Here is a 113,423-nt window from a genome sequence, read left to right as displayed (position 1 = left end):
GCAAACGCTTCCATCCCGTTGCCAGACACCATAGACACCCAGCAGGCGAGATTGAAGCAAGGCCTGAGATTGCGCCTGCGCCAACTCTTCACGCACGATGACATTGACACTGCCGGTTTCATCTTCCAGCGTTACAAATACGGTGCCTTTGGCGGTGCCGGGGCGTTGGCGGGTGGTCACCAGCCCGCAGGCTCGTGCCAGCCGCCTATCCGGGCAAGCTTGGTTGAGTTGTTCTGCGGTGGAGAATCGCAAGGGGGACAACTGTGTGCGTAGCAAGGACAGGGGGTGACGATTCAGGCTCAAGCCCACGGCCTGATAATCACTTAACACTTCCAGTCCCACACTGGCTCGTGGCAAATTCGGGGTGTGCTCCGGCGTTTCAGCATGACTAAGCAATCCTGCCTGACTGGGGCGTCGGGCGTCCCAAACACTGTGGCGGCGTTGGCTATAAGCACTGCGTAAAGCATGGGCCTGGGCCAGCGCTTGCTGATCGTGGGCTGACAGAGCCAGCTCCTGGCGCAAGCAGGCCAGATTCAGCGTACGTTCCGGGTGGCTTTGCCGGTAACTTACGATGGCTTGTGCGCCTTGTTCGCTCAAGCCTTTGACCATGTGCAGGCCCAGACGTACCTGAGGCGGGCCGCCAAGCTCGGAACACACGTGGCTGTCATACAGGCTGTATTGCACATCAACAGGCAAGACCTGAACGCCGTGACGGCGTGCATCCTGGACCAATTGGCTGGGGCCGTAAAAACCCATGGGTTGAGAGTTCAGCAAGGCCGCCAGAAAGTGCTCCGGGTAACGTGCTTTCAGATAGGCGCTGAACCAGGCCAGTTTGGCGAAGCTGGCCGAGTGACTTTCCGGAAAACCGTATTCCCCAAAACCGCTGATCTGATCGAACAGGCGCTTGGCAAATTCTGGAGAATATTTTTTGGCAGCCATACCATCCAGCAACTCCTGTTCAAAAGAGCCCAAACCACCACGACGACGCCAGGCCGCCATGGCCCGCCGCAAGGCGTCCGCTTTGTCAGCCGAGAAACCCGCCGCCTCCATGGCCAGTTCCATGGCCTGCTCCTGAAAAATAGGCACGCCCAGGGTGCGTTCCAGCACATGGCGGATTTCGGGAGCGGGGTAGTCGACTTTGCTGTGGTCGCGACGGCGTTCCAGATAAGGATGCACCATGCCCCCTTGAATGGGGCCGGGGCGCACAATGGCCACTTGCACCACCAAGTCGTAAAAGCATTGGGGACGCAGGCGCGGCAACATGCTCATCTGGGCGCGGGACTCGATCTGGAACACGCCTATGGTGTCAGCGCGCCGTATCATCCGAAAGGTTTTGGCGCTTTGCAAAGGGATGTCCTGCAAGCGGAATGGTTTGCCTTTTTGCTGGCTGATACTGTCCAGGCAGCGACGCAAGGCGCTCAACATACCTAAGGCCAGAATATCGACTTTCAGCAAACCCAGCACATCCAGATCATCCTTGTCCCATTGCACAACGCTGCGCCCTGGCATGGCGGCGTTCTGAATCGGCACCAGCCTGTGCAAGGGTGTTTGTGAAATTACAAAACCGCCAGGGTGCTGGGACAGGTGACGTGGAAAGCCCATCAACTGGCGGGTCAAGGACAACCATTGATGCGCTTGCTCTGGCGGGCATTCGGGAAAGCGTGCCAGGACTTCATCCTGAATGTGGCTGTCTTTAAGCCAGGCACGGTCGCATTGAATCAAGGCCTCGATCAAGGCGGAAGGAATGCTTAGCGCCTTGCCGGTGTCCCGCAAGGCGCTGCGGCGTCTATAGGTGGTGATCACCGCTGTTAAGGCCGCTCGTTGCCGGCCATATTTGCGGTAAATGTATTGAATAACCTCTTCGCGACGCTGGTGCTCGAAGTCCACATCAATATCGGGCGGTTCAGCCCGTGCGCGGCTGATGAAGCGCGCAAACAAGGTATGGCTGCTGGCAGGATCAACTTCAGTAATGCCCAGGCAGTAGCACACGGCCGAGTTGGCGGCAGAGCCTCGGCCCTGGCACAAAATCCCCTGACTGCGCGCGTAACTGACGATGTCATGCAAAGTCAGAAAGTAGGACTCGTATTGAAGGTCTGCAATCAGGCTGAGTTCCTCTTCCAGGCGCGTGCGCAAGCTGTCGCTAATCCCTTTGGGGTAGCGCTTTTGCGCGCCACGCTCGGTTTCCTGTCGCAGATACTCAATGCCACTGAGACCGGGCGGGACAATCTCGACCGGGTACTCGTACTTGATTTCACTTAAACAAAACTGGCATAGCTCCTGGATGTGATCGGTGGTCTCACGCAGTTCGGCCGGGTAAAGATTGGCCAGTTGGAAACGACTGCGTAAGTGATGTTCTGCATTGCTGGCCAGGGACCAGCCGCATTCTTGCACAGGTGTTTTCAGGCGTATGGCTGCCAAAGTATCGTGCAAAGGCTGGCGAGAGCGCACGTGCATATGGACACCACCCAACGCGGCACAGCGTAATCCACATGCCTGCGCTGCCAGCCTGACGGCGCGCAAATGCTGCATGTCCTGATCGCGCCTATGCAGACTGATGCCTAAAAACAGTCGGCCTGCAAACAGGTCCAGCAAATGCTGTGTTTGAAGACGGATGTGCTCGCTATCCAAGCCATAGGCCGGCTTGTAGATGACAAGACAGTCTGGCAGAACCTGTTGTTGGGAACCTTGGCGGGCTTGTTGCAAAAAAGACCAGTCAATCGAGGCTTCCTGCTTCAAGTCCAGTGATTGGTGCAGGTGCGAGATGAATTGACAGAGATTGCCGTAGCCTTCCTTGTTGCGCGGCAGAATCAGCAGCTCATGGGTCTGAGTGCCGTTGCAGGTTCTTGTCTCAGCCTTGGCGACTTGTGGGCGCTGATTGTCCCAACCCCCCGTAAAGCGGAACCGACTTCCAACCAACAGGCGGATTTCCGGATGCAACTTGGCCTGCGCATAAGCGCGCACCACACCGGCCATGGAGGCGTAATCGCATAAGGCCAGCGCTTTGTAGCCCAATTCGGCAGCGCGGCTGATCAGCTCTTCGGGGTGGGACGCGCCATTCAAGAAGCTGTAATTGGACAGGCAGTCCAGTTCGGAATACAGCAGGTCTATATGGGGTTTCATCCAAAGACTCCGTGCAGATACCAGGCATGCTCCTGGCTCAAGTCCCGATAAACCCAATACAAGCGTCCCTGCGGACACAGGGCAATAAAGTAGTCTCGCTGCTGATGCCCGGTGCCGCTCCACCAGCCTGTCTGTACCCGCTCCGGGCCTTGAACCAGGCGCAAGCGCTGCTGATCCAGAAGCGGGGATTGCTGATCGTGTTGTAAAGGCTGAGCCGGGTCCAGCATCCAGCATGGACGTTGCAAAGCCGGACGGTCCGCATCGGGGGGCTGGCTGCGGGACAAGGGGAGCCATTGATTCGCCTGTTCAGGCAAATAGCTGGCTTGGGCGGCAGGTGTCAAAATCTGTTCAGCCCCCAGCCTGGCCTGCAAGCGCTCCAACAGTTGTTGATCCTGCTCTTGCCAATGACGCGCATCGGGAAACAGGCTGCTGGCATGAGTTTGGCGCGGGTGTAGTTGCTGTGCCTGCAGCACCATGCTCTGTACGGCCGCCTGTAATTGCAGTTGCTGGAACTGTTCTTGCCATACGGGCAAAAAGTCCTGGCTACGCCAGCAGGACCGGGCCATTTGCAACTCCAGGCGGGTGGTCGTGGGGTAGTCCTTGTATCTTTCTGTGCGTAGTACTAGTTCCAGACGTCCACAAGCCAACTGGTACTGATTCAACCAGGCCTCCAGCTTGATCAATAGGCGATTTACGGCCCGCAAGACGGTGGGTTTGTTATTGGATGGTGTATCCATTTCCAGCTTGTCTGTAAATTGCGGGGCGGCATGCACCCATTCCAGCGCCCAGCTTTGTGTGCCGTAGGCTTGGTCCAACTGCAACAGCAGGGCACGCAGCCCGCGCTGGGATAGGCCATCGCGGGGGAGTTGGTGCAACTGGCCCAGGGTATGGCAGCCCAGACTATGCAACCATTGCAGCTGGTCGGCAGGCGGAGCCAATAAGTGGATGGGAAGCGAGTTCAGACAGGCCTGCAAACGTCGTGCACAACGACGCTGCTTGCGTCCGGATAAAGCCAGCAAGCAGGCCGCACGGGCAGTGGGTGCCAGGGCCAGGCAGGGCTCGGGAATAAGGGCTTGCAAGTCAGCCCGGACCTGTTGGTACAGACGGCGCAAACCACCAAACAGCCGGATGCTGGCACTGATATTCAGTACCCATAAATCGGCTTGAACCTGTGCCAGCTGGGGGCTGTAGCGCAGCAGAACGGCTTGAATACCGTTCTGCTGTTTTGGGCTGGCCTCAGGCGTAAGCAGGCTCTGGGGCAGTCGCAGGCACAGGTACATGAGACGGAATGGCCGCTGGCGGCATCAGGGTGTGGTGAGGGGCCAACGCAATGCTGTCCTTGCACGGAGGCCCCCGTCGTTTGCGGATATGAACATCCAGCCAGGGCTGCCCCTGCTGGTCTTGGCGAGTCTGAAGTTCAAGACGCAAAAGGGCGGGGCTGTTGGTCTGACTGTGCGCCGGACGTAAACAAAAAAACAGGCTGTCGCTATGGCTGGCTAATAGCTGTAGTTGACGCAAGGCCGCTAAAGGCACATGGGCAGGCAGCCAGCTCAGCACAGCCGCACAGTGGCCGTGACGCAAGGCCTGGGCACTGGCCCACAAGGTATCGTTCAGGTGCTGGCTGCGTATCCAGAGCATGCGGGCGGGCAAGGCGTTTTCTGATGAGCTGTTTTGCTCGTTCGTAACAGGAGTACCACGCCACAGTTGTTGCATGGGTTGATAGGGCGGGGCGACTAAAACACGCAAGCGCTCTGCCTGCAGCGTATTCAAGGCTGGCAACAACAAGGACAAGGCACTGCTGTCTTGCTGTGCATGCAGTTCGATCAGACTGCCCACAGGCCAGCCGCCTCCTGGCAGTTCGTCATCCAGGGCGGCAAACCCGCTGGGCAGGCAAGTGCCTGCGGCATGCGCATAATGCTTGCCTGTCCAAAGGGAAGGGTGAAGATCTAAAAGGGAACGAAGTGCGCTTGCCATAGGTATGCTCCTGGTTGCTGTATAAATATACAGTAAATCTGTTTGCCAGCAAACCAGGCATCTGTTTCAAAGCAGAACTTTTATATACTGTGGCCTTCTGTTTGGCGCTCTCGCATGAATTCTTCCCCTTCTACCCGACCAGGCCGCTGTGCACAGTGTCAGCGGCCCTTGGCTCGTTGCTTGTGTCCCTTGATCCCTTCGATAGAAGCAGCGTGTCCTGTGCTGATTTTGCAGCACCATTCCGAAGCCCGGCATGCGCTTAATACTGCGCGCTTGGCGTATTTGGGTTTGAAGGGGGCAGAGCTATGGGTGGGAGAGCAGTTTGCTGGGCTGGAGGCCCGGCTGGCACAGGCGCATCGTCCTGTTTTGCTGTTTCCGGGACCAGAAGCCAAGGTGGCGGGCTCAACAGGCCCAGAGGAGAAGCCGGATCTGATCGTGGTGCCAGATGGCACCTGGCGCAAGGCACGCCTGATCTTGCACAGCAATCCGGTTTTGCAAGCCCTGCCGTATTGGGTATTGCCTGAAGGACAGGCGTCGCACTACAGACTGCGTAAAGCGCCCGACCCGCAGGCTGTGTCGACCTTGGAAGCAATTGTCCGGCTGATGCAGATTATGGAGCCGGAGCGGGATTTCAGCCCTTTGCTCCGGCCCTTCGAGCAGTTGATTGAAGAACAAATCCAGGCTATGGGCCTGGATACGTATCAGCGTAACTATCCTACTTCCAGGTGAAGTTCAGTTCGCGGGGCTGGCCTTCAACAATAGTGGCCTGGCGCTCCTGGGTCTGGCCCTGGTAAGTGGCAAATACCTTGTAATTGCCGGGGCCAAGACGGATCAGGCAGTAGGGGCCGTCGATCAGGCTGTTCAGCACGGTTTGGTCGTTGCTGTTACGGATAACCAGCTGCACATCGGAAATATAGCCGACGCGCTCACCCTGGTTGGCTGAAAAGTTCACGGACAAGGGAAAGGTGTTGCGCACCATGCGAAACAGTTGGGCTTCATCACTACCTATGCCGCCGCTGATGTATTCGGTTGAACCGTAATACTGGCTGGGGGGCAGTTCCTGGGCGTGCACGATGGGGCTGCTCAATAAGGCCAGCGACATGGCAATGCCGATCAATGAAAGACGAGGACTCATGAGGTTTCCTTGCTTGAAGTAAGGTGGCTAAGCGGGCCCTCAGGGGCCCTGTTGCTGTTATGAGAGGGGTGGGGCTGGCTGTCAGGATGAAAGCTGGGCCACAACAACGGCCAGTCATGTTGACGGGTCGGTTCTGCCTGCGGATTGAAACTGCGTTCACGCAGCATTCCATGTCCGCGCTGATTAATAGTGATGACGGTGGTGCAGCGGGTGCCGTAATTGGGGCTGACAATAAACGGGCTGCTTAACAAGCGTTCGTGCTCAAGACTTAAGCCGGTTTGGGGCAAGTCGGCATCGGCTGCGACTTCCTGATTGCGTAAACCCTGAAACAAGCCTTCTACCGCTGGTGGCGAGCCATCAAAATGCTGTGCCTGCAGGGTTTCTTTCAGGAACAGGCTTTTGGGCCAAGGTGTATTAAGCCAGGCATTGCTCAGAACATGTACGCCTGGTCCCAGCATGTGCGGGCTGCCACTGGGATGACGGTTGCTGTAATAGCCCATGCGTAAAGGCTGTTGCTTGTCCGGCCATTCCAGCACAAAAAGATTGAAGCCTGCGTAATCGGCTCCTTCCTGGGCGAGTTGTTCCAGATAGTCGGCTGGACTGCGCTCGTCTCTTAGAAACTGGGGGATCAGTTCGCCGCGTGAGCGTTGCTTGCTGTTTTTGTTGCTGGGGGCTTCGCGGTAATTGGTCAGCAAGGCCAGCCGTCCACGGCTTTGTGTCAGGCCCAGCCAGGTGCCCCCGGCTTGCAGGTCCCGACCCGCCAGAATATCGGGCTCGTCCCGCCAAGGTTGAGCCGCTTGGCTGGGGCGAGCATGATATTCGTCGCGATTGGCGGCAATAATCAGCGGCCAATCTGCATTAACTCCGACGGCGATATAAGCGATGCACATGTGCCGATTGTAGGATGGCTATGCAGGCTTTGGTAGCCAAAGTACCGCCAAGTTCCGCTTTTTTTCTCGGTATTGAGAATGCCTCTTTAGGCTTGGCATTCAGGGCTTGAACGTCAGATTTAAGCGATCTATGAAAGGGCGTCGTAGTTTTGTGCCAGACGCACGACGGTGACGCCCGGACGTAGCTGGCGCAGCGAGGGCATGACCAAGGTGCAGTTATCGTAGGGCGTCAGCCAGGCTTGGCCATCAGCTTGTCCGATCGCCGTGCCTGCATCGGCCAAGGTTTCCAGGCCTTGCCAGTTCTGATCGAAACTGACTTGCATGGAAGGGGCGACAATCGCATGGGTGACTTGCAGAACGCGTTGCGTATCGGGAGACGCTCGACGCCAGTCCGAGGGCAAATCCTCTTTTTCCACAATCTCGGAGGCGAGCAGAAAGCGGGCAATCAGGTCCAGTGCGATTGCCGGTGTATCAGGATCGCCATGAAAGCCGCATTCCAATAGTAAGGAGCGCGCTTCATGGGCTTCAGGGTCCGAGAATCGACCGTAATCGCGCATGCGTACGCCGTCTTGATGGCCGCTATCCACAATCACATGCTCGGGAGCGCCCAGAGTACGAGCCAGCTCGATATTGCGTGCCAAGGTGCCAGTCAATAACAAGGGGGCGCTGGGTTCATGCATGGAGTGCAGATCCAGCAACCAGTCGGCTTGTTCCAGCCAAGGCAAAATGGCTCGTGCGCGACGCTGTTCTTGTGTCTGTGTTTGAGCCAGCTTCTGATCGCTCCAGACGCGGTTCATGTCTTCGTCCACGTAGCGGCTGGCATCGTGCTGCTCAGGATCAAAGCGATCAAAGGCGTCCAGATTGCAAAAGGCCAGAATCAGCTTGCCACGACGGGGCTTCAGGCCACTGGCCAACACGGCTTTCAAGGCCCAGGCCCCACAAAGTTCGTTGCCATGAATCAGGGCGCTGATCATTACGGTACGGCCCGCTTCGCCCGAGTCCAGGCACCAGAGTCCAGGGACACCGGTATTGCCCTGACGCTCTTCTTGAATGTCAGGCAAGGAAAGAGAAAATTGCATGGAAAGACTCCAGCGCCCCAGCAGCTAGCCGGGGCGCATGTGTTTTATTCGGCTTGCAGCTTGGCCAGTTCGACCAGACGAGCATATTTGTCGACCTCTTTGGCCTGGAACTCTGCCGCGTTCATGCCGGGTGCGTAAAGCGTGGCTCCATTGGATTGCATTTTCTCTTGCAAGTTAGCCGATTGCAGGCTGCTGTCCAGAGCCTGACGCAAGGTGCTGGTGACGGATTCAGGCAAATCCTTGGGGCCATACAAACCAAACCAGACGTTGATGTCGACCTTTTCAAAGCCGGGTGTATCGGCCAGCGGCGGGATCTCCGGGGCAGCAGGAGAGGCATGGGTTTCGGTAATGCCCAAAGGCACGATGGCGCCTGCGCGAGCTTGCGACAGGCCCGAGGACAGCACAAGGTAAGCCGTATCCAGTTGACCACTCATCAAATCCGAAACCAGGGGTGGGACGCCACGGTAGGGCACGTGCATGGCGGTGGTACCGGTCGAGGCGTTCACCATTTCACCGGCTAGGTGCAAGGTAGTACCTACGCCGGAGGAACCAAAGCTGAAGGCTTCCGGTTTGGCCGCCCGCAGCTTTTGCGCATAGTCTGCCGCGGAGCGAATACCGGACTCTTTGGAGGCTGCCAGCAACAAGGGCTGGGAGGCAATCATGCCAATAGGCGTGAAGTCTTTTTGCCCGTCGTAGCGCACGGCTTTGTTGATCATGCCGGCGATGATCATCTCGTTGGTAGAACCCAGCAGCAGGGTATAGCCGTCGGCGGCTGCACGTTGTACGCGTTGAGCACCAATGGTGCCACCGGCACCGCCTGCGTTTTCCACGACGACGCTTTGGCCCAAACGGCTGCTCAGCTCTTCAGCTAACAGGCGGGCAGTCAGATCCACGCTGCCTCCGGCGGGATAACCCACGACCAGAGTCAGGCTGCGTGAGGGGTAGGTGTCGGCGTGGCTGATTGAGGCTTGCAAGAGGCTACAGGCGCCCAGAATGCCAAGGACCAAGCTGCGCTTGGGAAAAGAAAAAGACATGATGTGCTCCCCGTTCAATAGATAGGTTTCCAAGCAGCGGCCGGTGTGCGCGCTGCGGGCCTGTTTATCCTTAGTTATGAAAGGGTATTGTGTCTGTTGCGGCTACTTGCGATGTGCTGTTGCGGCACATGGACGTGCTTTTTCGGTTGCTTGTGCGTTTATCGCCCCTGCTGGGTGAAGGCCCAGACGGACTCTGCCAGATCCGAGAGCGGGGCTCGGGAGCGATACAGACGAACTTCAAAGGCAATCTCGTCGCCTTTGCCGCCCAATTGCACCAGCGTGCCGCGACGACATTCATTGGCAATCATGGACAGGGGTAACCAGGCTACGCCCATGCCTTTCAATACCGAGCCCATTGCCGTATCCAGAGAATCGCAACGCACCGTGCTGACCAGGGGATAGGGAAAGTGGTGCAGCTTGTCACCCAGAATGCGGGCCATGGCCAAGCCGCCTGAATATGAAATCAAAGGAATGCTGCGTCCGCTATCGGCATTGAGTTCATATAAAGGTGTGCCGTTCTTGCGGCGCTGACAGGTAGGCACCAATTTGTCAGTGGCGATGGTCATATACGTCACTTGCTCGGCCAGCAGTTCAATTGACAAGGCCGGGTGTTCATAACAGCACAGAAAGTCGGTTTTGCCTTGGGCCAGCAGCTTGGCCATATCGGCCATCATGCCGGTGCTGATGTCGATAGGCACATGGGCCGACAAAGGGGCGTGGCTGCCTTTTTGCAGACGGCTGACCCAATCCGTGACCAAGGTGCGTGCCAGGCTACGGCCGGTAGCAATGCGCAAGCTGCCTTGTCCGGCTTGATCCGAGGCCTGCAATTGCCGACGAACGCGGTTCAGTTGTTCCAGCACTTGATTAGCCGTGTTGTAAAACACCTGTCCTTCCGGCGTTAGCGTGATGGGCAGGCTGCTGCGCTCCACCAAGGGTGTTCCCACCCATGCTTCCAAGGCCCGAATGCGACGTCCAAATGCTGGGTGTGTGACGTGGCGTTGCTCTGCTGCCCGAACAAAACTGCCCGCACGAGCCAGGGTTACAAAGTCTTCAAGCAGTTTTAGCTGGGGCACGAAGGGCGTCTTACAGCATGGCCAGGCCGTTGGATTTTTCAACCAGATCGCGAATACGTACGGCGTCACCAATACGCGAGTAACGACCCGAGGAGTTCAGCAGCACAATAGCCACTTCACGATCTTCGATCTTGGTCAGCATTACCAGGCATTCGCCCGCTTCGTTGATGAAGCCGGTTTTGGAGACCTGAATATCCCAATTGGCGTTTTTCACCAAACGATTGGTATTGTTGAACACCAGTTGGCGACCACGTATAGGCTGCACGGAGTATTGATCATTCGTGGTGTATTGCTGGATACGGGCATGCTGGCTGGTGGCCGTCAGCAACTTGACCAGATCACGCGGGCTGGATACGTTGTCGCTGGACAAGCCGGTAGGCTCTACAAAACGCGTATTGCGCATACCCAAGGCACGTGCCTTGTCATTCATGGCGCGCACAAAAGCAGACAAGCCACCAGGATAGCTGCGCCCCAACGCGTGGGCAGCCCGGTTTTCCGACGACATCAGCGCCAGGTGCATCATGTCGGCACGGCTCAGTTTGGAGCCAACGCTAAGACGCGAGCTGGAGTATTTGACGCGGTCCACATCTTCGTCGATGATCTCCAGCATTTCATCCATGGGCAGGCCGGATTCAGCCACGACCAGGGCTGTCATCAGCTTGGAGATGGAGGCAATGGGGCGAACGGCGTCGCTGTTTTTCTGGTACAGCACAGTAGACGATTCCAGATCCTGCACAAAGGCAATTTCTGACCGCAGGGCTGCGTGCTGAATCAGGGCGTCGTGTTTAAGGGCATTAAGCGCGCGGCGGCTATCGTTCTCGCTATAGCTGATAGGCTGCAGGTTTTTCTCGAAAACCAGATGCGGCACGTTGTAGCTGATGGCGGCTGTGGCTTCATCCAGTGTGGATGGCTCGGCCAGCGCCAGTGTCTGCGCAAAGGACGAAATCGAAAAAGGCGCTAAAAATAAAACACATAGCGCACGTCGAATGAATTTATTTGTTCTGGTCTGAGGCATTTTTCAGTTCCCGGTAGGCGAGAAACAGAAGGGCGGAGAGAATTTATGCGCTTATGCTACCAGAAAAAATCCTCTTTATATTAGTATCTTACGGCTCAAAGTTAAAAAAAAATTAAGATGTCTGCGCGGTATCATTAAGAAACTTATTTTTATCTGTATAAAAACACAGCTTATGCTTTTTCTGAAAGTCCGAAATAATAAAAAACCTGTTTTTATAAACAGTTTTTTAAATCGATTCCTGCTTTCTATCGTCCTGGTTTCATTACCGCTGGCCAGTCATGCTGCCTCCTTGGCCTGGGACGGGGAACAGCTTAGCAATGCCATCACCACCAGCTCGCCCAGCACCCAGCAAAGCTTCCTGCCTGCAGAGGCGGTGCGAGCACAGGCTTCAAGCATAGGCAAGGTGGAAGTCAGTTATCACCACAATGGGCGCGCCATTCTGAAAAGCCGTTTGTGCTTGCAAGGCGGCTCCTGTGTGGACATGAATGGTTCGGTATTAAGTACCAGGGCCTTTGCCGGTCAGGATGCGCGTCTTGGCTTTGTGCTGGTGCATGAGGTGTGGAGCTGGGCGGGTAGCACAGAGCCTGTGCGTGTGCAGGCCTCGATACGGGTGAATTACCAGCGCTAGCCTGAAATGAGGCGGTCTCCCAATAAACGATTTAATTACTCTTGTACTTGATCCACCTCAAAGTCCAGGCCTAAAGAAACCTGCCGTACTGCCGATATGTAGTCCTGATGCCCATCGGGCCATAACCAGGACTTGTGCATGAACCCCTCTACTCTGATCGGCATCGTAGCCAGCGTGCTGCTGTTTGCCGTGATCTTGTTTTTTACGGCAGAAAACCCCGCCTTGTTTGTGGACCTGCCCAGTCTGGCCGTGGTGCTGGTAGGTACCTTGGCCGCGACGTTCATCAGTTATCCCTTAAGCGAAGTTGTCCGTATTTTTGGTCTGATCGGCACCGTGCTGCGCAATGAACGCCTGTATACCCAGCAGGATATGGACGAGCTGATCAATATCTCCCGCCTGTGGATGATGGGGGATATTCGCGCGGTGGAAGAGGCGCTGGAAAAAGTGGCCAACCCTTTTCTGAAAACCGGCGTTCAGCTGGTGATTGATCGGGCACCCCAGGAAGATATTGAAGACCTTTTGCAATGGCGTATCAGCCGTTTGCGTGCTCGTGAACATGCAGAAGCGCAATTGTTCCGTTTGATGGCCAGCTTTGCACCGGCCTTCGGTATGGTCGGCACGCTGATTGGCTTGGTCAACCTGATGTTTTTGCTGGGCGATGGTGACATTACGTCTATTGGTCAGCAAATGGCTCTGGCCTTGATGACGACGTTCTACGGCGTGCTGCTGTCCAATCTGGTCTTCAAGCCCGTGGCGGTGAAGCTGGAGCGTCGTACCGAACAGCGTGTGGTTCTGATGAACATGATCATGCAAGGTGTGTCCATGATGAGCCAGCGCCGTGGCCCGGCCTTGATGCGTGAGACGCTGAACTCCTTCATGGCTCAGTATCAGGACGAGATCAATGACCGGGGCGGCCGCGATGATGATGCGGACCCGGCTCCGGAACGGGGCTGATCCCATGGGAAACATGGAGCAGGACCTGACTTTGGGTGAACTTGCTGACCGCCAGAAAGCCTTGCAAAAGGAACTGGAGCAAGCTCGCGGCGCCAAAATCGAACAACAACTGGCCAGCAATCTGGGCAGTCGTCGTCGTAGCCGCCCCTGGAATGATCCAGGGCTGGCGGTGCCCGAGGAAGAAGAAGCCTGGTTGACCACGTATCTGGACATGATGACCTTGTTGCTGGTCTTGATGATTGTGATGCTGTCCTTTGCGGGTAAGCGGGCGCAAACGGCGGCGCAGGGACAAGGGCAGGGAGGGGCTACAGTCGTGGCCCAAGCAGGCAAGGACGGAGCCGGTTTGTTGCCTGCTGGGGCGGGCCTTTTCCCGGACGCTGGTCAGGGTGAGGGACAAGGCAAAGGCAATCACGGTCTGGATCTGGACGGCTTGGGCGACAATATCGATGTGGTCATGAACGACCAATCCGTGAGCTTTCGTATCAATAGCGAAATTCTGTTTAACTCGGGCGGTGCGGATCTGGGGCTGGAAGGTTTGACGGTATTACGCCAACTGGCTGCCGTACTGCAGAAATCCACCCATCCTATTGTGATTGAAGGTCATACGGACTCGGTGCCGATTCGTAGTTATCGCTACCCATCCAACTGGGAACTATCAGGTGCGCGTGCCGGTAGCGTAGTGCGTTATATGGAAGCCAACGGAATTGGCAGCCAGCGACTGAGCGCTGTCGGTTATGCCGATACCCGGCCTTTGGGGGATAACGGCACCTCGCAAGGCCGTGCGACGAATCGACGGGTTGAAATTATTGTGCAGACTCCCCAAGCACAGCCTGAAAGCCCCGTCCCATGAGCCTTTAACACAAAACCCCGGTTTGTATGTTGCAAACCGGGGTTTTTGTTTTGAGCCGAAATTCAACGCGTCTGACTTAGTCCAGTACGCGCGTGGAGGAAGCCAGAGAGCCTAGATCGAACTTGGGCAGGTGACGACGCAAGGGCATGACCAGAACACTGATCACTACCGGCACAATCGCGGCCAGCAGGAAGGACTCCAGCAAGTAATCCATAGGACCATTGGGGCGCGGGAATACGGCCAGACCGGCGACCAGACCACCGATGGTGCTGATGGTGGCCGTAAAGCCATCGTAGCGGCGGCTGTACAGGCCAAAGAAAACCGGGAAGGCCGCTGCCGAGCACAGCAAGTCTGCCAACAGGAACAAGTACAGTACGCTAAAGCCTTGTGAGGAGGCGTAGAGCACAGGGATGGAGCAAATCCAGATCAGGGAACGCGCCAGACTCATCATTTGGGCGGTGTTGCGATGCGGCATGATGCGGCTCAAGTCCACGGCAATCAGGCTGGAGACAGCGCTGATTGCGGTATCGGCACTGCTCATGACCAGGGACAGGCCTAACGGAATCAGCAGCACCAGGAACCAGACAGGTACGTGCGGCAAAATTACATTGAACAGGGCCACGGAGCTGTCACCGGGCGAGCCCAGACCAACAAAGGCCAGGCCAAACAAGCCCATCAGGAAAATGAAGGGCGCTACAAACAAACCACCCAACAAAAAGCCGCGACGCATGGACTTGGTGTCTTTGGCGGCATAGATACGTTGCCAGTTACCTTGGTGAAACAGGCCGGTCAGCAAGATGGCGACAAAGAACGTCAGGCCAGCCTTCACGCCTACGGGATCGCTAAGCTCGATCAGTCGAGGAGCTTCCAGTTTCACGTTGTCAAACAACTGTACCGGGCCGCCCACCGCTTGCCAGCCGAACATCACGATCAGGAACAGCATGGGCAGAATCACAAACATCTGCACCTTGTCGGTGAAGATGGAAGCACGCAAACCGCCGTAAGAGGTGTAGATCAGCGTGGCCAGCAACACAATGCTGGCCGTGACCCATAAAGGAATCGGGGCAATCAGGGTGATCATCTTGGACATGGCGGTGATTTCTGCCGTCATGGAGATGAACATGTAAAACAGCATGATGACCAGGGTCAGCGCATACATGGGGCGACCGTAGCGGGCGATGACAAACTCGCTCAGGCTGTGGCCGCGAGGCAGCAATTCGCGCATGCGCTTACCGAGTGGAATCATGGCCAGACGGGGCGACATGGAGCCAATGGCATAGCCGATGACAGCGCTTAAACCGCCCCAGCTGGCTGCTTGTGCGGGCGAGAACAGAATCCAGGCACCCAATGAAGAAGCCAATAAAGTCAGAATGGTAGCGACCGAGCTTTGGCTGTTGCGAGCCACCACAAAGTCTTCCAGGGAACTGTTGTAGTGGCGGGCGTACAGCACCCCAGCCAAGGCAAAAGCAGCGGAAAAAACGATGAGCCACAGGAGGGTGGCACTTTGGTCCAGCATGAGATCTCCCCAAAAGCCTGATTGAACAGGCACAAACCGGCCAGGCTGGCAGGTTGCCAGAACAGGGCGCAGAAAAATGGAGGGATTGAAATGGGGCGTGTGAGCTTGTGAATGCGCCGCATAGACAAGAGCGGGCAGGCTGCCAGGCCGCGTTTCCTTTCCCTTCGCCGGCATGATCCGGATCAGGTTCTAAGGGTTACCGCTTGAATGCGGAGTCTCAGCCCGTTAAGGACTCCCCCAGGAACAGGCTAGAAGAGTAGGAGAGCTTCTTTCAAATGTCAATAATCCGGTTGAGCTTGATTTATGCTATGGTCTGCCCTGCGGCACGGGGTGTCCTTCTTGGAAAGGGCTGAGATAAAACCCGTCGAACCTGATCCAGCTCATACTGGCGAAGGGATGTCCGAATCCATGGCCCTGCGTCTCAAGCAGGTCGACATCCTCGCCGAATTTTTGCAAGGAATGTCATGTCTGTGGAACACGTCTCGGAACTCTCTCAACAACTTGTCCTGGTCACCGGCGGCGCACGCGGCCTGGGGGCTTGCCTGGTACGCGCCTTTGCAGGCCAGGGCGCAAAAGTTGTGATCAATTACCTGAAAAGTGAGGCAGCCGCTCAGGCGCTGGCGGACGAATTTCCGCAGCAATGTCTGGCCGTGCAGGCGGACGTGACGGATGCGGCTTCGGTACAAGCCTTGTTTGCCAAGGCGCAGGCGCATTTTGGCCAGCCCGTCACCACCGTCGTCAATAACGCCTTGCCCGAGTTTTCCTTCAATGGCGATGCTCGCCCTCACGCCGATACCTTGACGTGGGCTCAGATGAACCAGCAACTGGAAGGCATTGTGGGCGGGGCCTTGAACACCACACAGGCCGCCTTGCCCGGCATGAAACAAGCCGGTTTTGGTCGCATTATCAATATCGGCACGAACCTGTTTCAGAACCCCGTGGTGCCTTACCACGATTACACCGCGGCCAAGGCGGCCTTGTTGTCCATGACACGCACCTTGTCGCACGATCTGGGGCCCGATCAGATTACCGTGAACATGATTTCCGGTGGTTTGCTGCGCACAACCGACGCGTCCGCGGCCACGCCCGAAGCGGTGTTTGACTTGATTGCGGCCAGCACACCCTTGCGCCGCGTGACCACGCCCGAGGAGTTTGCCGATGCGGCCTTGTTCTTCGCCGGTCCGTGGGCGCGTGCCGTAACAGGACAGAATCTGGTTGTTGACGGTGGATTGGTGAAAAACGGATGAGACAGCTGCATTTCAATTTGTTCATTATGGGCTGCGGGCACCACAAAGCAGCCTGGCGCCATCCTGATTCGCAGGTCGAACGTTTGGGCGATGTCCGGTTTTACGAAGAGCTGACCCAAATTGCCGAGCGCGGCAAGCTGGACGCTATTTTCTTTGCCGATGGTCAGTCCAGCGATAACGTGTCCGATGGTCCGCGCTGGTTCCTCGAACCCTTGACCATGATGGCTGCGCTGGCGAGAGCCACCGAACGTATCGGCTTGATCAGTACCGTTTCCAGTACCTTCTACACGCCGTTTGTGGCGGCACGCATGTTGTGCTCTTTGGATCATGTATCCAATGGGCGGATGGGCTGGAACGTGGTGACATCCATGTTTGACTCGGAAGCGCGTAACCACGGCTACGAAGCCATGCCCGATCATGCCTGGCGCTATGCGCGGGCTGAAGAGTTTGTTGATACCGCATTGCAACTGTTCGACTCCTGGAGCGACAGTGCTTTGGTCATGGACAGAAAGGGCGATTACGCCAAAGTGGATCAGGTTCGCCAGATCCTGCATAAGGGCGATCACTTCCTGGTGGATGGCCCCTTGACCTTGCCACGTTCGCCGCAAGGCCAGCCGGTGCTGTTTCAGGCAGGTGCTTCTGAGCAAGGCCGTGATTTGGCCGCGCGCAAAGCGGAGGCTATTTACGCTGTGGCTTATGATTTGCCCTCGGCCCAATCCTATTACCGCGATATCAAACGACGCGTGCGTGAAGCGGGCCGTGGCGTGGATGTGCCCGTGATGCCGGGTTTGGTGACCTATGTGGGCTCCACCATGGAAGAGGCGCGCCGCAAGCAGCAAGAGCTGGACGAATTGCTACCCGCCGAGACATCCTTGCGTCAGCTGGGCATGTTTGTCGGCCAGGACTGCATGAATTGGGAGCTGGATGCGCCAGTGCCACCGCTGCCGCCTTTGGAAAGCTTCAAAGGCCCTAAAGGGCGCTATGCCACCATGCTGCGCATTGTGGAAATGGAAAAACCGACAGTGCGCCAGTTGCTGGGCCGAATCGCTGCTGGCGGCGGTCACTGCACCATGGTCGGTACGCCGGAGTCCATTGCGGATCAGATTGAGCAATGGTGGCGCAACGAAGGCGCGGATGGTTTTAACCTGATGCCGCCTTCCTTGCCCAATGGCATTCGTGACTTTGTTGAGCAGGTGATTCCGGTTCTGCAAAAACGCGGGCTGTTCCGTCAGGAATACGAGCATGCAACCCTGCGCGGCCACCTGGGCCTGGAGCGGCCTGCCGCCTGATGCCAGGGCAAGAAAAAAGCGGGCATTTCCATAGACGGATTTGTCCGCTTTTTCCCTAGGGTGAAGAGGCTACGAAGTTCCTGAAGTTTGCTATCCTTAATGCTTTAATTGTCGCCTGCTTAACGAGCAGCGAGCTGTATAGGGATCGCACTATGAAAACCGCCGTTGTCACCGGGGCCTCCTCAGGGTTTGGGGCTGCGCTTGCCCGTAAATTGGTATCTGAAGGACACACCGTGCTGGGTCTGGCGCGTCGCCAGGACAAGCTCGATGCCCTGGCCGCCGAGCTGGGCGAGCGTTTTGTACCGGTCAGCGTGGATTTGACCGATCGTGCGCGAGCAGAAGCGGTGCTGGCTGATCTGACAGCTCGTTTTCCCAATATTGATGTGCTGATCAATAACGCTGGTCTGGCACTGGGCGTGGACAAGGCGCAAGACGCCAAGATGGATCAGTGGGACACCATGGTGGCCACCAATATCAGCGCGCTGTTGCACATTACGCACGCTTTGCTGCCGGGTATGGTCAAGCGCAATCAAGGCCACATCATTAATCTGGGGTCGACTGCGGGCGAATACGCTTATGCAGGCGGCAATGTGTATGGTGCTACCAAGGCTTTTGTGCATCAACTGGGCCTGAACCTGCGCGCCGACCTGTCGGGTACCGCAGTTCGTGTTTCTACCGTGGCTCCTGGCCTGTGTTCCGGTACGGACTTCTCGACTGTGCGTCTGGGCGATAAAGACAAAGCCGCAGCGTTGTACCAGAACGTGGATGCGCTCACACCTGACGATATCGCCAATACCATTGCCTGGATCATGAACGCGCCTGCCCATATGAACGTCAACTACATCGAGTTGATGCCAGTGGCGCAAAGCTTTGCCGGCTTGAGCGTGCATCGCAAGGCTTAAGCGTGGCGACCGGGCGCGGGTCTGGCTTGATTAGACTTGGGCTCCGGTCTTACACTGCAAACGTCTTCAGGGCGGGGTGAAATTCCCCACCGGCGGTAAGGGAGCTACTCCCCAGCCCGCGAGCGCTTTCCGCCAGGGAAAGGTCAGCAGATCAGGTGAGAAACCTGGGCCGACGGTCAGAGTCCGGATGAAAGAAGATGAAGCATCGCTGCCTTGTGATCAAGGCAGCGGCGTGTTTTATTGCTGCCCGGAGGACGCATTGTTTAATCAAGGATGCGTTCAAATGAAAAATCTGAAAATCTCCCCTGCATTAGCCGTTGGTCTTTTGCATGAATTCTGCGAAGGAGCGTGCTGATGTATACCGGAATTGTTAAAGCAGTTCGTCCTCTTACCGCGGTCAAGGCCGAGCTGGGCCGTACCGAGTTTGAAATTGACTTCACTGACGAGCTGCTGGTGGATCTGCAACTGGGTGCCAGTGTCAGCGTGGAAGGCACATGCCTGAGCGTGACCAGCATTTCTGGCCCTAAAGTCACCTTTGATGCGATTCCCGTCACGCTGGAGCGCACAAATCTGGGCACACTCAAAACGGGTGATCTGGTCAATATCGAACGGTCGGCCAAGCTGAACGAGGAAATTGGCGGCCATGTGATGGCTGGCCATATCGCAACGACGGCTGAAGTGCTGGAACTGAGTATTACCGAGGCCGGTAACCGTCTGCGTTTTCAGATGCCGGAAGATTGGGCGAAATACGTGTTTCCACGTGGTTTTCTGGGCGTGAATGGCTGCAGCTTGACTGTGGCGGATGTGGAAGACGGTGTTGTGACCATCAATCTGATTCCCGAAACCTTGCGCCAGACGACGTTCTCCCGCTACAAGGCGGGCGATAAGCTCAATATCGAAGTGGATCAGCAGACGGTTGTGCTGGTCGATGTGCTGGAGCGTACGGTTGCAGGCACGTTGACACGTGTGATGCCTGGTTTGAAGGGCTGATTGACGCCCAAATGAAGTAAAAAAGAGCTGTCAGTTTTAAGACTGGTGGCTCTTTTTTTATGCGGGGCTTTTACTGTGTCTGTTGCGGTACTGGATGCTTTGGGGCTTGTGGACAAAGTCTGGAGTGAAACACAGCCCGAAAGCGGAGTACAGAGCCGTGTGAACCTGCTCCTTCTAGTGATCGACACTTTGCATAACAAAGCAGTACTCACACTTGAGTTAGCGTCTTCAAGACAAAATCAGCACGCTTTTCTACGCTTGTTTTGGGCAGCAGGCTCACTTGGTATCCCAGTAGGGGATAAACACGCTTCAACCGCTCATACTCACGCAAAGCAGCGTTCATATCGTGACGACGTTCTGGATCAGCCTCGTATATTTCAGGCCAGGGCGGCGTTAAAAATACCTGTGAATGATAAGGGCTGGTCTTGTTGAGTTCATCCAGCAGTGGCGTTCCCTTTAATTCCTGCAAAGCTGCGGCCGCATCAATCAAGCCTCGATCAAAAAACACCCAGCCACCATCTTTCGGAGCGCTGCAATAGTCATCTTGCGCGGTCTTTATCGCTTCATTCAGGAAGGCCTCCATATCCAGCCAGGGAAGGGCAGAGCCACCGCTGGTCAGTTGTTCCTGCACGATACGTCGCCCAGGTTCCTGGATAACCGTATAGCCACGATTCTGCAGCTCGGATAACAGAGTAGATTTGCCGCCACCAGAGCAGCCGGAGATAAGAACAAAAGGGTTCATAAGAGTAGGTCAGTAGAAGATGAAGACTTGTACAGGCGTGTTCACGCCCCGAAACTGAAGCCGGATGTAGGGATGTAGGGATGTAGGGATGTAGGGATGTAGGGATGTAGGGATGTAGGGATGTAGGGATGTAGGGATGTAGGGATGTAGGGTGGGGAAGCCTGGAGCAGATACCCGCGAAGATTGTGCAAGTTTAGCGTATTTCTGCATTTCCATACTCCCACACCCAGCCAGCTAGTGACCAGCCGACTTGAAAATAATAAAATGCAATTAACGGAAAAGAGTTTATCTCATTGAAAAGATGGTCTTCAACAAGAAGAGGGCGAATTTACTTACCATCGGCTCGCTTATTGATGCGACATCAGAGGGAAGTACTGCGATAGGGAGCATTTCTGTTCTCATACTCTTGTACCCACGCATTCACACCAAGGGCTTGCTTCAAAACCAAATCGGAGCTTTGAACAAACAAGCCTCCATACATCCATAAGCAAGCAAAGAAAAACGCCGATCATCCAAAGGACAATCGGCGTTCTTATCTTTCAAAAACCTCTTGAAAGAGGGGGCGCTTTTAAGCCGACAACTTTTCTACCTTGGCTGGCAGGCCTTGGCGCACGGCCGCGCCAGAAACCCAGTCAATCCAGACGTTGTCCTGACCATCGCCACGGGTTGGATCAGCAAAACCCAATTCGTTCAGGTTCACTCCTGCAGCCAGATCGTTCAGGTGAGGCGTAGCCTGACCATCAATCTGGTGCGAACGCGCACCCAGTTCGGTATGCCCAAAACCGTGTTCGATTGCAATGGCTCCGCGCATAATACCGCCACGCACCAAAGCAACACCTTCAACCGCACCACCTGGTGTGCTGACACGAATACGATCGCCATTCCGAATACCCAGGTTCTTCGCATCATCCAGATTCAAGGAAATCGGATTGTGCGGGTGGACCTGGCGCAGGCGGGACATCCCGATGGACATGGAACTCATCAGATTGGATTTGTAGGAGCTCATCAGCAATGGCCATTCCTGCTCAGAGAAATGCTCGCGCATTGGGCTGCCGTCAGCCAAACGAGTGGGGTACCAAGTAGGGCAACCGCTAAGACGTTCACCCGTCATGGTGTGACGCATCTTGGCCAGGTCTTCATTCCAGATCTGCAAAGCATTGCTGTAGCGATTTTTCAGCTGATTTCCTTTCCAGGCGTTTTCGATTCGGTCGAATCGGCCACCGCGTGTCAACAACATCGCTACTTTGCGCTGCTCTTCAGGATGCAAACGCGCTTGAAGATCAGGGAAGAGACGATCCACACCGGTGATGCGCATATCGTCGTCGGATGCGTCGCCAACCGGGCGGCCAGCACCAAAGGCAATATTGGCCATGCCCCGCAGATAGAAGTCCTCGGCGCGCAGCAAGTCGTGGGCATTGCCTGCCTTGTCTTTCAGAACGCCTTTACCAAAACCTGGCAATCCCAAACGCAAAGCTACTGCAAAGAGGAAACTTTCCAGGTTGATAGGTTGACCGTCAGCCGTGCGATCCACTCGTGGCTCGACCACAGGCCAGCGCAGGGTCGAGGACTTTGCGATCACGTCAGCCCAAGGTGCCGAAACACCCCAGCTTTCGTAAGTCACCGTATCTGGCACGATGTAGTCTGCGTAGGCATTGGTTTCGTTGATAAAGGGATTAACCGAAATCGACAAGGGCAGAACCGCAGGGTCTTTCAGTTTGTGCAGCAAGGCATTTTTAAAGCCAGCAATCGCATAGACCGGGTTGCTCATGTGGTTGATCCACACTTTGCTGGTGTATGGATAGCCATTCAGGCCCGATGCAATCATTTCACTGCTCAAGGCACCTACAGCGGGGTACCAAGGAGCAGGAGCGGGGTACAACGCTTCACCATTTGCTTGGCGGCGCTTGAATTCGCTGGATTTTTCGTAAGCGAAGCGATGGCGCGACAAAGACACGCCTTTGGCCGTCACTTTTCCGGGGAATTGAGCAAAGTTGTAGCGTGGGCCGGGGCCAAAAGGACCAAATGGGCCGGCATCCAGCACCAAACCGCCTTTCAGGTTCAGGTTACCCACCAAGGTATTCAACATGGCAATGGCATAAGCCGTGTAGAAACCGGAACCGTTCATGGTGCCGCCGTGTGCGTCAGCCACGGCTTGGCGACCGTAGCTGGTAAATTCACGGGCCAGTTCGATCAGGGTTTCTTCGTCCATGCCGCAGCCTTTGGCGTATTCGGCAATGGATTTTTCCTGACTGCGCTCACGCAGCATGTTCAGCGCAGTACAGACGCGTACATCCTTGCCTTCCAGCTCAACGGTACGGTCGACAAATAGCGTCGCGCGATCCAGATCGGTATGGGCGCGCAGTTCGCCTTGTTCGTCCTGAACAATAAAGGGCGATTCAGTGTCTTCAGCTACTTCCCAACCCAGGTCTGTACCGCGCAAATAGCGGCCAAAACCAGGATGCTCAGGATCCGCAATCAACAAATGGCTGGCGTTCGTCCAGGAAGCGGTATTTTCGTCCTGCTCCGCAGGCGCATGGGGCAGGGACAAGTGTTCTGCATCAAAACGCTCTTGTTCCAGAATCCAGCGCAACATGCCCATGACCAGGGACAAGTCAGTGCCGGGCAGAACAGGTTGCCAGCGGTTGCCACTGCCCGAAGCCAGGCTGGAGGACGTTGGCAAGATCGGGGAAACAACCACGTACTTGAAGGTGTTTTCAGGACGCGAACGGGCTTCTGCCAGCTCACGGCCTTGACGCTGGAAGGGATTACCGGACTGAGCCGGTGCTGCACCAATAAACAGGCCAAAACGGGCGTTTTTCCAGTCAGGTTTGCCATGAGGCATACCTTTGATGTCACCCATGGCAGCCCCTGTACCGACACGGAAGCTTTGACCACAGTAAGAACCGTGGTTGCTGACGTTGATCGTGCCAAAAGCCTGCTCGGCAAAGCGTTTGACCAGTGGCGTACGGCCTTCGTTCGCGGCATCCGTGAACAACAACTGGTTGGCCAATGGACCGAATTCGGGGTTTTGCGGGTCAATCAGGGTTTCGTGATCCCAAATCGCACGCAAACCATCGACATGACCTTCTTTGAACAGATCGCCGCCTTCGCAGACCTCTTCAATCAATTGCTCAAAACTGATGCGCTCCCATTGGCCTGAACCACGAGGGCCGACGCGCTTCAAAGGCGACAGAACACGATAAGGGCTGCTGTGCTGTTCCAGCATGGAAGCGCCGCGGGCACAGGCGCTGGCACGGCCTTCCAAGCCATTCTCACCACCCAGCATGGCGTAAACCTCGCGTACGGGCTGCTCCATGGGAGCAGACTGCGTGGTTGCCAAAGGATGGTAAGGATTACCGGCGATACGCAGAATCTTGTTGTTCTCCGTATCAATACGTACGCGCACACCACACTGCGTCCAGCAGCCCAGGCAACTGGAAGGGCTCACAATCTGACCGGGCTGCGTATCCAGCAGACCCGTGATCGGATCAATACGGAATTCAGCCTGCAAGGAGTTGCCACGGGTTGCGTGTGCGGTGGGTACACCGGCTGTACCTTGGCCCAGACCTTGGACCGCCTTGACTACCGTGTCGCTATAACCAGCCGCAAAGGCAGCCAGACCACCCACAGCAGCACCGCCGCGGGTCAATACCTGTCGACGCGACAGGTTAGGGGTTTCTTTTTTCTTGCTCATGACGATAAGTACCTGAAAGCTAGTGAGTCTGTAGGGCCTAGGCCGTCAAAGACGAACGGCGGGCCGGGAACAGAGAGAGCAGGGTGGTGCTGGCGGCGAGCAAGGCAATACACAAGCCCAGCACACCCAGCATCCCCAGCAGACCATCGCTGCCTAAGGGCATGGTGTAGAGGTACAAACCGGCACCGTATTTAGGCACTCCTTGTACCGCCATGAAAATAATCCAGCGAAACATCCAGGCAGAGCCGAGCATGAAAGCAGCACAGAACAAGCTATAAAGATTGCCTTGCAAGGTATGGACAGGACGGCTGAGCATGTACAGAAGCAGCAGACCGAACGCCGAGGAACCCAGGAAGCCCAAACGCCATACGGGATAGGTCTGAAACAGTTCCCAGGCCGAACCAAAGGAGTGGCTGTAACCCATCAGACCGGAGCCCACCCAGAACAGGGCCACGAGGATCAAGGTCAATACCACGCCCAAAGACCAACGGCGTACGTACTCCAGCGGCAGATTGGCCACGCCGCCAGGCAAGAAGCGAGCAACCAGCAAAATAGCGCCCAGACTGGCCAAAGCAGCTGTCAACGCGAAGTTGATGGGTAAGAACGCGGTATTCCACAAGGGGCGTGAACGCAGCACCATGATTTCAAAACCGCTGTAAACCAGAATCGACAAGGCCGAAACCAGTAAAGCCAGGCTCAACCAGCGCCACAGAGCACGTTTATTCAGCCACCAGGCCAGCACGTTGGCCATGGACAGGCCAACGAACAGGGGCAGCAGCACAGCACCCAGCGACATCCACGACCAGGGAGTGAAGTGGGCATAAAAATGCCAGAAACGGCCAGGTTGGTGCAAGTCAGCCAGCAAGGACACAGGAGCGGCAATGCTGCTGCACAGAAGCACAATCATCAGCGCAGGCTCCAGACGACGCAAAGCGCTGTCGCTGGACCAGGCGCAACGCCACACCCAGACGGTGCTGGTGGCAGCCATACCGACCAGGAAAAAGTATTGAACCGCCCAAGGTAACCAGGCAACTTCGTAGGCGGGGGTCAGAATTTCGATAATAGACATAACGGCCCCTTAGAACTGATTGGTCAGACGCACACTGGCCTGCCCATCCACACCATCAACGAACTCATCGGGCAAACCGATGTAGAACACATGCGGGTTGGTATTCATGCCGGGCTTGAGTACACGGATTTCCTCTTTGTGCTCTTTAAGCAGCTGGGAAATCGTGCTGGTTTCATCGTTCATATCGCCAATGACGCGTGCGCCACCCACGCAGCTTTCCACGCAGGCGGGCAGCAGACCCACTTCCAGGCGGTGCTCGCAGAAGGTGCATTTATCGGCGGTCTGGGTTTCATGGTTAATGAAACGGGCATCGTAAGGACAGGCTTGAACACAGTAGGCACAGCCAACACATCGTTCGTTGTCGACCAGCACCACCCCGTCTTCGCGCTGGAACGTCGCCTGCACAGGACAGACCGGCACACAGGGCGGGTTGTCGCAGTGGTTACAGAGGCGTGGCAGGCTCAGCATGGCCGCCTGCTGCTGTTCATCGAGCACCTCATATTGCAGAACTGTGGTGCGGAACTGCCCGATAGGGGGTGCATTTTCGATAGAACAGCTGACCGTACAGGCCTGGCAACCGATACATTTTCTTAGATCAACCACCATGCCGTAGCGGGCCCCATCTTTCCCACCGCTACGTCGTGGAGGCTGGCTGTTCATGGCAGCATGAACAGGCTGAATAGGAATAATCGTGGCCCCGGCACTAAGGCCCAGCAATTCCTTAAGAAAACGTCGCTTGCCCTTTTTGGGCTCGGCGCTTGGGATCATGTGTTTTCCTTTCCTATGCTTGGGTTGAACCCATTGACATTATTTGTAGTTATAAGCATATGAAGAATACACAGTTCCGGTCTTGATGAAGGTCAAACAGAACATTTAAAGGTTGAAATGTTGACGCTCGGCTGTATTTTTCAGGCACAAAAAAAGCCCCTCCAGGAAAGGGAGGGGCGCTATATACCTGAGTTGTGGATAAAACCGCTTAGAACGTTCCGCTTAAGCCCAGGAAGAAAGTGCGGCCGGGTTGGTTGAATGTGTAGGCCCCAGCACCGTAGATGTAATTGGGGGTACCCAGGTTCACGCCGATGGCATTGCCGCGACGGAACAGACGCTTATCAAAGAGGTTATCAACCCCTGCATTGATGCGGAAGTGCTTGTTGATCTTGTACTGCGTGCTCAGACCAAACAAGGCGTAAGGGGACACCTTGTCGGTTGCAGAACCCGTCAAAGGCTGACCGTAGTAGTCGTACTTCGGTGGCTTTTGCTCGCCGTAAAAGGTTGCCTTGGCGCGCAAGGACCAATCGGCATTTACATCCCAGTCCAGAGTCGTATTGATCGTGTATTTAGGGATAGTGGACAGCGCTTCACCCGTAGTCTTGTTCTTGGACTCGATCATGTAGGTGAAGTTGGTGGACCACAGCCAGTTTTCGGCCAAAGGCAGCGTCAAGTTACCTTCCAAACCCGAAACTACGGCTTTGGGAATGTTTTCCCATTGCAGAATCAATTGTTGATTGTTCAAGGCCGTGAAGCTATCGATTGCAAAACGGCCCGCTTCTACTTTGTTGCGGTAATCATTATGGAAGTAGGTCAGGCTGGCACCCAGGCCGTTGTCACCCACGTACTCGACACCCAATTCTTTATTGATGCTGGTTTCGGCCTTCAAGTCCGAATTACCTTGCAGGAAGCAACCCGTGCTACTGCCCGTGGTATTGCCCCAGCAGCCGTTACCCAGGCTGTACAAGGTATAGCCGTCATTGCTTTGATACAGGTTAGGTGCCTTGTAAGCACGGGCGATACCGGCTTTCAAGAGCCAGTTATCCGTCACGGCATGAGTCAGGTTAAGCGATGGGCTCCAGTTGCTGCCATGCTTGTCGTGATAGTCAAAACGCAAACCTGGGGTAACCGTGGTCTTGTCGGTGGCATAAATATTGTTTTCAGCGAAAACCGAGTAAATATTCGCCCGCGACTTGGGTTTGTATTTGTTGGGGACACCAGGAATACGGGTCGGGTTACGTTGTGCCAAGTCCGAGGACTTGTCGTTCAGCTCCTGCCCAACCCACTCCATACCGATAGTGGCGTATTGCTCGACGCTACCGGTCTTGAATTGATGGCTGGCCTCAGCGTGGGCCGTCATGGTGGTCAGGTCCGCTGTGCCAAAACCTCCATCCTTGACTCGGGATGGATCATTAAAAGCACCCTCAGTCCCTCCGGCCAAGCCTTCCAGCAAACGATAGTTACGCGTCTTTTCGTACTGGAAGTAGGCCAGGGAGTTCGTCTTATCGTTCCAGTCCCCACGATGCGTCAGCGAATAGCTTTGGCGATACATCTTGTTGGTCTCGTCGCCCAGCTGACGTTTCACCTCGTCATTGGTATTCGTGTTCTGGGTATCACCCGTATAAATATTGCCTTGGCGGCTATAGGAGGCCTCCAGATCCACCGTTTGACGGCTATCAGGACGCCAGGACAGCAAACCATTGATGTCCTTGTTACGTACGCCTTCACGTCCAGCAGGCAAGCTGTTCGCATTGGCACCACCACGCTCGGTCTGGTGTCCTTTATTGATCTCCGGATCGTCCGAATCCGTCTTGTTCAGGTTCCCATACAAACGGAAGGACAAAGATTCGCTGATCGGGCCACTCAAGCCAAAGCTCATGCGTCGCGTGGCGCCTTCATCGCTATGTTCGGGCAAGTTGCCATACAAGGAGTAGGTGCCCTGGAATTTGTCTGTTGTGGGTTTGGTGATGATGTTGACCACACCACCCGCAGCCCCGTTGCCGTAACGTGCTGCTGCCGGGCCGCGCAGCACTTCCACGCGTTCGATCTGCTCGGCAGGTACCCAGTTGGTATCCCCACGCGAATCGCGCTCGCCACGCCAGCCGAAACGCACAGCAGAACGCGAACTGACGGGTTTGCCGTCAATCAGAATCATGGTGTTTTCCGGGCCCATGCCGCGAATGTCGATCTGGCGATTATTACCGCGCTGGCCGCTAGCCGAGTTACCTGTCAGGTTCACGCCCGGCATGGTGCGCAGAACTTCGGAGATATCGTTGGCGGGAGGGGACTTCTGGATGTCTTCGGCGGTAATGATGGAAGAGCCCAAGGTCTGCTTGAGCTCCTGCTCGGCCTTGACCACGATGCGGTCCAGCTCCTCGACCTCTTGCGCTTGCGTCTGATAGGGAAAGGCCAACAATAAAGCCACTGCCAGACTGCTTAAAGGCATAAAAGATACGCCGCTAGGCACCTGGCGCTTAGCGGCGAGAGACGAGGACACCGACATAATGAACACCCAGTAATAATGAGATTGATTCTTGATTATAAACAGAATGTTTCATGTTACCGAGCGTGAATCTCGTAAAACCAACACATCCGTCTGGGCAAATTCAGCCAGAACTACGTCCGCCGACGTTAAAGCTGCGGCCTGTCAAGGCTGACAGCTTGCGCTGCAAAGGGGCTGATTGTATTTAGGCGCAAACGCTGCAGCCAGGGCCCATACAGGTATGGATGACAGAATTCCGGGTGCTGGAACGAGTGCCGGGCCCGGTCACATTATTGCCGGCCAAAGCTTGTTGAGGCGTCAGACCGCGCGTGGGGCTGGCTTTGCTGAACAGGCGTCGTGGCGCGCTCAGTTGCAGCAAGAGGCTGCCTTTTTCACAAGCAGGGCAGGTCTGGGGATCGTTGCGGGTGGCAATGCTGCGCAAATGGCTGCTGCGTTGCAGGCAATGATTACAAAGATAGTCGTACAAAGGCATGGCAAATCCGAGTAAAGCAAGCCCTGACTCCAAGACGAAGCCAGGGCCGGAGACCGATCAGGTCAAGTTACAGCGTGTGCCTGGACGGCCAAAACGGGCCGCGTCATTCAAGGCACCTTTAGGCAGGATATCGGTATCAAAAATACCGGTAGGCAAGGCCAGGGAAGCGGAGCTGTTAGGCAGATCCACCACGCCGCCGTAACGGCCCTCAACGGGAGCAGCAGTCAGCAACATATAGGCTTGCGCACGCGACAGGTCTGTCGTGCGGCTGATGTAATCGATCGCAGCCAAACAGGCCTGACGGTATGCAACCGTAGAATCCAGGTAGTAGTTGACGCCTTCTTCCACGCTGATACCGGTGAAGTGCATCCACTGATCGTACTTGGGATCATGACGGCCTGGAACATAGATAGGCGCGGTCAGATTGTATTTGGCCATGCCACCTTTGATCAGATCAAAGCCAAGGTGGGCTGCGCCGTCCATTTCAATGGCACCACAGAAAGAGATTTCGCCATCGCCCTGGGAGAAGTGCAAGTCGCCCATGGACAGGCCAGCACCCTTCACATAGACGGGGAAGTAAATCCGCGAGCCAATGGTCAGGTTCTTGATGTCCAGGTTGCCGCCATGCTCACGTGGAGGCACGGTACGGGCAGCTTCAGCCGCCATGCGGTCAAACTCGGCCCCTTTAACGCCGCGCAATACAGCAGTTTTGGCATCGGGCGGGTTGGCGTGGCCCTTGGGCACCAGCAGGGCTTCACGGCGGTTCCACTCGCGCAGCAGTTCGTGCGAGGGCAGGGTGCCAATCAGCCCGGGGTGCATCATGGCCGCAATGCGTACGCCAGGGATGTGACGCGAGGTGGCGTAAACACCATGCAGGTCCCAGATGGCCTTGTCGGCTTCGGGGAAATGCTCGGCCAAAAAGCCACCGCCATTTTCCTTGGCAAAAATGCCCGAGAAACCGACAGGAGTAATGGCGCGAATATCCAGCAGATCCACCACCAGAATATCGCCTGGCTCAGCGCCCTCTACGTGGATGGGGCCCGTCAATGGGTGGGCGCGGGTCAGGTCAACGTCGCGTACGTCGTTGGCGCTGTCCGTGTTTTTGATCTGGGCGTCCAGAAAGTCCATACATTCCAGAATCATTTCCTCGCCAGGCTTCACGCTGGTCAGGTCTGGAATATCAGGGTGCCATCGGTTGTGCCCGATTTCAGCTTGTTCGGCCAGGGGTGCGCCGGGTTTGATTTTTATATGCTGCATGTGTTCTCCGAATAATGTGTGCGAGGTCAGCACAACGGCGCTTTTAGTGCGCTTGGCGACACAATTAACACGACTGGACTGGCACGGTCAAAATGTGTGGATATGCGGGTTTATATGTTTTTTTATGCCAATAAATAAATTCCTAAGCGAGTCAATGATTTAGGCTTTAAGTGATTAAAGAACAATAGTCCCAGGTTTTTGTCCAGAGGATAAATCCTGATTTTGAGCAAATTTTTTATGTCCCGGAATACCGTAAAAAAACGGGCTGCTCTCTATACGACAAACCTTATAGAAGGCATAAGAGTTCCTGAATGGCCTAGCAGGACTCAAGGCTTGGAGCGAAAAAGAGTACAGCTAAGCCCAGGCTCCAAATAACCCTTATCACAGCAGGTATATAGGTCGGCTAGTCGAACTGACAACAATAAAAAGCAATAAAACGCAGGAGACACAATAATGACTAGCCGTTCCCCGATCCTGTGGATTCGCAATCCACTGGCCTGTTCAGATGCACAAGCTGCCGGTGGCGTACTGGTGCAAGATAGCCGCATTATCGAAAAAGTGGCCGCCGGTCAGCAGCCCAAGCAGGCTTACGACCAAAGCTGGGATGCCTCCCGGCACGTTTTGCTGCCCGGTTTGGTGAATACGCATCATCACTTTTACCAAACCCTGACACGGGCCTATACCCCAGCACTGAACAAACCCTTGTTCCCCTGGCTGACCACCTTGTATGACGTGTGGGCCGGGCTGGACGACGAGCAAATGCAGGTGGCCAGCGAGCTGGCCATGGTGGAACTGTTGCAGTCGGGCTGTACGACGGTGGCCGATCACCACTATGTGTTTTCGGGCGCCTTGCAACATGCCATTGATTGCCAGGCTGAAACCGCTCAACGCCTGGGTGTACGCGCCGCATTGACCCGTGGTTCCATGAGTGTGGGTCGGGATCAGGGAGGCTTGCCCCCGCAAAACGTCGTACAGGACGAGCAAACCATTCTGGACGACAGCCTGCGCCTGATTCGTCAATATCACCAACGCGAGGATGGGGCGATGATCACGCTGGCCCTGGCTCCGTGTTCGCCTTTCTCTGTCAGCCGCGAGTTGATGAGCGAAAGCGCCAAGCTGGCCGAACGCGAGGACGTACGCCTGCATACGCATCTGGCTGAAACAGACGACGAAACTGCCTACTGCGAGCGCCTCTTTGGTATGCGTCCACTGGACTATCTGGATCAGCAGGGCTGGTTAAGCAATCGCACCTGGCTGGCACACGGCATTCACTTCAACGACGAAGAAATCCAGCGTCTGGGCCGGGCAGGCACAGGTATTGCCCATTGTCCCTCGTCCAATATGGTCTTGGGCAGCGGCCTGTGCCGCACCATCGAGCTGGAAGCCGCTGGTGCACCCGTGGGGCTGGCCGTAGATGGCTCGGCCTCCAATGATCACTCCAATCTGGCTCAAGAGATGCGACAGGCACTCTTGCTGGGCCGGCTGCGCTACGAGCCGGGCCAGGTTACCCATCAAGCCGTTATCCGTTGGGCGACTCAAGGCTCGGCCCGTTGTTTGGGTCGCGAGGACATTGGTGGCCTGAACGTCGGGCAGCAGGCCGATCTGGCCTTGTTCACCCTGGATGAATTGCGCTTTTCCGGCGCTGAGAACCCCTTGGCGGCCTTGCTGCTCTGCGGCGCAGACCGGGCCGACCGCGTGATGGTCGCCGGCCAGTGGCGCGTGATTGACGGCCAAGCCTGCGGCATTGATTTGCAAGACCTGATGCAACGCCATCAAGCCGCTGCGCGTCGTTTGCGCGACAAGGTACTGGATACCGTAGCGACAGCTTGAGTTCGGTAGTGACAGGGCCTCTAGAGCCCTGCCTATTTATTTTCGGAGACAAACAATGACAACACCTACAAGGGCGACGGGTGCAGCGACTGCGCAGCGCCCCGAAGACGAGAATCTGGGCCTGGGCGCGAATCTTGCCTACGGTTTTCAACACGTATTGACCATGTATGGCGGCATTATTGCCGTACCCCTGATCATTGGCGAGGCCGCTGGCCTGCCTGCCAATGAAACCGGCTTGCTGATTACCGCCTGCTTGTTCATGGGCGGCCTGGCGACCTTGCTGCAAACGCTGGGCGTGCCGTTTTTCGGCTGCCGTCTGCCGCTGGTTCAAGGGGTATCGTTTTCTGGCGTAGCCACCATGATCGCCATTTTGGGTACGGGCGGCGGTTTGCCAGCCGTATTTGGCGCAGTCATTGTCGCGTCCCTGCTAGGGCTGCTGATTACGCCGGTCTTTTCACGGGTGATCCGGTTCTTCCCGCCTTTAGTCACGGGCTGCGTGATTACGACTATTGGTCTGACCTTGATGCCAGTGGCCGCATTCTGGGCCATGGGCGGTAATCCTTCCGCACCGGATTTTGGTAGCGTAGGTAATATTTCCCTGGCCGCCATGACCTTGCTGATCGTGCTCTTGCTCAGCAAGCTGGGCAGCGCCACGATCTCCCGCCTGTCTATCTTGCTGGCCATTATTATCGGCACCATCATTGCCGTCGCCATGGGCCATGCAGATTTCTCTGCCGTCAGCGAAGGCGAGGTCTTTGCCTTGCCCAGCCTGTTCCACTTTGGCATGCCCACTTTCCAGACTGCCGCGATTATCTCCATGTTCATTGTGATCATCGTGACGCTGGTGGAAACTTCGGCCGACATTCTGGCCGTGGGCGACATTATTGAAACCAAAGTGGATGCTCGTCGTCTGGGTGATGGCCTGCGTGCCGATATGCTCTCCAGCCTGATCGCCCCTGTATTTGGCTCTTTCACACAAAGTGCCTTTGCCCAGAACGTCGGTCTGGTGGCGGTCACCGGCGTGAAAAGCCGTTACGTCGTAGCCTTTGGTGGCCTGATTCTGATCGCACTGGGCTTGCTGCCCATCATGGGCCGTCTGGTTGCCGCTGTCCCACCCGCGGTACTGGGTGGCGCGGGTATGGTCCTGTTTGGCACCGTCGCTGCCAGCGGTATCCGTACGCTGGCCAAGGTGAACTACGAAAACAATATGAACCTGATCATCGTCGCCACCGCTATCGGCGCCGGCATGATTCCTATCGTGGCCCCCAAGTTCTACGAGCACTTCCCAACCTGGTTTGCGACGATTTTCCACTCCGGCATCAGCTCGGCGGCCCTGGTGGCGATTGTGCTGAACCTGTTGTTCAACCACTTCACCTTGGGCAATCCGGATCAGCCCTCTGTGTTTGCTGCGGGTGGAGGCCGCTATCTGCGGGTCTCGGACGTGGCCAATCTGAACGAAGGGGACTATGTTGAAAACGGCAAGGTCATGGACAAGGACGGCAAGGAGATCCCGATTATTGCTGATGAGCACTCCGCACCGGAACAGGCCCCTGTGCTGCACACGAAACCGAGTTTAAGCAGTACCTGAACAAGTAGAAACATTGCTAAAAGAACATAAGATCGTACCTTTGGCCGCCTTGTCTCTTTAGGGAGCAAGGCGGTTTTTTTTAGCTAAGCACTTGAAATATCGGGAACTAGCCTCATCTCTTTTTATGTAGGCGATCGAGCCCACGCCTTCCATTGCAGCAGGGCTCAGCAAAGGAAAAATGGAGATCAAGCATGGCAAATAATTTGACACGTTTTAATCCGTTTGGTGATCTGGCGGGCCTGGACACGTGGCGAGATATTGAAGACATCTTCCGACGCGTTCCTGTTGTCGGCTCCCTGGCCGGAAATACACCGCCCGCCATTCGTCTGGATGTCAGCGAGAGCGAAGAGGCCTATCAAGTCAGCGCGGAAGTGCCAGGTATCAACAAGGAAGACGTGCATGTCAGCGTCGAAGGCAATGTGGTTTCTATCCGCGTGGAAAGCCGTCGGACTCAGGAAGAAAAGGACGGCGATACGGTCTTGCGTAGTGAGCGCTATTACGGGGTGCAGACACGTCGCTTCAGCCTGGCGCAGGATATTGACGAGTCCCGGGCCAGCGCCAAATGCGAAAACGGCGTACTGGAGCTGATTCTGCCCAAGAAAAAGAGTGGAACAGGGGCCAAGAAGCTGGAAATCCGCTAAATAAGCTTGTTAAATTGAAAACCGCGCCATTTACGGCGCGGTTTTTTTGTTCTCCATCTGAAACCATCAAGAGGCTACGGTTTTTTGTGATCCATCATATAAGTCAAAGAGCTGGCCACTAAAGCACGAGTACCGATGCGCAAAGCCTTTTCATCAATCATGAATTCAGGCGAATGGTTAGGTGCTCCCATCTTGTCGGAATATGTCGAGGCATTCAGACGCCAGAAAACCACGGGCACGTTCTTGCCAAAGGCGCCGAAGTCCTCGGAGCCCATACCAGGGGCAACTTCCTTGGCCCCAATCCCGTCCGTTGCCAGCTCCAGAGCAGGAATCACAGTTTGGGTAGCCTTAGGATCGCTGACCAAAACTTCGTAGCCAGTATCGATACGCACAGTGGCCTTCAAATCGTGGTTCGCAGCAATGTTTTGCGCGTAGCGCTGAATCAGCTCATGTGCGGTTGCCTGGTTTTGCTTGGACAGGGAGCGCACCGTACCACTGATATCGGCACTTTCCGGCAGAACATTGGGGCGATTACCGCTTTGCAACGAACCTACCGTCACGACAGTAGTGCCGTCCTGGGGATTGGTACGCTGGGCGATAATGTTGTTCAAGGCCACAACGGTTTCAGCTGCAGCGACAACCGGAGAGGCAGCACTCCAGGGAGAGGAGCCATGGCCACCTTTACCTGCCAAAGAGATGGAGAACACATCGCCACTGGCCATCAAGCTGCCTTGACGGTAGCCAATACTGCCGGCAGGGTAGGAAGGACCAATGTGCTGGCCCATCACTACATCCACTTTAGGTTGATCCAGCACGCCTTCAGCCATCATCGCGTTAGCACCACTTAACGGTTTGCCAGGGCCTTGCTCTTCAGCTGGTTGGAACAGCAACACAATCGTACCAGGCAGTTCGTCGCGCATATCCGAAAAGACCTTGGCCGCACCTAACAACATGGCAACGTGGGTGTCGTGGCCGCAAGCATGCGATACCGACACTTCCTTGCCTTGCCAAGTGCCTTTGGCGACAGACTTGAAGGGCAAATCATTACGTTCCTGCACGGGCAGGGCATCCATATCGGCTCGCAAGGCCACAACTGGCCCAGGCTTGCCACCTTTCAATACTGCCTTGACGCCGGTTTGAGCAATGCCGGTCTGGATCTGATAACCGGGCATGGTTTCCAGAGCGGCTTTGATATACGCCGCCGTATCGTGCTCTTGATAAGACAGCTCAGGATTCTGGTGAATATGACGACGCCACTCAATAACCTGCTGCTCCAAGGCGTCGGCCTTGCTTAATGCAGTATCCATGATGGGATTGCTGGCTTGCGCCAACGCGGTACCGGCCATTAAACATGTCGCTGCCAACAAACTCAGGCGCAATGAATGCTTCATACAGTCTCCTCTCTTTTTAGTAGTAATAGCGACTGATCATAGCACCGGTATATACAGTGAACGGAGTAATTATTGACACTTCTACTAACTAGAACCCCCGGGTGCACTCGCCCATTACTGTCTAATCAAAATAGCGCTTCTGGCGACCATATTGGCCGGGAGTCAGGCCCGTCTGTTCCTTGAAAAAGGCAATAAAAGCGCTGTCGCTGGCAAAGCCCAAGTCTGAAGCTAACCGGGTGACACGGCCCCCGATAGAAAGCTGCTCGATCGCCTTAAGCAAACGCCACTGTTGTCTCCACTGCTGGTAATTCAGACCAGTATCTCGCTTGAAAAGGCGGCTGATGGTTTTTTCACTGGCGCCCAGATAGCTGGCTAATTCATTCAGAGCGGGAGGCAGGCTGTCCAAGGGAATTTGTCTTAAGCGGCTATCAAGCGGCAAGGGCAGAAACAAAGCCTGATCGGGCGCCCGTTGCAGCTCATCAAGCAAGACCAGCATCACATGATGGCCCGGCGGCTGATCCCAGTCCTCGTCCAAATCAGCTTGGGCAATACGGTCCAGGGCGGCAGTCAGCAAATCGTTCGCCGCCAGTAGTTGAACCTGAGAGGGCAAGTCAGGGTAATGAGTCGGGTCCAGATACACCGATCGGTAATCCACCTGCTCGCTCATCTGTGCCTGATGGAGCAGCAAGGGAGGGATCCAGATCAAGCGTCCCGGTGGCAACAAGCACAATTGCTGATCCAGGGTGACAGTAATGCAACCGCTGTGCGTGTACAGGATCTGGCCCCAGGGGTGCTGATGCAGGCCGGAATCATGTTGCGCCAAACGGGCAGCAATACCCAATACATGGTGATCTGTCAGGTCGGGAAAGGGGTCACTAGCATCTAACCAAGGCATGATTGTCCGATTTCATTGGTTTTTTATCAGAATACTTGTAATAGAAAAATCCAGCCAGACTTACGCTGATTCTTTTTTCCCAATTCAGTGTGGTTTGCATGTCTCGTTTTCTATTCTTGATGATCGCCTTGATCATGTTTCCTCAGGTGGTGGAAACCGCCTATAGCCCGGCTTTACCCCTGATCGCCGACAGTTATTTCGTGTCGGCCAGCCGCGCAGGGCAGACCTTATCGGTCTACTTCATTGCCTTTGCTGCAGGCGTGCTGTTCTGGGGCTGGCTATGCGACAAGACCGGGCGTCGGCCCGCTGTTCTGGCCGGTTTGGCGGTTTATGGCCTGGGCTGCCTGCTGGCTGTGTTCAGCCCCAGCTTCGGTGTTTTGCTGGCTGCCCGCATGATCAGTGCATTTGGAGCGGCGGTCGGCTCGATCGGTGTACAAACCATGTTGCGCGATCGCTACCAGGCAGAAGATCTGGCCAGGATCTTTGGCACCATAGGTGCCGCTCTGGCATTAAGCCCCTTGTTAGGTCTGGCAATGGGCGTCGCTCTGACAACAAGCGCAAATCTCATGCCCGTCTTTCTGGGACTGTTCGTGTTGGCCTTGATCTTGTTTGCCGCTTGCCTGTTTCAGCTTCCTGAAACCCGCCCGCTTCAACACAGCCAGGCCAGCATGGTGAATGTGCTGTTCCGCTTGCTGCGTGACCCGGCAATTTGGCAGTCCGCCATGCTGGTGGCTCTGTTCAACGTCACGATTTTTTCCTTTTACCAATGGGCACCTTTCCTGCTGGAAGGCCTGGGCTCCGATAACCGTCCCATGATGGTGGCCGGCCTTTTACTGGCTGCCGGAACCTTTATGGGCGCTTTTCTGAATCGCCGCTGGCTGGCGGCAGGACACCGTGCCCGGCATTTGGTGTGGCGGGGGATTTTGATTTTGGCCGTGGCGGCTACCGGCCTGGAGTTGGCGGGACCACATCTGATTTTCCTGCTGCCGGCCATGTTGCTGGCATTGGCCTACGCCATCGCCATCCCCAATCTTTTGTCGGCTGCCTTGCAGGACTATCGCTCAGTGGCAGGGAAGGCAGGTGCTGTCTTTGGCCTGATGTACAGCCTGTTGCTAGGCATCGGTTTGGCCTTGTCGGCCTGGTGGGGGAGTCTGGCTGACGTGACTGTTGTTTGTGCTGTGCTGGCCGCTATTTGTCTGGCCTTGCCCCTGAAAAAGACTTGAGAAAAACCCTGATACGCCATTCGTAAGCCGCCTCATCATAGGGTATATACCAATACATATGTATTGACATATATCAAGCCAAATCACCATAATCCTTCATGTTTAAAGCAATTGAAGAGTGTGCCTGACAAACACTCAGCTTGAACATTTATCCAAAAGGAGAGGATGACATGGTGGAACAGGGGGTTATGGGCAATCCGCTCGACAAGGTCAAGCCACGCGGCATAGTGGCCTTGCTCATGCTGTTGATGGCCGTGATGGGCGAAATGTGCCTGGCGGCCGACTTTTACGGCTTTGCAGCTGTTATCAAAATTGTCTCGGCAGACCTGTCACTGAGCCCCGCGCAAGCCGGGCTGGTGCAGGGTGCTTTCGGTGTCTCGTTTGCATTGGGCATGTTGTTCTGGGCACCACGTGGTCGCTCCATGAGCTCGGCCCGTTTGTACCTGATTGGCTTGGGTGGCAGCGGCTTGCTGATGCTGCTGCAGACTCAGGCACAGGATTTCACGCAGCTATTTTTACTGCGTCTGGTTGTGGGCTTTTTTGACTCTGCAGTCTGGGTCGGGTCCATGAAAATCGTCATGCAGTGGTTTGCGCCACGCCGCCAGGGTCTGGTGCTGGGCATTATTCTGGCCGCCTATTCGCTGGCCATTACCCTGGACTTTGCCTTGGGTTTGCCTTACGCCATGGCCCATGGCTGGCGTGCTTTCTTCCTGGTCCTGGGCGGGCTGACCTTAAGTGCCTGTTTAATCACGCAGCTGGTGGTACGCGCCGGTCCTTATCAAGATCCACACGACAAGATCAAAACCGATGCCGGTGTGTTGCGCTCCATCGCCGCACGCCCCTGGATCTGGGTAGGCATTCTGGCCATTTTTGGGGCTTTGTTCTCGGTTGCGGCAACCGCGACCTGGCTGATTCCAGCGCTGATTGATGTGCAGAAAATGGCCCCCGAACAGGCTCCCTTGTTCGGCACCATCATGGGCTTGTCCCAAGTCTTCTTCCTGATTCTGGGCGGTTATGTCAGCGATCGCTTCACCCGTGTTGGGGTAATGCGTGTGGGCATGTGGTTGACCATTCTGGCGGCCAGCGCCTGTGTTCTGGTTGCCTGGCAGGCATTGCCCTACAACGGCCTGCTGATCGTGGCCATTCTTTGTGGCGTAGGGGTCTTTCATGGTGGCGCCATTTTCAGCTACGTGGGGGAGCGCTATGGCGTGAACCTGGGCCCTAGCGCTGCTGGCTATGCCGAAATGGGCGGTGTGTTCGCCACCTTTGTCGCGCCGTCCCTGCTGGGCCTCTTGCTGAGCCTGACTGGTTCCTACATCTGGGCCTTTGGCAGCTTCCTGGCGTTGGAAGTGCTGGTTTTCATCGGTTTCCTCCTCTTGAATCGCTTGCCTTCGGCGCAGGCGGAATAAGCAATGAACAAACTTGTTTTCGATCCAGCAGACCTGGAGCAATACCGGCTCCAGGCCTCGGTGGCTGATTTTGACGCTGAGATGGCCGCCTACAAGCAGGCCAGTGAACGGGCCCGTGCAGCTCTGGAAGCCTGTTTCAGCACCCACGCCTATGGCGATGACCCGACAGAAAAACTGGATATCTATGCGGCCAGCCAGGCTGGCGCCCCGGTATACCTGTTCATTCATGGGGGCTACTGGCGCATGTTGTCCAAGGATGACTCGGCCATGATGGCGCAAAGCCTGCATGCCGCCGGTGCCACGGTGATTTGCCTGGACTACGGTTTGGCTCCGGCTTACCGCCTGCCGCAGATCGTGGCGCAATGCGAACGCGCCTTGCAGTGGGTCCACGCGCACGCCACGCAATTTAATGGCGACCCGCAGCGTATTCATATTAGTGGCAGCTCGGCAGGGGGCCATTTAAGCGGCATGTTGCTGGCGGCCGATACCCGACGTGAACAGCGTCTGATCCACAGCGCCAGCATTATCAGCGGCGTCATGGATTTGCATCCCCTCTTGCAGACCGCCGTGAATGACTGGCTGCAGCTTAACGAAGAACAAGCCCAACGCTATAGCCCGGCCTTGCACCCACCAGCAAGGGGAACGCCCGTGCTGGTGGCCTGGGGGGCACTGGAGCCTGCCGTCATGCAAGAACAAAGCCGTCACTACGCCCGGCAATGCGAGCTGGCGGGCTGCCTGGTGCAAAGCATGGCCGTGCCAAACCGTAATCATTTCAACGTCTTGATGGGTCTGGAGCAGAGCGACAGCGCATTGACGCTAGCCGTGTTGCAGACCATGAATCGTCATACCCAGGAGGAGAGACTATGACACAAGCAACTTCCCACTCCATCCAAACCGCGTGCTTTGAGCCCCGCCGTCTGGGCCACGTCAACCTGTGGGTTGACGAACTGCAACGCGGTGAAGATTTTTACAGCCAGGTCTGCGGCCTGAAAGTGGAATTTACCGAACCGGATCTGGTGGCGACTTTTTTAGGCACCGGCCACACCCCCCACGACTTGGGCATGATGGAAACGACCAAAGGCGTGAATCGTTATGGCCGCGATGGTCTGCTGCAACTGCCCGGCACAATCGGCCTGAAACCCGGCCTGAATCACCTGGCCTGGGAGCTGGAAAACGAAGCTGAACTGGTTGCCGGCTGGAAGCGCGCAAAAGAGCAGGGGCGCGATATTGATATGACGGTGGACCATCAGGTGGCTCATAGCGTCTATATGTTTGACCCCGATGGCAACTACAACGAGTTCTACTGCGACACCATTAAAGACTGGCGCAGCGTACTGGGTGGTCCTATGGAATTACTGACCAGCCGCTGGGACCCCGAAGGCCAGGAGCCTTTTACCGAAGGCCGTTACGACTCCGACCCGGTTCTGGAAACAGTGGCCGACGCCCCGGTCCAACCACGCCGCGTCACCCATGCCGTGCTGCGTACCGCTCAGTTGGACGCCATGCGCCGCTTTTACACCGAAGTCGGCGGCCTGGAAGTGGTTTATGAAAATGAGCAGGTTGTCTACTTGCGTGCTGGTCTGGCCAATTATTATTACAGCCTGATCCTGGTACGTGATGAAGAAGCCTCCTTCTCGCATGGCAGTTTCGAGCTGGCCGGCGTCCAGAATCTGGAACAAACACTGGAGCGCCTGAAAGCCCGGAACATCACACCCGTTCACAACGTGAACCTGCCCTGGAAGCGCGCTTTCTTCTTGCGTGACCCGGATGGTCTGCTCAGCGAGTGGTACGTGACTCTGGCTGGCGAACGTGTTCTGGATAGCAATCACTCTTTGCCTTTGTGGGCGCAAGTTTAAGGAAACCAGCATGTCCGATAAAAAACTAAGTGCCTTGATCGCAGGCGGTGGCCTGGGTGGTTTGGCAACCGCTGCCGCTTTGGCTCAACGCGGCTGGGATGTCACTGTGCTGGAGCGCCAGTCTGAATTGCGCGCCAATGGCTCCGGTATTTATATCTGGGAAAATGGCCTGCGCGTTCTGAAAGCCTTGGGAGCGTACGAGCAAGCGATTGAAGGCGCTTTCTACGGTAGCCACTTTGAGCAACGTGATCTGAATAATGAAGTCATTGATTGCGGCCCCACACCGCCCGATCGCCGTCTGATTACCGTGATGCGCTCGCAACTGCTGAAATCCCTGGAGCAAGCGGGCAAGCGCGCCGGCGTGAAGGTACGCACGAATGTGGAAGTCATCGCCGCCAGCGCACGCGGGGAAGTTCAACTGGCCTCGGGCGAGCGTTTACGTGCCGATCTGGTCGTGGGTGCTGATGGCATCTGGTCCCGTATCCGCCAATCTCTCGGTCTGGAACTGGTGCACGAGCAAACCCGCGAAGGGGCCTTGCGTACCATGATCACCCGCAAGCCAGACGACACTCCGGAGCAAGACGCTCAAAAATACATCGAGAACTGGAACGGTCTGCATCGCTTGCTGATTACGCCCGTCAGCGAAACCCAAACCTATCTGGCCTTAACGTGCCCGTACGACGATGTGCGAGCCAGCAATGTCCAGATCGACAAGGAATACTGGTCTGCCTTGTTCCCACACTGGGCACACTTGATTGAACGCGCAGATGGCCCGGTCAGTTGGGGTCGTTACAGTGTGACGCGCTGCAAAACCTGGTCCAGTGGCCGTACCGCGATTTTGGGCGACGCCGCCCACGCTCAACCGCCGAACCTGGGGCAGGGTGGGGGCATGGCCATGCAAAATGGCCTGGCTTTGGCCACGTTCCTGGAAAAGGTGCAGGATGCCCGCGATATCCCCGAAGCCCTGGAAGCCTGGGAAAACAACGAGCGCGAGATTGTAGAGCACTGCCAGAAGTGGTCCTGTCTATATGGTGAGATCAGCGCCTTGCCCGATGCCGTGCGTACTCAGGTCGTGCGTTCTGCCATGGCCAATCCCTGGAGCTACGCGCAGATTTTCCGCGCTGCCAGTCACACGCCTACGGGAACCGTCCAGGCAGAGCTCTGCTAGTATACTGACGGTCCGCTTGTCGCTCCGATTTCATGGAGCGACAAGCGCAGGATTGACTCTCCCAAGGCATTATGAGCAAAACTCCCGTCTCCATCCCTGACAGCAGCGTAGAAACCAATCTGGCCTTCCAGATGGCCAACATTATCTACAAGTTGGACCAAACGCTAAGATCGACCACCCTGCGTGAACACAATATGACCTATGTGCACTTTCGGGTCTTGCAGTACCTGTGGGATAAGGACGGGCGCAGCATCGGGGAAATTGCCAAGGCCATCGTGGTGCATCAGCCGGTCTTGAGCCGGGTGATTGACCAAATGGAAGAACGCGAATTGGTGCAGCGCCGCACGGACGAAAACGACAGCCGCTATATGCGTGTGTATCTGAGCGAAACGGGCCGTGAGCGCTATGCGCAAGTCTGGCCCGCCGCCAAAGAAATGATTGATGATGCTCTGTCAGTGCTCAATCCGAATGAGCGCGAGGATTTGGGCCGTATGCTGCGCAATGTCGCCGCCCATCTGGCGACCTGAGTCACGCTTTAAGTCTTGGCCTGGCCCGGTAAATTGGCCCGAATCAAACGGCCCGCAATGGAGTCTGTATGGGGCAGATCGGGCAGGGCGTCACCCGGGCCAAACCAGCGCGCGTCATTGATTTCGTCAGCTTGAATGCGCAGATCACCCCCGGCGTACTCGGCGGTATAAGCCACCATTAAAGAATGTGGGAAAGGCCAGGACTGACTGCCGAAGTACTGAATATTGTCCACGCGCAGCCCCACTTCCTCCATAACCTCACGGTGAATGGCTTCTTCCAGGTTTTCACCGGCTTCCACAAACCCGGCCAGAGCCGTGTAGCGCGCCGTCGCGTAAGTGGAATGACTGGCCAACAAGATACGGTCCTTGTCGCGGATCAGTACCATCATGGCCGGGGAGATGCGGGGATAGGCCGAGAAACCACAAGAGGTGCAGCGAAAGCACAGTTCATGCTTCACACGCTCCATGGCCGAACCGCACACACCACAGTAACGATGGCTGCGCGCCCATTCCGAGACTTGAAAAGCCCGATTCACCATACTGGCTTGATCTCCCAACTGCGACAGCACGCCGCGCAAGTGACGGAAGGTAAAGCCATCCGGAGCCGGGGCCTCGGCCGCTACGTGGCAGGCAAAATCCTGACAATCGTCACCTGGAAAAAGAGCATGCCATTGCGCTGGCGCTAAATCCAGTGCGGGTTTGGCAGGAATCAAGGCTTGTCCTTCCTGGCTGCTGACCAATATTTCATTTCCACGAAAAATGAAATTCATGTGTTTTCTGTCCTTTAATAAGCCGCCTAAGAGCAGCACAGCGCTGGCTATTGTACGGGAAGGACGGAGGCAGAAAAAAGCGGAGAAAAACCCAAGGGGCCGAGCAGGGCGTTCAGACAGCGGCCAGAAAAATCCGCCGTTTTAAAACCAGAAACACAACTGTCAAAAAGGTGACGTGTTACCTGGCCTTGTCGAGAAAACCCCAGGACAAAACCGGCAAGCCACCTAATTAGCAGACAGATAATTAAGCATGAATTTATTTAAAACCAGTGATTCGTTTTTAAACTTTTAAAACCGGATTAATTATTTATAAAAACCATTTCTTATTTTTGTTTTATTTTTTTTATTTTAAAAATCGCTATTTTATTTTTATATATTAAGGCAGCTTATAAAGCGTCTGTATTTATTCCTGGCTTCACTAGACCACTTTCAGAAAAAATAGCCCTAGGGAGTTTGAGGATGATCAGAAAAGTCCACAAAAAAACCGCCTGGCCTGAGCAAGACGGTTTTCTTGAAAAAACCGCATAAAACCTGAGGTTTCACGCGGTTTAAGCAGACAGCACCTGCTGAAAAAAATACTGGCAGGCAGAAAATAAGGAACTGGCTGGTTTACTCGATGTTTTGGGTCTGTTCGCGCAGTTGCTCAATACATAGCTTCAAGTCGATAGAGGCGCGCGTCATGTCCATGCTGCCTGCCTTGGAACCCAAGGTATTGGCCTCACGGTTCATCTCTTGGAACAGGAAGTCCAAACGCTTGCCAGTGCTGCCTTGGCGCGTGCTTTTCTTGTTGGACGACACGCTGGTATCACCGTTAAGAATCAGTTCCAGCTCGGTCAAATGCGAACGCAAGCGGGCAATTTCCTCGGCCACATCGATACGCAGAGAGAAAACAGCCGCTTCCTGGGCGACGCGGGCAGACAGCTCTTCGCCCGAAATCAGGGCAAAACCGTCCGGGCTGGCTTGCAACAAGGCGTCATGCAAGCGAGTGGCAATCTTGTTCTTCTGCTCCGTCAGAATAGAAGGCAAGTGCTGCTCAACCTCGTCCACAATGGCGCTCATGTCCTGGCGAATATCCAGCATGGCTTGTGCCAGCCGCTGGCCTTCACGCTCTCGGGTCGCCTGAAAATCCTGCAGGGCCGCCTCGAAAGCCTGGCTGATCATGGGCAGCCAGATTTCGGGGTCCATGCCTGAATTATTGCCGCTTTGATTGCTCAGCAAGGTATGCAGCTCGGGCGCAGGCAGATCGGGAATGGCGACGCGTGCCACTTGCAGCATTTGTGCTGTGCGTTCCACCGCCTCCATATCCAGGCTGCGTTGCTGATCCGTGCCGCTACGGGCAAAGTTGACCCGCAATTCCAGCTTGCCACGCTGTACACCCTGGGCGGCCAGCTCGCGCAGCAGATTCTCCGCAAAACGCAGTTCCTCGGGCAAACGCAGATTCAGGTCCAGAAAGCGGTTGTTGACGCTGCGCATCTCGATATTGATGGTGCCTGCTTCGGACTCGGCCTTGGCGCTGCCAAACGCGGTCATGCTACGGATCATGGGTGGGTCACTTTAAGAATGGAATAAAGCCGCCAATTGTACTCTCAGGTCCCGGCTTTGGCCGCGCCTCTTGCCGCGACAAAGCTCTATACTTTAGGCATTCAAGGCCTGTAAGGGCCGATTTTTTTACCAAATCTAAGGGCAGTCATGCTACGAATCCTGCATACAGCCGATTGGCAAATAGGTCGCCAGTATTCGCGTTTCGAGCTGGAGGACGCGGCCGCCCTGGCTGAGGCACGTTTCAAGGCCATTGAGAAGCTGGCAACGCTGGCTACCGAACATCGCGCCGATCTGCTTGTGGTAGCGGGCGATGTCTTTGATTCGCAAACCCTGAGCGATCGCAATCTGCGCCGCAGTTTCATTGCCATGGCGGGTTTCACCGGCCCCTGGCTGCTCCTGCCCGGCAACCATGACGCGGCCTTGAGCGAAAGTGTCTGGACACGCGCGCGCCGCTTGAACTGCATTCCAGATTATGTGCATGTGCTTGATACACCGGAGCTTTTTCTGCTGGACGAGTTCAAGCTTGCGGTCCTGCCAGCGCCGTTGACACAACGCCAGACTTATCAGGACTTGAGCGACTGGTTCGATCAGGCCGAAAGTCCGGCGGGTTACTGGCGTCTGGGCTTGGCGCATGGCAGCGTCAGTGGGGTGCTGGAGCATTTGGACAGCCATAACCTGATCGATCAAAACCGCGTACAACGCGCCAAACTGGACTATCTGGCACTGGGGGACTGGCACGGCACCGTCAAAATTAACGAGCGCTGCTACTACAGCGGCACGCCCGAGCCGGACCGCTTTCGGGATAACGACTCTGGCCAGGCTCTGCTCGTGGAAATCAGCGAACCGGGCGCAACACCTGTGGTTCAAGCCTTGCCGGTTGCCCAACACCTTTGGCGCAGTATCCAGCACCATTTGAATGACGACACGGATCTGGACCTGCTGGAGCGGGAACTGAATGCCTTAGCGGATCAGAGCGTGGTGGAACTGGAGCTATCAGGTCAGTTAAGCCTGAGCGGTTTTGAGCGTCTGGAAAATATTTTGGGGCAGTCCCAAGCCCGTTGCCGCGCCTGGGACTGCCAGCGCGAGGCCTTGCGTCTGGCACCTTCTGAAGAGGATCTGGACGCCTTGCAAGCCGATGGCTACTTGCAGGCCGCGTTGAAACAGTTGCAGGAACTGCGTCACGGCAGCCAGCAGCAAGCCGCTGAAGATGCCTTGCTGATTCTGGCCGGTTTGCTGCGCGATAAAGAAGGTGGTCATGCACATTAAGTCCCTGCGCGTCGAGCAGTTCAAGCGCTTTCGTCAGCCCGTCTCACTGGACCAGCTGGAACCGGGCCTGAACATCATCAGCGCCCCGAACGAGGCCGGTAAAAGCACCTTGGCCGAAGCCTTGCGCACGGTGTTTTTCGAACGTTATGGCACAGGTAGTCTGGCAAAAATCCTGCCTTGGGGTGATTCTTCAGCCGCACCGGAAATCGAGCTGGATTTCAGCCTGAACGGCCAGGACATGCGACTGAGCAAACGTTTCCTGAAGCGCAAACGCTGCGATTTATACATTGGCAATCAGCATCTGGACAATGACGAGGCCGAACAATTCCTGGCCCAGCAAATGGGCTTTGAGTACGCCGCCAAAGGCAGCAGCCAAGCCCGTAACTGGGGCGTGCCGGGCCTTTTGTGGATTGAACAAGGGCAGGGCCAGGACTTGCGCAGCTCGGTCGAGCACGCCAGCGGCACCTTGCAGCAGGCTTTGGGTAGCGAAATCGCCGATTTGACTAGTGCAGACGGGGATTATCTGATCGAACAGGCCCAGCAACAGCTGGACAAATATGTGACCCAGGCTCAAGGACAGCCACGCGGCGTCTGGCTGGCAGCGCAGAAAGAAGCCAAGGAGCTGGAAGAGCAGTTACAGAGCCAGCAGTCTGCCTTGCAGCAGTATCAGCAATGGGTGGACGAACTGGCGCAGGCCCGCAAGCAAATCACCCATGCCGAGGCTAAGCGCCCGTGGGAACAGCTACGTGAGCAAGCCAAACAAGTGCAGGTTCAGTTACTTCAAGCCCGCCAATTGCAGGAACGGGCCAAGGAACTGCAACAGGCGCTGAACATGTTGGCCGAGCGAGAAAAGCTCTACCAACAAGCTGGGGAACGCGACCTGGAGTGGGCTCGCCAACGCAGCCAGCGCGCCGAGCAGGTCAAATCCTTGAGTGCCAAGCTGGAGCAAGAGCAGGGCACGCTCAACAGTTTGAACCAGCGTCTGGAGCAGGCGCGCAGCCATAAAGACGCCAGCCTGCAGGAGCAGGAACGCGCCCGTACCTGGCAGCAATGGTTTCAAGATCAAGCCAGCTTTGAAGGCACACAGCAGCAATTGCAGCAGGTGCAAGGGCAACTGGAAGAACTGGGCAAGTTGGAAACCCAACTGGCGCAATGCGGGGCCGCCTTGGTGCAGCTGAAAATCAGCGACGAGGCCCTGGACCAATTACGCCAGCAGCACCAGCTTATTCAGCGTTTACAACACCAGCTTGAGACGATTTCCACCGAATTGCAGATCGAACTGCAAGACGGCGCCAGCCTGTTGCTGGATGGGGCATCCATTCAGGGCCAGCACCGCGCCCACCTTAGCGCCAGCACCCTGATTGAGCTTCCCGGAATGGGCCAGTTGCGCATCATTCCCGGCGGCCGCGATCTGGGCAAGGTGCAGCAGCAATTGGCGCAAACCCAGCAGGAATACGCACAGGCGCTTGGCCAACTGGGCGGAAAAAGCCTGGAAGAGCTGGAACGCCGCCGCGAGCAATATCGGGAACAAGAGCAGCAGGACCGGCTGTTACGCAGCTCCATGAAAGCGCTGGCCCCGCAAGGCAAAGCACATTTGCAAGGTCTGGTTCAGGCGGCTCAACAACGCATCGCCCCGCAACGCCCGCAAGGCGAGGCCATCGAGGCCTCGGAACTGGGCCGTATCGCCCAAGCCGCCTCCATGGCCGAGCAGCAGTACCGCGCACTGGAAAGCGACTGGCATGATGCCCGCGAAGCCCTTGCTCGCACCCAGGCTCGTCTGGAGCAGGCCCAGGCTGAAGCTCACAGCCTGGAACAGCAATGGGCTGACCCACAACGCCAGCAAGCGCAGCAGGAGCGCGAGCAGCAGTGGGGACAACTGCGCTTGCAACGCGAGCAGCAACTGGCCGATCAGAAGGCTTTGGAAGCCGAGCTGGCCGCCTTGCCCGTGTCGGTTCTGGAGCAGGACCTGCAACGTCTGGAGCGCAGCGCTCAACAACAGGAGCAAAGCTATAACGAGGCCCGACTGGCCGCGCAGTTGGTGCAAACCAAGCTGGAAACCCACGGAGCGCAAGGCCTGGAAGAGCAAATCGACCAGACCTCGCTACGTCTGCACGATTGCCAGCGCCGTTGCGCCACCTACGAGCGCCGTGTCGCGGCCTTGCGCCTGTTGCTGTCTGTGCTAAGGGAGCAGCGCAACGCCTTGACCCAGCAATTGCACGAGCCTTTGCAAAAGCACATTAACCACTATCTGCGTCTGCTTTTGGGCAAGGCACGGGTGGAGCTGGACGAATACCTGGCCCCACGCTGGCTGCAACGCGATAGCGGACAAGGGCTGGCCGACGACATTGACGGCTTGAGCTTTGGCGCACGCGAGCAAATCGGCCTGATCGCCCGTCTTGCCTATGCAGATTTGCTGCAACAGGCAGGCCGTCCCACCTTGCTGATTCTGGATGACGTGCTGGTCCACAGCGACAACGATCGCCTGGGGGCCATGAAGCGCATTATTCACGACGCCGCCCAACGCCATCAGATCCTGCTTTTCACCTGCCAGGCCGATAAGTGGATGGACATGGGTGTTGCGCTACGGCCCGTCCCGCAAGGCGTACAATAGGCGTTTTGAATTTTGTCCGGAGCCTAGCCTTGTCTGAAAACGCTACGATTGCACGTCCCTCGGGTCGATCTGCTGCACAATGCCGTCCTATCGAACTGGTGACCGGCTTTACCCGTCACGCCGAAGGCTCGGTACTGATCCGTCTGGGTGAAACCCATGTTCTGTGCAATGCCAGCGTGCTCGACAAAGTCCCTCCCTTTCTGAAAGGCAAGGAACAGGGCTGGGTAACGGCGGAATACGGCATGCTGCCTCGCTCCACGCACACGCGCTCGGACCGTGAAGCGGCCCGTGGCAAGCAAAATGGCCGTACCCAGGAAATCCAGCGTCTGATCGGCCGCAGCCTGCGCGCTGTCTTTGATCTGAAAGCCCTGGGCGAGCGCACCATTCACATTGACTGTGACGTTCTGCAAGCCGACGGCGGCACCCGCTGCGCCAGCATCACTGGGGCCTGGGTCGCAGCCTGCCTGGCCGTACGCAGCCTGCAAGAGCAGGGCAAGCTGCAAGCCTCGCCCATTCTGGATCAACTGGCGGCCGTCTCGGTCGGCGTGTTCGAATCCAACCCCGTCCTGGACCTGGACTACCTGGAAGACTCCGCCTGCGGCGTGGACATGAATATCGTCATGACAGGCAGCGGTAATCTGGTGGAAGTGCAGGGCACCGCCGAAGGCCAGACTTTTGCACGCCCCACCTTGAATCGCTTGCTGGATCTGGCCGAGCAGGGCATTGCCGAGCTGATGCAAGCCCAGAAACAAGCCTTGCAGGGCTGATCGCGATGAAACGGGTCTGTCCTGCTCCCTGCGCGACACCGCCAGGCAGCGGGACAAACCGCTATTGGGACGCCGTCCCATGCAGCACACACTGCCTGGCACGGCGCCTTGCCATTTTTACTGAACAGGGCGCTTTGCCGCCTGCTGCGACTTATGAACACTGAATCCAAGCGTGTCGTCCTGGCCTCCAACAATGCTGGCAAACTCAAGGAGTTTTCCGCCATCCTGGCTCAGGCCGGTATCAGCATGGTTCCTCAAGGCCAATTGAACATTCCCGAGGCCGAGGAACCCTTTGCCACTTTTATCGAGAATGCACTGGCCAAGGCCCGTCATGCCAGCCAATTAAGCGGCTTGCCCGCCTTGGCCGATGACTCCGGCCTCTGTGTGCGCGCCCTGGACGAAGCCCCCGGCGTATATTCCGCCCGTTTTGCCGCTCGCGAACTGGGCGGTGAAAAGTCCGATGCAGCCAATAACGCCTTGCTGGTCCAGCGTCTGCAAGGACAAAGCGACCGTCGCGCCTGTTATGTGGCTGTTCTGGTGTATGTGCGCCATGCCCAGGACCCACGGCCCATCGTGATTGAAGGCGTCTGGGAGGGGGAGATTCAGGATCAACCCGCTGGCGAGCACGGCTTTGGCTATGATCCTCACTTTTATCTGCCAGAGCTCAAGCAAACTGCGGCGCAGCTCTCTCCTGAAGTGAAGAACAAATACAGCCACCGGGCGCAAGCCATGCAAGCCTTGTTGGCCCGTCTGGCCGCCGAGTAACACCATGACTGTTTTCTCTCCCGAGGTACGCATCCGGCCTGGCTCCGGCCCGGCCACCTTGCTGCCCAGCCTGCCGCCCTTGTCCGTCTACGTGCACGTGCCCTGGTGCGTGCGCAAATGTCCATACTGTGACTTCAACTCACACGAAGCACCAACGGAACTGCCCGAAAACGAGTATCTGGACGCCTTGCAGGCTGATCTGGAGCAAACCCTGCCGCTGGTCTGGGGCAGGCAGGTAATTTCCGTATTTATCGGTGGTGGCACGCCCAGTCTGCTGTCAGCCCAGGCGCTGGACCGCATGCTGGCCTTGCTGCGATCCCACCTGAACTTGCTGCCCGACGCAGAAATTACGCTGGAAGCCAATCCTGGAGCTTCCGAAGCCTCGCGCTTCATGGATTTTGCACACAGTGGCGTGAACCGGATTTCTTTGGGCATTCAGAGCTTTAACGATGAGGCCCTGAAAGCGCTGGGCCGCATTCATGACAGCCAGCAAGCGCAACAGGCTATTGAAGCCGCCATGAAAGCCGTGGACCGCGTGAACCTGGACGTCATGTACGCCTTGCCGGGCCAGACCCCAGCGCAATCCGAGCGGGACATTTTGCAGGCCATGTCTTATGAGACCGAGCACTTGTCGCTCTACCATTTGACTTTGGAACCCAATACCGTCTTCGCGAAATACCCGCCGGCCTTGCCCAATGACGACGACAGCGCCGCCATGCAGGACCGCCTGATCGAGCTGACCGCCAGCCGCGGCTGGAACCAGTACGAGATCTCGGCCTACAGCAAGCGCGGTGGCCATAGCCGCCACAATCTGAATTACTGGGAATTTGGCGACTATATCGGCATAGGCCCGGGAGCCCACGGCAAGCTGTCCTTTCACGACCGCATTATCCGTACTGCTACCACCCGCAGCCCGGCGCAATGGATGCAGAACGCCATCAAGCGCGACGGCAGCCACTATGCGCACAATGCCCGTGTCACACCCAAAGACTTGCCCTTTGAGTTCATGCTGAACGTGTTGCGCCTGAAAGAGGGCGTACCCGCCCAGTACTTCCAGGAACGCACGGGTGTGCCCCTTGCGAACATCCTGCCCGTGATCAAGCGCAATATCGAGAAAGGTTTGCTGGCTTCCGATCCGGTTCGTATTCGAACCACCGATTTAGGCTGGCGATTCTTAAATGATTTACAGGAAGCATTCCTTCCTGATGAAGGTTCCTGACATTTAATTGTTTATTTAAGACATTTTTTATTGTGCATCTGCACAATTGCTCTACAATTAATTTCTGGTAAGTCCTATGCCATAACTACTTTATCGGTATTGCGCTGTTTGGATCAGACTCAGCGGCAATCCCGATACACGTAATTAAGACCTGCCGTAGTGGGTTACACAATGATCCGCGCCACTCCTCCTCACTTTTTGTTAACGTCATTGACGCTGGAGTAACCATGTCCTCCCCCGAAGATGTTCTGAAGATCATCGCCGAACGCGAAATCACGTTTGTCGATTTCCGCTTTACCGATACCCTGGGCCGTGAGCACCACTTGACCACCCCCGCACACGCGGTGGACGAGGATCGCTTTGAGTCTGGTGTCGCCTTTGACGGCTCTTCCTTGCCTGGCTGGAAAGGAATCGAAGCCTCGGACATGTTGCTCATCCCGGACGCCAAAACCGCCCGTATGGACCCGTTCCGTGAAGAGCCCACCCTGATTCTGACCTGCGATGTGGTCGAGCCTTCCGATCTGAAAGGTTACGACCGCGACCCACGTTCGCTGGCCAAGCGTGCTGAAGCCTACCTGCGCTCCAGCGGTTTGGGCGATACCGCATACTTTGGTCCCGAGCCGGAATTCTTCGTGTTCGACGGTATTACCTGGAACGACGACATGTCGGGCAGCTTCGTGAAGATTCGCTCTGAAGAAGCTCCCTGGTCGCGTGGTCTGGAACTCAATGGCAATAACCTGGGTCACCGTCCTGGCGTCAAAGGCGGCTACGTTCCTGTTTCGCCTACAGACTCCTTTGCCGATCTGCGCGCTGAAATGTGTTTGCTGCTGGAACAGCAGGGCGTTCCTGTTGAAATCCACCACCACGAAGTGGCCGCTCCCGGCCAGCTGGAAATCGGTACGCGCTTCTCGACTCTGGTCGAGCGTGCGGACTGGAACCAGATCATGAAGTACACCATCCATAACGTGGCTCACGTTTATGGCAAAACGGCAACTTTCATGCCCAAGCCCGTGGTCGGCGACAACGGTTCCGGCATGCACGTGCACCAGTCCATCTGGAAAGACGGCCAGAACCTGTTTGCCGGTAACGAGTACGCCGGTCTGTCCGAGTTCGCGCTGTTCTACATTGGCGGCATCATCAAGCACGCCCGTGCCCTGAACGCCATCACCAACCCCACGACCAACTCCTACAAGCGTCTGGTTCCGCACTTTGAAGCCCCAGTGAAACTGGCTTACTCCGCCCGTAACCGCTCGGCCTCGATCCGCATTCCTTACGTCAGCAACCCCAAGGCGCGTCGTGTGGAAGCCCGCTTCCCCGATCCAATGGCCAACCCATACCTGGCCTTCTCGGCCCTGATGATGGCCGGTCTGGACGGTGTGCAGAACAAGATTCACCCCGGCGATGCAGCCGACAAGAACTTGTACGATCTGCCACCCGAAGAAGATGCAAAAATCCCAACCGTTTGCGTGTCGCTGGAACAGGCGATCGAGTCCCTGGACAAAGATCGCGAATTCCTGACCCGTGGCGGTGTGTTCAGCAATGAAATGCTGGACGCCTTCATCGAGCTGAAACAAGCCGAAATCACCCGTCTGCGTATGGTTCCGCACCCGGTCGAATTCGACATGTACTACAGCCTGTAAGATCGAAGGCACTGGTTTTGGCCAGTACGATCAAAAAGAGCGGCGTTCGGGCCGCTCTTTTTATTCTGCCCTCGGACGATTACCATACGCAGTCACCCAAACCTTATCGTCATGGAAGTAAAGATGGACCTGGTTTTTCAATGGAAACGGTTGGACGATCTGTCCACGCGGGAAATGTACACAATCATCCAGGCTCGCGAGGCGGTGTTTGTGGTGGAGCAGGAGTGTGCCTACCAGGACGTGGACGGCCTGGACCTGGATTCCTGGCATTTGTCCGTGCTCAAGGACGGCGAGCTGGCTGCTTATGCTCGCGTTGTCGAACCGGGCCTGAAATATGATGAGCCTTCCATTGGCCGTGTCCTGACCTTGGCCAAGTTCCGTAGCCTGAAAATCGGCTACGCGCTAGTGGCTGAAGCGATCCGCTTTACGGAAGCCCACTATCCTGGCGCAGGCATACGCATTGGCGCACAGGCGCATTTGCAGAAGTTCTACGGCTCTTTAGGTTTTGAACCTGTGGGCGAGATCTACGACGAGGACGGCATTCCTCATATTGAGATGGTCAAAGCAGCCGTCATTGCTTGATATAGCGTCGGTTGCTGCAACGACGACCCAAGCTCAAACCCTACAAAGCCCCCAAGTTAATGGGTGTTTAATCCAGGCAAGGTGCCGATATCTGCTTGGGCCTTCAGATACTCAATCAAGGCACGTGCCGAGTTCGACAAGTGTCGTCGATGCGTATACGCCAGTACCAGACGCAAAGGGGCAGGCGGCAAGGGCAGGGGAACGGCAATCAGACGCCCTTGGGCGATCTCTTTCTCACATCCCTGCCGCACCAGAATCGCAAAACCCAGCCCTTTGACGGCGCCAGCTCCCGCCAGCAAACCGCTATTCACACGAAAGCGGCTGGGGACGTTCAAAATTTGAAAGCGACCATCGGGCAAGACAAACTGCCAGGCCTGGCCATCCAAAGCCGTATCGGTCGTAATGCAGGGCAACTGTTCCAACTCTTCCAGGCTGCTGGGCATACCGCATTGCTCGATCAAGGCAGGTGCCGCCACGACCTGGCAATCAAAAGAATACAATTCCTGCACCACCAGGCTGCTGTCTGGCAAAGCACCCCGACACATCAATAAGGCCAGGTCAAAATCCTGCGCCAGCACACCAGGGCCTTCCAGGTTGGTTTGACAATGCAGTTCCAGATCCGGATGCTGGGCCGCAAAATCCGCCAGGACACCCGCCAATAGAAACGGCCCCACCTCGGATGGAATACAAATCCGCAAGCGTCCCGACAAACGGGTGCGTTGATCCAGCAAATCCTGTTCAGCCTGCTTTAAGGCTCCCCACCAGGGCTGAACGGTATCAAACAAGCCCTGGCCCACACTGGTCAAACGCAGCTGCCGGGAACTGCGCTCCAGCAAGCGCTGACCAATCTGCCGCTCCAGTTGCGCCACATAACGGCTGACATTGGAGGTCGGCAAATCCAGCACCTGAGCTGCAGCCGTAAAACTGCCACTTTCAGCTACCTGGATAAAAACCCGCAAGGCATTCAAATTCATCTGGGGAGTCATGGAATTGTCCCGGTTTTGATAATTTAATATTCGAAGTATAGAGACTACATATCAAAACCGCGAAGAATTAGGCTAGAGGCCTCTTTCTTTATGCGTATCGTCATGTCTAACTCTGAAGTGTTTCGTCCCCGGCTACGTGCCCGTGCCGTGTCTTTTATCCAGTTTGTTCATGCTCTGGAATTCATGGCCTTGACGCCTTTGTTTGTCTGGATGGCAGTGGACTTTGATGTTCCTGCCACCTACGCCGGCTATGCCGCTTCCGCCTATATGGGCGGCGCCGCTTTATCGGGCGTCCTGGCTGCACGGTGGATGCACCGCGCGGCACTAAAGCCTTTACTGCTCCTGGCACTGATTCTCTTGGTCGTATTAACCGCTTTGGGGGCCATCAGCTCCGAATTCGGGCTATTTATCCTGCTGCGTCTGGGAGCTGGTTTGCTAGGTGGTTTTTTGATGAGCGCCGCAACGACTTTACTGCTGCATGGCATGAATGCCGAGCAGCGTACCGACGCGATTGCCATTGTGGTCAGCGCCTTTGCCTTGGTCAGTATCGCCGGAATGCCCGTCACCTTGTTCATCGCCGTAGAACTGGGCTGGCGTATCGCCTTGATGACTCTGGCCGTGCTCTGCCTGCTTGCCGTCGCAATTGCTCATCGCTATCTGCCTTCCAACCCTTGCGTTGCAGCGCAACCCTCACCACTGGCTCTAGGTAAAGAGGCCTGGCGCTGGCTAAGCCTGCCGGCTATTGCGCAGGCAGGCTCACTATTACTGATCCCGGTCCTGATCCCCGTTTTGGCGCTACGCTACGACACTCAAGCACAGCAAATGCCTGTGATCTTCATGTTGGGCGGTGTCGCCGCCTTGATCGCCTCCCGCCTATCCGCTACGGGCATCAAAAAATGGGGCGAGACCCGTATCTCTGATCTGGGTACGTTGATCTTGCTCTTGTCCTTGATCATGCTAGCCCTGGGGTGGGGAACAGCTCACGTATTCATGATTATGTTCATGACGGGCAGCTACACCCGTCTAGTCTGCGCCAGCGCCCGCAGTACCAGCTACCCCACTCAAGCTCAGCGGGGCCGCTTCATGGCTTTGCAAACCACAGGCAACCACATCGGCAGCTTTATTGCTCTGGCTATTCCCTCCCTACTGCTCCGCACCCTGGATGTATCCGTGCCAGACCTTCATGTCTTGCTGCTCCTGACAGCGTTTGTTGCCCTTGTTCTGCCCATTTTCATGCGATGCGCTACCCCCCAGCCCCTGAGACCTTACGATCAGGCAAAAACAATCGATCACTAACACTACTAAATCACTACACCTGCTTACTCACACTTCCTGACACCTGGTTTAGGGTGTCAGATAAACGCTTGCATGAGCGTCAGGGGAGGGCTTCCGACAAACAGCATCACGTCAAAGGAGTCGCATATGGCTACACACACCGCCAAACACGCCGAGCTTTACCGCATGGTGACGGCAGAACATATCTGTCCCTTCGGGCTTAAAGCACGCGCACTGCTCAAACGCAAAGGCTACGAGCTGGACGATCACTGGCTCAGGAATCGCGAAGAGATTGACGCTTTCAAGGCCAAGCATCAAGTCAGCACAACCCCCCAGACCTTTATCAATGGAAAACGGATAGGGGGCTATGACGAACTGGTCGAGTATTTCGGTGGGAAGGTCAAGGACAAGGATGCCGTCAGCTACACGCCCGTGATCGCCTTGTTTGTGATGGCTGGCTTGATGGCGCTAGCTGTTTCCTGGGCGGCATTCGGACAGATTGTCCTGCTCCAGGCGCTGGAATGGTTTATTGCCATTGCCATGTGTTTGCTGGCCGTGCAGAAGCTCAAAGATGTGGACGGCTTTGCCACCATGTTCCTGAACTACGACTTGCTGGCCCAACGATGGGTGCGCTACGCCTATCTGTACCCCTTTGGAGAAGCAGTGGCCGGCGCGTTGATGCTGGCCGGTGCCCTGATGTGGCTGTCTGTGCCCATCGCCTTATTTATTGGTAGCATCGGTGCCTGGTCAGTGTTCAAGGCGGTCTATATCGACAAGCGCGAACTGAAATGCGCTTGCGTGGGTGGCGACAGCAAGGTGCCGTTGGGCTTTGTCTCTCTAACTGAAAACCTGATGATGGTGGCGATGGCAGTCTGGATGCTGATCAAGCCGTCCTTGATCAGCGCGTAGAGGACAGCATGGCGCACGCTAGATCTGCCGTACTTGCAACTACGCAGGCTCGCCACGCAAAAAGGCCTGGGCCCGTTGCGCCATGATGGCTTCGCGGCGGATGAAGTCCGCCACAAAGTCATTCACAGGACGATGATGCAGGCTGTAAGGCGTATCCCACTGGATGATCTTGCCAGCCTGCATCACACCAATACGATCGGCAATCGCAAAGGCTTCAGCCTGATTGTGGGTGACCAGAATCGCGGTAATGCCTGCGCTTTTCAGAATGTCGCGCACCTCAAACGCCAAGCGCTCGCGGGTATCCACATCCAGATTGGAAAACGGTTCATCCAGCAACAGCAGAGAGGGTTTGGGAGCCAAGGCGCGTGCCAAAGCCACGCGCTGCTGCTGGCCACCCGACAATTCATGCGGATAGCGCTGCGCCAAACGGGCCAGATCGACCAGTTCCAGCATTTCCAGTACTCGAGCCTGACGCTGGGCTTTATCCCATTTGCGCAGACCAAAGGCCACGTTTTTTTCTACTGTCAGGTGAGGAAAGAGGGCGTAATCCTGGAACATCATGCCCACATGGCGATCTTCCGGCGGCACTTGCTGAGACACAGCCGACAAGACACGGCCATTCAACAGAATATGTCCGGCACGCAAAGGCTCGAAACCGGCAATGGCCCGCAAGACCGTGGTCTTGCCACAGCCCGAGGCCCCCAGCAGACAGCCAATTTCCCCTTGGGGCAAATGCAGGCTGAGCTGGTCAACAACCGGCCGAAAACCTTCAGACGTTTCGTAGGACAGGGTAATCGCCTGCAAATCCAGAAAATCGTTCATGATGCGCGTGGGCCAGAGGCCATCAATTGAGTACGTGCCAATAAAATAACGGGGATCAAACCGGCCAGCACAATGGCCAAGGCGGCAACCGCGCCTTCCTCATAAGTCCCACGAGCCGCTTCCGCATACAGCCAGGTTGCCAAGGTCTCGAAATTCATCGGACGCAGCAACAAGGTCGCAGGCAGCTCCTTCATGGCATCAACAAAAATCAGCAAGGCAGCCGCGCCCATGGCGGGACGCAGCAAGGGCAAGTGCACACGTTTCAGCGTCCCCGCCGGGGTTTCACCCAATAAACGGGAAGCCTGCTCCAGCGATGCCGGGATTCGAGCCAGCCCGGCTTCAATACCGCCAACCGAGATCGCCAGAAAGCGCAGGGTATAAGCCAAAACCAAAGCCAGCGTTGAACCCATCAACAACAAACCCGTCGCCGAAACACCAAACCAGGACATGACTTGATTGTAGAAAGAGTCAAACATGACGAGGGGCGTCAACAGCCCAATCGCCAGTACGGTTCCCGGAATGGCGTATCCCAGACTGCTGACACCTGCCAGAAAACGGGCCAGACGCGGTTTGCGTCCCGAACGTACTGCCCGAGCAGCCCAGGCGACGACCAAGCCACAAGATAGGGTCGCGATAGTGGCCAGCGCTGCGATATACAAGGTGTTCCAGGCGCTGCTCAGCAATTGCGCCGACACACCGCCCGCCAAGCTCACATGCTTGATGGTCTCATTCAACAAATACAGGGAGGGGGCCACAAAGCCCACCAGCACGGGCGCTACACCCAAAGCAATGGCGATACAGGCAGCGGAGCCTTTCAACCGGGTAGGTCGAATGGGTTCGGAACGCTGATTACTGGAATAGGCTTGGCGGCGGCGACCATAACGCTCGATGCTGATCAACGCCGCCACCAGACAGAGCATGGAAACAGCAATTTGCGCGGCACCCGCCAAATCCGAGCGCGTTACCCAGGTGGTGTAAATAGACACCGTCAGGGTCTGCACGCCCAGAAACTCGGAAGCACCAATATCGTTCAGCGTTTCCAGCAAAGCCAGGCTGACACCCACTGCAATCGCGGGGCGGGCCATGGGCAACACGACCCGAAAAAATACGCTGCGGCCCGATTCACCCATAATGCGGGCAGCCTCCAGCAAGCTGGCCGATTGTGTCGCAAACATGGCGCGCGTGCTCAGGTATACATAGGGGTAGAGCACCGAACCCAGCAGAAAAATTGCGCCACCCAAGGAGCGCAGATCTGGCAAACGGAATTCACGCGGGCTGCTATAGCCCAAGACGTAGCGAATGGCAGACTGAATCGGGCCAATCGGATGCAGCAAATCCAGATACGCAAAGGCCACGATATAGGTCGGCACTGCCAGCGGCAGCAACAAAGCCCATTGCAAGACCCGTCGTCCGGGAAACTCGTAGGCGGTAATCAGCCAGGCTGACCCCACTCCCAGACAGCTCACCACCACGCCGACCCCCAGGAGCAGCAGCAAGGTATTGCTCATGGCTTGAGGCAGAACGAACTGGAACAAATGCGACCAGTGCTCAGTCGAACCGCCTAAGGCGTGGGTCAGCAGGGTAATCACAGGCGCTGCCACGATCAGGGCAATCACAGCGGCAGCCAGGGACCAAAAGGGCAGACGACGAAAAAAGGGCATTATGAAAGGCTAGGTATTACAGGCGCTTAAATGCGCGACGACCGCCGCTCTGATTTCTCAAAGCTGGCGGTCGTAGAAAAAGAGTAGAGCGATTTTAGTTGTCGAAGCCAACTTTATCTACCAACTCGCTGGCTTGTTTGCGATGTTTGGCGATTTCAGTCAATGGCAAAGGATCAATCGTCATGGGGCCGAAGCTGGCCACCACGGGGTCCAGCTCAACACCGGCGCGCACGGGGTATTCGTAGTTGGCCTTGGCATACAGGCTCTGGGCTTTCTCGGAAACCAGGTACTCCAGCAGTTTGACAGCGTTGTCCTTGTTAGGAGCGTGCTTGGCCACAGCGGCACCGGAAATATTCACGTGTGTGCCACCGCCCTTGGTATCAGCAAAGGTTGGACGCACCACATTGATGGCTTCGCCCCATTTGTAGGCATCGCTACCAGGCTCGGCGTTTTTCATGCGGCCCACGTAGTAGGCGTTGGCAATACCCACATCACAAATGCCGCCCAGAATGTCGCGCGCTACGTCACGGTCACCACCGGCAGCCTTGCGGCCCAGGTTGTCTTTCACGCCACGCAGCCATTGTTCCGTCGCTTCTGCACCATTATGCGCAATCATGGCAGCCACCAAGGCTGTGTTATAGGGGTGCTGGCCGGAGCGAATACACACCTTGCCTTTCCATTTAGGATCGGCGAAATCTTCGTAGTGAATGCTCTTTACATCCACGTCTTTAGCCACATAGGCCACGCGATCGCGCAAGGACAGGGAGTACCACTGTTTGTCGGCACCGCGCAAATTGGCGGGAATGGCGCCGTCCAGAGTGGCGGACTCAACGGGCTGAGTAATTCCGGCTTCCACCAGATCCAGCAGATTACCGATGTCCACCGTCATCAGAATGTCGGCAGGGGACTTGTCGCCTTCGGTTTTCACGCGCTCGATCAGGCCATCTTTCACAAACACGGTATTGACCTTCACGCCTGTGTCTTTGCTGAAGGTTTCCAGCAGGGGAGTAATCAGGCCAGGTTCGCGAGTGGTGTAGAGGTTGACTTCGCCAGAAGCAAAAGCCGCCATCGACATAGTGCCCATAGCGGACAGAAGCAAAGCTTGGGTCAGGGCACGGCTACGAAGAGTAAAGCGCATTATCAACACTCCAAAACAGGCGTAAATAGCGTAAAAATCGGCTGTAAGCCAGAAAATGTGAATGATTATCAAACGTATGCAGGAACTAGGCAAGAGCTATTTGAATGTGGGCCCGTTTCCAGGCTGGAAATCGTCGTACTATCTGTGCCAAAGCAGGAGAATGGCGACTCATGGAACTTAATGGTAAGTCCTGATTGCGATCAAATCGTATTGGTGAATCAGCATGGATTTACCTGGGGAACTCGGTACAATGGACAAATATTTGCTTACTGATCCGGGCAATGTTGCCCCTCTATACGACAACTAACATGGCAGCTTTCAATACCGAACAAGTGCTCAGCGTCCACCACTGGAACGACACCCTGTTCTCATTTACCACCACCCGCGACGCCGCCCTGCGTTTTCATAATGGGCACTTTGTAATGATCGGTCTGGAAGTCGATGGCAAGCCGCTGATGCGCGCTTACAGTATCGCCAGCGCCAACTACGAAGAAAATCTGGAATTTCTCAGCATCAAGGTACAGGACGGTCCATTGACCTCGCGCCTGCAACACCTGAAAGAAGGCGACACCATTCTGGTCAGCCGCAAACCCGTTGGTACGCTGGTAATTGACGACCTGCGCGCAGGCCGCAATCTGTTCCTGTTTGGCACCGGCACCGGTCTGGCTCCTTTCATGAGCATCATCAAGGACCCCGACACCTACGAGCGTTTTGAAAAGGTGGTACTGGTTCACGGCGTGCGTTTTGTCAGCGAACTGGCGTACTCGGATTTCATCCAGAATGAATTGCCGCAGAACGAATACTTTGGTGAAGTGGTACGCGAAAAACTGCTGTATTACCCCACTGTCACCCGCGAAGAGTTCCGCAATACCGGCCGCATTACCGACCTGATCGAGACCGGCAAGCTGTGCGAAGACCTGGGCATTCCTCAACTGGATCCCGCTCAGGATCGCGCCATGTTGTGCGGCAGCCCCGCCATGCTGACCGATATCAGCGCCATGCTCGATAAACGCGGTTTTGAAGTGTCGCCCGGTGTAGGTCAACCCGGTGACTACGTGATTGAACGCGCCTTCGTGGAAAAATAATCACGCCAAGATCTGTTAATTTTAGCTATAGGCGCTTAAACTCTGATAGTACAACACTCATCAGAGGTTTCTTATGACTAAGCAAGTTGTCTTCACCGATGCCGCTCCGGCTGCCGTAGGCCCATACTCTCAGGCCATTATTGCTTCGGGTGGCAAGACAGTATTTCTGTCTGGCCAAATCGGTCTGGAGCCTGCCACAGGCGAACTGGTATCTGAAAATTTTGAAGGTCAGGTACGTCAGGCATTTGCCAACCTGGAAGCTGTGGTCAAAGAAGCTGGCGCTAGCCTGAGCGACATCGTCAAACTGACTTTGTTTTTGACAGATCTGTCCCGATTTGCCAGCGCCAACGCCATCATGGCCGAACTGATTCCCCAGCCTTTCCCCGCACGCTCCACCATCGGTGTGGCCAGCTTGCCCAAAGGCGCTCAGTTCGAGGTCGAGGCTATCCTCAATTTCTAAAGACGTATTGCCATGACCGCAGGTCGGCCTGCGCCTCAGGCCAAACGGGCTGCGCCACGCAAGGCGCTCAGTCTGGACCAGAAGTTTGAAAAGCTCGGCCTACGAGAGCCTGCCGACTTCGTGGTCCATCTTCCTTTGCGCTACGAGGACGAGACTCAGGTCGAGCCCATCGCCCATCTCTACCCTGGCAAGATGGCGCAAATTGAAGGGCGTATTCTTAGTACGGATGTTCAGGCTCGTCCCCGTGCGCAGCTCCATGCCCGTATTGCCGACGAAAGTGGCGAGCTGGCCTTGCGCTGGCTGCACTTTTACCCCAGCCAGCTCAAGCAGCTGCAAGGGGATTTGCCACTGCGAGTACGCGGCGAAGTGCGCCAGGGCTTTCATGGCCTGGAAATGGTGCACCCCAAAGTCACCAAAGCCGGCCAACCCCTGGCCCGCGCCTTGACCCCTGTTTACCCCACGACTGATGGCTTGAGCCAGGTACAGCTGCGCAAAGCCATTGCCGATGCGCTCAATAATGCGGACCTGCGCGACACCCTGCCTGAAGAAGTTCGTAGCGAATATGGCCTGATGCCCTTTAACGAGGCTATCCGGCTTTTGCATTACCCACCGCCCGAGCTCAGCTACGACGATTTGTTCGAACACGGCCATCCGGCCTGGAGCCGCATCAAGTTTGATGAATTGCTGGCGCAGCAGTTGTCCCTGGCGCAGGCTCGTGCTGCGCGTCAGGCTCAACGTGCCAAGCCTATGCGTGAAGGCAATAGTGATCTGGCTAAAGCCTTGCTGGCTTCGTTGCCCTTCAAGTTAACGGCCGCTCAGAAACGCTGCGTCAAGGAAATCAGCGCAGACATGAAGCGCTCGTATCCCATGCACCGGCTGTTGCAGGGAGATGTAGGCAGCGGTAAAACCATTGTGTCGGCCATTGCCGCCGTGCAAGCCATTGCCAGCGGTTTTCAGGTGGCCCTGATGGCACCCACCGAGATTCTGGCCGAGCAGCATTATCTGAAGATGCGCGCCTGGCTGGAGCCGTTGGGCGTCGAGCTGGCCTGGTTAAGCGGCAGTTTGGGCGTCAAGGCCAAACGTTTGGCTTATGAAGCCATCAGCTCCGGACAGGCCAGACTGGCCATCGGCACCCAGGCCCTGATTCAGGACAATGTGCAATTTCAGCAATTAGGATTGGTGATTCTGGATGAGCAACACCGCTTTGGTGTTGGCCAGCGTCTGGAGCTGAACCGTAAAGGGGATGCGCAAGACAAGAAAGGTCAGGCTTATTTGCCGCATCAGCTCAATATGAGTGCCACACCTATCCCTCGTACCTTGGCCATGGCTTTTTTCGCGGATCTGGATGTCTCCGCGATTGACGAGTTGCCCCCAGGTCGCAGTCCCATCATTACAAAGCTGGCCGCCGATAATCGCCGTGATGAAATCATGGCGCGCGTCCGGGCTGAAGTTGCCCAAGGTAGACAAGCCTATTGGGTCTGCCCCTTGGTCGAGGAAAGTGAAGCCCTGCAATTGCAAACCGCCGTGGATACCCATGCTGCTCTGGAGCAAGCCTTGGCCCCCTTGCGGGTAGGGCTGATTCATGGCCGCTTGTCTTCCTCGGAGAAAGCCGAGGTCATGGAAGCGTTCCGTAGCGGCAATCTGGACGTGCTGGTGGCGACCACTGTCATTGAAGTCGGTGTAGACGTGCCCAACGCTTCTTTAATGATTATTGAACACGCCGAGCGCTTCGGCCTGGCCCAGCTGCACCAGTTGCGCGGCCGGGTAGGGCGGGGGCAGATTCAGTCCGTCTGCGTCTTGCTGTATCAGGCACCGCTGTCGGCCATTGCCCGCCTGCGCTTGCGCGCCATGTATGAAACCACCGATGGCTTTGAAATTGCCCGCCGCGACCTGGAACAACGCGGCCCGGGCGAGTTCATGGGCATGCGCCAATCCGGGCAGGCAGGCTTGCGTTTTGCCAGCCTGGAGTCCGATGAAGATTTGATCGAGCAGGCCCAAACATTGGCCAGCACCTTTCGCCGTGATTATCCAGACCACGCTCACCACCATTTACAGCGCTGGATGAAGGGCCGGGAAGAATTACTCCGTAGTTAACCCAAGGTCTTAATGCTGTTTTGCACAAGGAATTGTCATGACATTGACCGAGCTGAAATACATCGTTGCCGTAGCACGCGAGCGTCATTTTGGACGTGCTGCCGAAGCCTGCTTTGTGAGCCAACCGACGCTGTCGGTGGCCATCAAGAAGTTGGAAGACGAATTAGGCGTGGTCATCTTCGAGCGTGGCGGGCCCGAAGTGGCTATTACTCCCATCGGGCTGCGCATTGTCACCCAGGCACAGAAAGTCCTGGAAGAGGGTGCCAACCTGCGCGAGATTGCCCGCCAGGGCCACGATCCTTTGGCAGGCCCTTTGCGCGTTGGCATTATTTACACCGTGGCACCGTACCTGCTGCCCAAGCTCGTTCCCAAGCAAATCGAGCTGACCCCGCAAATGCCACTTTTATTGCAAGAAAACTTTACCGTGCGTCTGCTGGAATTGCTGCGCCAAGGTGAGATTGATTGCGCCATTGTGGCCCTGCCTTTGCCTGAAACAGGCTTGGTTATCCGCGAGCTGTACGACGAGCCTTTTGTGGTGGCCATGCCCCATGAACACGCCTGGGCCAAGCGCAAGGAAATTGATCCCGAACAGCTGAAAGATCAGACCATGCTGCTGCTGGGTGCCGGCCATTGTTTCCGCGATCAAGTGCTGGATGTTTGCCCGGAGCTGTCGCGCTTTTCAGCGTCCAGTGAAGGCATACAGCGCACCTTTGAAGGCTCTTCACTGGAAACCATCCGTCATATGGTGGCCACCGGCATCGGTCTGACTGTCCTGCCTGCCAGCTCTCTGACAGCCCCCGGCCAGGCCAACGAACTGCTGGCCTATGTCCCCTTCAAAAAACCCATTCCAGATCGTCGCATTGCCTTGGTCTGGCGCAAAAGTTTTCCACGTACGTCGGCCATTGACGCCTTGACCCGTGGGATCATGGAAAGTGGCTTGGCTGGGGTCAACTACTTAAAAGTCGAATACAACAGCAATTTCCCGTATCCTGAACTAGCGTAAATCGCACACCTACTGCGTGTTATTCTGCTTCAGTACCTATTTAGCCCTCTGTTCAACAGGAGTCCACTATGGCAAAAGCCGTGAAAGCAGTCAGTAAAACCGCCAAGGTCAGCAAGGCCGAAGAAGCCCCGAACACTGATACCAAGGTCGCAGTTGCAGCCGATGTAAAGGCTGAACCAAAACCGGCAGCCGCCAAGGCCCCCGCCAAAAAAGTGACCGCTAAAAAGGCCGTCGCCAAAAAGCCTGCCACCGCAGCCAAAGCTCCCGCCAAGGCGGCTGCTAAACCTGCGGCCAAGCCAGCTGCCAAACCAGCCGCTGCTCGCAAGCCTGCCGCGGCCAAGCCGGTTGCCGCCGCCAAACCCGCTGCTCCTGCCAGCGCCGCCAGCAGCGCTCTGAAAATTGATATCGGTATTTCGACGGCAGACCGTGCTGCTGTAGTTAAAGAGTTGTCCAAGGTACTGGCCGACTCCTACACCGTGTACCTGATGACGCACAACTTCCACTGGAACGTCACCGGCCCTATGTTCAAGACTCTGCATGAGCTGTTCATGACGCAGTACACCGAACTGTGGCAAGCCCTGGATGACATCGCCGAGCGTATCCGCGCCCTGGGTCACTACGCCCCTGGTACCTATGCCGAATTCCAGAAGCTGTCCTCCATCACCCAGCCCGCTTCCGTGCCGGATGCTACCACCATGATCGAACTGCTGGTCAAAGGTAACGAAGCGCTGGCTCGTACTGCACGCACCGCTTTTGACCGTGCCGACTCGGCCGACGACCAGCCTACCGCTGACTTGTTGACCCAGCGTCTGGACGTGCACGAGAAAAATGCATGGATGCTGCGTAGCCTGCTGCAGTAATTTCCATCTTATCGCCCTCAAATAGCGATAAAAAAAGGCCACCAAACGGTGGCCTTTCCTATTCCCCCTATAGAAAACCCTGAATTCAGGCGTCAGGCAGGCATAAAGCCCTGTTATCGGTGTATGCTTTCCTGCATATTCACGGAGGTGTTTTCTATGAAAATTCGTTTCACTCCTGTTGCAGCGGCCATGAGCCTGGCAACGGGTCTGCTCTTGTCCGGTGCTGCTCACGCTGACAACATCCGTATTGCACTGGCCGGTCCTTTTACAGGCTCGGTTACCCAATACGGTGACATGGTCAAACAAGGCGTCGATACGGCCATCGAACAGATCAACGCTGCCGGTGGCGTTCTTGGCAAACAGCTCGAACTGGTCACTGTTGACGATGCCTGCGAACCCAAGCAAGGTCCCGTCGCAGCCAACCGTATCGTGAATGACAAGATCCACTATGTTGTCGGTCACGTTTGTTCGGGCGCTACCATCGCGGCCACCGATATCTACAACAACGAAGGCGTGTTGATGGTGACTCCATCGGCAACAGCACCTGCTGTTACCGACGGCAAAGGCTACGAAATGATCCTGCGCACCATTGGTCGCGACGATCAGCAAGGTCCAGCCGCTGCCAAGTTCATCCTGGAACAGATCAAGCCCACTAAAGTTGCCGTCCTGCACGACAAACAGTCCTACGGCCAAGGTATTGCCGCTTCGGTTCGTTCCGAACTGCAAAAAGCCGGTACCGAAGTTGCCCTGTTTGAAGGCATTAACGCGGGGGACAGCGATTACTCCGCCGTCATCACCAAGCTGAAATCCACCGGCGTGGACTTCGTGTACTTTGGTGGCTACCACCCTGAAATGGGCCTGCTGCTGCGTCAAGCCGCTGAGCAAGGCGTGAAAGTCCACTTCATGGGACCGGAAGGCGTGGGTAACCCCGACATTAACGCCATTGCCGGCAAAGCCGTTGAAGGCATGTTGCTGACCTTGCCTGCGGACTTCTCGCAAGATCCGGACAACCAGGCCATCGTCCAGGCTTTCAAGGACAAGAAGCGCGATCCTAGCGGCGCGTTCCAGCTGTCCGCTTACGCCGCAACTATTGCGATTGCCGAAGGCATCAAGGGCGCTGGCGAAGACGATCCAGTCAAAGTGGCCGACTACCTGCACGCCAACAGCGTGAAAACGCCTATCGGTCAAATCAGCTGGAACAAGCAGGGCGACCTGAACGACTTCAAATTTGACGTCTTCAGCTGGCACGCTGACGGTTCCAAGACCGTCTACGGCAAGTAATCCCTGATTCTTGCTCGTAAAAAAACCGGCCTTCGGGCCGGTTTTTTATTATGTATCGCCTTGGAGCACCTTGCTTCAGGCAGGCTGCTCAGGCCTCGATACGCAAACCCGTATCGCGGTCGAACCAATGCAAAGGGTGGGGTGGCATGTAGCCAATCTGGATAGCCTCGCCAATTTGAATTGGATATTCGCGAGTCTGCTCAATCGGGCAGCGCACGATGATGCGATAGTCGCCACAACCCAGATGCAGCAACTGCTCGGAACCCAGAATTTCCACCATTTCCACCTGCGTAGTCACACCGGGCACATGCAGCTGGATGTGTTCTGGTCGTATGCCCAGGAACACCTTGCGGCCACGCACCGCAGCGGGCACCATTTCCGGGCCAAACTGCACAGGCTGACCATTGTCTTGCGTGATCTGACCTTGTGCATCCACCTCTACTGGCAACAAGTTCATGGGCGGTGAGCCAATGAAAGTGGCCACAAAAACGGAAGCAGGCTTTTCGAATACCTCGGCAGGTGTCCCTATTTGCTCAGGCATGCCCTGATTCATCACAATCATGCGCTCGGCCAAGGTCATGGCTTCAATTTGATCGTGAGTCACATACAGGCTGGTGGTTTTCAGGCGACGATGCAGTTTCTGAATTTCCAGACGCATCTGCACTCGCAGCTTGGCATCCAGATTGGACAGGGGCTCGTCAAACAGGAACACCTTGGGTTCACGCACAATCGCACGGCCCATCGCAACACGCTGACGCTGGCCCCCTGACAGTTGCCCTGGACGACGTTCCAGCAGGGCACCCAATTCCAAGATCGCAGCGGCGGCATTGACCCTTTGCTTGATTTCATCCTTGGAAAACTTACGGATTTTCAAGCCATACGCCATATTGTCAAAGACTGACATATGGGGGTAGAGCGCGTAGTTCTGGAACACCATGGCAATGTCACGTTCAGCCGGTTCCAGATCATTGACGACCTTGCCGTCGATCAGCACCTGACCTGCCGTGACAGATTCCAGCCCCGCCACCATACGCATCAGGGTCGATTTACCGCATCCAGAGGGGCCCACAATCACCACGAACTCGCCATCCTTCACGTCCACATCAATGCCGTGAATAACGACCGTCCCGTTCGGGTAGGTTTTCTTGACGCCTTCAAATCGTAAGCTAGCCATTCAATAAAGCCTGTAGAGAATTACTTTTCAGAGTCGATGAGACCTTTGACGAACCACTTTTGCATCAGCATCACCACCAGGGCTGGCGGGATCATGGCCAAAAGGGCCGTGGCCATCACCACGTTCCACTCGGTCACGCTGTCACCACCGGAAATCATGCGCCGGATACCAACCACGATCGGGTACATATCCTCTTTGGTGGTAATGATCAGCGGCCACAAATACTGGTTCCAGCCGTAGATAAACTGAATCACAAACAAAGCGGCAATGCTGGTCTTGGACAAGGGCAGCAGAACATCTTTAAAAAACCGCATCGGGCCGGCACCATCAATACGGGCGGCCTCGATCAATTCATCGGGCACCGTCAGAAAGAACTGGCGAAACAGGAAGGTCGCGGTTGCTGAAGCGATCAAGGGCAGGATCAGGCCCCCATAGCTGTCCAGCAACTGCAGGTCCGCCACGACCTTGTACGTGGGCATAATGCGCACTTCCACCGGCAGCATCAGGGTGACGAAAATCATCCAGAAAAACAGCATGCGGAACGGGAAGCGGAAATACACCACGGCAAAGGCCGAGAGCATGGAAATAATGATCTTGCCAACCGCGATGCCCAGCGCCATCACCATGCTGACCAGCAACATGCGTCCCACTGGTGGGGAGTTGGTGGCCGTCCCCTGCAAAGCGGTGATGTAGTTCTCTACCATGTGCGAGCCCGGCCAGAGCGACATGGGCGCACGGGCCACTTCCGCGCTGGTCTGGGTGGAAGCCACAAACGTGATGTACAGGGGCAGAGCAATCACGATCACACCCAGGATCAGGGTCAGATGCGTGAAAAAATCAAGAATAGGGCGTCGTTCAACCATGACTATGTTCCTTGCTGCGCATCAGCTGTACGTCACTTTGCGATCAATATAGCGGAACTGAATCACCGTCAGCGCCACAACCACCACCATCAGCACCACAGACTGGGCTGCCGAAGAACCAATATCCAGGCCACGGAAACCCGTGTTGTAGACCCGGTAAACCAGAATCGAGGTGGCTTCACCCGGCCCGCCCTGACTGACCACGTCAATAATGGCGAAGGTGTCAAAGAAGGCATAAATAATGTTCACGACCAGCAGGAAGAAAGTCGTCGGGGCCAGCAAAGGAAACACAATGCTCCAGAAACGGCGCATGGGACCGGCACCATCCATGGCGGCCGCTTCAATCAGGGAGCGCGGGATGGCTTGCAGGCCAGCCAGGAAAAACAGAAAGTTGTAGGAGATCTGCTTCCAGACCGAAGCAATTACCACCAGCAACATGGCGTCATTGCCATTCAAGCGTGGATTCCACTGAATGCCATGCTCCAGCAGGAACACGGCCACAATCCCTACAGAGGGGGAGAACAGGAACAACCACAACACCCCGGCCACCGCCGTTGCCACGGCATAAGGCCAGATCAGCAAGCTGCGATACAGCAGCGCGCCTCGTATCACTCTATTCGCCATCACGGCCAGAACCAAAGCCACGACCAGGCCCAACACTGACACGGCAAGCGAAAATACCGCCGTCGTCTTGAACGAGGCCATATATTCTGCACTATTGAACAGCTCGGCAAAGTTATCCAGGCCTACAAACTGCGAAGACAGGCCAAAGGGGTCTTCCAAATGAAAAGCCTGCCACAGCGCTTGACCGGCAGGCAGAAAAAAGAAGATCAGAGTAATGGCTAGCTGCGGAGCAAGTAGCAAATAGGGCAGTGTCTTATGACGAAAGACGACACGTTTTTCCATAGGTTTGCGCGCAATGGGAAGGGAGCGCCACCATCAGGGTGGACAGACTTCTAATGAAACGAAAAGCGTATGAGCGGCTTGGACAAGATGGTGACAGTTTGCCGGCCTGAGGCCAAGACAAGACGCCGTCCGCACACTCATACGCTCGATTGTAAACCACCCGCGCAAGGCGGGCAGGGCTTACTTCACGCTCTTTTCAAAGCGCTCCAGCAGTTCGTTGCCACGACTTTGCATGGCTTTCAAACCTTCTTCAGGGGTGACTTTGCCAGCAAAAATCTGTTCCATCACACCGTCTTCGATGTCACGAATCTGCGGCAAGGAACCCAGGCGAATACCACGCGAGTTCTCGGTGGTGCTGGCGTCCAGCTGTTTGACGGCAACGTCTGCGCCCACGTTCTTGGCGTAGAAATCGGAGTCCTTGGTCTTTTCAAAGCCTGCTTTGGTCACAGGCACATAGCCGGTGTCCTGGTGCCAGGCCGCCGCTTGCTCAGGGCTGGAGATAAAGTGGAAGAATTCGGTCACGCCCTTGTAGACATCATCCGATTTCTTGGCAAAGACCCACAGGGAAGCACCACCAATAATGGAATTCTGAGGCGCGCCCTGTACATCGCTGTAATAGGGCAGGCTGCTGGTGCCAAATTCAAATTCGCCGGTTTTGATGATGTTGGCGCGGTTACCGCTGGAGCCGGTAAACATGCCGCACTTGCCGCTGGTAAACAGGGCGTTGGCCGTATCACCACGACCGCCGTAGGAGAAGGAACCATCCTTGGACATATTTGCCAGGAAAGTCATGTGCTTCAGGAACAGTGGGTTATCCAGCTGCAGCCGAGCGCTGGGGCCGCCAAAACCGTTGTTCTCGCTGGCAAAGGGGATGTTGTGCCAGGCGGCAAAGTTCTCCAGCAGAATCCAGGAGGGCCAGGAAGAGGTATAGCCACACTCTTGGCCGGACTCACGCAGTTTCTTGGCGGCTTCGTGCAGCTCCTGCCAGGTCTTGGGTGGCTTCTCGGCATCCAGGCCAGCTTTCTTGAAGGCGTCCTTGTTGTAGTACAGCACCGGGGTGGAGCTGTTAAAAGGCATGGAAATCAGCTTGCCTTCGTTGGAGGAGTAGTAACCGGCAACCGCACCCAGAAAGTCATCCGGGTTGATAGGTTTGCCCGCTTTCTCCGACATTTCCTGAACTGGCTGAATGGCGCCCTTGGCGGCCATCATGGTGGCAGTACCCACCTCGAATACTTGCAAAATATCAGGGGCATTACCGGCACGGAAAGCGGCGACACCGGCGTTCATGGACTCGCCATAGTTGCCTTTATACGAGGCTTTAACCTGGTAGTCCGACTGAGATGCGTTAAAGTCTTTGACTAATGCATTAACCCGTTCGCCCAAGGCTCCTTCCATTGAATGCCAGAACTGAATTTCTGTGGCCGCTTGCGCAGTGCCGATAGAAGCAATCAGACCGGCTAGAGACAGAGCAAATAGTTTTGTTCGCATCAGGCTTTCTCCTGTATAAAAGGTGCCGCTAAGGTGTAGCAGGTTTTAAAACTCAAGCTTATGACTTGTTTATGACGCTCTCGTGAATGTATCCATGACAGCGTTATATAAGCAATGACTAATTACCCTCAAACGCTAAGAAAACGTGTCAGAGGACAGATTTTTAATGGGAGCGATGATGAATCCACACGATACCTCTTTTAAGCTGGCGTTTATCGGCGCGGGCAATATGGCCAGTGCCTTGGCGGCTGGTTTAATTGGGAAACGCTGCGGCGGCTCGGACGTTTTGGCGATTGATATTTACCCGCCCGCCCTGGAGTCGTGGGCCCAGCAAGGTGTACAAACCGCGTATGAACCCGGCCCGGCCTTGTCCAAGCAGCGTATTTGGGTTTTTGCCGTCAAGCCCCAGGTCATGAAAGAAACCGTACTGGCCTGCAAACCCTATCTGCAAGAGGACACCCTGGTGATCAGCGTGGCCGCTGGCATTCCGGCAACCGCTCTGGCCCAATGGCTGGGCGAACCCGGCCAGCCGTACCAGCGTGTAATCCGCTGTATGCCCAATACCCCGGCCTTTATTGGTTGTGGCATTACCGGCCTGATGGCCCTGGAACAGGTAGATGAAAGCGATAAAGCCATTGCGCAGCAATTGTTGAAATCCGTGGGGGAAGTGGTCTGGGTTGAAAATGATGCGGCCATTGATGCCGTCACGGCGGTTTCAGGCAGTGGTCCAGCTTACGTGTTTTTGTTTATCGAAGCTTTGATCAAAGCCGGTATCGAGCAAGGTTTGTCACCAGAACAGGCCCGCCAGCTGTCCCTGGCAACGCTGCACGGCGCCACCCAGTTGGCCACCTTGTCGCCAGAAGAACCTTCGGTCTTGCGCGAGCGCGTCACCTCCAAAGGGGGGACTACGGCAGCCGCCCTGAATGTCTTTAACGAAGGCGGCTTTACACCCCTGGTCCAAAAAGCAGTCAATGCTGCCAAAGTGCGTGCCGGAGAGCTGGCCCAAGAGTTTTCCTGATCCCCGGATTACTCCCTATAGCATCGTCAAAAATTGATATAGCGCAATAAAAAAGCAGTAAAACAAAAAGCAGGGGAGTTCTCAAGAGAGCTCCTCTTTTCTTTTATAAACAAGGCTTTTAGTATGCGAGCGTGTTTTGGAAACACCCTGTTAACAATGCCTCGTTATTTTCAAAATAAATAAGCAGGGCGCTAGGGCTTATACGAAGTGACAAGTTTTAGGCAGCTACCCCAAAATGGGTTCCCCTGGAGCATAACAATGCCTATCCAGACCCCAGAATAAGCACTTTCTAAAAAGCAATGCCGGGAACCCCCGGCCTCGGGAGACAGCTGCTATGACCCTTACTCGACGCTTTACCCCCGCTCTGACCGCCTTGGCCACCGTACTGGCCATGGGCACCGCCTATGCGGCGGACACCATCAAAATTGGTATCCCTCAACCCATGACTGGTCCCTCCACCCAATATGGTGACCAAATCCAGGCCGGTGCATTGACCGCAATTGACGCGATTAACGCAGCAGGGGGTGTCAAAGGCAAAAAGCTGGAAGCCGTCCTGATTGACGATGCGTGCGAACCCAAACAGGCTGTGCCTGCAGCCAACCGTGTGGTCAACTCCGGCGCGAAATTCGCCGTAGCCCACGCGTGCTCGGGAACCACGGTGCCTGCCGTGAACATTTACGAGCAGGAAGGCATTGTGGCGATTACTCCCGGTGCGACCTCGCCTCTGGTCACCGACACTATAAAGCCCCATTACTTTTTCCGCACCATTGGTCGTGACGACCAGCAAGGCCCCTTTGCGGCCGACTACATTGCTGACGTCCTCAAGCCCAAGAGCATTGCCGTCCTGCACGACAAGCAGACTTACGGCTCCGGTGTTGCCACGCAAGTGCGTGACGCGCTCAAGAAAAAGAACATGAACATTGTCATGTACGAGGGCATTAACGTCGGTGACAGCGATTACTCGGCCGTAATCACCAAGCTCAAGGGCGTGAACCCCGATCTGATTTATTTCGGTGGTTACCATGCCGAGCTGGGTCTGCTGCTGCGTCAGGCGCGTGAACAAGGCATGACCAACACCTTCATGGGTCCGGAAGGCGTTGCCAACCGCGACCTGGTCGCCATTGCCGGTCCGGCAGTGGAAGGTTTGCTGGTGACCTTGCCAACCGACTTCACCAAGATGCCGGCCAACAAGGATGTGATGGAAAACTTCAGCAAATACAAGCGCAATCCTAACGGGGCCTTTACCTTCCCGGCCTACGCGGCCGTGCAAATTATTGCCGATACAATCAATGCGGTAGGCGAAGATTCGGCCAAGGGAGCCGACTACATGCACGCAAATGCGTTCGATACCGCCATTGGCAAGGTAGAATACGACGCCAAGGGTGATTTGAAGCATTTCGAATTTGCCGTTTTCAAGTGGGATAAAGAAGGTAACTTTGATCTAGTTGAGAAATAAGACTGGATTATGTGCCCCCGCTCTTTACGAAGAACGGGGGCATTGCTTTTGGATGCCCACAAAGCCTTAGAACAAAACGACGGACTCAACGGAAAAAAACAAGCATGTCTGATTTACTCCCTCAGATCGTGCAGCAGCTGTTCAATGGATTATCCTTGGGCGCTATTTATGCACTGATCGCCATCGGCTACACAATGGTCTATGGCATTATCGGAATGATTAACTTTGCCCACGGCGAGATCTACATGATCGGCGCCTATGTCGGGCTGGTAACCCTGACTGCGATTGGCGTAGGCTCGGGTCTGCCCATCTGGCTGATCATTCTTATCATGTTGCTGGTTGCCATCCTGGTAACCGCGGTTTACGGCTATGCGATTGAAAAAGTTGCCTATGCGCCGCTGCGTGGCAGCCCTCGGCTGGTCCCGCTGATCTCGGCCATTGGTATGTCCATTTTCTTGCAGAACTGGGTTGCCCTGGGCCAAGGCGCACGCGATATGGCGGTGCCTACCTTGCTGTCCGGCTCCTTTCAGTTCAGCCTGGGCGCAGACGGCTTTACCGTCACGGCGCCTTACTCACGCGTCATGATCATTGTCGTGACCGTGGTGCTGATGATCATGCTCAGCCTCTACATCAAGTACTCGCGTCTGGGTCGCGCCTCGCGTGCATGTTCACAAGACTTGCGCATGGCCAACCTGCTGGGTATCGACACCAATAAAATCATCTCCTTCACCTTTGTCATCGGCGCCATGCTGGCTGCCGTGGGCGGCGTGCTGATTGCCACCGCCATTGGCAAGCTGAACCCCTTCATCGGCTTTATTGCCGGTATCAAGGCCTTTACGGCAGCCGTGCTGGGCGGTATTGGCAGCATCCCGGGCGCCATGCTGGGCGGTGTCCTGCTGGGTCTGGCAGAAACCTTTGCCGCTGCCTTTATTTCGTCGCAGTACAAGGACATCGTGGCCTTTTTACTGTTGGTCTTTATCCTGCTGTTCCGCCCAACGGGCCTGCTGGGTAAACCCGAGGTGGAGAAAGTCTGATGATGAACCGCTTTAGCAATGCATTTATCGCCGCTGTCTTGGCAGGCATTATTGTGGCTCCCGTCTTTGGCCTGCAAATTGTGCGCGCCGGGATGAACACCCATCTGGAAAGCGATTGGCAGATCATTCTGATCGGTATGGCACTGGTCTTTGTGGTCCAGCTGATCCGTCCTAACGTCAATCGCACCAAGATACGTGAAAGCCGCTGGACGCTGCCCAAACTGAGCATGCAGCACAAGAAGATCCTGCTGTACATCGTGATCGCTTGTGCCGTGGTCTGGCCCTTTTTTGGTGGGCGTGCCCAGGTGGATATTGCCACCCTGGTGCTGATCTACATCATGCTGGGCCTGGGGCTGAATATCGTGGTGGGCTTTGCCGGCCTGCTGGACCTGGGCTTTGTGGGCTTTTACGCCGTGGGTGCCTACACTTACGCCTTGCTCTATCACTACGCAGGCTGGGGCTTCTGGGAAGCACTGCCATTAGCGGGTGGTATGGCAGCCCTGTTCGGCTTCCTGCTAGGTTTCCCCGTGCTGCGCTTACGCGGCGACTATCTGGCTATCGTCACCCTGGGTTTTGGTGAAATCATTCGCCTCTTGCTCATCAATATGTATGACCTGACCGGCGGCCCGGATGGCATCTCCGGTATCCCCAAGCCAACCGTATTCGGTTTCCCAATGGCACGCCGTGCACCGGAAGGGCAGACCACCTTCCACGACCTGATGGGCTGGACCTTCAGCAACCAGGACGTGGTGGTGTATCTGTACTTGATGGCCCTGGCTTTGGCCCTGATCACCTTGCTGGTCTCCAGCCGTGTGGTGCGCATGCCTATTGGCCGTGCCTGGGAAGCCCTGCGCGAGGACGAGATTGCTTGCCGTTCGCTGGGCCTGAACCCCACTTCCATCAAACTGTCCGCCTTTACCATGGGCGCCATGTTTGCCGGTTTTGGTGGTGCTTTCTTTGCCGCCCGTCAGGGTCTGGTCAACCCGGAGTCCTTCACCTTTATCGAATCCGCCCTGATCCTGGCCATCGTGGTGCTGGGTGGTATGGGTTCACAAATCGGCGTCATTCTGGCGGCCATTGTGCTGACTGTGGTCCCTGAACTGGCCCGAGAGTTTGCGGAGTATCGGATGTTGATTTTTGGTCTGGTCATGGTGGCCATGATGGTTTGGCGTCCACAGGGCCTGCTGCCTGTGCAACGTCCTCATGTGGAGTTGCGTACATGAGCCCATTACTCCGAGTATCCGATCTGTCGATGCGTTTTGGTGGCTTGCTGGCGGTGGATTCCGTCAGCTTCGATGTGGCTAAAGACGAAGTGTTTGCCATCATCGGCCCCAACGGCGCCGGGAAAACCACAGTATTTAACTGCGTAGGCGGCTTTTACAAGCCCACCTCCGGTTCCGTCACCCTGGAAGACCAGCCCATCCACGGCCTGTCCAGCCACAAAGTGGCACAAAAAGGCCTGGTACGTACTTTCCAGAACGTGCGCCTGTTCAAGAAGCTGACGGTGCTGGAGAACCTGCTGGTCGCCCAGCACAGCCAGCTCAAGGCCGGCTTTTTGTCCGGTCTGCTGAACCTGTCACGCTACAAGCAGTCCGAAAAGGAAGCTAAAGAGCGTGCGGTGACATGGCTGGACTTCATGGGCCTGACCGATCTGGCCAACCGTGAAGCGGGCAATCTGGCCTACGGCCACCAGCGCCGCCTGGAAATTGCACGTTGCATGATCACCCAGCCGCGCTTGCTGATGCTGGACGAACCTGCGGCGGGCCTGAACCCCCAAGAGAAACGTGATCTGCAAGCCTTGATCGACCAACTGCGCCGCGAATTTGGCGTGGCCGTCCTGCTGATCGAGCACGATATGAGCCTGGTTATGGGCGTATCAGACCGGATCCTGGTTATGGAATATGGCAAACCCATTGCCACCGGCCTGCCTGAAGAAGTGCGCAATGATCCGCGCGTCATCAAAGCCTATCTGGGGGAAGAATAAGTGCTTAAGCTGGACTCCGTATCTACCCATTACGGCGCTATTCAGGCGCTGGATCAAGTTAGCGTGGACGTGAATCAGGGCGAGATCGTCACCCTGATTGGCGCGAACGGCGCTGGCAAAACCACCTTGCTCATGACCGTTTGCGGCTCGCCCCGAGCCAGCTCGGGAAGCATCAGCTTCATGGGCGAGGATATCACCCACGCCGACACGCACCGCATCATGCGCAAAGGCATCGCCATCTCTCCCGAAGGCCGTCGCGTCTTTCCAGACCTGACCGTGTCGGAAAACCTGAAGATGGGTGGTTTCTTTCTGAACCGCAGCGAGATCGACGAAGGAGAGGAACACGTCTACAAACTGTTCCCCCGCCTGAAAGAACGCGCTGCGCAACGAGCAGGAACCATGTCAGGTGGTGAGCAGCAAATGCTGGCTATCGGTCGCGCACTGATGAGCAAACCGTCCTTGCTGCTGCTGGACGAACCTACCTTGGGCCTGGCCCCGCTGATCATCGCCCAGATCTTCGACATCATCCGTACCATTCGAGATGAAGGCGTGACGGTGTTTCTGGTAGAGCAGAACGCCAACAAGGCCCTGCAAGTCGCAGACCGTGGATATGTGCTGGAAACCGGAAAGGTGGTGATGCAGGATACCGGGGCCAATCTACTGGCGAATCCGGATATTCGGAAGGCGTATCTGGGGGCTTAGACAGCCAGCGAATGCAGCCTCAAAGCGGTAGAGCGTCATCGATTTAAAGCACCGCTTTAATTTACGTGCTTGAAAAAAACCTGAATCGCAGCTTTTGCTGGATTCAGGTTTTTTTTCGGGTGACAAGTCAACACAAGGCCATCCGCACCAGAACTAAAAGCTATCGATATGCTTGCCGTACGCTTCAGGGGAGCAGAACACGACAGCATCCCCTGAAACCTGATATCGCTAGCTGCGAAACGACTTAATCCTTCAACAAGCCTTCGCCGCGCAGTGCCGCCTTCACACCTTCGTTCTGCTCCATGCGAGCAAAGAAGGCGTTCAGGTTCTTCATGCCCGACAGGTCCAGCTTCATCAGAGCAGCCCAGCGTAGTACCACGTACAGGTAAGCATCAGCCACGGACAAGGAGCCCGACAAGGTTTCTTTACCTTCCAGGTGCTTGTCGATCACGCCCAGTTGCTTGGTCAGCAAGGCAGCGGTCTTGGCCTTGACCTCGGCCTGAGTTGCTTCCTGATCCGCGTAGCGATGCGTACCGAACACCACACCCACGTTGCGGTGGATTTCGGCGTTCAGGAAGGCCAGCCAACGGCGGGCTTCAAAGCGTTGTTCGATAGTGCTGCCAATCAAATTGGCTTGCGGGTTCTTCTCGTTCAGGTATTCCAGAATGGCGATGCTTTGTGTCAGAACCAGATCACCATCGACCAGAACAGGCACAGCGCCGTTGGGGTTCAGTTTCAGGAATTCTTCTTGCTGCAGTTCGTCACGGCTGACGCGCTGGGATTCAAACGGCTTGCCTATCCACTCCAATGCAATGCGGGTCACCAAAGGACAAGCACCAGTCATGTAATACAGTTTCATAAGTTCTCTTTCCAAAAGTGCGATAAACAAATGGCGCGAGCTTGTCGCGCCACTCCAAAATCATCGAGGCTGCAGGTGGCGAGCCAGGAAGCGCTCCATACGCTCGTAAAACTCGAACTTGTTCTCGTCGTTATGGAAGCCGTGGCCTTCGTTATCCTTGACCATGTACTCCACATCCACACCACGCGCTTTCAAAGCGGCAACCATCTGATCACTTTCTGCCTTGTTCACCCGTGGGTCGTGTGCGCCCTGGGCGATAAATAAGGGAGTGCGGATCTTGTTGGCATGTAAAACGGGGGAGTTGGCTTCCAGCAGCTCTTTATCCTTTTCCGGATCACCTACCATGGCGTGCATTTTCACCAGCAAAGGCTTCCAGTACGGCGGGATGGTATTCATGAAGGTCAGCAAGTTGGACACGCCCACATAGTCCACCGCTGCAGCGTACAAGTCCGGGGTTTTGACGATACCGGCCAAGGTCGCGTATCCACCGTAACTGGCGCCGTAAATGGCAATGCGCTTGGGGTCAGCAATCTTTTGATCGATCAGCCACTGAACGCCATCGGTAATGTCGTCCTGCATGCTCAGGCCCCATTGCTTGAAACCCGCTTCCCAGAACTTGCGTCCATAACCGGTCGAACTGCGGAAGTTGATTTGCAAGACGGCGTAGCCACGGTTGGCCAGGAACTGCACCTCGGGGTTAAAGCCCCAGTAATCGCGCGCCCACGGGCCGCCGTGCGGGTTGATGACCACCGGCAGATTACGGCTGGGGACACCCAAAGGCAGGCTCAGGTAGCCGTGAATCTTCATGCCGTCACGTGCCGTAAATTCGATAGGGTGCATGACCGCCATATCGCTTTCCGGCAAGGCACTGTTGATTACAGCCAGTTTGTGCAAGCTATTGCTGTCCACATCGTAAAGGTAGCGTGAGCCTGGATTGCGATCGCTGTAGCTGGCCACAATCATTTTCTTTTCATCGCGTGTGATGGACTGAATGCTGATCTCGTAGCCCGGCAATTGGCGGGCGATGGCGGCGTGGATTTTCTCGCTGTGCTCGTCAAAGAAATGCTGACCGGGTTTGTCGGTGTAATAATCCACTGAAGTCAGCACCTGACGCAGGCGAGAATAGCCAGCTCCCATCAGATCGTGATCGGGTAATTCGTAGATTTTTTCTTCTTCATCCGGCTTGGCAGGGTCAATCAAGACCAAGGCCAAGGTGTCGCGACCACGGTTGCTCAAGGCGTAGAAGCGCTGATTGTCGGCATGAAAAAAGAGGGGGCTGACTTCCGTGCGGAAGTCCGTTTGCAAAATGCTGCGGAACGGCTCGGAATCGCTGTCGCGATAACGCAGTTCGGAATCCACGCCCGAGATCGAAATCGCCATGCGCACCCGACCTTGGTGGTCTGTGCTCCAGCCCAGTACATCACCGGGGTTCTCGGCCGCCAATGTGCTTTCACCGGTCAGGACATTGACCTTGTAGACGTCGAATACTTCCGGATTACGGCCGTTGTGCGACACCAGAATATGCTCCGGGTCGTCCGGCAAATCGTCCTGCACCCCGGCACGTACGCCTTCCAGCGGCGTCAGGTCCGTGACTTTGCCAGTCAGCACGTTCACCGCCAGAACGTGATAGTTCTCATCGCCATTGACGTCCTTGGCATAAATAACGGTTTCATCGCCTTTCCAGAAGTACTCGGCAATATCGCGCTGATGTTCGGCGGTGACGCGGCGAGCCTCGCCCACAGGCTCACTGCCTTTTAACTCTTGCACAAAGATATTCTGACGGGCGGGGTGACCGTCGATCTTGACGGGCTCCATAAAGCCGATCATGCGCCCCTGATCCGAAATCCGGAAACCGCTACGCTTGGGATTCTGAAAGAAGTCCCGAATGTCGTACAGTGGGGGAGTGGTGCTCGCGACGTTATCCGGTATCAGGGCGTGGGCGCCCAAAGAGAGCAAGAGGGACAAGAGCATAAGCAATAACCTATAAAACAGGGTTATGAGGGTGAGACCAGGGACAAGCCTGTATCAATCCCATTACTATATCGGATGATGGTCCCAAGCAAAGGCAAGAACCCTCTGAAAATAGGGCCAGAATGCCAGGGGCAGCTCAAGGACAAGGACAGGCATGACTTCTTTGACTCGTATCGTTTTTCTGGATAGGGAAACACTGTCAGACAGCGTAGAGCTGCCGCAGGTTCCCTTTAAGCATGAACTGCAAGTTTACGGACGTACCGCTCCCGATCAAGTGGCCGAACGTATTGCCGATGCCGACATTGTCATCAGCAATAAAGTGGCACTCCGCCGCGAGCATTTGCAGGCCGCGCCCAACTTGAAAATGATCGCATTGGCCGCCACAGGTAGCGACAATATTGATCTGGATGCCGCCCGTGAACGCGGCATTGTGGTCAGCAATATCCGCGACTACGCCGTGCGCAGTGTTCCGGAGCACGTTTTTGCGCTGATCTTTGCCTTGCGCCGCAATATCTGCGCCTACCGCCAATCCGTCAAGGAAGGCCGCTGGCAAGAAGCCCAGCAGTTCTGTTATTTCGACTATCCCATCCGTGATCTGGCAGGCTCCACCTTAGGGCTGATTGGCTCTGGTTCTCTGGGGCAGGCCGTCGCCACCATGGGTCGAGCCCTGGGCATGAAAGTCATCTTTGCTCAACGCCGTGGCCAGACCATCGTCAGCAATGCGGATGACCGCTTGCCCTTTGAGCAAGTGCTGGAGCAAGCCGACGTCCTCTCCCTGCATTGCCCCCTGACTGCTGAAACACAAAACATGCTGGGCATGGCCGAGTTCGAGCGTATGGCCCCACGCCGCCCCTTGCTGATCAATACCGCCCGTGGCGGGCTGATCGACAATCAGGCACTGGAGCACGCCTTGCGACAGGGCTGGCTGGGTGGTGCAGGCATTGATGTTTGCACGCCCGAGCCACCACCCGCTGACCATATCCTGATGCGCTTGTTAGACTTACCCAATTACATTTTGACGCCGCATATAGGCTGGGCCAGTCAGGAGGCCATGCAGGCCCTGGCAAACCAGTTGATCGAAAACATTGTTGCTTTCCACCGCGGCCAAGCACGCCATACGCTGTAAATAATGACTGATTTAAGCTCCTACCAAGCCAATTTCTCCCTCGCTGGTCGCTGTGCTCTGGTGACCGGCTCGTCCGCCGGTCTGGGCCTGGAAATCGCCCGTGCCTACGCCGCCCATGGCGCCCATGTGATTTTGCATGGTCGTAAGGCCAGTAAACTCCTGCCTCTTGCCAACGAGCTTGCAACTGGCGGTGCCCAGGTTGATACCTGGGAACATGATCTGGCCGATCTGGACTCCTTGCCAGACTCCTATCAAGCCCTGTGCCAGCGCGTCGGCACTCCCGATATTCTGGTGAACAATGTGGGCGTGCGACTACGCAGCCGCTTGCAGGATGCCGATTGGGACGATGTGGAACATTTGCTGAATGTAGACCTGCTGGCCACGCTGAAACTGTCCAAGTACGCGGCCCAAGCCATGCTCAAGGCTCAGACCCGGCACGGCCGTATTGTGACCTTGACCTCCATTGCAGGCCCGCTGGCTCGCCCAGGCGACGCTATTTACCCGGTTGCCAAGCAGGGTCTGGCCGGCATGGTACGAGCACTGGCCGTAGAATTTGGCGGGCAGGGCATTACCAGCAATGGCATCGCCCCCGGTACCTTTGCCACGGAAACCAATGCCGCTCTGGCTCAAGACCCCGTCAAAGGTCCTTTAGTGGTTGGCCGCAACCCCTTGGGACGCTGGGCCAAGCCGGACGAAATCCGCGCTGCCGCTGTGTTCCTGGCCTCTCCGGCTGCTTCCTATGTCAATGGCCATATCGTGGTTGTAGACGGCGGTTTCTCCATTACTTTCTGATTGTTCCCTGACCATGCCGCTACCTCGTCCCATCCGCATCGCGATCAATGGCTATGGCCGCATAGGCCGTTGCCTGCTGCGCGCCATTTACGAATCCCCACGACGCCAGGAATTTGATGTCGTGGTCATTAACGAGCCCGCCACCATAGCCACCATGGCGTATCTGACGCGCTTTGATTCGACCCATGGCGTATTTCCGGCCCAGGTAGAGCACAACGAACACGAGCTGATTGTGGGGGATAAGGCCATCCGGGTGCTGCATGAAACCGACCCCAAATCCATAGACTGGGCGGCGCTGGATCTGGACATGCTGATCGAATGCAGTGGCGCCTTTGGCAGTCGAGCCCAGCTGCAGCAATTTCTGGACGCCGGTTGCCCGCGTGTGCTGCTATCCAATCCCGGCAATAGTGCCCAGGACGTGGATTTCACCGCTGTGCTGGGTATTAACCATGAACAGTTGCAAGGCGACGAACGGATTGTCTCCAACGCCTCCTGCACCACCAATGCCATCATCCCGGTTCTGGCGGAACTGGATAAGACTTTCGGCATACGTCACGCCTTTTTAAGCACGCTGCACTCGGTGATGAACGACCAGCCCATGATCGATGGCTACCACAGCAGCGATCTGGCCCGCACCCGTTCCGCCTTGCAATCCATGATTCCAGTCTCTACTGGGCTGGCAACTGGCGTAGAGCGGCTGTTACCGCAATTAAAAGGCAAAGTTCAGGCCAAATCCATACGCGTCCCTATCTTGAACGTGTCGGCCATTGATCTGATGGTCAACCTGGAACGCGACACCAGCCGGGATGAAATCAACCAGTTGTTCCAGAAAGCGGCGCAGCAATGGCCTGGTATTCTGGACTATTCCGATCAGGCCCATGCCTCGATCGACTTCAATCACAATCCACACTCTGCAGTCGTGGACGGCTCGCAAACCCGAACCAATGGGGATGGGCTGGTCAATATGCTGGTCTGGTTTGACAACGAATGGGGGTTTTCCAACCGCATGCTTGATATTGCCTGTGTGTGGGCTGCGCGCTTCTTGCGCCAGCCGTGAACACCCCATTTTCAAACTGAACTGTCTTCCGAATTCTTACAGGAGCCATGATGAGTACGACACGTATTGAACAGGATTCCATGGGAACCATTGAGGTTCCCGCCGACCACTATTGGGGTGCGCAGACACAGCGCTCGATCCAGAACTTCCCGATTGGCCGAGACCGCTTCCAGTGGGGCCGCAGCATGATCGAGTCGCTGGGCATCCTGAAAAAATCCACAGCCTTGGCCAACCAGGAACTGGGCGAATTGCCCGACGAACTGGCCCAGCTGATTGTCAAAGCGGCTGATGAAGTGATTGCGGGCCAGTGGGATACCGAGTTCCCATTGGTTGTGTTCCAGACCGGTTCTGGTACGCAAAGCAATATGAACGTGAACGAGGTGATCTCCAACCGCGCCATTGAGCTGGCTGGTGGCGAGAAAGGCAGCAAAAAACCTGTCCACCCCAATGACCACGTCAACCGCGGCCAATCCTCCAACGATACCTTTCCCACCGCCATGTACATTGCCGTGGGTCTGGAATGTCATCGCCGCCTGCGCAAAGACGTAGGCCAGTTGCGCGACACTCTGGCCGCCAAAGCCAAGCAATTCAACAGCATTGTAAAAACCGGCCGTACCCACTTGCAAGATGCCACGCCCATCACGCTGGGCCAGGAAATTGGTGCCTGGGTGGCGCAGATTGATTTCGGCCTGCAAACCGTGGACAAGGCTCTGGACGGTATCTACCAACTGGCGATTGGCGGCACCGCCGTGGGTACGGGTCTGAACGCCCACCCTCAGTTTGGCGAACGCACAGCAGCCCATATTGCCAAGATCACAGGCTTGCCATTCCAGGCGGCTGAAAACAAGTTCTTCGCACTGTCGGCTCACGACGCGCTGGTGAACCTGTCTGCTTCCTTGCGCACCTTGGCCGGTGCCTTGATGAAAATGGCCAACGACGTGCGCTGGCTGGCCAGCGGCCCCCGCTGCGGGATTGGCGAGCTGCAAATCCCCGAGAACGAGCCCGGCTCCTCCATCATGCCCGGCAAGGTCAACCCTACTCAGTGCGAAGCGCTGACCATGGTGGCCGTGCAAGTCTACGGTAACGACGCGGCGGTGGGCTTTGCCGGCAGCCAGGGCAATTTCCAGTTGAACGTCTACAAACCTGTGATGGTGCACAATGTGCTGGAAAGCATTGCCCTGATCAGCGACGCATGCCTGGCTTTTGACGAGCATTGCGCTCAAGGTCTGGAGCCTGTCATGGAAAAGATCCAGCACAATCTGGACCAGAACCTGATGCTGGTCACCGCCCTGAACCGTCACATCGGCTACGACAAGGCCGCCTACATTGCCAAGACAGCCCACAAGGAAGGCCTGACCCTGCGTGAGTCCGCCCTGAAATCCGGCTATCTGACTAACGAGCAGTACGATCAGTGGATTGTGCCACTGGATATGACCCACCCAGGCTAAATTCAGCCTCGCTTGTGCTTGAGCGTATTCGCCCCTTCAACGGGGCGACTACGTAAACAGCGTAGCCATTTGTCCCTATGAAAGAGTAGGGGAGTGTTCCATCCCACCTATCTGCCTTTCACTGCCTTATGCGTATAAAGAAAACCTTCAGTTTGTCCTCTGCATTTGCAGCCACCGTGCTGGGTCTGGCCGTAGCCACGGCCTCAGTATCGGCCCAGGCACAATCTGAACCTGTTCCTGCCATCAGCGGACCGGCTGTCTCGGTTGAGACCCTGGTCAGTGGGCTGGAACACCCTTGGGCCATGGCTTTTTTGCCCAATAATGCCGGCATTCTGATTACCGAGCGCCCAGGCCGCCTGCGTGTTTGGACTCAGGAAAACGGCTTGTCCGAACCGATTGCCGGTGTACCTAAAGTCCATGCGCAGTCCCAGGGGGGCTTGCTGGATGTCGCTCTGGCCCCGGATTTTTTCCGTAGCCGTCGTATTTATCTGGCTTATGCCGAGCGCCGCGACAAACAGAACTCGGCCACCACCGTCGGTTATGGCGTGCTGTCGTCGGACTTGAAACGCATCGACGCCTTCCGCCCGATTTTCCGTCAGGAACCGGCCTTGTCCACCGGACAGCACTATGGTGTGCGTATGGCTTTTGATCCCGGGGGACGAGACCTGTATATCGCCCTGGGCGAGAACAATCAGCCGGCCACCGCTCAGCAGCTGGATCACCTGCAAGGTAAAGTCGTGCGTATTCGCCCGGATGGCATTGTGCCGCGCGACAATCCTTTCCGCAGTCAACGTAGTGCCAGAGCAGAAATCTGGAGCTATGGCCACCGCAACCCGCAAGGCATGGCCTGGAACCCTTGGACAAACGAGTTGTGGGTGGCTGAACATGGCCCGCAAGGCGGCGATGAACTGAACCGGATTCAAGCCGGCGCCAACTATGGCTGGCCCTTGCGTACCGAAGGGCAAGGCTATGACGGCAAACCCATTCCCAACGCCAGCCCCACACCGCTTGAGGGGCTGACCGAGCCTTTCCACTACTGGTCAGTCTCGCCCGCCATCAGCGGCATGGCTTTCTATAACAACGAACGCGTCCCGGACTGGCAGCACAGCCTGTTTGTAGGTGCCTTGAAAGAACAAGCTTTGATTCGTCTGGAATTTGATGAAGAGGACGGCCACATCGTCGGTGAAGAGCGCTTGCTGCAAGACTTGAAGCAGCGTATCCGGGATGTGCGTGTCGGGCCGGATGGCGATGTCTATGTGCTGACCGACGAAAGCGACGGCCAGCTACTGCGCATTCAGCCCAAGCCTTGAGCCCTTAAAAAAGGCCGTCACAAGGACGGCCTGTACAGACTGAGCAGTCAGCTCAATTACTTGATCAAGGTTACTGGCACATTCACCAGGCTCAGCACCTTGGTCGTGACCGAACCCAGAACCAGGCCGGGCAGGGCGCTCAAGCCGCGCGTACCCATCACAATGTGATCGATCTGGTTCTTCTCTACATATTCTTTAATCGTTTGGGCGGCATTACCGGCAATAATGCTTTCCTTGATTTTCAGGGGAGAACCGGCGAGTACGGAACGAGCGGGCAGGAGCGCATTGCTGCCTTCGTCCTGGTAGTAAGCCTGCAGCACATCTTCCGAGAAAAAGCGTTTGACGTTACCCGACACGATCGGAGTAGGAACAGCCAGCACGTGCAAAGTGGCTTCTGGTTTGCCCGTTAGGATGTCCACGGCGGTTTTCAAAGCACGAGTGGAAGCATCAGACCCATCGACAGGAACGAGAACATTAAGCATGAAGACCTCTTGTAGTGTGTGAACTGTTTAAGTATGAAGCAATAACTTCTACTAGGACATTACAGAATAAGCGCGCAGACCAGCTTGATCAGTATCAAGACCCACCGCTATTTGCTAAAGACTGTTCTATCATAACCGTATGATCTCGGTATGGATGCCACATCACCCCGTTTATGTGTGGAAAAAAAACAAGCGCCACATCCGGTCGTCCCACCATTCCTTGAGCCCGTTTTTCTTAGGAGATATCCCTCATGAGCTTGAAGCAGCTACTGGTCTGTACGGCCTTGTTCAGTGCCGGTTTCAGCGCCCAGGCGGCCGAGGCCAGCTTTGACTCGGTCAAGGATGTGCTGACCAGAAATGCTTGTTTGTCCTGTCATACCGTAGACAGAAAAGTGGTCGGCCCCGCCTATAAAGACATAGCCAACATGCGCAAGGACGATCCAGCCAACGCTGAAGTCATCGCCCAACATATCCGTCAAGGCAGCAAGGGCGTCTATGGACCGCTGCCCATGCCTGCGAATGCAGCCATTTCTGATGCCGACATCAAGGCGGTGGTGGCTTGGATCATGGCGGGTGCGCCAAAAGAGTAAGCAGGGTGTTTACACGGTGGGAAACGGTCATCCAGGGATGGCCGTTTTTATTGGCTGAACAGGATTGCGGTTGTCCACGCAATCCTGCGATCATCGTTTTGATGGAAAAAGACAAGCGCAGCAGCTGCGGTCAATGGCCAGACTTCAAAATCTCAAAACAATAAAAAACTGGGTGCATCCATAACCAGGCTTTTCGCCATTATCGGATTGACTTAAAGGCTGTCGTCCCCACTCATCTTTTGGGCGTATCGCGCAGGCTGAAAGCTCCAGGCCATGATGGCCACCAATACCGCCATTGCCGCATGCAACATCCAGCCTGCCTGAAAGCCATTACTCATTTCACGCAACTGCACGCTGATCATGGGAAAGAGGGCGGCAATCGGAAAGCCACCGCCTTGCATCAAGGCACTCAAGGTCCCGGCACGGGCTGCATCCGGAAAGTGATCCAGAGCCACCAACAGCAGCAAGGAAAAGCAGCCGCCCAAGCCGATGCCGATAATAATCGCCCACAGATAGGGAGCCATATCGGGAATATAGGCAAAGGCCAGGAAGCCCACGAACTGACACGCCAGCGCCAGCCATACCCACATGCGGCGATCTTTATTCTTGGCCGCCAAGGTAGGCAAGCCAAAGGCGGCAATGGCTTGTGCCACCGACAGGACCGCCACCAGGCTACCGCTGGCTTCAGCCGTCCAGCCCCGGTCTTGATAGAACGTCGCCAGCCAGGTCACCAAAGAGGCATAGCCGCCATTGATCAGGCCAAAACACACAATCAAGGTCCAGGTGCGAGGGCGAGCCAGCAAGGACAAGGACGGAGGCGACAAATTCGCGCCCGGAGCTTCACGCGGCACCACTTTCCAGGCAATCCACAAGGCCACGCTGATCGGCAAGGCCCAGAAAGCCAGCGCGATACGCCAGCTGTCCGTCAAGGAGCTGACCCACGGCGTAATCTGCGCACCCAAAGCACCCCCACCCATCAAGGTCGCGGAGTAAACCCCGGTGACCTGAGCGATATGGCGCGGAAACTGTTCCTTGATCAAACCGGGCATCCCCGCTTGCAGCAAGGACACGCCCAAACCACAGATCAGCGCTGTTGCAATCAGGCTGGCCCCATTAGGCACAAACCAGCGCAGCACACAGCCCAGACACAGCAAGAGCAAGGATGTAATCAAGACATGGCGCAGTGCCAGGACGCGCCGCAAGGAGGGCATGCAGAAAGCGCCCAGTCCCATCACCATCATGGGCAGCAAAGTCAGCCAGGCCAGGCTGCTCAAGGGCATGTTCAACCCTTGGGCCACCTGTCGTGCCAAGGTGCCGCTGGAGGTCAGAAAAGGGCGCAGGTTCAAGCCGACCAGAATGACGAAAGCCAGCCACAAAGCTGGGCTGGCTTGAACACCCGTCGACGACGGGGCAGTCTGAGTAGAAGACATAAAATCGTTATTGTTGTGATTGGAAGAAAAATGCAGCCGCCGAGTCGGCGACGTTTAAGGATTCGCGCCAGCCTGTTCCAGAATCTCGGCCATCTCTGTCTGGCTGCGCTGGCGAGCCAGGCTCAAGGGACGCACTCCCTGACGATCCGGCAGGTTCACATCCGCTCCGGCCTTGATCAGCAAACGCAGCACTTCCTGGTGGTCCGGCCCGCCATCAGAGAGCACAATCGCCTCATGCAAGGCAGTCCAGCCCAAGTAATTCACATGGTTAGGGTCGACCCCCGCCGCCAGTAAAAGGCGCACAACATCGACATAACCGTGCTCAGCCGCTGGAATCAGCGCCGTACCACCATAACGGTTCACGCTACGCAGATCGGCTCCGTTCTCCAGAGTCATGCGCAGGATTTCCAGACGACCTTGTGCCCCCGCGACCAAGTAAGGGCTGTCGTGAATGGAGTCGGCCTGATTGACATCCGCACCGGCACGTATCAACTGCCGGGCAATATCAATATGGTTTAACCAGGTTGCACGTAACAAGGGGCTTTGCCCTTGATCGTCGCTGACACTGACGCTGGCGCGAGCCCGCTTTTCTGAAAGAATCTCGCGCACTTTGGCGCTATCGCCTTGCTCTACCGCTTCCAGCAATACTGTTTGTGACCACACACTGCCACTCCCCAAGGCCAAACTCATCACCATTCCAGCCAGCAAGCTTTGCAGTACTACTTTCATGCGCTTCCCCCCGTCATGGCATTGGCCCCACAGGACCAAACGTTTATAAATAGCATAGATAGGCCTTGGGCAACACCGATTCATAAGCATACTGCTTATTTTCTTACGGATAAGCTTGACCGGCTGCAGCCACATCCAGTTCGGGCTGAGACATCAATCTATCCAGCTCGCTACGCAGATAATTAAGGAACACGCGCGTCTTTTGCGGCATCAGACGCGAGGGGAGCAAAGCCAGAATAGGAAAGGGGGCAAACTCCCAATCCGGCAAGACACGCTCCAGGTGTGCGCAATCCGGATCCAATTTTCGTTCCAGCAAGGAAGAGAAGGTAATACCCAAGTCATGCACGGCCAGCTTGCGCATCATGATGGCGTTATTGACGGTAATGGAACCCTCCACAATCGCGTCATAGCGCTCCTGATTCGGACCACGCAAGGACCAGACTCGATCCGAGCTGGCGGGGCGGGCACAAATACAAGTATGACCTGCCAGTTCAGAAGGATGCTTGGGTCGCCCTTTGCGGTCCAGATAGTTGCGGGTGGCATACAGCCCCAGGCGAATCTGTCCTAACATGGTGGCCACTGCGCTTGAGTCAGGCTGGGCACCCACACGGATGACGCAATCGTAGTTGTCGGCCTGCAAATCAATAGGCCGTATGGTCAGGTCAAACTCCAGCTCAATATCCGGGTACTGTTGATTAAAGCCCCGGATAATGGCGGGCATCAGCACAATGCTGAAACTGGCAGGCATGGAAACCCGCAAACGTCCTTTGGGGGTCTGAGCCACATCCAGCAATTGCTCATGAGCCAGACGAGCCTGTTCGACGACAGCCAGGCAACGCTCAAAATACACTTGTCCCGCGTCGGTCACATCTACATTGCGCGTGCTGCGCTTGAGCAAGGCCACACCCACTTCTTTTTCCAGTTCACGGATACGGCGTGACACGGTGGAAACCGGCATTCCCAGGGCTTGGGCAGCACGGCTAAAGTGGCGGGCACGAGCCACTTCCACGAAGATCGCGATGTCGTTGAGCAGGGGACCGGCAATAATGGTACTCATTTGAATTGTTCCATGAATGGAAATACGTTTGCAATATTAAGGGTTTTTACCAAGTTTAGAAAGGCTCATACTCCATCTAACGATTCGCTAAACACAACAGCGAACCACTGAAAAACACACCGTAGATTTGGAGTAAAGAATGAAAAACATCGCACGCGCAACTATCGCCAGCCTGATTCTTGGTGCCACCGCTTTGAGCGGCACTGCCATGGCAGCTACCAACAATGTCGCTACCGGCGAAAACCTGGACTACCCAGCAATTGAATCGACCGACGCTCCTTTGAGCCGTCAGCAAGTCGTTCAAGAACTGGCTGCTGCTCAAGAGCAAGGCTACATTAGCACGGGTTCCATGGGCGACTACCCACGTATCGATACCCGCTCCGAGCTGAGCCGTGATCAGGTTGCAGCAGAAGCCAAAGACTGGAACAACAACAACGGCACCTTTGTTGCTTACTAAGCTGCTGATTGATCCCTAATTAGTCGTAGTTCCCCCTTGAAACGCCTCTTCGGAGGCGTTTTTTTTATCAGCTGTTGACCTTCCCATCGGGTCAAGCCCTAAAGTGGCTTCATTGACGATCCATTGAAGGGTGATTTCGATGACAAGCAGCGCTTCAAACAAGGGCTCACGCCTGACTTTAGATGTGGAAGGCATGACATGTGCTTCCTGCGTCAGTCGGGTTGAAAAGATTATTGGCAAAGTCCCCGGTGTGCAATCGGCCCAGGTAAATCTGGCCACCAACAAGGCCACCGTGGAATTTGAGGGTGCCGCCCCGGTCGACGCCATTATGCAGGCAGTGGAAAAGGGTGGTTACAAAATTTCCCAGCAAGACATTGTGCTGGACGTGCAGGACATGACCTGCGCCTCCTGCGTGGGCCGCGTTGAAAAGGCCTTGCTGAAGGTGCCGGGCGTACAAAAAGCCTCGGTCAATCTGGCAACCGCCAAAGCGCACGTGCAAGTGGCGCAGGGTGTGAAAGCTCCTGAGCTGATCCAGGCGGTAAGCAAAGCGGGCTATCCCGCCAGCCTTGCCGAAGCGGCTGTCACGAATGACCAGTTCGAGCGTGCCGAACAAACCTACGAAACGCTGCGCAAGCGTTTCTGGCTGGCGACAGTACTGGCCTTGCCCGTTTTCATTCTGGAAATGGGCGGCCATATGGTGCCTGCTTTCCATCACTGGGTGGCCAGCACCATAGGTACACAAAACAGCTGGCTGATCCAGTTCGTGCTGACCACGCTGGTTTTGCTGTTCCCAGGCCGCGAGTTCTACACCAAAGGGATTCCTGTTCTCTTGCGCGGTGGTCCGGACATGAACTCGCTGGTCGCTGTGGGCACCCTGGCGGCCTACAGCTTCTCGCTGGTGGCTACCTTTGCGCCACAGTGGCTGCCTTCCGAATCCGTCTACGTGTACTTTGAAGCTGCCGCTGTCATCGTCGCCCTGATTTTGCTGGGCCGTGTCATGGAAGCGCGCGCCAAAGGTCGCACGTCTGAAGCCATTCAACGCCTGCTCAGCCTGCAGCCGCCTACCGCTCGTGTACGTCGCGACGGTCAGGAAATTGAGCTGCCCCTGGCAGACCTGCATACGGGCGATGTCGTGCTGGTTCGTCCCGGCGAGCGTATCCCCGTTGATGGAGATGTTCTTGCCGGTCAGAGCTATGTGGATGAATCCATGGTGACAGGCGAATCCATTGCCGTGTCCAAATCCCAGGGCGATAAAGTCATTGGTGGCACAGTGAACCAAAAAGGTTCGCTGGAATTTGAGGCTACCGCCGTGGGGCAGGACACCGTACTGGCCAATATTGTTTCCATGGTAGAGCAGGCCCAAGGCTCCAAGCTGCCTATTCAAGCCGTGGTCGACAAAATCACGCTGTGGTTTGTACCCGCCGTCATGACACTGGCCGTCTTGACCGCCATTGTCTGGCTGATTTTTGGCCCATCGCCCGCATTGAGCTTTGCACTGGTCAATGCCGTCGCTGTGCTGATTATTGCTTGCCCATGTGCCATGGGTCTGGCCACGCCAACCTCCATCATGGTGGGGACGGGCCGAGCCGCACAGGCTGGCGTGCTGTTCCGTAAAGGGGACTCTCTGCAAGCACTGCGTGATGTAAAAGTCGTGGCCGTGGATAAAACAGGCACCCTGACCAAGGGCGCGCCCGAACTGACCGATTTTGTCTGCGCACCCGGAGAGAACCAGGATCAGGCTTTGGCAGCGATTGCCGCTCTGGAAAACTACTCCGAGCATCCGATTGCCCAAGCCATTGTCAGCGCCGCCAAGGAAAAGCAAATCACCTTGCCCAAGGCTGAGCAGTTTGAGTCCCTGACAGGCCTGGGTGTCACCGCCCAAATCGGAGCTGACCAATGGCATGTGGGTGCAGATCGCCTGATGACGCAATTAGGGGCGGACCTGTCCGCCTTTACCGAGCAAGCCCAGACGCTGGCGCAGGACGGCAAAACCCCCATGTACGCCGCCCGCAACAAGCAGGTCATTGCCTTGCTGGCCGTGGCTGACCCCATCAAGGAAACCACGCCGCGCGCCATTGAGCAGTTGCATGCCCGTGGCATCAAGGTCGTCATGATTACCGGCGATAACCGCCACACAGCCAATGCCATTGCCCGCCGTCTCAATATTGATGAAGTGGTGGCGGAAGTCATGCCTGAAGGCAAGGTGCAAGCGGTTCAGGCCTTGCGCGATACCCATCAGCATCTGGCCTATGTCGGCGATGGCATCAACGATGCACCCGCTCTGGCTGTAGCAGACGTGGGGATTGCGATTGGCACCGGAACGGACATTGCCATTGAAGCGGCTGATGTAGTCTTGATGTCGGGCGATATGCAAGGCGTGGTCACCGCGATAGCCTTGTCCCACGCAACCATGCGCAATATCCGTCAAAACCTGTTCTGGGCCTTTGCCTATAACGTGGCACTGATTCCGGTAGCAGCAGGCGTGCTCTATCCCTTTAACGGCACTTTGCTCTCGCCCATGTTTGCCGCTGGCGCCATGGCCTTGTCCAGTGTCTTTGTGGTCAGCAATGCCTTGCGTTTGCGACGGGTGAAGCTGAACTAAGGTACCCGCACAACACGTTTCACTACAGCGCAGTAGAACCCGGTGTAAACCAAGGGGTTCTTTCAAGCAGAGAAAAAAATGCCGCCCAACCGGGGCGGCATTTTTCAGCAAAGCGATATTGCCAAACTCATGATCCGGCCTTCACCGATCAGGCTTTCAGCGTATAACGCAAAATCTCCACGATTTGCTCGGGGCTAGTTGCCCAGGCCTGCGCACTGGCATCCACTTCTTTCAAGGGGTGGATGATGTCTTCGGCGTGCAACGTCACGTACGGTTTGCCCAGGGCGGCACAGAAACCGGCATCAAAGGCAGCATTCCACTGTTTGTACTTGTCTCCAAAACGCACCACGACCAGATCCGCCTGTTCAATCAGGGTTCTGGTACGGATGGCATTGATTTTGGAGGATTTGTGATCACGCCAGAAACCTTCGCTGGCCGGTCCCAGGTGATCGCCAGCGGCATCGCTGGCATCGTGATCGGTAACAGGGCTGGTAAAGGTAATATCCAATCCAGCGGCCTTTGCACCTTGAGCAATCTGCTCGCGCCAATCCGTGTGAATTTCGCCGGACAGATAAACGGTGTAAGTCATTACATACTCCATAAAGAAAAGCCGGACGCCTCTTTAACAGGCGCCCGGCGCATTCAAACCCACCCAACAGTAGCATATTGAGCGGCACCTAACAGCAGGCAAACGCGATAGCCCTTATTCGCAAACGCATCAGGGGGGGGGCTAAAGAAACGGGTTTCTTTATGAAGCCTGTGGATCAGCGAATCGGGATGGCAACTGGACGCAGCGGAGCCGCATCACCGCCCCGGATCTTGAGCGGACCACCAATAAAGGCAAACTCATAGACCTTGTCCTTGGACAATTCATCCAGGGCAATCAACTCAATGATCGGTGCACCTTGTTGAGCCAATAGATAGGTATGCAAGGGGACGTAGTCATCAGGCACCTCGGAAGGGAAGGTTTCAAAGCTCAAATTGTCCGCACCCACAATCATCGCACCGCCTTCCTCCACCAGATAACGAGCAGCATCCAGACCCATGCCGGGCGGCGCGTTCATGTAGGCTTTAGGATCATTAAAGAGCTTCATGCGGCCCGTGCGGATCAGGACAATATCGCCTTCTTTCAGCACCGTTTTCTGACGGGCCAGTGCATCCTTCAAGTCCTGGCGTGTGATGCGGTATTGGTCGGGCAGCATGTCTACGCCTTTGGCGGCGGCCACATCAATCAAGACGCCACGGGCGATCAAGGGCGGAAATTTCTCGATGCCAGTACGGTTCCAGCCACGGTCACCCAGATGCTCATCAGCCTTGAAACCATTCCAGATCTTTCCATGAATGCCGAAGTGATTCAGGGCATCAATATGGGTGCCTGTATGGCTGTACATGGAAAAAGCCGTGCCTGTGTAGCTACGAACCGCGTTCATCTCATCGCCAACTCCCATCGGGTCATCCACTGCGGTACCACGGGGGGTATGGGTCATCCAGAACTGATAGTGCGGGTCTCCCGCGTCCTGCCAGCTGGGCATGCCCAGGTAGTAGTCAGTTGCCAGGTCATAAACTTTGCTGCCATCCAGACGGGACAAGATGGCAGCCCGGGAAGCAGGAGTGATCAGGTTCAAGCGACCAATTTCATCGTCCGGCCCCCAGGGGCTGATGCCCACTTCCTGAGCACTAAGGGGCAAAGGGTTGCTCGCTGGGTGAGTGGAATGAGCCAGAGAGACGCTCATGCTGCTTGCACCAACCAGCAGTAAACCGAGAAGACGGTGAGAAAAACGAATCGACATGGATGTCCTTTTATGAAGCGTAGATAAGAAAGAAAGGGGCAGCGCTTACAGCAAAGCGCGCAAACGGCTTTTGAGCATTTCGGTGGATTGGGTCTGCAAACGGGCCAACACTTGGCCGGTCTCGCGTGAGGAGACTAATAAAGTGGGGATGGACTGGATCCCTAGCCGTACCGCTTCGGCGCGATCGGTTTGAACTCGCTGCTGCGCGATATCGCTATCCATAGCATTCAGAAAGGCCTCACCATCAAAGCCTTGCGCAATGGCGACCTCCAGTAGCGTGTCCATATCGCCGATATTGCGACTTTCTGCCAGATGCGCACGCTGCACCGCATCGAAGTAATCCCAATGGGCGTTATCGCCAGAAAGTAGCTGCGCCGCCTGACACGCCCGAGCGGACAACATTCCATGGGGATAGTCGAAGTTCTGTGCTCGCATGCCCTCGATATTGATGGACTGCGTATCGTCGTGTTGGGCGCAGGCGGCCCAGTGGCCCAGGATTTCACGTTTGGCGCGCTCCATGGAGCCGAAGGCTTGCAGCATCTGCTCGCGGCTGTCTTGCAGAACAAAGGTATGGTGGCGGACCTGGATGCCCAGTTCGGCGGCAACTTGCCGCAAGCGTGGCGACATGACATAACACCATCCGCAGACGGCATCATGGAAGAAATCAATAATCAGGGGGGAGACAAGCGGCTGGGTCGGGTGTGTTTGATCGTGCATTGTGATGTCCTTGTAAGATGGTCATCACAATAGCGTTCCCCGGAGTGGAGAATAAGCACGTGGCGGTGCAGACAGTTTTTACTCCGAGTTCATAAAGGTCTGTTTACAGGGCGTTGGACATGGCATGGGGCAGTTGGTCGGCCAGATAATCCACGAAGGCTTTGACCTTGGGTTGCAGGTGGCGATTGGTCGGATACACGGCGTAGATATGGCGGGGCTCATTCACGAACTCGGGCAAAACGCGTTGCAACTGCCCGCAAGCAATTGCTGGATCTGCCAGAAAGGAAGGCAGGGCGCCAATACCCAAACCGGCAATCAGAAAGTCGCGCAGCATCAGGCTGTTATTCACTTGACTATGCTCACCTGAGAACAGCAAAGCCGTACCACTGGGGGTGTGCTGTTGAGGATTGCTGTCGAAATCACTATCAAAAGCAAGGCCCTGAGTATGTGCCAGGCTATAGCTGATCATTTTGTGATTGCGCAGATCCTGCAAGGTCTGAGGCAGGCCATGCTGCTTCAAATAGGTGGGGGCGGCGCATAATTTTTGCTCGATGGTGGCGAGGCGACGAGCAATCAGGGTGGAATCATCCAGGCTGCTACGCAAACGCACCGAGACATCAAAACCATGAGCCACGGCATCCACGATCCGGTCTTCCATCACCAGCTCCAGCTTCAGTTCCGGATACTTGTGTAGAAAATCCGTCATCAATGGCGACAGGACGCTAAGTGCAAACGACAAGGGGGCATTCACGCGCAAGGTCCCCGTCACGCGCTGGGACTGCTGTTTGACCGAGCGCTCCAAAGCGTCCAGCTCATCCAGTATCCGACAGCATTCGGCATAGTAGCTGCGGCCAGTCTCCGTCAGACTCATGCTGCGCGTAGTGCGCTGGATCAGCACCGTATCCAGATGCGCTTCCAAGGTACGCAGTTGCTTGCTCAAACCCGCTGCGGATATCCCCAGATCCTCCGCGGCTTTGGCAAGTCCGCCCAGCTCCACAATGCGCCGGAAGGTGCGCATGACATTAAAAGTGTCCATAAGGGATAGGTACTCCAACAATCAGCTATAGCAAGGCTTGGGCGGGGAGCATGTCTGAAAACAGGAACGCAGCCCCCACAGGAATCGTATCCTACCGCATTGCCGCGGGCTGTCTGCATCTGTTTTCTTGTCTCGAAGCGGGTGCTTTATTTCCAACCCAGGCTATGGGATTGCTCCAGAGCCTGGTGACGCTGATCATCATCCGCATGCAGATAGATATTGGTCGTAGCGATAGACTCATGGCCCAAAGTGTCACGGATGATACGTAGATCCACCCCTTGATCAGCCAGGTGAGAACCCGCCGAGTGACGCAGCCAGTGAGCCGAGGCCTGCTCCAGAATACGGGCCTGGGACTCCTGATCGGGATGCAGACTCCGTAAACGATCCGCACTACCTTGAAAAACCTGTTTGACCAAAACATGCGCCATGGCCCGCGTCAAATGCTTGTCGCTGGCACCGGCGGGCATTAATAAAGGATAGGGCTCCAAAGCCTGGGGCGGTCCTTCCAGCCCATGCGCTTGTCGGTAGCGCATCAATTCGCCGTACAGCTCTTGCGTTAAAGGCACACGACGCCATTTATCGCCCTTGCCGTGGATATGCAGCCACCATTGAGCCGTCGTTCCCGCATCAACACGTTCCTGAACATCGGCCATACGCGCCTGAACCAGTTCGGAAATGCGCAGGGCGCCGCCATAAAGAATGGAAAAGAGCCAACGTACGCGGGCTTTGTAGCGCAACTCGCTCTGCGTATCTTCAGGAAGGGCCTGGATGTAATCCTGTACCCAACGCCATTGCAACCGGGTCAAGTACCGTTGCTGGGGGGCGGTGGTTTTCTTTTGACGTCGGCCCTGATGAGACAAGGCCAAAGGATTGCCCGCCAAATACCCCGCCTGCACCAGCCAGCTAAATAAAGAGTTCAGAATCAATAACGCCTGATTCCGGCTGCTTTCAGACAAGGGCCCCGCAAATGGCCGCCATGCCGCATGGTGACGGGCAGGGCGGGAGCGCCCTTGAACCACCCAGCGATGAGCGGGTTGAGGGTCCGCCAGAAACAAACGATAGGCCAGGATGTCTTCCAGGCTAAGCGAGGACAAGTCCTTGTGACGCTCCAATACCGCCCATAACAAGAGGCGCTCCGCCTCCTTGCGGTAGTTCGCATAGGTGCGTGGACTATCTATATAGCGCGCCAACCAAGCCCGCAACGCCTCTATATCTGTTTGCGCCTCAATCTGTGCACGTCCGCCGATAGACCGGTTGGCCCCTTGCCGCCCGTCAAAACGAGCCAGCAATTGAGCAATATCGTCCGATCCCAGGTCGGTTGAGGGCGAAGTGTTGGCTATTTCCATGAATAAGCAGAAAAACGAAGGCGATAAGAGAGCAGGGAAGGGCTTTCAAACCCGTGCCTGTGCCAATCAGTCTGTTTAGGGTCAGATATTTGACATTATAGAGATAATGTCAAATTATAAAATCCTATTTGTTAATAATTTTATATATTACGTTGTATTATTAATTAAATTATCAACAAAGGTGGAAAAATGGAGCAAAACCAGCCAAACGAGGGGCAAATCCTGGCCGATGTTGCCCAATTACGTGATCGCTTCAGCCATACGCAGACTTTGTACAAAGAAGTGGCCGCACTCCTGTTTTTCCGCTATGGCGTCACACCTACGGCCAACAAGCTGTACCAATTGGTGCGCAAAGGCAGCATGAGCGCTCCGGCTCAGGCACTACAGACGTTCTGGGAAGATTTGCGGGATAAAAGTCGAGTTCGGCTGGATGTGGCCGACATGCCCGAAGAGCTACAAGCCCTGACGGGGGATCTGCTGGGTCGTATCTGGCAAGAAGCGATGGGGCATTCGAAACAGCAGATGCTGCATTACCAGACTCAGGCTGATGAACGCGTCGCACAGGCTCAAGCCCAAACCCTGGAGGCCCAACAGGCACTGGAAGTAGAGCAGGGCGCCTTGAAAAATGCCCAAGCCCATATAGAAAAGCTGAAAGAAGAACTACAGGCAGCAAGTCAGGTACAAGCAGCTCTGAAACAAGACTTGCTGCACGCCAAACAACGTCAAAACGAGCTGGAAACCGAAAAACAATTGGTTCAACAAGAACTGCGCCGCCAAGGTGAGCAATTCACCCAGGACTTGGAGCGGCTGCAAAAGGCTATTGAGCTGACCGAAGAACGCGCCCAGGCCAACGAGCGCCGTGCTTTACTGGAAATCGATAAGGAACGCTCCATTCAAACGCGACTGCGTCAGCAAATAGAAGAGGCCGAGCAAGCAAACAAGACCCAGCGTCAAGCTCACGAACAGGAGCTGAACAAACAGCAGGATCAAATGCAGAAACTGCGCCAGGAGTTGGGGCAAGAGCAGGGCGAGCGCCGCGCGATGCAAGCGGCTATGGATATCAGCCATAACTTGGCCAAAGAGATGCAGGGGCAATTGCAAATGTTGCGTACTCGCGCTGCTTTGCTGGAGCGGGAGAATGAAGAGGCGCGCAAAACAGCCCAACGACTCAGCCAGGAACTGGAACAAGCCCAAAGCCAGCCTGTACGCCCCCTGCGGTTGAAGCGACGCCTGATCAAGAACGATCCTGAACAATAAAATCTATTTAGCAGCCTATGCCAGCCATCCGTAAGGCTGATTTGCTGCACTTTCAATCGCCTGGATAGACCACTGCGTGTAACGGTCTGTTTTAGCGCAAACGATGCACAGAAGGCTTATGCTAAGCTTTTGCCCATGCTGCGCGCACCCATTTCATCTCGCAAAACAATAGGCTGGCTTTTATTAGTCGGCCTGATGGTTTTTTTTGCCAGCATGAGTGTGAGTAGCAGCTTTGCCGCACACGCCACGATTCAAAATACGGATCGCAGCACTGTTCAAGCGCAACATGCCTCGTCGGGGCAATCTCACCATAGCGCTCCCAACCATTGCAGCACTCCAATGAAAAGTGGTTGCTGCGCTTGTCTGGCGACGCAGGCTCCACCACCTGAAGCGGTGGCATTACAGCCCGTTTTCCCTCCCGTCCCCCTGCATCAAAACTACGTCTCCCGGCTGATTGGCCCCGCCCAGCCACCTCCGCGCTCGTCCTGATCATCTCGTTCTAATTGCCGCCCAAGCGCTAAAAGCCTGTGCTGATCCAGCCTGGGTGGTACGTGTGTATTGATGATTGATAGGGATAAACCCATGAAGCGACGCGATTTTTTTAAACTGACTTTGGGTGCCAGCCTCTTGAGTAGCCTGCCTATGCGAAGCTGGGGGCAGGGCATGATGGGGCACCACGGCTCCATGTCTGAAGGTATGCCCGGTCACGGCATGAGCACCCGCCCAGGCCTGATGCCCATAGAAAAAATGCCCGCTGGCCAGGCTCTGCAAGCTCTACCTGTACTTAAAAACAGTAGTCAGAAAAAAGGGCTTTTCCAGGCCAAAATTACTGCTGCTGCCCATCAACGCGTTCTGGCAGATGGAAAAAGCACCGAACTCTGGCTTTACAACGGCCAAGCTCCCGGCCCGCTGATCGAACTGTATGAGGGCGACCAAGTAGAAATCGAGTTTGAAAACCAGCTGGATCAGGCCACTACCATCCACTGGCACGGTTTGCCGGTTCCCTCTGATCAGGACGGCAACCCACAAGACGCGGTGATGCCAGGACAAAGCCGCTACTACCGCTTTACCTTGCCCGAAGGCTGCGCCGGTACGTACTGGTATCACCCACACCCTCATGGCAAAAGCGGTGAGCAAGTCGCCCACGGATTGGGCGGGACAATTATTGTCCGCTCTCCCAAAGACCCATTGAAAGACTACACGGAGCAACACTGGGCCATTAGCGATTTGCGGCTGGACATTAATGGCCATATTCCGGCCAACACAGGTCCTGATTGGATGAACGGCAGGGAAGGGCAGTTCGTGCTGCTGAATGGTCAACGCCAACCCCTTATCCAGGCCAGCACAGCAGAACGCATCCGTGTCTGGAACTCGTGTTCTGCCCGTTATTTGAAGCTGCACATCCCCGATGCCCGTCTGGTTCAAGTCGGTACAGATGGCGGACTGATAGAACAAGCCTTGGCAGCGGTCGAGTCGATTTTGTTGGCCCCGGCCGAACGGGTGGAGTTCTTTATCCAGGCGGATAACGATCTGGATAGCAGCTTGCAAGCACTGTATTACGATCGGCAAAAGATGATGGTGCAGGAAAGTCCTGAAACCCTGACGCTGGCAACACTGAAAATCCGCCATCAGGAAATCGAACTGCCCAAGCAATTACGCACAATCCCTGCCATTCCAGCAGCCGCCAGTACCGCAAAAGTCGTATTCAGCGAAGTCATGCCCATGAACCATGACATGCAGTCTGGGCACGGCGCTGGTATGACAGCCTCATCCGGGATGAACCACCAGGGTATGGCAGGCATGGACAACGATATGATGCCCGGCATGGCTGCCATGCGTTCCATGTTCCGTATCAACAATCAGGTCTACGACATGGACCGCATCGACCTGCGTTGCCCAACAGGGCAGTGGCAGTACTGGGATGTGATTAACGATTCCCATATGGACCATCCTTTCCATCTGCACGGCACACAGTTTCAGGTATTGGCGCGCCAAACCGGGATGCAGTCCGTACCGGAGGCGTTCCGGGCCTGGCGCGATACGGTCAATCTGCGCCCCAATGAAACAATCCGCTTGGCGTTCCGCCAGGAATTGCCGGGCCTGCGCATGTTCCACTGCCACATTCTGGAGCACGAGGACCTGGGCATGATGGCGCAGCTAATGGTGGAGTAGCCTGACCGCTGATGTAGAGCCTTGAAAACATCCGCCCTGCAAGCCTGTGTGCCAGCAGGGCGGACAAAGCAGTCCTGCCTGAAAAAAACCCGGCGTCGCCTGCATTACAATACCGCTTTTGAATTTCTCATTTTCAGCGGAGCACGCGCCATGAGCCTGTTGGGCACCCCTTTATCGTCGTCGTCGGACAAAATCATGCTCTTGGGCTCGGGAGAGCTGGGCAAAGAAGTACTGATTGCGCTGCAACGCCTGGGGGTAGAAACCATAGCGGTGGACCGCTACGAGAACGCACCTGGTCAGCAGGTCGCCCATCACTCGCGCACCATCACCATGAGTGATGCCGAACAATTGCGCGCCCTGATCGAAGAAGAAAAGCCCACCCTGGTTGTGCCCGAGATTGAAGCCATTGCCACCGGCGTGCTGGAAGAACTGGAAGCCCAAGGCAAGGTACGCGTCATTCCGACGGCCCGTGCCGCTCGCCTGACCATGGACCGCGAAGGCATCCGCCGCCTGGCCGCTGAAACCCTGGGTGTTCCCACCAGCCCCTACCAGTTCTGCGAATCGCTGGAAGAGCTGCAAGCCGCTATCGACGACAAGATTGGCTACCCTTGCGTCGTCAAACCCTTGATGAGCAGCTCGGGCAAGGGTCAAAGCAAGATCAGCGGCCCGGACGATGTTGCCAAAGCCTGGGACTACGCCATGGCGGGTGGCCGCGTCAGCCAATGCCGCATCATTGTTGAAGGCTTTATCGACTTCGACTACGAAATCACCTTATTGACTGTCCGTGCCGTAGGCGCAGACGGCCAGATCGAAACCCAGTTCTGCGATCCCATCGGCCACAAGCAGGTAGATGGCGACTACGTTGAAAGCTGGCAGCCCCAGCCCATGAGTCCCGCGGCTCTGCAAAGCGCACGCGATATTGCCCAAGCCGTTACCCAGAACCTGGGCGGCCAGGGCTTGTTTGGCGTTGAGCTGTTCGTGAAGGGCGATCAGGTCTGGTTCAGTGAAGTCAGCCCCCGTCCACACGACACCGGCATGGTCACCATGGCCACCCAATGGCAGTCAGAATTTGAACTGCATGCACGCGCCATTCTGGGCCTGCCTGTGAATACCGCCTTGCGTATGCCAGGCGCCAGCGCCGTGATCTACGGCGGTGTAGATGCAAAAGACGTGAATTTCCTGAATGTGGCTGAAGCCTTGCGCATCCCGCAAACCGATATCCGTCTGTTCGGCAAACCCGAGAGCTTTGAAAAGCGCCGCATGGGTGTCGCATTGGCCGCAGACGCTGATCTGGAAACGGCCCGTGCAAACGCCCGCCAGGCCGCGGCCACCGTAAAAGTCCAAGCCCGCTAAAACAAGGAGTTTTCCACCATGCCCATCATCGTCGTCCTGCTGTTCCTGGGGATTATTGCGGCGCTTGTGTATGGTGGAATGCAGCTCTTTAGCCTGGTCAGTGCCAGTGCCGGAGTTATTGCCGCGATCTTGAGCCTGCTGATCGCAGCGGCCATTCTGGTGGCCCCCTTCATCGTATGGCGACGCCGTTATCTGGCCATTCACGGCAAAAAGCAGCAAGGCCAGCGCATTCTGGAGCTGGCCTTACCCGACGGTTCAATACGCCTGGATGCCCTGCAAAAACGCGGTCAGATTCAAACGGGGCAGGGAACACGAGCGTTTATTTTTGCGGATATAGACTCAGTCGAGCTGCAGGGCAGGGGATTGACGCTGACTTTGCGTAACCCAACGCAAAGTTGGGAAATCCAGCCTGCCCATACCGCAGAAGCCAAACGTTGGCGCAAAATCCTTAGCCTGGCAGCACGGCAGGATTTATAAGGCTCATCGTCAAAGCAAATCGACAATACGCCTAACCGAAGTAAAGCCTTGTCGGTAAAAAAGCACGTGCATCCTTATACCTGCTCACTCACCTGGTCAGACAAGGCCGGCTCATTCAGGCTGATCATGTGCTCATCCAAAGACTCCAGCGTCTCGACGACCGTACGCAGAACCTGAATACGGGCGGCTTTTTTGTCCTTGCTGGGCACAATATGCCAAGGTGCCATGTGAGTATCGGTCTGGGCGAACATTTCCTCCGCAGCGCGTTGATACGCCGTCCATTTCTCCCGATTACGCCAATCGTCTTCCGTAATCTTGTAATTCTTGAAGGGCGTTTCCTCGCGGGCCTTGAATCGTTTGAGCTGTTCGTCCTTATCAATATCCAGCCAGAACTTGATCACAGCCGTACCGTTGGCCAGCAACTGTGCCTCAAATTCGTTGATTTCCTCGTAAGAACGATGCCAGGCGGCACGGGAAATCAATTTTTCCACCCGCTCCACCAGCACACGACCATACCAGGATCGATCAAAAATCGAAATTTCCCCCAGACGCGGCAGTTTGCGCCAGAAACGCCATAGATAAGGGCGTGCCAGCTCCACAGCATTAGGAGCAGAAATAGGGTGGATATCGTAAGTACGGACGTCCAGGGCTTCGGTCAAACGGCGGATAGTGCCGCCTTTACCCGCTGCATCCCGCCCCTCAAACACCAGTACCAAAGAGTGCTTGCGGAAAGCTTTACTACGCACCGCGCAAGACAAACGGCCCTGCCAATGCAAAAGCTCGGCGTCGTAATCCTGCACAGATTCTTCAGGAGGAGGGGACTGAAGCGAAGCAGTCGGGACGTTCAAGCGAAACGGGAAGGCATGCGGCTCTTTCACCTGACGCGGGACAATAGGCTTGTCCATGGCCTGCAACACCACCTTGGCCAAAGACACATCACGCAGGTTCTTATCTGCGCTAGGGATAACAACCCAAGGGGCGTAATTTCGATGGGTCAGATTGATAGTTTGCGTCGCGGCATTGCGCAAGCGATTGAATTGCTTATGAACTTTCAGGTCAGCCTTGCTGACACGCCAGGCAGTACTAGGATCAGCCATCAAGGTAGCGCATCGATCCAGTTGAGCCTGCGCAGAAAGATGGAACCACAGCTTCAAAACCTGCACGCCTTGATAGGCCAACTGCGCTTCAAAACGATTGATCAGATGGGTATACAAAGCAATCTTGGCCGGATCCGGTGCTTTACGGCCCAGCTCTTTCATTAAAGGCGCATACCAGGACCCAAACACCAAACCCGTCTGACCACGAGCGGGCAAGCTATTCCAATAACGCCACATCAAAGGGCGCATGGCTTCTTCTTCACTTAACTTGCCAAACGCCAGAGTGTGCACATGGCGCGGATCCAGCCACGTGTTCAAGGTATTGATAGCAGAGCCTTTACCCACACCGTCCATACCTGCCACCACGATCAGCAGGGTTTGATCTGCCTTATCCAGACGTTCGTACTGCTTTGACAGCAAGGCTTCACGCAGGATTTCAATCTGCGCCTTGGCCAAGTCATCACTCAAGCTGGGATCGCGTTCGGCAAACTGTAGTACATGGCCCATGGTGCTTTGCTCCGATTTACATAGCTGCTCACTATAACCATGCAAGGGAACACTTAACTACCTTCAGAGCAAAAATAATCCGGAAGAAGAGAGAGGAGTGACAAGCGATAAGAACAGGTGCTTAAGGGAATGGGGCTAATGTCTATCGATTACTGACTTTACATAATATACATTATGCGATTTTTATAATTATCCAGAACATCGTATTTCAAGGCCCCAAACCTCGTTACCCACAATGGCTACTTGCCACCGCTCGCATCCAGGAATGTTCCAGTGATAAAGGACGCCTCAGAGCTGGCTAGCCATAAAATTGCACGCGCCACTTCCTCTGCTTGGCCACCACGGCCCATCGGGATGCTGTCCTTTAATCGGTCTACACGGTCTGGCTCGCCGCCACTGGCATGCATCTCGGTATAAATATGCCCAGGCCGAACGCAATTAACACGAATCCCTTCTCGGGCCACCTCTTTAGCGAAACCTGTTGTGAAAGTCTCCAAAGCTCCTTTCGAAGCGGCGTAATCCACGTATTCGTTCGGACTGCCAAGCTTGGCCGCTATCGAGGAAACATTGATGACAGAACCGCCTTTCCCACCATAGCGATAAGCCATGCGTTTGGCCGCCTGTTGCGCACAAAGCATGGGACCAATCGTGTTGACCGCAAAAGTGTGTTGTATACGCTCGAAGCTGAGATCTTCCAGACGAGACTGCTGAAACAACACGCCTGCGTTATTCACCAGGACGTCTATCCGCCCAAACCTTTGGTCGATCTGCTCAAACAGCCGGCTTATCTGCTCAGGGTCTGCGCAATCTGCCTTGACAGCAAGAGCTTGCCGACCTGCCACCTCTATTGCACTGCCCACCGCCAAGGCATCTGATTCGCGCGCAACATAGCTAAGGACAACGTTATAGCCCTGTTGTGCAGCCAGGAGCGCCGTTGCCGCTCCTATGCCACGACTCCCGCCGGTAATCAAAATAACTGGATAATCTGACGCCAAACCCATTAGCCTATCTCCAACGTACTGTTTGAAGGCATGATAAGGCGAAAAACCAGGTTGGACGTAAAACCGATGCGCATCGGCTCCGGCCCCCATCCGAAGGTATTGCGTATAAAGGTCGGAGCAATTCCGACCTGTCTGTCTCAAGGCGCCAGGGACAAAGCCTGTCTCGTATTCATGGGAGTATCGGGGTTTGTGATACCAAGCGCCGGATTCAGTACGGGATTACCGACCGGCAAATGACCCTTGAATTTAAAAGACTGCAAATTGGCTAAAGAGATAGCCAGCTTGGCGTTGATAAAGTTGAAGGGAACGATGATTTCCAGTTCCGTGCTCGTATGCGGCCCCCGATAGAGATACCCCTGTAATCCCAGCGTTTCAATCAGCGGTTTGCTCTCAGGGATTTGAACCCCTATGTCGCTCAATGCTTTCCTGACCAGCCTGGCTTTTTCTTTTTGTGGAACATTAGGATCCGCTATTTCGCTGCCAGTAATGTCAACGAACTGGGTTTTCCTGCCCTTGCCGTCAAAATTTTTAACGGTAGACGCTTCAATATAGATCAGGTTGATATAGGCATCGCCCGTACCGTTTCCAGGTAGAGAATCCGGCAGATAACCTTCCGCGGTAGCCCGGTCTTCGGCGATATAAAGCCCTGCCCAATCGTCTTTTTTCCCTTCGGGATAAGATTTTATGATTTCTCGGTGGTTCAGGCTCTTGGCAGTAATACCAGAGGATTTGTAGCCAAGAAATACGCATGTGGGCCCTGGCTGTATGGCAATACTCGTTATTTTCGCTTTAACGGCCATCTCAATATCTCCCTATCAAGGATATCCAATACAATATTAATGGCCCCCGATATTTATATTTTTTTTATTATTAATAAAATCAAATAAACACCACAGCAAAGATATATTAACCAGACAAAACCCGTCAACCAATCATGGCGACTAACTAAAATTATTTATTCCATATAATCAGCCAGTTAAGGAACTAACTTTAATCTATCAGCAAGCGTATTAATTTTACCCCTTCACTTCCAGAGAAAAAAATCTTTACAGATTTTTAATCCAGACTCATCTGCAAACAGAGCCGCTTTAGCAGCAAAAAAATGTGATCTGTATTCGATCAATGGAATCGCGTAGCGTTTATCAATAATGCTCTTGCTACATCCAATATTCGACAGAGGGCTTCCAAAAGCACAGAGCACAGAGCACAGAGCACAGAGCACAACATTCAGCCTATGCGGCTTTTTATAGTTATTTTTTGCACCGCGTCAGGGCTGATTACTCAAGAGAAAACCGTCTTACAGAGTTAGCTTGAAACCCTTGTGACTGGCCGTGAAACCCAGTTGCTCATAAAACCGATGAGCATCCGTTCTAGCCCTATCCGAGGTCAGCTGCACAATGCGGCATTGACGCTGACGGCATTGCTCGACCGCCCACTGAATCATCAAACGGCCCAATCCGCAGCCACGCGCCGAGCTGGCGATGCGTACGGACTCAATTTCCCCACGCCAGGCACCTTGATGCGACAAGCCGGGCATATAGCTGATCTGCAAGGTTCCGACCACAGCGCCATTCAGCTCTACAACGGCCAGATACTGGTTTGGATCCGCTTCTATCGCTGCAAAGGCATCCAGATAGGACTGCGCCAGGGGCAGACTGGTATCTTCACGCTCATGGCCCAAAATATCGTCGGCCAACATGGCCACGATCGCTTCCAGATCAGCTGCTACAGCACGACGAAAAACAGGGGTAGACGTCAATTCAAACTCCTCATCAAGAAATAGACGGAATGGACTTGAAATTATGCCTCCTGAAGCTGACCAATCCGTGACTAGCCCTTCATTACGGCTGCGTATTCTCTGTAATTGCTGGCTTATCAGGCGTTCTCTGTGCATCCAACCAAGCCAGCCAGGAAGCTTGCAGGCGCCATGCACTGGCAGCACCGGGAGCGTAGCCCATGATTTCCTCGATTTCTGGCAGAGAAAAACCACGCTCGATCAAACCTGCACCAAAGGTATTACGCAAACGCTGTGGCGTCATCAACAGATCCATCTGCTTGATTCCCCATTTGCTGACGATACGAGCCAGCGTGGCAGGATTCATCTGTGCCTGGGGACGCGCAGCGCTGATCTGACGGCTACCAGGAAAGACCCGGCTATCTTTTACCCAAGCGGAAGCATCTTCGGCTCCGCTAAAGATCAACCAGCTACGCAAAATGCCTTCGCACCAGACAGGCACAACAACGTCGCGTTTTGCCGCGCCAGCAAGCCTGAGCAGAAGAGTGCCATCCCGCCAAAGAGCTGTCTCCTCGTGATCTGAGTCGTCTGTTTCTGAAGACTCTGCAGTGCGTTTGGCTACGCCTACCGCGCAAGGGTGCAACTGCCCCAACTCCACCGGGCGCAAGCCTGTGCCCAGCATCACAGCCACAATCGTCATATCCCGATATTCACGCCAACGGGCAGCAATGGTCATATCACTGGTCAACTCCAGGACACGCAGGCGGGTATTCAAGGCTTTGATGGTGGCAGAGCATTGATCGACAGAAAGAAACTGGGTGGCCTGGTTGTCAGGCGCCTGACGCCAGCTTTCCTTGAAAGGATCATTGATGGCGGGGGCCAGTGCGGGGTTTTCCGAGCGGCCATCCTGGCGGCAGAGCTCTTCATAAGCACGGGCAATGACTTGTTGATAGCGCTCACGCTGCGGACGGCGCACTTCGTCCAGATTGCTCAAAAAGTCCCGTATATCCACAGGCTTGATCTGGGTGTACTGCTTTTTGTGATCTTGCAGCGCCTGCAAGAAGCGTCGCCACAAGGTGCGATAAACCCGCTGCGTGCTGGGCGCCATGGGCGGGCGTTGATGCTGCAACCACGTGTCAAACAAGGCCTCCGCCGAGATATCGGCGGCCTGCGAGCCCAAAATGGGCAGGTCAAACTGCCCTTCTTCTCTTGTAGACCGTTTTTTCATTGCCTATTTATCTTTTCCGTTAATTGCATTTTTATAATAAAACCTTACGGTGGATTGATGCAACTTCGTCTTATCAGACAATGGAATGTATTTTCTTCCATTTCCGCAGTCGGATCCGAGCATTCGCATAAGGTGAGGCCGTATTGAACTGAATCATGCGCCCTAGAGAATACTTCTTGTACCAAGGCGCTCCATACAGATCACCATCTGTACTTTGCTCGACCAAGGCAACAATACGAGCTTGCGCCTCCTCCAGGCGATTTAATAAGTCCGAGTACGACACATTGGCAAAGTCGGCATAGAACTTCTGTGCCAGACGCCCGAGCTCGTTCCATTTAAAACCGGTTTCAGGGAAATCTACCGGCAAACCTTTGGCCTTGGCCTGGCTCCACTTCAAAACCAGTTCGTTCCATCCGATCAAATAAGCGACCAGATCAGCCACACTCATTTGCGTCCCCTTGGTATGACCTTCCAGGTCTTTTTCACGAGCCCGCGTAATGGGAACAGTAGCCAGATCTGCAGCCAACTTTTGATAATTGCTGCAAATGGCCACTAATAAATCGTGTTTGTTTTGAGGCACAGCCATATGATTGCTCCTCTTGCTCAAGACCGAACCACACCGTACTGCCCCACCTTTTTCATGCAGCCGTGTGGCATCACTTAACGATAAAGGTTCTGATGAACCCAGCCCTTATTGGTCAGAATCATTCGTGCCTGTCCCTCGACTTCCTGGGCCGTCAACCCGCGCAGATCCTCGTAGGTATCCTGAACCGCGCTATCTTTGATCCAGCCCGCCGCATCGGCCAGATGATAGACATAACTCACCTGACTGACGGTAAACCCGCCTGCGCTGGCCGGTTCGGTAAAGTAGTTGATACGGTCCAGAACCAGGCGGCCCGTACAAAATGCATCATGCTCGCCCTGCGACTGTTCGGAGCTGGAGCGACGCAAATAGGTGTCTGCATTGGCATCCAGCTCGTAGCGCGGTGCCTCTTCCTTTCCTACCTGACGCAACAAACCTACCTTGGCCAAGGCAGCCAGACGAGCTCGATCTTCCACAATCAAGGGGGAATCGTGCTCGGCCTGATAGGGATACACACGTCCAGGCACTCCTACACACAAGCCGTCTCGCGTATCCAGATAGTTCTGGATTGCCGTGCTGAAATTTTCCTCATTGGCCTTTTTCGAGTCCTGGCATCCTGCCAACAAACCGGCTACCACGACGACCAACGCTGTTTTCCACATAGAGACTTCCTTGCTTGCGAGCTGAAAAAAAGAGTTTAGCCCGCCCCCACCCCACCCTGAAAGCCTTGTCACACGCTGCAAGAAAATAGTCATCTTGCAAGAGCGCACGACCAATACCCCTCAATATTGCATTACTGCATTGCAAAATCTGGTCTTTTACGATGCTTACAAACAGGTTAAAGTTTCTTGGCTTCGTAAATGAAAGGCATTATCAATGAGCATCACCCCTGTTCCAGTGAATCGCCAACGCTACACCCGAGTCGCACGCATCTTGCATTGGCTGATGGCACTGGCCCTGACCGCCCTGGTGACCGTGGGCTACACCATGAAAACCTTGCCCCTGTCCCCTCTGAAACTGCAAGTCTATTCCTGGCACAAATGGGCCGGTATTTCCCTGCTGGTACTGGTGATCCTGCGCCTGCTCTGGCGTTTGTTCAACCGCCCCCCTGCTCTACCTCCTGGCATGTCTGCTTTCAGCCGGGCTCTGGCCCACTGTGGTCATGCCGCGTTGTACCTGTTGATGATTGGTATTCCCCTGACAGGCTGGCTGATGAGTTCTGCCAAAGGCTTTCAGACAGTGTGGTTTGGCGTGATCCCCCTGCCCGATCTGGTTTCCAAAGATAAACCTTTGGGCGAGCTGCTGGTCCAAGTCCACATCTTTTTGAATTACGCCCTGATTGCCATGGTCAGCCTGCATGTTCTGGCGGCCTTGAAGCATCAGTTCATAGACCGTGACGGCTTGCTTGGCCGCATCACCTTTACTTTAGGCAAAGCCAAATCATGAAAAAATCTGTCTTCGTGTCCTTGCTGATCGGCTCTCTGGGCCTGGGCACCAGTCTGGCCGTCAACGCCAAGAACTACCAGGCTCTGGACACCCAAAATAGCGAAATCGGCTTTCAGTATTCCCAGATGGGTGTGAAGCTGGATGGTCAGTTCCGTAAATTTGAAGGCGAACTGAACTTCAACCCCGACGCCCTGGATCAGTCCAAGGTGGTCTTGAAGGTCGCCCTGGATAGCGTTGATACCGGCTCAGAAGAAGCCGATGATGAATTGCAAGACGTGCGCTGGTTCGATATTGACGCGCATCCCCAGGCCGTTTTCAGCTCCAGGAGTTTCCGCGCTGTCAGCGACCAGCAATATGAAGTGCAAGGCACGCTGCAGATCAAAGGCCGTGAGCAACCCGTCACTGTCATGGCGACCATGGCTCCCGAAGGCGACAAAGCCACTTTTAGCGGTGCCTTTGAAATCAAGCGTGGCGATTTTTCTATCGGTGAAGGCTCCTGGTCCAGCTACGACATCGTGGCCAACGAGATCACCGTCAACTTCAAGATTGATGCCAAGTAAGCAGACGCATCAGCGCCTCCTCTCTCTCCCTGCATAACAAGGATTACACCCTCATGATCAAGCCAGTGATTGCCCTGTCCGCCAGTTTCATGTTTGCTTTTGCTGCCCAGGCGGCTCCAGTCACCTATCAGGTTGAACCCAGCCACACCTTTGTGCACTTCAGCTACAAGCACCTGGGCCTGAGCACGCAAAGCCAGCGTTTTGACAAGGCACAAGGTACGGTTACACTGGACCAGGAAGCCAAGACCGGCAGCATCGACATGAAAGTCGACACCCGTTCGGTCAGCACCGGCTTTCCCCTGTTCAACGAACACATCCAGGGCAAGGATCACTTCGACACCGAGCAGTTCCCCGAAGCAACTTTTGTGTCCAAGGACATTCAGTTCGACGGTGACAAGCCTGTGTCCGCCAAGGGCGATCTGACCATCAAGGGCATTACCAAGCCCGTGACCATGACCATCGAGTCCTTCCTGACCATGCCCAAGCACCCCATGATGAACAAACCCGCCCTGGGCGCGGACGGCAAGATCGAGATCAAGCGTAGCGAGTTTGGCATGGCTGCCAACGTGCCTTACGTCGGTGATGAAGTCACTATCCGCATTGCGCTGGAAGCCATTGCCCAGTAATAGCGAAGCACTCGCTACTCAGGAAGTCTGTTTAAAGGATTTCCTGAACCACTTCCAGGGGACGCGCCAGACGCGTCCCTTTTTCTGTCACCACGATAGGACGGTTCAACAAAATAGGATTGGCTTCAATCGCTGCCAGCAAGTCCTCGTCGCTCAGATCGGGATTGCCCAGGTTCAGCTCGCTGTAAACAGCCTCTTTGCTGCGCATGGCCTCGCGTACCGTCAAGCCCGTTGCCGCAATCAGCGCTTTGAGTTCACTGCGTGACAAAGGTGTTTTCAGGTACTCGATGATCTCGGGTTCCAGACCTTTTTCACGCATCATGGCCAGGGCATTACGCGAAGTGCTGCAGCGCGGATTATGATAGATTTTGCTCATGACAGTCTTTGACTTCCTATAAACCGTATTCAGGCGAACAATAGTAGCCCAGCGCCGCCGGATACGTCATCTGGGTAGCTTGCTGCAGACAGGCCAGCGTCTTCACTTAGCCAGGA

103 protein-coding genes and 3 riboswitches (1 of these 106 cut by a window edge) are annotated in these 113,423 nt (G+C 55.7%); of the genes, 54 read left to right on the top strand and 49 right to left on the bottom strand.

From position 1 onward, the window contains the following. The 3 genes in view from ACU6HM_RS04720 to imuA are tightly spaced (each overlapping or abutting the next) and all read right to left on the bottom strand, a layout consistent with a single transcriptional unit that may run on beyond the window. Positions 1–3,120, bottom strand: partial view of an error-prone DNA polymerase gene (locus ACU6HM_RS04720; protein ID WP_446763394.1) — the 5' portion only. It extends 78 nt beyond the left edge of the window; the window shows 3,120 of its 3,198 coding nt (coding positions 1–3,120); its start codon is at positions 3,118–3,120; its stop codon lies off the left edge, out of view. After that, entirely contained in the window at positions 3,117–4,400 is a 1,284-nt protein-coding gene (locus ACU6HM_RS04715; RefSeq protein WP_009454204.1) for a Y-family DNA polymerase, read from the bottom strand. Before ACU6HM_RS04715 ends, ACU6HM_RS04720 begins: the two co-directional genes overlap by 4 nt. Next, positions 4,357–5,094: a translesion DNA synthesis-associated protein ImuA gene (imuA, locus tag ACU6HM_RS04710; RefSeq protein WP_254499278.1), complete on the bottom strand. Its 738-nt coding sequence runs from the start codon at positions 5,092–5,094 to the stop codon at positions 4,357–4,359. The genes ACU6HM_RS04715 and imuA overlap by 44 nt, the downstream gene beginning before the upstream one ends. Positions 5,095–5,208: 114 nt before the next feature. Between imuA and ACU6HM_RS04705 the strand changes: the two genes are divergently transcribed. Then, complete coding sequence (locus ACU6HM_RS04705; protein ID WP_446763393.1) at positions 5,209–5,823, top strand: tRNA-uridine aminocarboxypropyltransferase; 615 nt, start codon at positions 5,209–5,211, stop codon at positions 5,821–5,823. On the opposite strand, the gene ACU6HM_RS04700 is transcribed toward ACU6HM_RS04705, so the two are convergent. From ACU6HM_RS04700 to pbpG, 6 genes are all read right to left on the bottom strand, one after another. Continuing rightward, positions 5,810–6,229: a carboxypeptidase-like regulatory domain-containing protein gene (locus ACU6HM_RS04700; RefSeq protein WP_009454198.1), complete on the bottom strand. Its 420-nt coding sequence runs from the start codon at positions 6,227–6,229 to the stop codon at positions 5,810–5,812. The two genes, ACU6HM_RS04705 and ACU6HM_RS04700, sit on opposite strands and share 14 nt — an antisense overlap. Beyond that, the gene (locus ACU6HM_RS04695; RefSeq protein WP_009454196.1) at positions 6,226–7,119 is read right to left on the bottom strand and encodes an NRDE family protein; all 894 of its coding nucleotides are present in this window, start codon (positions 7,117–7,119) and stop codon (positions 6,226–6,228) included. Before ACU6HM_RS04695 ends, ACU6HM_RS04700 begins: the two co-directional genes overlap by 4 nt. A 128-nt stretch (positions 7,120–7,247) precedes the next feature. Then, the gene (locus ACU6HM_RS04690) at positions 7,248–8,198 is read right to left on the bottom strand and encodes a succinylglutamate desuccinylase (RefSeq protein ID WP_446763392.1); all 951 of its coding nucleotides are present in this window, start codon (positions 8,196–8,198) and stop codon (positions 7,248–7,250) included. A gap of 44 nt (positions 8,199–8,242) precedes the next feature. Then, on the bottom strand, positions 8,243–9,232 hold the full coding sequence (locus tag ACU6HM_RS04685) for a Bug family tripartite tricarboxylate transporter substrate binding protein (protein WP_021446611.1): 990 nt from the start codon (positions 9,230–9,232) through the stop codon (positions 8,243–8,245). A gap of 158 nt (positions 9,233–9,390) precedes the next feature. Further along, positions 9,391–10,305, bottom strand: coding sequence for a LysR family transcriptional regulator (locus ACU6HM_RS04680; RefSeq protein WP_250755643.1), 915 nt, complete (start codon positions 10,303–10,305; stop codon positions 9,391–9,393). 10 nt (positions 10,306–10,315) lie between these two features. Further along, entirely contained in the window at positions 10,316–11,320 is a 1,005-nt protein-coding gene (gene pbpG / locus ACU6HM_RS04675) for a D-alanyl-D-alanine endopeptidase (protein WP_009454188.1), read from the bottom strand. A gap of 289 nt (positions 11,321–11,609) precedes the next feature. Between pbpG and ACU6HM_RS04670 the strand changes: the two genes are divergently transcribed. The 3 genes from ACU6HM_RS04670 to ACU6HM_RS04660 all read left to right on the top strand — a co-directional run bounded on the left by ACU6HM_RS04670 (position 11,610) and on the right by ACU6HM_RS04660 (position 13,752). Further along, the gene (locus ACU6HM_RS04670) at positions 11,610–11,948 is read left to right on the top strand and encodes a flagellar protein FlhE (RefSeq protein WP_250755645.1); all 339 of its coding nucleotides are present in this window, start codon (positions 11,610–11,612) and stop codon (positions 11,946–11,948) included. Positions 11,949–12,086: 138 nt separating this feature from the next. Further along, positions 12,087–12,902, top strand: a complete 816-nt coding sequence (locus ACU6HM_RS04665; RefSeq protein WP_009454185.1) for a motility protein A — start codon at positions 12,087–12,089, stop codon at positions 12,900–12,902. A gap of 4 nt (positions 12,903–12,906) precedes the next feature. Continuing rightward, complete coding sequence (locus ACU6HM_RS04660) at positions 12,907–13,752, top strand: OmpA/MotB family protein (RefSeq protein WP_240688304.1); 846 nt, start codon at positions 12,907–12,909, stop codon at positions 13,750–13,752. 76 nt (positions 13,753–13,828) lie between these two features. Here ACU6HM_RS04660 and ACU6HM_RS04655 read toward each other — a convergent pair whose 3' ends face one another. Beyond that, complete coding sequence (locus ACU6HM_RS04655) at positions 13,829–15,268, bottom strand: sodium:solute symporter family protein (protein ID WP_031232068.1); 1,440 nt, start codon at positions 15,266–15,268, stop codon at positions 13,829–13,831. 141 nt (positions 15,269–15,409) lie between these two features. Further along, positions 15,410–15,517: riboswitch (TPP riboswitch) on the bottom strand. A gap of 67 nt (positions 15,518–15,584) precedes the next feature. Beyond that, a riboswitch (TPP riboswitch) is annotated at positions 15,585–15,682 on the top strand. Positions 15,683–15,732: 50 nt separating this feature from the next. On the opposite strand from ACU6HM_RS04655, the gene ACU6HM_RS04650 reads away from it, so the two are divergent. The 5 genes from ACU6HM_RS04650 (at position 15,733) to ACU6HM_RS04630 (ending at position 19,696) form a co-directional block, all read left to right on the top strand. Beyond that, positions 15,733–16,515, top strand: coding sequence for a 3-oxoacyl-ACP reductase (locus ACU6HM_RS04650; protein WP_336974455.1), 783 nt, complete (start codon positions 15,733–15,735; stop codon positions 16,513–16,515). Further along, positions 16,512–17,804: an LLM class flavin-dependent oxidoreductase gene (locus tag ACU6HM_RS04645; RefSeq protein ID WP_035273191.1), complete on the top strand. Its 1,293-nt coding sequence runs from the start codon at positions 16,512–16,514 to the stop codon at positions 17,802–17,804. Before ACU6HM_RS04650 ends, ACU6HM_RS04645 begins: the two co-directional genes overlap by 4 nt. Before the next feature lie 152 nt (positions 17,805–17,956). Then, positions 17,957–18,706 carry an SDR family NAD(P)-dependent oxidoreductase gene (locus tag ACU6HM_RS04640; protein WP_009458283.1) on the top strand — a complete coding sequence of 250 codons (750 nt, stop codon included), beginning with the start codon at positions 17,957–17,959 and terminating at the stop codon, positions 18,704–18,706. A gap of 58 nt (positions 18,707–18,764) precedes the next feature. Further along, positions 18,765–18,909: riboswitch (FMN riboswitch) on the top strand. Beyond that, on the top strand, positions 18,894–19,061 hold the full coding sequence (locus tag ACU6HM_RS04635) for a hypothetical protein (protein WP_181900152.1): 168 nt from the start codon (positions 18,894–18,896) through the stop codon (positions 19,059–19,061). It overlaps the preceding riboswitch by 16 nt. Continuing rightward, positions 19,061–19,696 carry a riboflavin synthase subunit alpha gene (locus tag ACU6HM_RS04630; protein WP_083053544.1) on the top strand — a complete coding sequence of 212 codons (636 nt, stop codon included), beginning with the start codon at positions 19,061–19,063 and terminating at the stop codon, positions 19,694–19,696. The genes ACU6HM_RS04635 and ACU6HM_RS04630 overlap by 1 nt, the downstream gene beginning before the upstream one ends. Positions 19,697–19,904: 208 nt before the next feature. On the opposite strand, the gene ACU6HM_RS04625 is transcribed toward ACU6HM_RS04630, so the two are convergent. The 7 genes from ACU6HM_RS04625 to fmdA form a co-directional block, all read right to left on the bottom strand. Continuing rightward, entirely contained in the window at positions 19,905–20,438 is a 534-nt protein-coding gene (locus tag ACU6HM_RS04625; RefSeq protein WP_446763391.1) for an AAA family ATPase, read from the bottom strand. A gap of 568 nt (positions 20,439–21,006) precedes the next feature. Further along, positions 21,007–24,132, bottom strand: coding sequence for a tetrathionate reductase subunit A (locus tag ACU6HM_RS04620; protein ID WP_254499272.1), 3,126 nt, complete (start codon positions 24,130–24,132; stop codon positions 21,007–21,009). Positions 24,133–24,169: 37 nt separating this feature from the next. Further along, on the bottom strand, positions 24,170–25,201 hold the full coding sequence (gene nrfD / locus ACU6HM_RS04615; RefSeq protein WP_446763390.1) for an NrfD/PsrC family molybdoenzyme membrane anchor subunit: 1,032 nt from the start codon (positions 25,199–25,201) through the stop codon (positions 24,170–24,172). Between the two features lie 9 nt (positions 25,202–25,210). After that, the gene (gene dsrO, locus ACU6HM_RS04610) at positions 25,211–25,969 is read right to left on the bottom strand and encodes a sulfate reduction electron transfer complex DsrMKJOP subunit DsrO (RefSeq protein WP_009453878.1); all 759 of its coding nucleotides are present in this window, start codon (positions 25,967–25,969) and stop codon (positions 25,211–25,213) included. Between the two features lie 208 nt (positions 25,970–26,177). Then, complete coding sequence (locus ACU6HM_RS04605) at positions 26,178–28,415, bottom strand: TonB-dependent siderophore receptor (RefSeq protein ID WP_302329846.1); 2,238 nt, start codon at positions 28,413–28,415, stop codon at positions 26,178–26,180. Positions 28,416–28,656: 241 nt separating this feature from the next. Then, the gene (locus ACU6HM_RS04600) at positions 28,657–28,944 is read right to left on the bottom strand and encodes an FmdB family zinc ribbon protein (protein ID WP_009453884.1); all 288 of its coding nucleotides are present in this window, start codon (positions 28,942–28,944) and stop codon (positions 28,657–28,659) included. Positions 28,945–29,001: 57 nt separating this feature from the next. Further along, positions 29,002–30,201: a formamidase gene (fmdA, locus tag ACU6HM_RS04595; protein WP_021446607.1), complete on the bottom strand. Its 1,200-nt coding sequence runs from the start codon at positions 30,199–30,201 to the stop codon at positions 29,002–29,004. 453 nt (positions 30,202–30,654) lie between these two features. Between fmdA and ACU6HM_RS04590 the strand changes: the two genes are divergently transcribed. From ACU6HM_RS04590 to ACU6HM_RS04580, 3 genes are all read left to right on the top strand, one after another. Next, on the top strand, positions 30,655–32,031 hold the full coding sequence (locus ACU6HM_RS04590) for an 8-oxoguanine deaminase (protein ID WP_009453885.1): 1,377 nt from the start codon (positions 30,655–30,657) through the stop codon (positions 32,029–32,031). Positions 32,032–32,086: 55 nt separating this feature from the next. Then, entirely contained in the window at positions 32,087–33,619 is a 1,533-nt protein-coding gene (locus ACU6HM_RS04585; protein WP_021446606.1) for a nucleobase:cation symporter-2 family protein, read from the top strand. Between the two features lie 191 nt (positions 33,620–33,810). Next, the gene (locus ACU6HM_RS04580) at positions 33,811–34,260 is read left to right on the top strand and encodes an Hsp20/alpha crystallin family protein (protein WP_009453888.1); all 450 of its coding nucleotides are present in this window, start codon (positions 33,811–33,813) and stop codon (positions 34,258–34,260) included. 74 nt (positions 34,261–34,334) lie between these two features. Here the strand turns inward: ACU6HM_RS04580 and ACU6HM_RS04575 are convergent, their stop codons facing one another. Next, a complete protein-coding gene (locus tag ACU6HM_RS04575) occupies positions 34,335–35,651 on the bottom strand; it encodes a M20 metallopeptidase family protein (RefSeq protein ID WP_060185048.1) in 1,317 nt (438 codons plus the stop codon). A 121-nt stretch (positions 35,652–35,772) separates the two neighbouring features. After that, entirely contained in the window at positions 35,773–36,546 is a 774-nt protein-coding gene (locus ACU6HM_RS04570) for an AraC family transcriptional regulator (RefSeq protein ID WP_060185049.1), read from the bottom strand. 98 nt (positions 36,547–36,644) lie between these two features. Here ACU6HM_RS04570 and ACU6HM_RS04565 point away from each other — a divergent pair, with 98 nt between their 5' ends. The 6 genes from ACU6HM_RS04565 to ACU6HM_RS04540 all read left to right on the top strand — a co-directional run bounded on the left by ACU6HM_RS04565 (position 36,645) and on the right by ACU6HM_RS04540 (position 42,729). Beyond that, positions 36,645–37,769: an MFS transporter gene (locus ACU6HM_RS04565; RefSeq protein ID WP_446763389.1), complete on the top strand. Its 1,125-nt coding sequence runs from the start codon at positions 36,645–36,647 to the stop codon at positions 37,767–37,769. Between the two features lie 170 nt (positions 37,770–37,939). Next, positions 37,940–39,178: an MFS transporter gene (locus ACU6HM_RS04560; RefSeq protein WP_446763388.1), complete on the top strand. Its 1,239-nt coding sequence runs from the start codon at positions 37,940–37,942 to the stop codon at positions 39,176–39,178. A 3-nt stretch (positions 39,179–39,181) separates the two neighbouring features. Continuing rightward, positions 39,182–40,045, top strand: coding sequence for an alpha/beta hydrolase (locus tag ACU6HM_RS04555; RefSeq protein WP_009453897.1), 864 nt, complete (start codon positions 39,182–39,184; stop codon positions 40,043–40,045). After that, positions 40,042–41,034 (top strand): VOC family protein, encoded by a 993-nt coding sequence (locus ACU6HM_RS04550; protein WP_324577354.1) that lies wholly within the window; start codon positions 40,042–40,044, stop codon positions 41,032–41,034. Before ACU6HM_RS04555 ends, ACU6HM_RS04550 begins: the two co-directional genes overlap by 4 nt. Positions 41,035–41,044: 10 nt before the next feature. Continuing rightward, a complete protein-coding gene (locus tag ACU6HM_RS04545; protein ID WP_009453900.1) occupies positions 41,045–42,202 on the top strand; it encodes an FAD-dependent oxidoreductase in 1,158 nt (385 codons plus the stop codon). Positions 42,203–42,273: 71 nt separating this feature from the next. After that, a complete protein-coding gene (locus ACU6HM_RS04540; protein WP_009453901.1) occupies positions 42,274–42,729 on the top strand; it encodes a MarR family winged helix-turn-helix transcriptional regulator in 456 nt (151 codons plus the stop codon). Between the two features lie 8 nt (positions 42,730–42,737). On the opposite strand, the gene nudC is transcribed toward ACU6HM_RS04540, so the two are convergent. Together nudC and ACU6HM_RS04530 are read right to left on the bottom strand one after the other, a co-directional pair. Next, on the bottom strand, positions 42,738–43,499 hold the full coding sequence (gene nudC, locus ACU6HM_RS04535) for an NAD(+) diphosphatase (RefSeq protein ID WP_446763387.1): 762 nt from the start codon (positions 43,497–43,499) through the stop codon (positions 42,738–42,740). A 609-nt stretch (positions 43,500–44,108) separates the two neighbouring features. Next, positions 44,109–45,041, bottom strand: a complete 933-nt coding sequence (locus tag ACU6HM_RS04530) for a YicC/YloC family endoribonuclease (protein WP_009453903.1) — start codon at positions 45,039–45,041, stop codon at positions 44,109–44,111. Positions 45,042–45,188: 147 nt separating this feature from the next. On the opposite strand from ACU6HM_RS04530, the gene ACU6HM_RS04525 reads away from it, so the two are divergent. The 7 genes from ACU6HM_RS04525 (at position 45,189) to ACU6HM_RS04495 (ending at position 53,891) form a co-directional block, all read left to right on the top strand. Beyond that, positions 45,189–46,307 (top strand): metallophosphoesterase family protein, encoded by a 1,119-nt coding sequence (locus ACU6HM_RS04525; protein WP_446763386.1) that lies wholly within the window; start codon positions 45,189–45,191, stop codon positions 46,305–46,307. Continuing rightward, positions 46,297–48,918 carry an AAA family ATPase gene (locus tag ACU6HM_RS04520; RefSeq protein ID WP_446763385.1) on the top strand — a complete coding sequence of 874 codons (2,622 nt, stop codon included), beginning with the start codon at positions 46,297–46,299 and terminating at the stop codon, positions 48,916–48,918. The genes ACU6HM_RS04525 and ACU6HM_RS04520 overlap by 11 nt, the downstream gene beginning before the upstream one ends. Before the next feature lie 29 nt (positions 48,919–48,947). Continuing rightward, complete coding sequence (gene rph, locus ACU6HM_RS04515) at positions 48,948–49,685, top strand: ribonuclease PH (RefSeq protein WP_446763384.1); 738 nt, start codon at positions 48,948–48,950, stop codon at positions 49,683–49,685. A gap of 153 nt (positions 49,686–49,838) precedes the next feature. Continuing rightward, positions 49,839–50,450 carry an RdgB/HAM1 family non-canonical purine NTP pyrophosphatase gene (gene rdgB, locus ACU6HM_RS04510; RefSeq protein WP_009453909.1) on the top strand — a complete coding sequence of 204 codons (612 nt, stop codon included), beginning with the start codon at positions 49,839–49,841 and terminating at the stop codon, positions 50,448–50,450. A gap of 4 nt (positions 50,451–50,454) precedes the next feature. After that, a complete protein-coding gene (gene hemW, locus ACU6HM_RS04505; protein WP_446763383.1) occupies positions 50,455–51,669 on the top strand; it encodes a radical SAM family heme chaperone HemW in 1,215 nt (404 codons plus the stop codon). 227 nt (positions 51,670–51,896) lie between these two features. After that, positions 51,897–53,309: a type I glutamate--ammonia ligase gene (glnA, locus tag ACU6HM_RS04500; protein ID WP_021446603.1), complete on the top strand. Its 1,413-nt coding sequence runs from the start codon at positions 51,897–51,899 to the stop codon at positions 53,307–53,309. A gap of 123 nt (positions 53,310–53,432) precedes the next feature. Then, positions 53,433–53,891 (top strand): GNAT family N-acetyltransferase, encoded by a 459-nt coding sequence (locus ACU6HM_RS04495; protein WP_446763382.1) that lies wholly within the window; start codon positions 53,433–53,435, stop codon positions 53,889–53,891. Positions 53,892–53,947: 56 nt separating this feature from the next. On the opposite strand, the gene ACU6HM_RS04490 is transcribed toward ACU6HM_RS04495, so the two are convergent. After that, positions 53,948–54,877 carry a LysR family transcriptional regulator gene (locus ACU6HM_RS04490; RefSeq protein ID WP_446763381.1) on the bottom strand — a complete coding sequence of 310 codons (930 nt, stop codon included), beginning with the start codon at positions 54,875–54,877 and terminating at the stop codon, positions 53,948–53,950. A 102-nt stretch (positions 54,878–54,979) separates the two neighbouring features. On the opposite strand from ACU6HM_RS04490, the gene ACU6HM_RS04485 reads away from it, so the two are divergent. After that, positions 54,980–56,173 carry an MFS transporter gene (locus ACU6HM_RS04485; RefSeq protein ID WP_446763380.1) on the top strand — a complete coding sequence of 398 codons (1,194 nt, stop codon included), beginning with the start codon at positions 54,980–54,982 and terminating at the stop codon, positions 56,171–56,173. A 126-nt stretch (positions 56,174–56,299) separates the two neighbouring features. Next, positions 56,300–57,061, top strand: a complete 762-nt coding sequence (locus tag ACU6HM_RS04480; protein WP_446763379.1) for a MauE/DoxX family redox-associated membrane protein — start codon at positions 56,300–56,302, stop codon at positions 57,059–57,061. A 39-nt stretch (positions 57,062–57,100) separates the two neighbouring features. On the opposite strand, the gene ACU6HM_RS04475 is transcribed toward ACU6HM_RS04480, so the two are convergent. From ACU6HM_RS04475 to ACU6HM_RS04465, 3 genes are all read right to left on the bottom strand, one after another. After that, entirely contained in the window at positions 57,101–57,883 is a 783-nt protein-coding gene (locus tag ACU6HM_RS04475; protein WP_035271544.1) for an ABC transporter ATP-binding protein, read from the bottom strand. Further along, positions 57,880–59,544 carry an ABC transporter permease gene (locus tag ACU6HM_RS04470; protein WP_009453931.1) on the bottom strand — a complete coding sequence of 555 codons (1,665 nt, stop codon included), beginning with the start codon at positions 59,542–59,544 and terminating at the stop codon, positions 57,880–57,882. Before ACU6HM_RS04470 ends, ACU6HM_RS04475 begins: the two co-directional genes overlap by 4 nt. Before the next feature lie 94 nt (positions 59,545–59,638). Next, entirely contained in the window at positions 59,639–60,682 is a 1,044-nt protein-coding gene (locus ACU6HM_RS04465; protein ID WP_009453937.1) for a Fe(3+) ABC transporter substrate-binding protein, read from the bottom strand. 308 nt (positions 60,683–60,990) lie between these two features. Here ACU6HM_RS04465 and ACU6HM_RS04460 point away from each other — a divergent pair, with 308 nt between their 5' ends. The 6 genes from ACU6HM_RS04460 to ACU6HM_RS04435 all read left to right on the top strand — a co-directional run bounded on the left by ACU6HM_RS04460 (position 60,991) and on the right by ACU6HM_RS04435 (position 67,465). Then, on the top strand, positions 60,991–61,767 hold the full coding sequence (locus ACU6HM_RS04460) for a ferredoxin--NADP reductase (protein WP_009453939.1): 777 nt from the start codon (positions 60,991–60,993) through the stop codon (positions 61,765–61,767). Between the two features lie 73 nt (positions 61,768–61,840). Continuing rightward, positions 61,841–62,227: a Rid family detoxifying hydrolase gene (locus ACU6HM_RS04455; protein ID WP_009453941.1), complete on the top strand. Its 387-nt coding sequence runs from the start codon at positions 61,841–61,843 to the stop codon at positions 62,225–62,227. Between the two features lie 12 nt (positions 62,228–62,239). Next, complete coding sequence (gene recG / locus ACU6HM_RS04450; RefSeq protein ID WP_021446599.1) at positions 62,240–64,321, top strand: ATP-dependent DNA helicase RecG; 2,082 nt, start codon at positions 62,240–62,242, stop codon at positions 64,319–64,321. Positions 64,322–64,358: 37 nt separating this feature from the next. Continuing rightward, the gene (locus ACU6HM_RS04445) at positions 64,359–65,324 is read left to right on the top strand and encodes a LysR substrate-binding domain-containing protein (protein WP_009453943.1); all 966 of its coding nucleotides are present in this window, start codon (positions 64,359–64,361) and stop codon (positions 65,322–65,324) included. Positions 65,325–65,716: 392 nt separating this feature from the next. Further along, positions 65,717–66,184, top strand: coding sequence for a Dps family protein (locus ACU6HM_RS04440; protein ID WP_026482584.1), 468 nt, complete (start codon positions 65,717–65,719; stop codon positions 66,182–66,184). Between the two features lie 156 nt (positions 66,185–66,340). Then, entirely contained in the window at positions 66,341–67,465 is a 1,125-nt protein-coding gene (locus tag ACU6HM_RS04435) for a branched-chain amino acid ABC transporter substrate-binding protein (protein ID WP_026482583.1), read from the top strand. Between the two features lie 88 nt (positions 67,466–67,553). Here the strand turns inward: ACU6HM_RS04435 and ACU6HM_RS04430 are convergent, their stop codons facing one another. The 4 genes from ACU6HM_RS04430 to ugpB form a co-directional block, all read right to left on the bottom strand. Beyond that, on the bottom strand, positions 67,554–68,639 hold the full coding sequence (locus ACU6HM_RS04430; protein WP_021446598.1) for a sn-glycerol-3-phosphate import ATP-binding protein UgpC: 1,086 nt from the start codon (positions 68,637–68,639) through the stop codon (positions 67,554–67,556). A 20-nt stretch (positions 68,640–68,659) separates the two neighbouring features. Then, positions 68,660–69,502, bottom strand: coding sequence for a sn-glycerol-3-phosphate ABC transporter permease UgpE (ugpE, locus tag ACU6HM_RS04425; RefSeq protein WP_021446597.1), 843 nt, complete (start codon positions 69,500–69,502; stop codon positions 68,660–68,662). A gap of 21 nt (positions 69,503–69,523) precedes the next feature. Then, entirely contained in the window at positions 69,524–70,408 is an 885-nt protein-coding gene (gene ugpA, locus ACU6HM_RS04420) for a sn-glycerol-3-phosphate ABC transporter permease UgpA (protein ID WP_446763378.1), read from the bottom strand. Positions 70,409–70,588: 180 nt separating this feature from the next. Next, positions 70,589–71,896: a sn-glycerol-3-phosphate ABC transporter substrate-binding protein UgpB gene (gene ugpB, locus ACU6HM_RS04415; RefSeq protein WP_009453953.1), complete on the bottom strand. Its 1,308-nt coding sequence runs from the start codon at positions 71,894–71,896 to the stop codon at positions 70,589–70,591. 178 nt (positions 71,897–72,074) lie between these two features. Here ugpB and proC point away from each other — a divergent pair, with 178 nt between their 5' ends. The 6 genes from proC to ACU6HM_RS04385 all read left to right on the top strand — a co-directional run bounded on the left by proC (position 72,075) and on the right by ACU6HM_RS04385 (position 78,090). After that, entirely contained in the window at positions 72,075–72,914 is an 840-nt protein-coding gene (proC, locus tag ACU6HM_RS04410; protein ID WP_254499256.1) for a pyrroline-5-carboxylate reductase, read from the top strand. Between the two features lie 334 nt (positions 72,915–73,248). Further along, positions 73,249–74,370 (top strand): high-affinity branched-chain amino acid ABC transporter substrate-binding protein, encoded by a 1,122-nt coding sequence (locus ACU6HM_RS04405; protein ID WP_009453957.1) that lies wholly within the window; start codon positions 73,249–73,251, stop codon positions 74,368–74,370. A 104-nt stretch (positions 74,371–74,474) separates the two neighbouring features. After that, a complete protein-coding gene (livH, locus tag ACU6HM_RS04400; protein WP_009453959.1) occupies positions 74,475–75,404 on the top strand; it encodes a high-affinity branched-chain amino acid ABC transporter permease LivH in 930 nt (309 codons plus the stop codon). After that, a complete protein-coding gene (locus ACU6HM_RS04395; RefSeq protein ID WP_021446595.1) occupies positions 75,404–76,627 on the top strand; it encodes a high-affinity branched-chain amino acid ABC transporter permease LivM in 1,224 nt (407 codons plus the stop codon). The genes livH and ACU6HM_RS04395 overlap by 1 nt, the downstream gene beginning before the upstream one ends. Continuing rightward, positions 76,624–77,388 (top strand): high-affinity branched-chain amino acid ABC transporter ATP-binding protein LivG, encoded by a 765-nt coding sequence (gene livG, locus ACU6HM_RS04390; RefSeq protein WP_009453965.1) that lies wholly within the window; start codon positions 76,624–76,626, stop codon positions 77,386–77,388. The genes ACU6HM_RS04395 and livG overlap by 4 nt, the downstream gene beginning before the upstream one ends. Continuing rightward, positions 77,389–78,090 (top strand): ABC transporter ATP-binding protein, encoded by a 702-nt coding sequence (locus tag ACU6HM_RS04385; RefSeq protein WP_009453966.1) that lies wholly within the window; start codon positions 77,389–77,391, stop codon positions 78,088–78,090. A 244-nt stretch (positions 78,091–78,334) separates the two neighbouring features. Here ACU6HM_RS04385 and ACU6HM_RS04380 read toward each other — a convergent pair whose 3' ends face one another. Together ACU6HM_RS04380 and ACU6HM_RS04375 are read right to left on the bottom strand one after the other, a co-directional pair. Beyond that, positions 78,335–78,949 (bottom strand): glutathione S-transferase family protein, encoded by a 615-nt coding sequence (locus ACU6HM_RS04380; protein ID WP_060185070.1) that lies wholly within the window; start codon positions 78,947–78,949, stop codon positions 78,335–78,337. Positions 78,950–79,009: 60 nt separating this feature from the next. Continuing rightward, positions 79,010–80,920 carry a prolyl oligopeptidase family serine peptidase gene (locus tag ACU6HM_RS04375; protein WP_446763377.1) on the bottom strand — a complete coding sequence of 637 codons (1,911 nt, stop codon included), beginning with the start codon at positions 80,918–80,920 and terminating at the stop codon, positions 79,010–79,012. Positions 80,921–81,074: 154 nt separating this feature from the next. On the opposite strand from ACU6HM_RS04375, the gene ACU6HM_RS04370 reads away from it, so the two are divergent. The 5 genes from ACU6HM_RS04370 to ACU6HM_RS04350 all read left to right on the top strand — a co-directional run bounded on the left by ACU6HM_RS04370 (position 81,075) and on the right by ACU6HM_RS04350 (position 86,653). Continuing rightward, positions 81,075–82,046 (top strand): D-2-hydroxyacid dehydrogenase, encoded by a 972-nt coding sequence (locus tag ACU6HM_RS04370; protein ID WP_115633653.1) that lies wholly within the window; start codon positions 81,075–81,077, stop codon positions 82,044–82,046. Between the two features lie 3 nt (positions 82,047–82,049). Next, complete coding sequence (locus tag ACU6HM_RS04365; protein ID WP_250755686.1) at positions 82,050–82,838, top strand: SDR family oxidoreductase; 789 nt, start codon at positions 82,050–82,052, stop codon at positions 82,836–82,838. 13 nt (positions 82,839–82,851) lie between these two features. Continuing rightward, positions 82,852–83,895 carry a type I glyceraldehyde-3-phosphate dehydrogenase gene (locus tag ACU6HM_RS04360; protein WP_250755688.1) on the top strand — a complete coding sequence of 348 codons (1,044 nt, stop codon included), beginning with the start codon at positions 82,852–82,854 and terminating at the stop codon, positions 83,893–83,895. Between the two features lie 50 nt (positions 83,896–83,945). Then, positions 83,946–85,343 (top strand): class II fumarate hydratase, encoded by a 1,398-nt coding sequence (gene fumC, locus ACU6HM_RS04355; RefSeq protein ID WP_009453975.1) that lies wholly within the window; start codon positions 83,946–83,948, stop codon positions 85,341–85,343. A gap of 128 nt (positions 85,344–85,471) precedes the next feature. After that, the gene (locus ACU6HM_RS04350) at positions 85,472–86,653 is read left to right on the top strand and encodes a PQQ-dependent sugar dehydrogenase (protein WP_446763376.1); all 1,182 of its coding nucleotides are present in this window, start codon (positions 85,472–85,474) and stop codon (positions 86,651–86,653) included. Between the two features lie 56 nt (positions 86,654–86,709). On the opposite strand, the gene ACU6HM_RS04345 is transcribed toward ACU6HM_RS04350, so the two are convergent. Further along, a complete protein-coding gene (locus tag ACU6HM_RS04345; protein ID WP_009453980.1) occupies positions 86,710–87,135 on the bottom strand; it encodes a universal stress protein in 426 nt (141 codons plus the stop codon). 251 nt (positions 87,136–87,386) lie between these two features. Here ACU6HM_RS04345 and ACU6HM_RS04340 point away from each other — a divergent pair, with 251 nt between their 5' ends. Next, a complete protein-coding gene (locus ACU6HM_RS04340; protein WP_336974398.1) occupies positions 87,387–87,725 on the top strand; it encodes a c-type cytochrome in 339 nt (112 codons plus the stop codon). 212 nt (positions 87,726–87,937) lie between these two features. Here the strand turns inward: ACU6HM_RS04340 and ACU6HM_RS04335 are convergent, their stop codons facing one another. The 3 genes from ACU6HM_RS04335 to ACU6HM_RS04325 form a co-directional block, all read right to left on the bottom strand. Continuing rightward, the gene (locus ACU6HM_RS04335) at positions 87,938–89,155 is read right to left on the bottom strand and encodes a cyanate transporter (RefSeq protein WP_446763375.1); all 1,218 of its coding nucleotides are present in this window, start codon (positions 89,153–89,155) and stop codon (positions 87,938–87,940) included. Between the two features lie 54 nt (positions 89,156–89,209). Then, on the bottom strand, positions 89,210–89,884 hold the full coding sequence (locus tag ACU6HM_RS04330) for an ankyrin repeat domain-containing protein (RefSeq protein ID WP_081055306.1): 675 nt from the start codon (positions 89,882–89,884) through the stop codon (positions 89,210–89,212). Positions 89,885–89,987: 103 nt separating this feature from the next. Further along, positions 89,988–90,941 carry a LysR family transcriptional regulator gene (locus ACU6HM_RS04325; RefSeq protein ID WP_009453987.1) on the bottom strand — a complete coding sequence of 318 codons (954 nt, stop codon included), beginning with the start codon at positions 90,939–90,941 and terminating at the stop codon, positions 89,988–89,990. Positions 90,942–91,080: 139 nt separating this feature from the next. Between ACU6HM_RS04325 and ACU6HM_RS04320 the strand changes: the two genes are divergently transcribed. Continuing rightward, positions 91,081–91,398: a DUF4148 domain-containing protein gene (locus ACU6HM_RS04320; protein ID WP_446763374.1), complete on the top strand. Its 318-nt coding sequence runs from the start codon at positions 91,081–91,083 to the stop codon at positions 91,396–91,398. A gap of 15 nt (positions 91,399–91,413) precedes the next feature. Here the strand turns inward: ACU6HM_RS04320 and ACU6HM_RS04315 are convergent, their stop codons facing one another. After that, positions 91,414–91,593: a hypothetical protein gene (locus ACU6HM_RS04315; RefSeq protein WP_021446589.1), complete on the bottom strand. Its 180-nt coding sequence runs from the start codon at positions 91,591–91,593 to the stop codon at positions 91,414–91,416. Here ACU6HM_RS04315 and ACU6HM_RS04310 point away from each other — a divergent pair. Further along, positions 91,592–94,000, top strand: a complete 2,409-nt coding sequence (locus ACU6HM_RS04310; protein ID WP_425541733.1) for a heavy metal translocating P-type ATPase — start codon at positions 91,592–91,594, stop codon at positions 93,998–94,000. The two genes, ACU6HM_RS04315 and ACU6HM_RS04310, sit on opposite strands and share 2 nt — an antisense overlap. Before the next feature lie 148 nt (positions 94,001–94,148). Here the strand turns inward: ACU6HM_RS04310 and ACU6HM_RS04305 are convergent, their stop codons facing one another. The 5 genes from ACU6HM_RS04305 to ACU6HM_RS04285 all read right to left on the bottom strand — a co-directional run bounded on the left by ACU6HM_RS04305 (position 94,149) and on the right by ACU6HM_RS04285 (position 98,889). Beyond that, the gene (locus ACU6HM_RS04305; protein WP_060185080.1) at positions 94,149–94,589 is read right to left on the bottom strand and encodes a YtoQ family protein; all 441 of its coding nucleotides are present in this window, start codon (positions 94,587–94,589) and stop codon (positions 94,149–94,151) included. A gap of 175 nt (positions 94,590–94,764) precedes the next feature. Next, entirely contained in the window at positions 94,765–95,733 is a 969-nt protein-coding gene (locus ACU6HM_RS04300; RefSeq protein WP_371477525.1) for a cyclase family protein, read from the bottom strand. Between the two features lie 102 nt (positions 95,734–95,835). After that, positions 95,836–96,507 carry a DsbA family oxidoreductase gene (locus tag ACU6HM_RS04295; protein ID WP_446763373.1) on the bottom strand — a complete coding sequence of 224 codons (672 nt, stop codon included), beginning with the start codon at positions 96,505–96,507 and terminating at the stop codon, positions 95,836–95,838. A 103-nt stretch (positions 96,508–96,610) separates the two neighbouring features. Next, the gene (locus ACU6HM_RS04290; protein ID WP_353639488.1) at positions 96,611–97,543 is read right to left on the bottom strand and encodes a LysR family transcriptional regulator; all 933 of its coding nucleotides are present in this window, start codon (positions 97,541–97,543) and stop codon (positions 96,611–96,613) included. Positions 97,544–97,689: 146 nt separating this feature from the next. After that, positions 97,690–98,889 carry a tyrosine-type recombinase/integrase gene (locus ACU6HM_RS04285; RefSeq protein WP_446763372.1) on the bottom strand — a complete coding sequence of 400 codons (1,200 nt, stop codon included), beginning with the start codon at positions 98,887–98,889 and terminating at the stop codon, positions 97,690–97,692. 189 nt (positions 98,890–99,078) lie between these two features. Between ACU6HM_RS04285 and ACU6HM_RS04280 the strand changes: the two genes are divergently transcribed. The 4 genes from ACU6HM_RS04280 to ACU6HM_RS04265 all read left to right on the top strand — a co-directional run bounded on the left by ACU6HM_RS04280 (position 99,079) and on the right by ACU6HM_RS04265 (position 104,148). Further along, positions 99,079–100,146: a DNA-binding protein gene (locus ACU6HM_RS04280; RefSeq protein ID WP_446763371.1), complete on the top strand. Its 1,068-nt coding sequence runs from the start codon at positions 99,079–99,081 to the stop codon at positions 100,144–100,146. A 582-nt stretch (positions 100,147–100,728) separates the two neighbouring features. Continuing rightward, positions 100,729–102,318: a multicopper oxidase family protein gene (locus tag ACU6HM_RS04275; RefSeq protein ID WP_446763370.1), complete on the top strand. Its 1,590-nt coding sequence runs from the start codon at positions 100,729–100,731 to the stop codon at positions 102,316–102,318. A gap of 150 nt (positions 102,319–102,468) precedes the next feature. Continuing rightward, positions 102,469–103,671 (top strand): formate-dependent phosphoribosylglycinamide formyltransferase, encoded by a 1,203-nt coding sequence (gene purT, locus ACU6HM_RS04270; protein ID WP_009454002.1) that lies wholly within the window; start codon positions 102,469–102,471, stop codon positions 103,669–103,671. 18 nt (positions 103,672–103,689) lie between these two features. After that, on the top strand, positions 103,690–104,148 hold the full coding sequence (locus ACU6HM_RS04265) for a hypothetical protein (RefSeq protein ID WP_035271590.1): 459 nt from the start codon (positions 103,690–103,692) through the stop codon (positions 104,146–104,148). Between the two features lie 74 nt (positions 104,149–104,222). On the opposite strand, the gene pap is transcribed toward ACU6HM_RS04265, so the two are convergent. From pap to ACU6HM_RS04230, 7 genes are all read right to left on the bottom strand, one after another. Next, positions 104,223–105,752, bottom strand: a complete 1,530-nt coding sequence (pap, locus tag ACU6HM_RS04260; protein WP_250755704.1) for a polyphosphate:AMP phosphotransferase — start codon at positions 105,750–105,752, stop codon at positions 104,223–104,225. Between the two features lie 239 nt (positions 105,753–105,991). Beyond that, complete coding sequence (locus ACU6HM_RS04255) at positions 105,992–106,753, bottom strand: glucose 1-dehydrogenase (RefSeq protein ID WP_009454084.1); 762 nt, start codon at positions 106,751–106,753, stop codon at positions 105,992–105,994. A 137-nt stretch (positions 106,754–106,890) separates the two neighbouring features. Then, on the bottom strand, positions 106,891–107,553 hold the full coding sequence (locus ACU6HM_RS04250) for a hypothetical protein (protein ID WP_009454085.1): 663 nt from the start codon (positions 107,551–107,553) through the stop codon (positions 106,891–106,893). Between the two features lie 497 nt (positions 107,554–108,050). Beyond that, entirely contained in the window at positions 108,051–108,512 is a 462-nt protein-coding gene (locus ACU6HM_RS04245; RefSeq protein ID WP_009454086.1) for a GNAT family N-acetyltransferase, read from the bottom strand. A gap of 82 nt (positions 108,513–108,594) precedes the next feature. Beyond that, positions 108,595–109,716: a site-specific integrase gene (locus tag ACU6HM_RS04240; RefSeq protein WP_009454087.1), complete on the bottom strand. Its 1,122-nt coding sequence runs from the start codon at positions 109,714–109,716 to the stop codon at positions 108,595–108,597. Positions 109,717–109,789: 73 nt separating this feature from the next. Continuing rightward, a complete protein-coding gene (locus tag ACU6HM_RS04235; RefSeq protein ID WP_009454089.1) occupies positions 109,790–110,302 on the bottom strand; it encodes a ClbS/DfsB family four-helix bundle protein in 513 nt (170 codons plus the stop codon). A 74-nt stretch (positions 110,303–110,376) separates the two neighbouring features. Continuing rightward, complete coding sequence (locus tag ACU6HM_RS04230) at positions 110,377–110,961, bottom strand: hypothetical protein (protein WP_446763369.1); 585 nt, start codon at positions 110,959–110,961, stop codon at positions 110,377–110,379. Positions 110,962–111,175: 214 nt separating this feature from the next. Between ACU6HM_RS04230 and ACU6HM_RS04225 the strand changes: the two genes are divergently transcribed. From ACU6HM_RS04225 to ACU6HM_RS04215, 3 genes are read left to right on the top strand one after another with little or no spacing between them, the layout of a single operon-like run. Beyond that, the gene (locus tag ACU6HM_RS04225) at positions 111,176–111,745 is read left to right on the top strand and encodes a cytochrome b (protein ID WP_060185093.1); all 570 of its coding nucleotides are present in this window, start codon (positions 111,176–111,178) and stop codon (positions 111,743–111,745) included. Then, positions 111,742–112,305: a YceI family protein gene (locus ACU6HM_RS04220; RefSeq protein WP_137430338.1), complete on the top strand. Its 564-nt coding sequence runs from the start codon at positions 111,742–111,744 to the stop codon at positions 112,303–112,305. Before ACU6HM_RS04225 ends, ACU6HM_RS04220 begins: the two co-directional genes overlap by 4 nt. 53 nt (positions 112,306–112,358) lie before the next feature. Further along, entirely contained in the window at positions 112,359–112,931 is a 573-nt protein-coding gene (locus tag ACU6HM_RS04215; protein WP_250755711.1) for a YceI family protein, read from the top strand. A gap of 31 nt (positions 112,932–112,962) precedes the next feature. Here ACU6HM_RS04215 and arsC read toward each other — a convergent pair whose 3' ends face one another. After that, positions 112,963–113,307 (bottom strand): arsenate reductase (glutaredoxin), encoded by a 345-nt coding sequence (arsC, locus tag ACU6HM_RS04210; protein WP_153230219.1) that lies wholly within the window; start codon positions 113,305–113,307, stop codon positions 112,963–112,965. Positions 113,308–113,423: the final 116 nt, after the last annotated feature.

Source organism: Alcaligenes sp. RM2 (assembly GCF_052931795.1).
This window is presented reverse-complemented; position numbering and strand designations above follow the sequence as displayed.

What these genes read in the sequence shown, in the direction of transcription:
- fumC (WP_009453975.1), top strand. Translation starts at nt 83,946, where the DNA reads ATGAGTACGACACGTATTGAACAGGATTCCATGGGAACCATTGAGGTT.
- arsC (WP_153230219.1), bottom strand. Translation starts at nt 113,307, where the DNA reads ATGAGCAAAATCTATCATAATCCGCGCTGCAGCACTTCGCGTAATGCC.
- ACU6HM_RS04290 (WP_353639488.1), bottom strand. Translation starts at nt 97,543, where the DNA reads ATGGACACTTTTAATGTCATGCGCACCTTCCGGCGCATTGTGGAGCTG.
- ACU6HM_RS04590 (WP_009453885.1), top strand. Translation starts at nt 30,655, where the DNA reads ATGACTAGCCGTTCCCCGATCCTGTGGATTCGCAATCCACTGGCCTGT.
- ugpE (WP_021446597.1), bottom strand. Translation starts at nt 69,502, where the DNA reads ATGGTTGAACGACGCCCTATTCTTGATTTTTTCACGCATCTGACCCTG.
- ACU6HM_RS04295 (WP_446763373.1), bottom strand. Translation starts at nt 96,507, where the DNA reads ATGCACGATCAAACACACCCGACCCAGCCGCTTGTCTCCCCCCTGATT.
- ACU6HM_RS04430 (WP_021446598.1), bottom strand. Translation starts at nt 68,639, where the DNA reads ATGGCTAGCTTACGATTTGAAGGCGTCAAGAAAACCTACCCGAACGGG.
- ACU6HM_RS04305 (WP_060185080.1), bottom strand. Translation starts at nt 94,589, where the DNA reads ATGACTTACACCGTTTATCTGTCCGGCGAAATTCACACGGATTGGCGC.
- ACU6HM_RS04620 (WP_254499272.1), bottom strand. Translation starts at nt 24,132, where the DNA reads ATGAGCAAGAAAAAAGAAACCCCTAACCTGTCGCGTCGACAGGTATTG.
- ACU6HM_RS04255 (WP_009454084.1), bottom strand. Translation starts at nt 106,753, where the DNA reads ATGGGTTTGGCGTCAGATTATCCAGTTATTTTGATTACCGGCGGGAGT.
- ACU6HM_RS04235 (WP_009454089.1), bottom strand. Translation starts at nt 110,302, where the DNA reads ATGGCTGTGCCTCAAAACAAACACGATTTATTAGTGGCCATTTGCAGC.
- ugpB (WP_009453953.1), bottom strand. Translation starts at nt 71,896, where the DNA reads ATGCGAACAAAACTATTTGCTCTGTCTCTAGCCGGTCTGATTGCTTCT.
- ACU6HM_RS04650 (WP_336974455.1), top strand. Translation starts at nt 15,733, where the DNA reads ATGTCTGTGGAACACGTCTCGGAACTCTCTCAACAACTTGTCCTGGTC.
- glnA (WP_021446603.1), top strand. Translation starts at nt 51,897, where the DNA reads ATGTCCTCCCCCGAAGATGTTCTGAAGATCATCGCCGAACGCGAAATC.
- ACU6HM_RS04350 (WP_446763376.1), top strand. Translation starts at nt 85,472, where the DNA reads ATGCGTATAAAGAAAACCTTCAGTTTGTCCTCTGCATTTGCAGCCACC.
- ACU6HM_RS04575 (WP_060185048.1), bottom strand. Translation starts at nt 35,651, where the DNA reads ATGAAGCATTCATTGCGCCTGAGTTTGTTGGCAGCGACATGTTTAATG.
- ACU6HM_RS04465 (WP_009453937.1), bottom strand. Translation starts at nt 60,682, where the DNA reads ATGCGCTTTACTCTTCGTAGCCGTGCCCTGACCCAAGCTTTGCTTCTG.
- ACU6HM_RS04345 (WP_009453980.1), bottom strand. Translation starts at nt 87,135, where the DNA reads ATGCTTAATGTTCTCGTTCCTGTCGATGGGTCTGATGCTTCCACTCGT.
- ACU6HM_RS04700 (WP_009454198.1), bottom strand. Translation starts at nt 6,229, where the DNA reads ATGAGTCCTCGTCTTTCATTGATCGGCATTGCCATGTCGCTGGCCTTA.
- ACU6HM_RS04445 (WP_009453943.1), top strand. Translation starts at nt 64,359, where the DNA reads ATGACATTGACCGAGCTGAAATACATCGTTGCCGTAGCACGCGAGCGT.
- pap (WP_250755704.1), bottom strand. Translation starts at nt 105,752, where the DNA reads ATGGGCCATGTACTACAGTTTGCCGAACGCGATCCCAGCTTGAGTGAT.
- ACU6HM_RS04360 (WP_250755688.1), top strand. Translation starts at nt 82,852, where the DNA reads ATGCCGCTACCTCGTCCCATCCGCATCGCGATCAATGGCTATGGCCGC.
- ACU6HM_RS04250 (WP_009454085.1), bottom strand. Translation starts at nt 107,553, where the DNA reads ATGGCCGTTAAAGCGAAAATAACGAGTATTGCCATACAGCCAGGGCCC.
- ACU6HM_RS04310 (WP_425541733.1), top strand. Translation starts at nt 91,592, where the DNA reads ATGACATGTGCTTCCTGCGTCAGTCGGGTTGAAAAGATTATTGGCAAA.
- ACU6HM_RS04635 (WP_181900152.1), top strand. Translation starts at nt 18,894, where the DNA reads ATGAAAGAAGATGAAGCATCGCTGCCTTGTGATCAAGGCAGCGGCGTG.
- ACU6HM_RS04550 (WP_324577354.1), top strand. Translation starts at nt 40,042, where the DNA reads ATGACACAAGCAACTTCCCACTCCATCCAAACCGCGTGCTTTGAGCCC.
- ACU6HM_RS04365 (WP_250755686.1), top strand. Translation starts at nt 82,050, where the DNA reads ATGACTGATTTAAGCTCCTACCAAGCCAATTTCTCCCTCGCTGGTCGC.
- ACU6HM_RS04600 (WP_009453884.1), bottom strand. Translation starts at nt 28,944, where the DNA reads ATGCCTTTGTACGACTATCTTTGTAATCATTGCCTGCAACGCAGCAGC.
- ACU6HM_RS04655 (WP_031232068.1), bottom strand. Translation starts at nt 15,268, where the DNA reads ATGCTGGACCAAAGTGCCACCCTCCTGTGGCTCATCGTTTTTTCCGCT.
- livH (WP_009453959.1), top strand. Translation starts at nt 74,475, where the DNA reads ATGTCTGATTTACTCCCTCAGATCGTGCAGCAGCTGTTCAATGGATTA.
- ACU6HM_RS04490 (WP_446763381.1), bottom strand. Translation starts at nt 54,877, where the DNA reads ATGACTCCCCAGATGAATTTGAATGCCTTGCGGGTTTTTATCCAGGTA.
- ACU6HM_RS04300 (WP_371477525.1), bottom strand. Translation starts at nt 95,733, where the DNA reads ATGAGCGTCTCTCTGGCTCATTCCACTCACCCAGCGAGCAACCCTTTG.
- ACU6HM_RS04685 (WP_021446611.1), bottom strand. Translation starts at nt 9,232, where the DNA reads ATGTCTTTTTCTTTTCCCAAGCGCAGCTTGGTCCTTGGCATTCTGGGC.
- ACU6HM_RS04225 (WP_060185093.1), top strand. Translation starts at nt 111,176, where the DNA reads ATGAGCATCACCCCTGTTCCAGTGAATCGCCAACGCTACACCCGAGTC.
- hemW (WP_446763383.1), top strand. Translation starts at nt 50,455, where the DNA reads ATGACTGTTTTCTCTCCCGAGGTACGCATCCGGCCTGGCTCCGGCCCG.
- ACU6HM_RS04525 (WP_446763386.1), top strand. Translation starts at nt 45,189, where the DNA reads ATGCTACGAATCCTGCATACAGCCGATTGGCAAATAGGTCGCCAGTAT.
- ACU6HM_RS04460 (WP_009453939.1), top strand. Translation starts at nt 60,991, where the DNA reads ATGGCAGCTTTCAATACCGAACAAGTGCTCAGCGTCCACCACTGGAAC.
- ACU6HM_RS04380 (WP_060185070.1), bottom strand. Translation starts at nt 78,949, where the DNA reads ATGAAACTGTATTACATGACTGGTGCTTGTCCTTTGGTGACCCGCATT.
- ACU6HM_RS04480 (WP_446763379.1), top strand. Translation starts at nt 56,300, where the DNA reads ATGGCTACACACACCGCCAAACACGCCGAGCTTTACCGCATGGTGACG.
- ACU6HM_RS04585 (WP_021446606.1), top strand. Translation starts at nt 32,087, where the DNA reads ATGACAACACCTACAAGGGCGACGGGTGCAGCGACTGCGCAGCGCCCC.
- ACU6HM_RS04405 (WP_009453957.1), top strand. Translation starts at nt 73,249, where the DNA reads ATGACCCTTACTCGACGCTTTACCCCCGCTCTGACCGCCTTGGCCACC.
- ACU6HM_RS04275 (WP_446763370.1), top strand. Translation starts at nt 100,729, where the DNA reads ATGAAGCGACGCGATTTTTTTAAACTGACTTTGGGTGCCAGCCTCTTG.
- ACU6HM_RS04545 (WP_009453900.1), top strand. Translation starts at nt 41,045, where the DNA reads ATGTCCGATAAAAAACTAAGTGCCTTGATCGCAGGCGGTGGCCTGGGT.
- ACU6HM_RS04315 (WP_021446589.1), bottom strand. Translation starts at nt 91,593, where the DNA reads ATGCCTTCCACATCTAAAGTCAGGCGTGAGCCCTTGTTTGAAGCGCTG.
- imuA (WP_254499278.1), bottom strand. Translation starts at nt 5,094, where the DNA reads ATGGCAAGCGCACTTCGTTCCCTTTTAGATCTTCACCCTTCCCTTTGG.
- ACU6HM_RS04435 (WP_026482583.1), top strand. Translation starts at nt 66,341, where the DNA reads ATGAAAATTCGTTTCACTCCTGTTGCAGCGGCCATGAGCCTGGCAACG.
- ACU6HM_RS04375 (WP_446763377.1), bottom strand. Translation starts at nt 80,920, where the DNA reads ATGCTCTTGTCCCTCTTGCTCTCTTTGGGCGCCCACGCCCTGATACCG.
- ACU6HM_RS04630 (WP_083053544.1), top strand. Translation starts at nt 19,061, where the DNA reads ATGTATACCGGAATTGTTAAAGCAGTTCGTCCTCTTACCGCGGTCAAG.
- ACU6HM_RS04715 (WP_009454204.1), bottom strand. Translation starts at nt 4,400, where the DNA reads ATGTACCTGTGCCTGCGACTGCCCCAGAGCCTGCTTACGCCTGAGGCC.
- ACU6HM_RS04330 (WP_081055306.1), bottom strand. Translation starts at nt 89,884, where the DNA reads ATGAAAGTAGTACTGCAAAGCTTGCTGGCTGGAATGGTGATGAGTTTG.
- ACU6HM_RS04220 (WP_137430338.1), top strand. Translation starts at nt 111,742, where the DNA reads ATGAAAAAATCTGTCTTCGTGTCCTTGCTGATCGGCTCTCTGGGCCTG.
- ACU6HM_RS04580 (WP_009453888.1), top strand. Translation starts at nt 33,811, where the DNA reads ATGGCAAATAATTTGACACGTTTTAATCCGTTTGGTGATCTGGCGGGC.
- proC (WP_254499256.1), top strand. Translation starts at nt 72,075, where the DNA reads ATGAATCCACACGATACCTCTTTTAAGCTGGCGTTTATCGGCGCGGGC.
- ACU6HM_RS04560 (WP_446763388.1), top strand. Translation starts at nt 37,940, where the DNA reads ATGGTGGAACAGGGGGTTATGGGCAATCCGCTCGACAAGGTCAAGCCA.
- ACU6HM_RS04230 (WP_446763369.1), bottom strand. Translation starts at nt 110,961, where the DNA reads ATGTGGAAAACAGCGTTGGTCGTCGTGGTAGCCGGTTTGTTGGCAGGA.
- ACU6HM_RS04470 (WP_009453931.1), bottom strand. Translation starts at nt 59,544, where the DNA reads ATGCCCTTTTTTCGTCGTCTGCCCTTTTGGTCCCTGGCTGCCGCTGTG.
- ACU6HM_RS04215 (WP_250755711.1), top strand. Translation starts at nt 112,359, where the DNA reads ATGATCAAGCCAGTGATTGCCCTGTCCGCCAGTTTCATGTTTGCTTTT.
- ACU6HM_RS04395 (WP_021446595.1), top strand. Translation starts at nt 75,404, where the DNA reads ATGATGAACCGCTTTAGCAATGCATTTATCGCCGCTGTCTTGGCAGGC.
- pbpG (WP_009454188.1), bottom strand. Translation starts at nt 11,320, where the DNA reads ATGCCTCAGACCAGAACAAATAAATTCATTCGACGTGCGCTATGTGTT.
- ACU6HM_RS04705 (WP_446763393.1), top strand. Translation starts at nt 5,209, where the DNA reads ATGAATTCTTCCCCTTCTACCCGACCAGGCCGCTGTGCACAGTGTCAG.
- dsrO (WP_009453878.1), bottom strand. Translation starts at nt 25,969, where the DNA reads ATGATCCCAAGCGCCGAGCCCAAAAAGGGCAAGCGACGTTTTCTTAAG.
- ACU6HM_RS04335 (WP_446763375.1), bottom strand. Translation starts at nt 89,155, where the DNA reads ATGTCTTCTACTCAGACTGCCCCGTCGTCGACGGGTGTTCAAGCCAGC.
- fmdA (WP_021446607.1), bottom strand. Translation starts at nt 30,201, where the DNA reads ATGCAGCATATAAAAATCAAACCCGGCGCACCCCTGGCCGAACAAGCT.
- nrfD (WP_446763390.1), bottom strand. Translation starts at nt 25,201, where the DNA reads ATGTCTATTATCGAAATTCTGACCCCCGCCTACGAAGTTGCCTGGTTA.
- ACU6HM_RS04645 (WP_035273191.1), top strand. Translation starts at nt 16,512, where the DNA reads ATGAGACAGCTGCATTTCAATTTGTTCATTATGGGCTGCGGGCACCAC.
- ACU6HM_RS04280 (WP_446763371.1), top strand. Translation starts at nt 99,079, where the DNA reads ATGGAGCAAAACCAGCCAAACGAGGGGCAAATCCTGGCCGATGTTGCC.
- ugpA (WP_446763378.1), bottom strand. Translation starts at nt 70,408, where the DNA reads ATGGAAAAACGTGTCGTCTTTCGTCATAAGACACTGCCCTATTTGCTA.
- ACU6HM_RS04660 (WP_240688304.1), top strand. Translation starts at nt 12,907, where the DNA reads ATGGGAAACATGGAGCAGGACCTGACTTTGGGTGAACTTGCTGACCGC.
- ACU6HM_RS04640 (WP_009458283.1), top strand. Translation starts at nt 17,957, where the DNA reads ATGAAAACCGCCGTTGTCACCGGGGCCTCCTCAGGGTTTGGGGCTGCG.
- ACU6HM_RS04540 (WP_009453901.1), top strand. Translation starts at nt 42,274, where the DNA reads ATGAGCAAAACTCCCGTCTCCATCCCTGACAGCAGCGTAGAAACCAAT.
- ACU6HM_RS04665 (WP_009454185.1), top strand. Translation starts at nt 12,087, where the DNA reads ATGAACCCCTCTACTCTGATCGGCATCGTAGCCAGCGTGCTGCTGTTT.
- ACU6HM_RS04320 (WP_446763374.1), top strand. Translation starts at nt 91,081, where the DNA reads ATGAAAAACATCGCACGCGCAACTATCGCCAGCCTGATTCTTGGTGCC.
- rdgB (WP_009453909.1), top strand. Translation starts at nt 49,839, where the DNA reads ATGAACACTGAATCCAAGCGTGTCGTCCTGGCCTCCAACAATGCTGGC.
- recG (WP_021446599.1), top strand. Translation starts at nt 62,240, where the DNA reads ATGACCGCAGGTCGGCCTGCGCCTCAGGCCAAACGGGCTGCGCCACGC.
- ACU6HM_RS04325 (WP_009453987.1), bottom strand. Translation starts at nt 90,941, where the DNA reads ATGAGTACCATTATTGCCGGTCCCCTGCTCAACGACATCGCGATCTTC.
- ACU6HM_RS04485 (WP_446763380.1), top strand. Translation starts at nt 54,980, where the DNA reads ATGTCTAACTCTGAAGTGTTTCGTCCCCGGCTACGTGCCCGTGCCGTG.
- ACU6HM_RS04520 (WP_446763385.1), top strand. Translation starts at nt 46,297, where the DNA reads ATGCACATTAAGTCCCTGCGCGTCGAGCAGTTCAAGCGCTTTCGTCAG.
- ACU6HM_RS04690 (WP_446763392.1), bottom strand. Translation starts at nt 8,198, where the DNA reads ATGCAATTTTCTCTTTCCTTGCCTGACATTCAAGAAGAGCGTCAGGGC.
- ACU6HM_RS04455 (WP_009453941.1), top strand. Translation starts at nt 61,841, where the DNA reads ATGACTAAGCAAGTTGTCTTCACCGATGCCGCTCCGGCTGCCGTAGGC.
- ACU6HM_RS04570 (WP_060185049.1), bottom strand. Translation starts at nt 36,546, where the DNA reads ATGCCTTGGTTAGATGCTAGTGACCCCTTTCCCGACCTGACAGATCAC.
- ACU6HM_RS04605 (WP_302329846.1), bottom strand. Translation starts at nt 28,415, where the DNA reads ATGCCTTTAAGCAGTCTGGCAGTGGCTTTATTGTTGGCCTTTCCCTAT.
- purT (WP_009454002.1), top strand. Translation starts at nt 102,469, where the DNA reads ATGAGCCTGTTGGGCACCCCTTTATCGTCGTCGTCGGACAAAATCATG.
- ACU6HM_RS04475 (WP_035271544.1), bottom strand. Translation starts at nt 57,883, where the DNA reads ATGAACGATTTTCTGGATTTGCAGGCGATTACCCTGTCCTACGAAACG.
- ACU6HM_RS04370 (WP_115633653.1), top strand. Translation starts at nt 81,075, where the DNA reads ATGACTTCTTTGACTCGTATCGTTTTTCTGGATAGGGAAACACTGTCA.
- ACU6HM_RS04285 (WP_446763372.1), bottom strand. Translation starts at nt 98,889, where the DNA reads ATGGAAATAGCCAACACTTCGCCCTCAACCGACCTGGGATCGGACGAT.
- ACU6HM_RS04340 (WP_336974398.1), top strand. Translation starts at nt 87,387, where the DNA reads ATGAGCTTGAAGCAGCTACTGGTCTGTACGGCCTTGTTCAGTGCCGGT.
- ACU6HM_RS04530 (WP_009453903.1), bottom strand. Translation starts at nt 45,041, where the DNA reads ATGATCCGTAGCATGACCGCGTTTGGCAGCGCCAAGGCCGAGTCCGAA.
- livG (WP_009453965.1), top strand. Translation starts at nt 76,624, where the DNA reads ATGAGCCCATTACTCCGAGTATCCGATCTGTCGATGCGTTTTGGTGGC.
- ACU6HM_RS04495 (WP_446763382.1), top strand. Translation starts at nt 53,433, where the DNA reads ATGGACCTGGTTTTTCAATGGAAACGGTTGGACGATCTGTCCACGCGG.
- ACU6HM_RS04265 (WP_035271590.1), top strand. Translation starts at nt 103,690, where the DNA reads ATGCCCATCATCGTCGTCCTGCTGTTCCTGGGGATTATTGCGGCGCTT.
- ACU6HM_RS04555 (WP_009453897.1), top strand. Translation starts at nt 39,182, where the DNA reads ATGAACAAACTTGTTTTCGATCCAGCAGACCTGGAGCAATACCGGCTC.
- ACU6HM_RS04240 (WP_009454087.1), bottom strand. Translation starts at nt 109,716, where the DNA reads ATGAAAAAACGGTCTACAAGAGAAGAAGGGCAGTTTGACCTGCCCATT.
- ACU6HM_RS04625 (WP_446763391.1), bottom strand. Translation starts at nt 20,438, where the DNA reads ATGAACCCTTTTGTTCTTATCTCCGGCTGCTCTGGTGGCGGCAAATCT.
- ACU6HM_RS04695 (WP_009454196.1), bottom strand. Translation starts at nt 7,119, where the DNA reads ATGTGCATCGCTTATATCGCCGTCGGAGTTAATGCAGATTGGCCGCTG.
- ACU6HM_RS04565 (WP_446763389.1), top strand. Translation starts at nt 36,645, where the DNA reads ATGTCTCGTTTTCTATTCTTGATGATCGCCTTGATCATGTTTCCTCAG.
- nudC (WP_446763387.1), bottom strand. Translation starts at nt 43,499, where the DNA reads ATGAATTTCATTTTTCGTGGAAATGAAATATTGGTCAGCAGCCAGGAA.